Here is a 114,345-nt window from a genome sequence, read left to right as displayed (position 1 = left end):
CCGTCATGGTGACCTACCAGCTGCAGGTGGCCTGGATGCCGCCTGCCATGGCCGGCCTGGTGATCGGGGCCTTGTTCATCCTGCCTTTTCTGCTGTTCTCGGCGACCTCGGGGCAGCTGACCGACAAGTACGAAAAGCACCGCATGATCCGCTTCGTCAAGGACCTGGAGATTGGCGTGATGCTGATCGCTGGTGTGGGCTTCTGGATCGAGAGCCCGGCTGTGCTGCTGGGCTGCGTGTTCTTGATGGGCCTGCATTCCACGCTGTTCGGGCCGGTGAAGTTTGCCTACCTGCCCCAGGTGCTGCGCGACGATGAGCTGACCGGCGGCAATGGCATGGTCGAGATGGGCACCTTTGTCGCCATCTTGCTGGGCAATGTGGTGGGTGGGCTGCTGGTGGCTCTGCCCGGTATCGGCCATGCCGCGGTGGGCGTGGCCTGCCTGGGCCTGGCGGTGGTGGGTCGCCTCACCGCGCAAGGCGTGCCGGTGGTGCCGGCCACCGACCCGGGCCTCCAGATCAACTGGAACCCGGTGAGCGAGACCTGGCGCAACCTGAAGTTGGCGCATGGCAATGTGGTGGTGTTCCGCTCGCTGCTGGGCATCAGCTGGATGTGGTTCTTTGGCGCGGTGTTTCTGAGCCAGTTCCCCAGCTTTGCCAAGGAGGTGCTGCATGGCAATGAGCATGTCGCTTCGCTGCTGCTGGTGGTGTTTTCCATCGGTATCGGCCTGGGTTCGCTGCTGTGCGAGGTGCTCTCGCGCCGCCAGGTGGAGATTGGCCTGGTGCCCATTGGCACCATCGGCATGAGCGTGTTTGCGATTGACCTGTACTTTGCCTCGCGCGGCCTGGCGCAGCCGGCCCAGGCCTGGACGGCACTGGGCTTCATCAGCCAGCCGGCGCACTGGCGCGTGATGGCCGATCTGGCGCTGCTGTCGCTGTTTGCGGGCCTGTACAGCGTGCCCATGTATGCGCTGATCCAGCTGCGCAGCCAGCCCACGCACCGCGCCCGCATCATTGCGGCCAACAATATCTTGAATGCGCTGTTCATGATTGCCAGCTCGGTGATCGCTGGCGCCTTGCTGGGCGCGGGCTTCACGGTGCCGCAGATTTTCCTGTTCACCGGCATTGCCAATGCGATTGTCGCCACGTACATCTTCTTGCTGGTGCCTGAATACCTGCTGCGCTGCATTGCCTGGCTGGTCACCAACCTGGTCTACAGCTTTCGCGTGCAGGGCGCGCAGCACATCCCCACCAGCGGGCCGGCGCTGCTGACCTGCAACCATGTGAGCTTTGTCGACCCCATTTTGATGATGGCCGCCAGCCCGCGCCCGATCTACTTTGTGATGGACTACCGTATCTTCCGCACGCCCCTGCTGGGCTGGCTGTTCCGCCTGTGCAAAGCCATTCCGGTGGCGCCCCGCAGCGAAGACCCTGCCGTCTACGAGGCCGCCTTTGCCCGCGCCGCGCAGGTGCTGCGCGAGGGCGATCTGCTCGCTATCTTTCCCGAGGGCGGCATCACCCGCGACGGCGAGCTGCAGGCCTTCAAGGGCGGTGTGATGAAGATCCTGGAGCAGGCCCGAGCCGATGGGCTGGACGTGCCCGTGGTGCCGATGGCACTGACCAACCTCTGGGGGTCGTTCTTCAGCCGCATCGAGCCCCAAGGCGCGATGACCCGGCCGTTCCGCCGAGGCTTGTTCAACCGCGTGACCTTGCGCATTGGAGCGGCCAGCCCGGCTGCCGAGTGCTCTGCCGAGCAACTGCGCCAGCGCGTGGGCGAGTTGCTGGACCAGGAGGGCGGCCATGGCAGTGGCTCGCCCGCTTTGGGATAATGCAGGCTGGACAACGAATGGCTTTGTGATGACCTCTTTATCGATTCTGTGCAAAAGCGTGGCAGCCCTGGTGGCCGTGTCCGCCCTGGCCGCCTGCAGCAGCTCTTCGGGCCTCAAGCCGCTGCGTGACCCCGACGAGAAGGAAGCCGCCTCCTACGCCACCACCTATGCCGGCCCGCGCAGCCCTGCATCGGCCTACTGCGTGCAGATGGGCGGCTCCTTGCTCAACACGCCCAAGGGCAAGAACACGGTGTGCAAATTCCCCGACGGCAAGGAAATGGACCCCTGGGACCTGTTCTGGCGCGACAACCCGATGAACTGAGGACCGCAACGTGACTATAAAAAACCCTGCCAGCGCATGGTGCGCTGGCAGGGTTTTGTCTTGCGGAGCCTGTGGCGGGCTAGGCGGGGCTCAGGGGTTTAGATGACGCCATGCGTCTTGAACCAGTCCTGCATGCGCTTCCAGCCGTCATCTGCCGCATCCTTGCGGTAGCTGGGGCGGTAGTCGGCATGGAAGGCGTGGCCCGCTTCGGGATAGACATGAAAGCTCGATGCCGCAGCGGCGGCATTGCCTGCGGCACCGGCCTTTTGCAGGCTTTGCTTCATGGCCTCCACGGACTCAAGCGGAATCCCCTGGTCCTTGCCGCCGTAGAGGCCGAGCACGGGGGCCTTGAGCGCGCTGCTGAGGTCAATCGGGTGCTTGGGCTGCAACTCGCTGGCAGCGCCTTGCAGGCGGCCATACCAGGCAACACCGGCCTTGACCTTGCCGGTGGCGGCATACAGCCAAGTGATGCGGCCACCCCAGCAAAAACCGGTGATGCCGGCGCGGCTGGTGTCGCCGCCATTGTCCTTGGCCCAGGCGAGGGCGGCGTCCAGGTCCTTGATGACCTGGGCATCGGGCACTTTGCTGACCAGCTCGCTTTGGAGCTGGCTGATCTCGGTGTACTTGCGTGGGTCGCCCTGGCGCGCAAACAGCTCGGGCGCAATGGCCAGGTAGCCCAACTGGGCCAGGCGGCGGCAGGTGTCGGCGATGTAGTCGTGCACGCCAAAGATTTCCTGGATCACCAGCACCACCGGCAGGTGGGTCTTGCCAGCAGGCGCTGCGCGGTAGGCGCTGACCTGGAAGCCGTCAACCGTGTACTGGATCGTGCCGGCCGTCAGACCGGTATCGGGGGTCTTGATGGCGGTTTGCGCCATCACTGGCACCGCTGCTGCGGCGTAGCCTACGCCCAGCGCCATTTGCAGGGCGCTGCGGCGGGTGCTGCCGGCCAAGGTGGCGCGGCCAGGGAGAAGGGAGTCGAAATCGGCATTGCTGGGAGTCTGGGACATAGGATTTCCTTTTCTGCGGATGGCAGGCCCATTATGGGGGACGATAAAAAACAGCCCGTGACAAGGTGGCTGGCGCGCCGGCGCCGCCGTGTTCATGCAAGAAAAATGCCTGGCATCGCCAGGCATCGTGGTGGTGGTGGCTGGGCTCAGATCACTTCCACAGCGCGCACTTGGTTTCTTCCTTGGTCGTGAACACCTCGTCACCCGGCAGCTTCTTGACGATCTTGTAGTAGTCCCAGGTGCCCTTGGATTCCTGCGGGGTCTTGACCTGGACCAGGTACATGTCGTGGATGTAGCTGCCGTCGGCGCGCAAGGTGCCCGAGCCAAAGAAGTCGTCCATCTTCATGCCGCGCCAGGTCTCCATCACCTTGTCGGCATCGGTGGTGCCGGCGGCCTGCACGGCCTTGAGGTAGTTCATCGTGGCCGAGTAGTCGGCGGCCTGGATTTCGGTGGGGCGGCGCTGGGTTTTCTTCATGTAGGCGTCCGCGAACTTGCGCGTTGCGTCGTTCATGTCCCAGTACCAGCTGGTGACGAACTGCATGCCGGCGGTGTTCTTCAGGCCCAGACTGTGGATGTCGCTGTAGAAGACGAGCAGCGGCGCGATTTTCATCGACTTGTCGATGCCGAATTCCTTGGCCGCCTTGATGGCGTTGATGGTGTCGCCGCCGGCATTGGCCAGCGCCAGCACCTGGGCCTTGGAGCTTTGCGCCTGCAGCAGGAAGGACGAGAAGTCGGAGGCATTGAGCGGGTGGCGCACGGCCGCAGCCACGGCGCCGCCCTTGGCCTTGACGACCTTGGTGGCATCGGCTTCCATCGCATGGCCAAAGGCATAGTCGGCGGTCAGAAAGAACCAGTTCTTGCCGCCGTTGTCGACAATGGCGCCGGCCGCACCCTTGGACAGCGCCACGGTGTCATAGGCATAGTGCACGGTGTAGGGCGTGCAGGCCTCGTTGGTCAGCGCCGAGGTGCCCGCGCCATTGTTGATCATCACGCGCTTTTTCTCATCGGCCACCTTGGCCAGCGCCAGCGCCGTGCCCGAGTTGGTGCCGCTGAAGATCATCGTCAGGTTCTGCGTGTCGATCCACTCGCGCGCCTTGCTGGCGGCGATATCGGCCTTGTTCTGGTGGTCAACGACCAGCATTTCGATCGGCTTGCCCAGCACCTTGCCGCCAAAGTCGTCAATCGCCATCTGGATGGCGGTGGCGCCACCCTTGCCTTCGAGGTCGGCATACAGGCTCGACAGGTCGGAGATATAGCCGATCTTGACCTTGTCCTGTGCATGGGCCGTGCCCATGGCGGCGGTCAAGCCCAGCAGTCCCAAGGTGGCCAAGGCTTGCGCCAGGCGAGTGCGTTGCATAGTTGCTCCTAATGTTTATGGTGTTGTCTCGATGCGGCAGCCGCATGGACCCGATACTGGCATGCACAGCGCTGGGTGGTATTGGGACAATTACTGCGCTGCACCGGGTGCCTTCTTCGGCAGAGCTTCCCTAAAAATAGCTGCCCGTGCTTGTCAGAAAAGCACGGTCAGCTATCAAATCAGGAGTTGTGCGCCCGGCTGGGCGCTTGTGCACAGTGGCTTGGCTTTTTTGCGCACCCCCTTTTAAGCAGGTGCTCAGGTCTGTTGGCTGCGCAGATAGGTCTGCACGATGGCGGCGGCATCGACGGCGAAATGCTGGCGCAGCGCCGCGCGCGAATCGCTGCGGCCAAAGCCGTCCGTCCCCAACGTGTAGTAATGCTGGCGCGGAAGGCCACGGTCGTCGGTGGGCAGGTAAGCGCGCACCAGCTCGGGCAAGGCGCGCACATAGTCGCTGGCGGCAATGATGGGGCCTTGCGAGGACGCCAGTTGCTGCGCAAACCAGCTGGGGGCGCTGGCCTTGCCTGCGCGCCAGAGCTCCAGCTGGGCCTCGCCATCGCGGGCCAGCTCGGCATAGCTGGTGACGCTCCAGACATCGGCAGCGACGCGGTGCTCGCGCTCCAGAATGGCAGCGGCCTTGAGCACCTCGCCCATGATCGCGCCACTGCCCAGCAGCTGCACCCGGCGCGGGCTGTGCGCAGAGCCGGCCTGCAGCCGGTACATGCCGCGGATAACCCCTTCATGGGCCTCAGGCGGCAGGCTGGGGTTGGCCACGTTTTCGTTGGTGACGGTGATGTAGAAGAACTCGTCGCGCTGCTCTTGCAACATGCGCTGCATGCCATGGTCGATGATGACGGCCAGCTCGCCAGCAAAGGCGGGGTCGTAGCTCTTGCAGTTGGGCACGGTGGAGGCGCTCAGCAAGCTGCTGCCGTCCTGGTGCTGCAGGCCTTCGCCGCCCAAGGTGGTGCGCCCGGAGGTGGCGCCGATCAAAAAGCCGCGTGCGCGCTGGTCGGCAGCGGCCCAGATCAAATCGCCCACACGCTGGAAGCCGAACATGCTGTAGAAGATGAAAAACGGCAGCATGGCGGCGCCATGGGTGCTGTAGCTGGTGGCGGCCGCCGTCCAGGACGACAGTGCGCCCGCTTCGCTGATGCCTTCTTCCAGGATCTGGCCGCTGCTCGCTTCGCGGTAGAGCAGCATCGAGGCGTTGTCCTCGGGTTGGTAGAGCTGGCCAAAAGGCGCGTAGATGCCCACCTGGCGGAACAGCCCGGCCATGCCAAAGGTGCGCGCCTCATCGGCCACGATGGGCACGATGCGCGGGCCCAGGGTCGGGTCCTTGAGCAGGTTGCCCAGCTGGCGCACAAAGGCCATCGTGGTGCTCATCGGTTTGCCCTCGGCCTGCAGCGCAAAGCCGGCCGTCACCTGCAGATCGGGCACGGCCACCGGCATGGCCTGGCCTTTGCGCGCCGGCAAAAAGCCGCCCAGAGCTTGGCGGCGCGCCAGCAGATAGCGCATCTCGGCACTGCCATCGGCGGGCTTGAGAAAGGCGGCCGAGGTGGCTTGCGCATCGCTCAGCGGCAGGTTGAAGCGGTCGCGGAAGGCCAGCAGGTCCTCGGCGCCCAGCTTTTTTTGCTGGTGCGAGGTCATGCGGCCCTGGCCGATGCTGCCCATGCCATAGCCCTTCATCGTCTTGGCCAGCACCACGGTGGGTTGGCCGCTGTGCGCAGCGGCGCTGGCAAAGGCGGCGTGGATCTTGACCGGGTCATGGCCACCGCGGCGCAGGCGGTCGATGTCGCTGTCCGACAGGTGGGCGACCAAAGCCGCTAGCTCGGGGCTCTGGTTGAAGAAATGTTCGCGGTTGAAGGCGCCATCGTTGGCCGACAGGGTCTGGAACTCACCATCGACCGTGTGCGCAAACGTGCGCGCCAGCACATGGCTGTGGTCGCGCGCCAAGAGCGCATCCCACTCCGAGCCCCAGAGGCACTTGACGACGTTCCAGCCCGCGCCGCTAAAGAGCGCCTCGAGCTCATCGATGATGCGGCCATTGCCGCGCACCGGGCCATCGAGCCGCTGCAGGTTGCAGTTGATGACGAAGATGCAGTTGTCCAGCCCCTCGCGTGCGGCCAGGGTGAGTGCGGCGATGGATTCGGGTTCGTCCATTTCGCCATCGCCAAAAAAGCCCCAGACCTTGCGGCCTGCGGTATCGGCCAGGCCCCGGTCGGCCAGGTAGCGCATGAAGCGCGCCTGGTAGATCGCATTGATCGGTCCGATGCCCATCGAGCCGGTGGGGAACTGCCAGAACTCGGGCATCAGGTAGGGGTGCGGGTAGGAGCACAGCCCCTGGATGCCCTGGCTGGCGGCCACCAGCTCCTGGCGGTAATGGGCCAGGTTCTCTTCGCCCAGGCGCCCTTCGAGAAAGGCGCGCGCATAGACGCCGGGCGAGGAGTGGGGCTGGAAGTACACCAGGTCAGCGGCCTGGTGGCCATCATCGGCGCGGAAGAAATGGTTGAAGCCAGTCTCGAACAGATCGGCCGCCGAGGCATAGCTGGCGATGTGGCCGCCCAGCTCGCCATGCGCGGCATTGGCGCGCACCACCATCGCCAGCGCGTTCCAGCGCAGGATGGCCGAGAGCTTTTTCTCCAGCGCCACATCGCCGGGGTAGGGCGGCTGCTCATCCACCGTGACCGTGTTGATGTAGGGCGTGTTGCCCGAGGGCTTCCATGCCACATGGCGCTTGCGGGCATGGGCCAGCAGCGCATCGAGCAGCGCACCAGCCTGCTCCTTGCCCTGCGCCGAGCCATAGGCCGCCAGCATTCCATCGAAGGCATCGCACCACTCGGCCAGTTCGGCCGGGTCAGCTTGCGGGGTGGCGGGCACATGGTGGGGCGGCTGGCGCACGGTGGTCTCCTGTCTGGTTCTAGGTGTGAATGCTTGGGATCATGCCATGGAAGCGTCGCCCAGGCGCGAGGCCCCGCGACAACGGCAGCGCCTTGAAAGTATTGCTTCGCGATACCTGATTCTTTGAAAACTGCTACCGGCATTAAAAGGGGATGCTGGCGCAGCTGCTTGCCCGCATCATCGCAGCGTGTTCAACCAAAGCGGGGCCCTGTTGCTCCGACCCACCATGTCTCCATTCTCCAATCCTGTTCAGCGTGACACCCGTGCCTGGCAATACCAGGTATGGATCTCGTTTGGTATTGCGGTCTCGATGTGCGCGATCGGCCTGGCCTGGCTGCCAGGGCAACACCTGGAGCAGGCATTCATGGTGATGGGCTATATGTTCTGCCTGTCGGCCGCCTTTGTGCTGGCCAAGTTTGTGCGGGATAAGCAAGCGGGCAGCAGCCAGGCAGCTGGCGACACGCCCATGTGGCGCTTTGTGGTCTGGGGCGGATTTGCGATCGCGATGGGGCTGACCGGCTGGGGTTTGCTCAGCATGGACATCAACCCGACCTACAAGGCCTTCTTGGGCGTGAGCTGGATGTACATGATCACCACCGCCTTCACCCTGGCCAAGATGCTGCGCGACAAGCATGAGTCGGACCTGGCCACCGCCATCCACCAGGCCCGCAGCATGCGCAGTGCGCCCCGCGAGCATGACGTGGGCCACCCGCAGGAGCGCGTGTGAGCGCCCATCGGATGATGCAGCCAACACGGGAGCAGCATATGTTCAGTCTTACTTGCAGCAAATGGCAGCGCGGCGCTGCTGCCACTCTGGCCAGCGCCGCCCTGGTGCTGGGTTTGGCCACCGCACCGCCGGCCCAGGCGCAAAGCAATGCGTCCCTGATGCTCTCGGCGCTGCCGATTGCCTCGGTGGTCGTGGGCACGGCGGCCTCGGTGGGGGCGTCGGCCACCGTTGTCTCCATTCCGGTGGCACTGTCGGTCGATGGGGCCCAGCTCATCGTCAAGGGCGTGCAGGCATCGGCCAAGGGCACGGTCTGGTTGCTGGAGAGCGCATCGGACGGCGCGGCGGCCAGCATTGAACTGTCGGCCGGCGCCCTGGGCGCCAGCGCCGCCGGTGTCGGCACGGCCATCCTCGTCAGCGTGGTGGGTGCTGGTGTGCTGCTGTCAGCCGCTGGCGAGGTGATTGCCTTTATTCCCAATGAGGTGGGTAAGGCACTGCTCTACAACGAGCGCCTGTGATGACCAAGGAGATGGCCATGTTGAAACCTCTGCGCCTGGGCCTGCTGGCCGCCGCACTGCTGGCCGCCACGGGCGCCCAGGCCGGCCGCAGCTGCGAGCCGCAAAAGCCCACGCTGGATAGCGTGCGCCAAAGCCTGAACCTGGCACAGAACGTTGCTCAGGCGCTGGATGCCAGCGGTGCGCAGGTGGTGTTGCTGGGCCGCCAGGGGCAGGATTTGCGCAAGTACCAGCTGCAGTTCTCGCACATGGGCTGGGCCTACAAGTCGGCCACCGGTGCCTGGCGTGTGGTGCACAAGCTCAATGACTGCGGCACCGCCGCCTCCCATGTCTACCGCCAGGGGCTGGGCGAGTTCTTTCTGGACGATATGTGGCGCTACCAGGCGGTGGTGGTGGTGCCGGCCAAGGAGGTGCAGCAAAAGCTGCTGCTGGCGTTGTCGGCCAACGCGCAGCCCTTGCAGCTGCACGAGCCGCGCTACAGCATGCTGGCCTATCCCTGGAGCCAGCGCTACCAGCAAAGCAACCAGTGGGCGCTGGAGACCCTGGCCCAGGCGCTGGCGCCGCAGACTGTGCATGACCGGGGCCAGGCGCAGGCCTGGTTGCAGCTGCAGGGCTACCAGCCCAGCGACTTGCGCATTGGTGCGATGACCCGGCTGGGCGGCCGCATGACGCGCGCCAACATTGCCTTTGACGACCACCCGCCGGAAAAGCGCTTTGCCGGCCACATTGAAACGGCGACAGTGGATTCGGCGTTGGCGTTTTTGCAGAGGAGCGGCTTGGCGTCGGCGCCGGTGCTGCTGCGTTAAGCCGCAGAGAGCGGCGCCGTCCAGACCGCGCAGTCGCGGCCCTGGGCCTTGGCTTGGTAAAGGGCCAGGTCCGCTTCACGCAGCAGGTCTTCGAGGCTGTCGCCGTGCTGCAGTGTTTGCTTGTAGGCCAGGCCGATGCTAAGCGTGGCCTGCAGCGGCTCGTGGTGCGCCGTCAGAAAGCGGCCGCTGCGCACGGTATGGCAGAGGCGCTCGGCAATGGCGGTGGCGTCTTCAAAGCTGATATGGGGTAGCACCACGGCGAACTCTTCGCCACCGATGCGGCCGAGCACATCCTGCGGGCGCAGCGATTCGGTCAGCACCTGGCTGACATCGCGCAGCAGACGGTCGCCACTGGCATGGCCGTGGTTGTCGTTGACGCGCTTGAAATGGTCCAGGTCCAGCATCAGCACCGCCGCCGAACTGCCTTCATGGGTCAGGCGCTTGAGCAGCGCATGGCTGGCCTGCACAAAGCCATTGCGGCTAAGCACATCGGTCAGGCTGTCGTGGTGGGCCTGGTAGCGCATTCGGTGCAAGAGCTCGGCGCGTGCGGCGTGCGAGCCCGCCACCGACAGCGGCCCCAGGATCAGCATCGTGATGCCCAGGCGCAGACTGGCCACATCGAGCACATTGGCCGGGATAAAGCCCACGATGTTGGAGATCACGATCACCTTGGTCACAAACACCACCATGGTGATGATGGCGGTGGTCAGGATGCGGTAGGACAGCGCGCACCACAGCAGCGCGGGCAGCGAGAACACCAGCGAGCCGACCTTGTTGCCCACCATGTAGCTGGTCATCTCCAGGCCGACCACGGCCAGCGCGGGCAGCAGTTTCAAGGCCCAGGATTGGCGCTCTTGCTTTGCGCCGCTGCTGCGTGCCGAGGGCAGCGCCAGCAGGAACGGCAGCAGCACCATCGCGTTCATCCATTCGCCGGTCCACCACATCAGCAGCCCCTGGCGCATCGACAGATCAAAGGCCCAGGCGCTGATGGGCCCGCCAATGGCCGCCGATACCAGCGATGCCATGCCGCTGGCAAAGAACACCAGCAAGGCGGAATACTGGCCCTCCATCTGCAGATCGCGCTGGGATTGCCGGCGCAGAAACAGCCAGCCGCAGGCGGCGCCGCACAGGTTGGCGGTGGTAAAGCCCAGGGACAGCCACAAGGAGGTACCGGTGATCAGATCGGCCAGCACAAAGCTGGCAAAAAGGGCAGCGAGCCCCACAGGCCGCATCAGGCGCGGGTAGCGCAGCAACAGCACCAGCACGATCTGGTTGGCAGGCCAGAACACCGAGAGGTAGCCGAGCGGTCGCAGCAAGATGCCCACCATCGCCGCCGCAAACACCGCCAAGCTGGCGCAGAGCAGCAAGCGACCGCTATGGGGTTGCTCCAAGGGATGGACGGACGACGCGGTCGGCATGGGAATGAGGGAGGATGGGCGAAATATACCCGCTCACCTGCCAAGCCATGGGCCCAACCCCGTGGGCCAGTCACGCATTGGCAGGTGGGCAATTGCAGCCGCAAGGTCGCGGCAGACTGAAGTTTTTATGAGCTAATAAACTCATTCATTTACTGTTGCTTCCAAAAAAGGAGCTAACAATTCATGCCAGTGGCGCCTATAGCAGGAACATGCCGCTGAGGACTGGTGCTGTGGTGGCCGCTGGATGGGGCTTGGCAGTGGGCGCTCAGCACAAGATGGCCCTGTCTCGTACTTTACGCTGGGGCTGTCAAGCGTGGCGTGGCATTGTCTCGTGGCCCCCACGCTTTGCCGCGCAGAGGGCCTGGCACTCAGATACCGCGTGCCCGGTCCGACTTGAACTGGGCGCGGAACTGGGCAAAGTGGCCGGCATCGAGCGACTGGCGCACTTCCTGCATCAGGTTCAGGTAGTAGTGCAGGTTGTGGATGGTGGTCAGCATGGGGCCCAGCATCTCACCGCAGCGGTCCAGGTGGTGCAGGTAGGCGCGGCTGAAACCCTCGCGCCCGCCGTTGTCCCAGCTCACCCCGCTCTTGCCGGCGCAGGCGTGGCAGGTGCAGGAGGTGTCGATGGGCTGGTGGTCGGTCTTGTGGCGGGCGTTGCGGATCTTCAGGTCGCCATAGCGGGTGAAGATGGTGCCGTTGCGCGCATTGCGCGTGGGCATCACGCAGTCGAACATGTCCACACCATCGGCCACACCCTGCACCAGGTCCTCGGGCGTGCCCACGCCCATCAGGTAGCGCGGCTTGTGGGCTGGCAGCAGGTGGGGCGTGTGCTGCATGATGTCCAGCATCTCGTCCTTGGGCTCGCCCACCGAGACGCCGCCTACCGCATAACCGGGGAAATCGATCTCCAGCAGGCCTTGCAGCGATTCCTCGCGCAGGTGCTTGAACATGCCGCCCTGCACGATGCCGAACAAGGCATTGGGGTTGTCCAGGCGCTCGAACTCTTCCTTGGAGCGCTTGGCCCAGCGGCGGCTCATCTCCATCGATTTGCGCGCTTCTGCCTCGGTGGTCTTCTTGCCGTTGGTCTCGTACGGCGTGCACTCGTCGAGCTGCATGACGATGTCCGAGTTCAGAATCGTCTGGATCTGCATGCTGACCTCGGGCGACATGAACAGCTTGTCGCCATTGACCGGGCTTTGGAAATGCACGCCTTCTTCGGTGATCTTGCGCATCGCGCCCAGCGACCAGACCTGAAAGCCGCCCGAGTCGGTAAGGATAGGTTTGTCCCATTTCTCGAAACCGTGCAGGCCGCCAAAGCTTTTCATCACATCCAGCCCCGGGCGCATCCACAGGTGGAAGGTATTGCCCAGAATGATCTGGGCACCCATTTCTTCGAGGCTGCGCGGCATCACGCCCTTGACAGTGCCATAGGTGCCCACGGGCATGAAGATGGGGGTCTGCACCACGCCATGGTTGAGCGTGAGCGTGCCACGGCGTGCGTGGCTGGTGGGATCGGTTTTGAGAAGGTCGAACTGCAGCATAACCGGGCATTTTCGCAGATGTGCGGTAGTTGACGGCGCGGCGGGTTTCGCAGGCTCGTCTCTGACACAGGGGCTGCCGGCAGATCGCTACACTGGTCTTATCTTTCACTGCCAAGGAGAAGCCCATGCTCAACATCATGATCGCCGTCGACGGATCGCCCAACTCGCTGCAGGCGGTGCAGCACGGCGTGCAGCTGGTGCAGCAGGGCTTGCGCGCCCATGTGGTGGTCGCCCATGTGCAAAAGGAGGCCAGCTTTCTGGAGCTGGCTACGCAGGATTCGGAGCTGATCGCCAACGCCAGCCTGGAGGCGGGCATGGACCTGGTTGCTCCGGCGCTGGACATGCTGCGCCTGGCCGGTGTGTCGTATGAGGTGGAGATCCGCCTGGGCGATATCTACGCGAGCCTGCTCGACATCGCAGAGGAGAAGGGCTGCGGCCTGATCGTGCTCGGTGCCACCGGCGAGAGCATGCTGGGCAGCATTCTGATCGGCTCGGTCTCGCGCGAGGTGGCCCGCCACAGCAAGGTGCCGACCACCATCGTCAAGATGCCCGAGGTGCTGGAGGCCGATGAGGCAGATGGCGACCTGAGCCAGGCCGATACCGCGATGTAATTCCCCAAGAGGGCCAGAGACGTCTGAGAGCCTGCCGGACCAGCGCGTCCGCAGGCTCTTTGTCATTTTTGGGGAGGTACTCAGTCGGCAACCTGCTCCACCCGCTGGCCCACAATCTGCCGCAGCACGCCCAGCTGCTCATACAGCTCACGCGCGGCATCTGCGCCCAGCGGTGCGAGCAAATGCTCCAGCCACTGCTCATGCGCCTTGGCCATGGCGCTGAACTGCTTTTTGCCGCTGCGCGTCAGGCGCACCGTCATCGACCGCCGGTCCTCGTCATCGGCCACCCGCTCCACCCAGCCTTCTGCCACCAGCTGGTCCGTCAGACCGGTGATATTGCCACCGGTGACCATCAGGTACTCGGACAGCGTCTTCATGCGCAAACCCTTGGGGAAGCGGCTGAGCTGGGCCAGGTAGTCAAAGCGCGGCAAGGTGGTGGCGAACTGGGTGCGCAGCTTGCTGCGAATCACCTGTTCGATCTGCGTGCTGCAGGTCATCAGCCGCAGCCACAGGCGCACGGCCTGGTGTTCGTCATGGGCGAGGCCGGCCTCGCGGCCAGCCATGCCGCCACCGGAATCGGAGGGGGAGTTGCAGAGGGTTTGCATGTCAGCCATGGCGCCCATGGTGCAGTACCGCAGGCGGCTCCAGTGATAGGGTATGTGCGTATTTTAGTGAATTATTTATGCATCAATAATTTAGTTATAAAGTATTTTTCAGGATGGTCCTGGCCATGAAAATTGTCTGCATCGGCGGCGGCCCCGCCGGCTTGTATTTTGCGCTGCTGATGAAGCAGATGGACCCCGCACATGACGTGACCGTGGTCGAGCGCAACAAGCCCTATGACACCTTTGGCTGGGGTGTGGTGTTCTCTGACGCGACGATGGACAACATGCGCGAATGGGACCCGGCGACGGCTGCGCAGATCGAAGCGGCCTTCAACCACTGGGACGATATCGAGCTGCTGTTCAAGGGCCGCAAGATCCGCTCGGGCGGACATGGCTTTGTCGGCATTGGCCGCAAGCATTTGCTCAACATTCTGCAGGCACGTTGCGAGCAGCTGGGTGTCCAGCTCGTGTTCGAGACCGATGTGCAGTCCGACGAGGACTATGCCGATGCCGACCTCATCATCGCCAGCGATGGCGTGAACTCGCGCATCCGCAGCAAATATGCCGAGGTCTTCAAGCCCGATATCGTCACCCGCCCCAACCGCTTTATCTGGCTGGGCGCCAACAAGGTCTACGAGGCCTTTACCTTTGACTTTGTGCGCACCGAGCACGGCTGGTTCCAGGCCCATATCTACCAGTTCGACGACAAGACCTCGACCTTTATCGTCGAGACCACCGAAGAGACCTGGAAGGCCTGCGGCCTGGACACGGCCGACCAGGCGCAGTCGATTGCCTTTTGCGAGGAGCTGTTTGCCGACAACCTGCAAGGCGCGCGGCTGATGACCAATGCGCGCCATCTGCGCGGCTCGGCCTGGATCAATTTTCAGCGCGTGGTCTGCGACCAGTGGTGGCTGCAAAACGCCAAGGGCAGCCATGTGGTGCTGATGGGCGACGCGGTGCACACGGCGCATTTCGCAATTGGCTCGGGCACCAAGCTGGCGATTGAGGATGCGATCGAGCTGGCGCGGCAGTTCCAGCAGCTGGGCGATGGCAAGGCGCAGATCCCGGCGGTGCTGCAGGCCTACCAGGCGCTGCGCCGGGTGGAGACCTTGCGCATCCAGAATGCCGCCTGGAACGCGATGGAGTGGTTCGAGGTCTGCGGCAAGCGCTACTGCGACCAGCTCGAACCCGAGCAGTTCATGTACTCGATGCTGACACGCAGCCAGCGCATCAGCCATGAGAACCTGCGCCTGCGCGATGCCGCCTGGCTGGGCGGCTATGAGGCCTGGCTGGCCGCGCAAAACGGGGTGGAGGTGCAGGGCAAGGCGCCGCCGCCGATGTTCCTGCCCTATACCCTGCGCGGCCTGACCTTGAAGAACCGCATCGTCGTCTCGCCGATGGCGCAGTACTCGGCGGTGGATGGCGTGCCCGGCGACTACCACCTGGTGCACCTGGGCGCGCGGGCCATGGGTGGCGCCGGTCTGGTGTTTGCCGAGATGGCCTGCGTCAGCCCAGAAGGCCGCATCACCCCCGGCTGCCCCGGCACCTACAGCCAGGCACAAAAGCAGGCCTGGCAGCGCATCAGCGACTGGATCCACACCCACAGCGATGCCAAGTTTGCGATGCAGATCGGCCATGCCGGAGCGAAAGCCTCCACCCGCCTGGCCTGGGAGGGCACGGACCTGCCGCTCGCCGAGGGCAACTGGCCCATCATCTCGGCCTCGCCCCAGCAGTATCTGGAAGGCGTGAGCCAGATCTCGCAGGCGATGAGCCTGGCCCAGATGGACGAGGTCAAGCAGCAGTTTGTACAAGCCGCCCAGATGGCTGCCGAGGTGGGTGCCGATTGGCTGGAGCTGCACTGCGCCCATGGCTATCTGCTGTCCAGTTTTATTTCGCCGTTGACCAACCAGCGGGGTGATGCCTATGGCGGCAGCCTGGAAAACCGCCTGCGCTACCCGCTGGAGGTGTTCCGGGCCGTGCGCGCCGTCTGGCCGCAGGAGCGGCCGATGTCGGTGCGCATCTCCGCCCATGACTGGGTGCCCGGCGGCATCACGCCGGATGACGCGGTAGAGATTGCCAAGGCCTTCAAGGCCGCAGGCGCGGACCTGATCGACTGCTCGTCCGGTCAGGTCAGCAAGCAGGAGAAGCCGGTCTATGGCCGCATGTTCCAGACCCCGTTTGCCGACCGCATCCGCCAGGAGGCGGGTATTGCGACGATGGCCGTGGGCGCGATCAGCGAGGCCGACCATGCGAACTCCATCATTGCCGCCGGCCGTGCCGATCTCTGTGCTGTCGCCCGCCCCCACCTGGCCAACCCGGCCTGGACCCTGACCGAGGCGGCCAAGATTGGCTACACCGCCATTGCCTGGCCCAAGCCTTACTTTGCCGGCAAGCGCCAGATGGAGAGCCTGTTCGAGCGCGAGAAGGCCCAGCAAGCGGCCGCCGGCCATTGAGGAGCGCTGCCGATGTCAAGCAAGAGCTTTGAAGGACAGCATGCACTGGTAACCGGCGCCGGCCAGGGCATTGGCGAGGCGATTGCGCGCCAGCTGCTGGCGCAGGGCGCCCGGGTGACGGTGCTGGGCCGCCGGCCCGAGCCGCTGCAACAACTGGTGGATGCCCACCCAGGCCAGTGCCAGCGGGTGTTGGCCGATGTGGCGCAAGGGCCTGAAGTGGTCGCAGCCTTTGCGCAGGCTGTCGCCGCCTTTGGCGATATCCAGATCCTGGTGAACAACGCCGGCCAGGCGCAGAGCGCGCCCTTTATGAAGACCGATGCCCAGCTGTGGTCGCAGATGCTGGCGGTGAACCTGACCGGCACGATGCTGTGCATGCAGCAGGTGCTGCCGGCGATGCAGGCGGCAGGCTATGGCCGCATCGTCAATGTGGCCAGCACCGCAGGCCTGACCGGCTACGCCTATGTATCGGCCTATGTGGCGGCCAAGCATGGTGTGGTGGGCCTGACCCGCGCGCTGGCGCTGGAAGTGGCAAGCCGGGGCATCACCGTGAATGCGGTGTGCCCGGGTTACACCGAAACCGACCTGGTCAAGACCAGCATCGACCGGGTGGTGGCCAAGACCGGCCGCAGCCCCGAGCAGGCCATGGCCGAATTTGTGCGCGACAACCCCCAGGGCCGCCTGGTGCAGCCCCAGGAGGTGGCCGATGCCGTCGTCTGGCTCTGCGGCAAGGGCGCTGGCGCGATGACCGGCCAGGCCATTGCGGTGGCTGGCGGCGAAGTGATGTGAACCCCGAATTTGTGGAGACAGGCATGAGCGAATACACCATTGACCCCGCGCTGGTGGCGGGCAACCACCAGCAGCTGGCCGGCTACCAGGCCCGGCATTTTCTGTGGCAGGTCCATGCCGGCGTGGCAACGATCACGCTCAACCGGCCCGAGCGCAAGAATCCGCTGACCTTTGATTCCTATGCCGAGCTGCGCGACCTGTTCCACCGGCTGAAGTGGGCGCAGGATGTCAAGGCCGTGGTGCTGGTGGGCGCGGGCGGCAATTTCTGCTCCGGCGGCGATGTGCATGAAATCATCGGCCCGCTGGTGGCCCTCAAGGCCCCCGAGCTGCTGATGTTCACCCGCATGACCGGCGAGCTGATCAAGGCCATGCGGGCCTGCCCGCAGCCCATCATTGCGGCGGTCGATGGCATCTGTGCCGGCGCCGGCGCCATCATGGCGATGGCCTCGGACATACGCCTGGGCACGGCGCGCAGCAAGACGGCGTTCCTGTTCAACCGCGTGGGCCTGGCCGGCTGCGACATGGGCGCCTGCGCCTTTTTGCCGCGCATCATCGGCCAGGGCCGGGCCAGCGAGCTGCTCTATACCGGCCGCAGCCTGGGCGGCGAAGAGGGCGAGCGCTGGGGCTTTTTCAACCGCCTGGCCGAGCCCGAAGCGCTGCTGGCGCAGGCCCAGCAGATGGCGGCTGACCTGGCCGCCGGCCCGAGCTTTGCCAATGGCATCACCAAGACCCAGCTGCACCAGGAATGGGCGATGACCATCGACCAGGCCATTGAGGCCGAGGCGCAGGCGCAGGCCATCTGCATGCTGACCGAAGACTTCAAGCGCGCCTACGAGGCCTTTGTGGCCAAGCAAAAGCCGCAATTCCAGGGGAACTGACATGGCTGACACCCGTTACCTGCAGTGGCCGTTTTTTGAGCCTCGCCACGCGCAGCTGGCGCAGACGCTCGATGCCTGGGCCGCCGAGCATGTCGCTCATGTGCACAGCAGCGACACCGACGGCGATTGCCGCGCGTTGGTCAAGGCGCTGGGCCAGGCGGGCTGGCTGCGCCATGCGGTGGCGGGCGAGGCGCATGGCGGCGTAGCCGCGCAAATCGACACCCGCGCCATCTGCCTGGTCCGCGAAACGCTGGCACGCCACAACGGTCTGGCCGACTTTGCCTTTGCGATGCAGGGGCTGGGCTCGGGCGCGATCAGCCTGGCGGGCACGGAGGCGCAGAAGGCGCGCTACCTGGGCCGGGTGGCCCGGGGCGAGGCCATTGCGGCCTTTGCGCTGTCCGAGCCCGATGCCGGCTCGGACGTCGCGGCCATGGCCTGCGCGGCCCGCCTGGACGGTGACCACTATGTCATCGACGGCGAAAAAACCTGGATCTCGAACGGTGGCATTGCCGACTTTTATGTGGTGTTTGTGCGCAGCGGCGAGGCGCCGGGGGCGCGCGGTATCTCGGCGCTGATCGTGGATGCGGATACGCCTGGCCTGGAGATTGCCGAGCGCATCGATGTGATCGCGCCGCACCCGCTGGCGCGGCTGCGCTTTAGCGGCTGCCGCGTGCCGGTGAGCCAGCGCATGGGCGCGGCCGGTGAGGGTTTCAAGCTGGCGATGCGCACCCTGGATGTGTTCCGCACCTCGGTGGCCGCCGCCGCGCTGGGCTTTGCGCGCCACGCGATGGACGAGGCCTTGCAGCGCGCCACCAGCCGCCGCATGTTCCAGGGCGTGCTGGCCGATTTTCAGCTCACCCAGGCCAAGCTCGCGCAGATGGCCACGCAGATCGACAGCGCCGCGCTGCTGACCTACCGCGCCGCCTGGCAGCGTGACCAGGGCCAGAGCGTGACCAGCGAGGCGGCGATGGCCAAGATGACCGCCACCGAGAACGCGCAGCAGGTGATCGATGCAGCGCTGCAGATGTGGGGCGGGCTGGGTGTTGTCAGCGGCCAGCCGGTCGAGCGCCTGTACCGCGAGATCCGCGCGCTGCGCATTTACGAAGGAGCGACCGAGGTGCAGCAGCTCATCATCGCCCGCGAGCTGCTCAAACAAGTGGCGCCCGCTGCGCCTTGAGCTCTGCCTAGCACCTGGATTCCGGTTCCGGTTTCTCCTTTCAGTCTGGAGTTTGCGAGATGTCTGCCACGCCCTATACCGCGCATACCGACCGCTTTGCGGCCACGCATTTGCCGCCGCCCGAGTTGCAGCCCGACTACCTGTTCGAGCTGCCCGAGCTGCAGTTCCCCGAGCGCCTCAACTGCGCCGCCGAGCTGCTGGACCGCCATGTGGCCGAGGGCCGGGGCGAGCGCCTGTGCCTGCAGGCCCAGGGCATGCGCTGGACCTATGCCGACTTGCAGGCCCAGGCCAACCGCATCGCCAATGTGTTGACCGCGCAGATGGGCCTGGTGCCCGGCAACCGCGTGCTGCTGTGCGCGCCCAACAACCCGATGATGGTGGCGAGCTGGTTTGCGGTGGTCAAGGCCGGCGGCATTGCGGTGGCTGCGATGCCGCTGCTGCGCGCCAAGGAGCTGGGCACCATCATCGAGATTGCCCAGGTCAGCCATGCGCTGTGCGATGCGGCGTTGCAGGCCGAGGTGCAGGCGACGCAGGCGGCCAACCCGCGCTTGCAGGCGGTGCGGTACTTCAATGGCAGTGGCCTGCCGGCAGCGCAGGCGCTGGAGCCGCTGATGGCCCAGGCCTCGCCGCATTTCGACACGGTGCAGACGGCGGCGACCGACACCTGCCTGCTGGGCTTTACCTCGGGCACCACGGGCGTGCCCAAGGCCACGATGCATTTCCACCGCGATGTCATGGCGGTCTGTGCCTGCTGGCCGCGCCATGTGCTGCGGGCTGCGCCCGATGATGTGTTTATCGGCAGCCCGCCACTGGCCTTTACCTTTGGCCTGGGTGGGCAGGTGCTGTTCCCGATGGCGATTGGTGCGTCGATGGCGCTGCTGGAAAAAGCAGGGCCCGCACAGCTGGTCGATGGCATCGCGCAGTTTGGCGCGACCGTGGTGTTCACCGCGCCCACCTCGTACCGCGTGATGGCCCAGCAGGGCGAGCGGCTGCGCCAGACGCGGCTGCGCAAATGCGTATCGGCCGGCGAGGCCTTGAATGCCTCGACCCGCGCGCTGTGGAAAGAGGCGACCGGCATCGAGATCATCGACGGCATTGGCTCGACCGAGATGCTGCACATCTTCATCTCGCACCGCGAGGATGAGGCGCGTCCCGGCGCCACCGGACGGGCGGTGCCCGGCTACCACGCCAAGGTGGTTGATGATCAGGGCCAGGAAGTGCCGGCCGGCACGGTGGGCAAGCTGGCGGTGCAGGGCCCTACCGGCTGCCGTTATTTGAACGACAGCCGCCAGACCCAGTATGTGCACGCAGGCTGGAACCTGACGGGTGACGCCTATGTGATGGATGCGGACGGCTATTTTCATTACCAGGCCCGCACCGATGACATGATCATCTCCTCGGGCTACAACATCGCCGCGCCGGAGGTCGAAGACGCCTTGCTCGCGCATGCGGCGGTGGCCGAATGCGCGGTGATCGGGCTGCCCGACAGCGAGCGCGGCCAGATCGTCAAGGCCTTTGTGGTGCTGCGCCCGGGCTTTGTGGCGGACGCGGACATGGCCAAGACCTTGCAGGATTTTGTCAAAAGCACGGTGGCGCCCTACAAATACCCACGGGCCGTGGAGTTTGTCGCGCAGCTGCCGCGCACGGCTACGGGAAAACTACAACGGTTTCGGCTGCACAGCCCGGCATAGTAGCGGCTCGGCGAATTTTTACGTACTTCAACCAGGGAACCAGCATGAAGCCTCATCTCTTGCATCGCAGTCTTGTCAGTCTGTCCATCGCGCTGCTGTGCGCCAGCAGCGCCAGTGCCGCCGACCAGGTCAAGGTGGGGTTGCTCAGCACCTTGTCGGGCCCCGGCGCCGGTTTGGGCACCGATATCCGCGACGGCTTCCAGCTGGCCGTCAAGCACATGAACGGCAAGATCGGCAACCTGCCTGCCGAGGTGGTGGTGGTCGATGACCAGCAAAACCCCGAGGTGGCCAAGCAGACGGCCGAGCGCCTGCTCAAGCGTGACAAGGTGGATTTCATGACCGGCACCGTGTTCTCCAACGTGATGCTGGCCGTGGGCCCGGCCGCGTTCCAGAACAAGACCTTCTTCATCAGCCCCAATGCCGGCCCCTCGCAGTACGCGGGCGCCCAGTGCAACCCGTATTTCTTCAATGTCTCGCAGCAAAACGATGCGCTGCATGAGGCAGCGGGCCAGACCATGCAGGACAAGGGTTTCAAGCGTGTGGCGCTGATCGCGCCCAACTACCCCGCAGGCAAGGACTCGATCGCCGGCTTCAAGCGCTTCTACAAGGGCGAGATCGGCATGGAGACCTATACCTCGCTGAGCCAGCTGGACTATGGCGCCGAGATCTCCAAGATGCGTGCGGCCCAGGTCGATGGCGTCTACATCTTTCTGCCCGGTGGCCTGGGCGTGAACTTCATCAAGCAGTTTGTCGGTGCCGGCCTGTCCAAGGACATCACCTTGTATGCGCCGGGCTTCTCGGCCGATGAGGACGTGATCCGCGCGGTGGGTGACTCGATGCTGGGCACCTTCAACACCTCGCAGTGGGCGCATGACCTGGACAATGCCGCGAACAAGAAATTCGTCGCCGACTTCCAGAAGGAGTTTGGCCGCAACCCCTCGCTCTACGCCTCGCACGGCTATGACGCCGCCCGCCTGATGGACGCGGCGGTGCGCGATGTCAAGGGCAAGCTCGATGACAAGGCGGCCTTGCGCAAGGCCATCGAGGCGGCCAGGTTCGAGTCGGTGCGCGGCAGTTTCAAGTTCAACAGCAACCATTTCCCGGTGCAGGACTATTACCTGCGCGTGGTGAGCAAGGATGCGCAGGGCAAGCTGACCAACCGCACAGTGGGCACGGTGTTCAAGAACCACCAGGATGCCTACGTCAAAGACTGCAAGATGCCCTCCTGATCGATGAACACCATCCTGATTCTTGAGCAGATGCTCAACGGCCTGCAGTTCGGCCTGATGCTGTTCCTGCTGGCCGCCGGCTTGACCCTCGTGTTCGGCATCATGGACATGATCAACCTGGCCCATGGCTCGCTCTACATGATCGGCGCCTACCTGGTGGCCAGCCTTAGCCAGGCGACCGGCTCGTTCTGGCTGGGCCTGGGCCTGGGGGTGCTGGCCACGGTGCTGGTGGGCGTGCTGCTGGAATACACGATCCTGCGCCGCCTCTACCACCGTGACCACCTGTCGCAGGTGATGGGCACCTTTGCCATCTTGCTGATGAGCAACGAGATCGTGCGCATCATCTGGGGCGCGCAGCCGCTGATGCTCAACCCGCCCGCCGCGCTGGCCGGGCCGGTGACCTTGATGGATGGTTTTTCCTACCCGGCCTACCGGCTGCTGATCATCGGTGTGGGCCTGGCCGTGGCGCTACTGCTGTGGCTCCTGGTGACCCGCACGCGCTTTGGCATGCAGGTGCGCGCGGGCGCGGCCAACCGCGAGATGGCGACTGCCATGGGCGCCAATGTGCGCCGGCTGTTCACGCTGGTGTTTGCGCTGGGCGCTGCGCTGTGTGCGGTGGCGGGCGGCATGCTGGGCCCGCTGCTGGCGGTGCAGGTGGGCATGGGCGAGAGCATTCTGATCCTCGCCTTTGTGGTGATCGTCATTGGCGGCATTGGCTCGATCCGGGGCGCGCTGATGGGCGCCTTGCTGGTGGGGCTGGTCGATACCGCCGGCCGCACCCTCGTGCCCTTGTTGTTTGACAAGGCCATGGGGCCCGAGGTAGCAGCCTACGCTGGCCCTGCCGTGGCCTCGGTGCTGATCTATGTGCTGATGGCTGCCGTGCTTTTCACCAAACCCCAAGGTCTGTTCCCCGCCCATGACTGACACATCCGCCCCCCAACCCGCCGCTGCGCAGGCGATACGGGCCACGCAGCCCAGCGTCTTCGACCACCGGCTGCAGCCCCGGCTGGTGCTGCCTTTGCTCGCGCTGCTGATTGCCTTTCCGCTGATCGCCCAGGCGACGGGTGAGGATTTCTACATCGGCGTGGCCAGCCGTGTGCTGGTGTTTGGCCTGGCCGCTGCCAGCCTCAACTTCATCCTCGGTTTTGGCGGCATGGTGAGCTTTGGCCATGCGGCCTTTGTCGGCCTGGGTGCCTACACCGTGGGCCTGCTGATGCAGCAGGGCATTACCTCGGCCTGGCTGGCCTGGCCGCTGGCCATGCTGATGGGCGCGGCCTTCTCGCTGCTGGTGGGCGCGATCAGTCTGCGCACCCAGGGCGTGTACTTCATCATGATCACCTTGGCCTTTGCGCAGATGCTGTACTACCTGATCATGTCGTTCAAATCGCTGGGCGGTGATGACGGGCTGTCGCTGCCCAGCCGCTCGGATATCGGGCTGGGTCTGGATCTGGGCCAGGATGCGACCTTCTACTATGTGGTGCTGGCGCTGGTCAGCACCAGCCTGCTGCTGATGGCGCGCGTGCTCAATGCGCGCTTTGGCCATGTGCTGCAGGCCATCAAGGAGAACGAGACCCGCATGCAGGCCATCGGCTTTCCGGTCTACCGCTACAAGCTCGTGGCCTTCACGTTGGCCGGAGCCTTTGCTGGCCTGGCCGGCGCGATGCTGGCCAACCAGGGCAGCTTTGTCGGCCCCGGCATGCTGCAGTGGACCCAGTCGGGCATCCTGCTGATCATGGTCATCCTCGGCGGTGTCGGCCATCTGTATGGGGGCCTCTTGGGCGCGGCGGTGTTCCTGCTGCTCGAAGAAGTGCTGGCCGCCTATACGGTGCACTGGCAGCTGGGCCTGGGCGCCGTGCTGCTGATCGTGGTGCTGGTGGCACCCAATGGTTTGCTGAGCCTGCGGCGCGGCATGTGGAGCAAGCGATGAGCACGGCCAAGATGCCAACCCCTTTGTTGCAGGTGCAGAACCTGGTCAAGCGCTTTGGTGGCCTCACCGCCACCGACCATGCCAGCTTTGCGGTGCAGGCCGGCCAGATCCATGCCTTGATCGGGCCGAACGGCGCGGGCAAGACGACCTTGATCCACCAGCTGTCGGGCGCGCTGGCATCCGATGCGGGCCAGATCCTGTTTGCCGGTGAGGCCATGGAGCGCAAGCCCATGCCCGCGCGGGTGCAGGCCGGCCTGGTGCGCTCCTACCAGATCACCAGCATCTTCAAGCGCCTGACGGTGCTGGAGAACATTGCACTGGGCGTGCAGGCACGCGATGGATCGAGCTGGCGCTTTTGGCGCCCGGCACGCAGCGAAAGCGCACGCTATGCGCAGGCGGCCGAGGTGGCCGAGCGCGTAGGCCTGGCCGCCCAGTTGCAGCAAACGGCGGGCCTGCTGGCGCACGGTGAGCAGCGCCAGCTGGAGGTGGCACTGGCGCTGGCCACGCGGCCGCGCATGCTGCTGCTCGATGAGCCGATGGCGGGCATGGGCCCGGACGAATCCGAGCGCATGGTGCAGCTGCTGCTGCAGCTGCGCCAGGACACGACGATCCTGCTCGTCGAGCACGACATGGACGCGGTCTTCCGGCTGGCCGACCGCATCTCGACGCTGGTATTTGGCAAGGTGATTGCGACGGGCACGCCCGATGAGATTCGGCGCAACCCGGATGTGCGGCGTGCCTATCTGGGCGATGAAGCTGCAGAGGAGGCCGCCTGATGAGCAATTTGCTGGAAGTGGATGCACTGGAGACCTGCTACGGCAGCAGCCAGGTGCTGTTTGGCATGCATCTGCGCATGGCGGCGGGCGAGGTCGCGACCTTGCTGGGGCGCAATGGCATGGGCAAGACCACGACGGTGCGCAGCCTCCTGGGCATGACACCGGCATCGGCGGGCAGCGTGCGGTTTCGGGGTGAGCGCATCGAGCACCTGCCCGCCGACCGCATTGCGCGCATGGGCATGGCCGTGGTGCCCGAGGGCCGGCAGATCTTTGCCAACCTGACGGTGCAGGAAAACCTGCAGGCCTTTGCGGCCAACCGCAATGCCTCGGAGAACCCCTGGTCGCTCGACCGTGTCTACCAGCTGTTCCCGCGCCTGGCCGAGCGCGCCGGCAACCCCGGCAACCGGCTCTCGGGCGGCGAGCAGCAGATGCTGGCCATTGGCCGGGCGCTGATGACCAACCCGCATCTGCTGATTCTGGACGAGGCCACCGAGGGCCTGGCGCCGCTGATCCGCGAGGAGATCTGGCAATGCCTGGCGGCCTTGCGCGCGCAGGGCCAGGCGATTTTGGTGATCGACAAATACGTCAAGCGGCTGATGGCGCTGGCCGACCAGCACACGCTGATCGAGCGCGGCCAGGTGGTATGGCAGGGCAGCTCGGCGCAGCTGGAGGCGCAGCCCGCGCTGTGGCAGCGCTATATCGGGGTCTGACATGGCAGCCTTGACCTGGCCCGAGACCGGCCCCGTTTTTCGCGTGGCCACCGGCATCCGTTTTGCGCAGTGCGACCCGGCCGGCATTGTGTTTTATCCGCAGTACCTGGTGCTGTTCCAGTCGCTGGTGGAGGACTGGTTCAACCAGGCGCTGCACTACCCCTATGCCCAGATGCTGGGGCCCGAACGCACGGGTCTGCCGATCGTGCACCTGGCCTGCGACTTTCGGGCGATTGCCCGCATGGGCGATGCGGTGCAGCTGGAGCTGGCCGTGCTGCGGCTGGGCAGCCGCTCGCTGCAGCTGGCGCTGCGCTGTGTGGGTGACGACGGCCAGGTGCGAGCACTGGCCCACCAGGCGCTGGTGTTCACCAGCCTGGACAGCCATGAAGCCATTCGCATACCGGCAGCCATCCACCGCCGCATGGCGGCCTGGCTGGCCGGTGAGCGCTTTCAATAATGCTTGGTTTTTAGAAGGAATCGTCTCATGCAAGTACTACTTCCCCAGGGCTGGCCCCGGCCCAAGGGCTATGCCAATGGCGTCATGGTCAGCGGCCGGCAGATTTTTGTCGCCGGCATGATCGGCTGGGATGCGCAAGGGGTGTTCCACACCGATGAACTGGCCGGCCAGGTGCGCCAGGCGCTGCAGAACATTGTGGCGGTGCTCGAAGAGGGCGGCGCCCGGCCCGAGCATATCGTGCGCATGACCTGGTACATCACCGACAAAGAGGCCTATATGGCCCAGCAGGCGGAGATCGGCAAGGCCTACCGCGAGCTGATCGGCAGCTTCAACGCGGCGATGACGGCGGTGCAGGTCGTGGCCTTGATCGAGGACCGCGCCAAGGTGGAGATCGAGGTCACCGCCGTGGTGCCCGATGCCGGCTGACCCGGCCATGGCTGGTCCCCGGCTTTTCAAGCTGTACCGCGATTTTGAATCGCAGTCGCAGATTGATGCGCAGTACGACCCGCTGCGCCCGGTGGCCGACCCGGCCGCCGCGCGCCAGCATTTTGCCGAGCGCAGTGCCCAGGCGCGTAGGGGGCTGCGCTGCGTTCTGGATGTGCCGTTTGGCCCGACTCTGGCCGAGACCCTGGACATCTACCCGGCCGCAGGCGGCGCGGCAGCGCCCGTGTTTGTCTATCTGCATGGCGGCTACTGGCGGGCCAATACCTCCAAGGAGTTCAGCTGCGTCGCCTTCGGCCCGCAGGCGCTGGGCTTTTGCACCGTGGTGGTGAACTATGCCTTGTGCCCGCAGGTGAGCATCGACGAAATCGTGCGCCAGTGCCGCGCCAGCCTGGCCTGGGTACTGCGCCATATCGAGGCCTATGGCGGCGACCCGGCGCGGGTGGTGGTGGGCGGGCATTCTGCCGGTGGCCAACTGGGCGCGATGTGCCTGCAAACGCCCTGGGAGCGCGACTATGGCCTGCCCGATGACCCGCTGCGCGGCGCGCTGCTGATCAGCGGCCTCTACGATATCACGCCGCTGCGCTACAGCTACCTGCAGCCGCTGATCCAGCTCGACGACGGGCTGGTTGCGCGCAACTCACCCGCGTTTGCGGCCAGACGCTGCGCCACCCCCATGCACCTGGTCTGGGGCGGGCGCGAACAAAGCGAGTTTGTGCGCCAGTCGCTGCTGATGCACAGCGCCTGGCAGGCGGCGGGCAATGTGGCCGAGCAGGCGGCGCTGCCCGATTGCGACCATTTCTCGGTGCTCCATGGGCTGGAGGATCCGCAGTCGGATCTGTGCCAGCGCCTGCTGCGGCTTTCTGCCTGAAGATCCTATTGGGAAACGGGAAACGTCTGCTGAGCAGACGTCCTGTAGAAGCCGCGAGCACGACCCAGCAAACCGAAGGTTTGCGTTTGAGACGAGGCGTCAAGCCGCAGACAGTACGGTAGTACGGCAAGGCTTGGCGCGGCCGGCCAGGCAACGACGTATCAAGGGTTGTGGTCGTGGCGCTCAAAAGTCCAGCAGGCTGAAGCCCAGCGAGAACACCGTCCGCTTGTAGTTGTAGTCGATCAGGCTGTCACCATAGCCGTGGAAGAGCTGGGCATGCAGGCGCAGGTTGCTCTTGCCGCCCATCCAGCCATCACCCAGGGTGTGCATCCATTCGACGCGGCCCGAGCCCTTGCCATGGCCGTTGAGCGAGCCGCGTGCGGTCACGCCCATCCAGTTGCGCTGGTTGACGTTCCAGCCCAGTTTCAGCTCGCTGCGGCCGATGTAGTTCTGGATATTGGGGTTGTTGTCGTCTTCCGCGCTCTCGTTGATGCGGTGCCAGATCTTGGCCTGCAGCTGCCAGCGGTTGTCCAGCTCAAACCCGGTCATCAGGTAGGTACGGTTCCAGCTGCGCGAGAGCGGGTCGCTCTGGCCGTTGGACTGGTGCTCCAGGCCAATGCCGCTGTAGCGCCAGCGCCAGCCAAAGGGCAGTTGGGCGGTGGTCGGGTAGACATAGAAGATCTCGGGCTGGTGGTCGGTCGTGCGGAAAGGGCGCGAGAGGTCCGAGTTGAACACCTGCCAGTAGGACAGACCGGTGTAGCCGATCCACAGCGAATCACGCAGCTTGCCATTCGGATCGGTCAGCAGGTTTTGCGCCAGCTTGGTGCGCACCGACAGTTGGATGCGCATTTCCTGCCGCTGGTAGTCGGTCTCGGTCGTTGCTGCATTGACGGGGTTGAGCGAGGTCGGCTGGCGGTTGACCTTGTCGCCAACAGCCACCGACACCGACAGGGGGCGGTAGCCACGGAAACTGAAGGTGCCGCAGTCGGTGCCCGCTTCCAGCTCCCAGAAGCGGGACATCTCGGTGTAGCCGTCATTGCGGCAGCCACCGATGGGGGCCGGTACATCGGCGGCGGCCAGTGCGCCCGCCGGTGGGGTCAGGCCCACCATCGCGTTGGCCGAGGCGGCAGGCGCGGCGGCCACTGGCTGCGCCTGTTGGCTGACCAGGGGCTGCTGCGACTGCTGCTGGGCCCACTGGTCAAAACAGGCCAGACGGGCGGTGCCGTCGCTGAGCGCTGTGCATTGCTGCCACACCGTGGCCGCCGAGCCGCTGGCAGCGGCGGGCGTTTGCGCGAAGCTGCCCAGCGGCAGACCGGCCATCAGCAGGCTCGCCGCCAGCGGGGCTGGCGAGCGCAGAAATTTCGAAGTTGTCATGGTCGAGAAGGGAGTTAGGGGCGTGGCGGTGACGGCTGCGCCGATGCCCATTATTGCGGCTATTGCGGGGTTTTCGATGGCTTGCGCATGACGAAGGCGTGGCTGTTGTCGTTCGCATCCAACCATTCGCCCCGGATTTCTCGGCCACAGCTGCCGTCGACCACCTCGCCCAGCCAGGTGCCCGAGACTTTTTTGCCATCGGCCGACTCCTCCATCGTCAGCTTGCCCTTGTCCACATCACCGACGACGATGGCGCTGCTGCCGGGCCGCTGGATCTGGCCCTTGACGGTGCCGTTCCATTCGGGGTGGGGGGCCAGCTGCAGGGTGACGGGCCCGGGCAGGCCGGGCAGCTCGGCCTGCCAGTGGCCCAGCAGCTCGGGCTGCTCCATCTGCAGCGCGCTGGGGCAGGCAGGGCGGGGGGCGGGGGTGCTGGTGCAGGCGCTGGCCAGTGCAGCGCACAAGGCGGTCAGGATCAGGGTCTTGGTCATGGATAGTCAGAGGGGATCAGGGCTGGCGGCGGCGGTGCTCTGGGCCTTGCGCGCGAACTCTTCGCGCAGCTGGCGCAGTTTTTCGCGCGGGTCTTCGCGGGCGGTGCTGCTGTCCAGGCCCATCTCGGCAATAAAGCGGCTGGGCAGGGCCGAGACCAGCTCACGGCCCTTCTTGCGCCGCTTGGTCCAGCTGACGGCCAGCGAGCGCTGGGCCCGCGTGATGCCCACGTACATCAGGCGGCGCTCTTCCTGCAGGCGCTGCGCGGTGTCGTCGCTGACCTTTTGCTGGCGCCCGTCATCGTCGTCGAGCTTGAAAGGTAGCAGCCCTTCGTTGACGCCGATCAGCATCACATGCGGCCACTCCAGGCCCTTGCTGGCATGCAAGGTGGACAGGATCACCATGTCCTGCTCCTTTTCGCGCTCGCTGATGGTCGAGAGCAGGGCGATGGTCTGCGAGACTTCGAGCAGGCTCTTGGACTCGCTCACCGTCGTCGTGTCGGCCGCTGTCGTGGTCTGGCCGCCGGCGCGCTGGGCCATCCAGTCGCAGAACTCCAGCACATTGGTCCAGCGGGCGGCGGCGACCTTCTCGCTGTCTTCGGCGTCATACAAATGCTGCTCGTAGCCGATCTCCTTGAGCCAGTCGAGCAGGAAGGCCAGCGATTCTTCGGCACCGCGCGTCTGGCGGGCGCGGTATTCCAGGTCGTTGATATAGCGGCCAAATTCCAGCAGGCTTTCGCGGCCCTTCGCAGGCATCGCGTCTTCGAGCATGGCGTTGAACAGCGCACCAAACATGCTGCAGCGGTGGGCCTTGGAGAATTCACCCAGGCGGCCCAGGGTGGTGTGGCCGATGCCGCGCTTGGGGTTGGTGATGGCGCGCAGAAAGGCCGGGTCGTCATCGTTGTTGATCCACAGCCGGAACCAGGCGCAGAGGTCGCGGATTTCGGCGCGGTCAAAAAAGCTGGTGCCGCCCGATACCTTGTAGGGCACATTGGCCTTGCGCAGCGCCTTCTCGAAAGGCTTGGCCTGGTGGTTGGCGCGGTAGAGGATGGCGAAGTTCTTCCAGTCCGGCGGCGGGTTGGCCGCTGCGCGCAGGCTCAGGATGCGGGCGACGGCGCGCTCGGCTTCGTGCTCTTCGGAGTCGCAATCGACGATGCGCACCGGCTCGCCCTCGCCCAGCTCGGAAAACAAGGTCTTTGGAAACAGCTTGGGGTTGGGCTGGATCACATTGTTGGCCGCGCGCAGGATGGCGCTGGTCGAGCGGTAGTTCTGCTCGAGCTTGATCACCTTGAGCTGGGGGTAGTCGACCGGCAGCTTCTTGAGGTTGTCCAAGGTGGCGCCGCGCCAGCCATAGATGCTTTGGTCGTCATCGCCCACGGCGGTCAAATGGCCGCGCTCGCCCACCAGCAGCTTGAGCAGCTCGTACTGGGTGGCATTGGTGTCCTGGTATTCGTCGACCAGCACATGGCCCAGGTTGGCCTGCCACTTGGCACGGACCTCCGGGTGGTCGCGCAGCAGGCGCAGCGGCATGCCGATCAGGTCGTCAAAGTCCACGCTCTGGTAGGCGGTCAGCCGCTCGTCGTAGCGCTGCATCAGCACGGCAATGGCGCGCTCGTTGTCATCGGCGGCCTGGGCCAGCGCCTCCTTGTAGTCGAGGCCCATGTTTTTCCACTTGCTGATGGTCCACTGCCACTGGCGGGCGGTGGCCACATCGGCAGTGCCGCCAGCCGCATCCCTGAGGATGCCGACCACATCGTCGCTGTCCAGAATGCTGAACTGGGGCTTGAGCCCGAGCACATGGCCATCTTCGCGCACCATCTTCACCCCCAGCGCATGGAAGGTGCAAACCAGCACATCCTTGGCCTGGCGGCCGATGAGGCTCTTGGCGCGCTCGCGCATTTCGGAGGCAGCCTTGTTGGTGAAGGTGATGGCCGCAATCTTGCGCGGCGCCATGCCGGTCTCGATCAGGCGGGCAATCTTGTGGGTGATCACCCGGGTCTTGCCCGATCCGGCACCGGCCAGCACCAGGCAAGGTCCCTGGGTGTAGTGCACAGCTTGTAATTGGGCGAGATTGAGACCAGCGGCCATGATGGCGAAAGAACCTTTGCAGATCAGGAAGGAGAGCGCAGAAGAATAGCCGCAACGGCAGCCATCCGCAGATTCAGGACTTTGGCTTTTACATGTTTGCTTACACAAAAAACCACAGAATCTTTGAAATTGTCAATGAATGTAGAGCAGATGGTAAAACCCCCGAATAAACACTTGCGTCTGGCAGGCAAGCTTTTAGAATGCCGATAGCATTGCTGCGGCTAAGTGGCAAACCCTATTAATTAAGCCAATAAGAGTGTGAAATTATCGCCATGCAGACCGCCGGTATTTCCGCAGAATTGCTGACCCCCAGCAGCCGCAACCGCTTTGCGCCGCTGTATGGCGTGGCCTCACGCAAATCGGTACTTCCCTGGAAAGAGGTACCGCGTGACCGCGCTCAGCTGATTGTGCTGGACCAGGGCATGGCTGATGCCATCTCGTCGCTGGGCAAGGCACCCTGCGTGGTCTGCATCGGGCAGGTGAAGACCGCCATGCTCGACGGGGCAAGCTGGGTCGGTCGCCTGGAGGCAGACTACACCTTGAGCGACCTGATCGACATGTTCGACCGCGCAGCGGTCTTTCTGCTCGACTGGGATGCGCGCAACAAGGTCATCCGCCATGAATCGGAGCGGGCTGCTGCACAGCCTGCGCAAGCTGCGCGCCAGGAGTTCCGCTACCAGCTCAAGTCCTGGGTGTCGGTGGGCGCGCCCTTCAATACCGGCCCCTGCATCCGCGCGCTGGCGCTGCTTTCGCGCGAACCGGTCTCCATCGCCCAGCTGTGCCTGCACAGCGGGCTGGACAACACGCTGGCCCGTGGTCTCCTGGTCGAGCTGGGCCGCCGCGGCGTGCTGCGCGGCGTGGCCATGCCTGTCATTTCCGCTGCTTCTTCCCCCTCCCACCATCGCGAGCCGCTACACTCCAAAGGTTTGCTCAGCCGTTTGGGCCGATGGATACGAGGGGGAGGTAAGCCGGGATGAATCAAGAATCAGGCGGAGTCGGGCCGCACAAGATGCCGCGCATTGCGCTGTGCGGGCCCATGGGCATTGGCAAGACCACCGCCGTGCGTTCGCTGTGCGGTGCGCTGATGTCCAGCTCCGATGTCCGCAACCTCGATCTGGCGGCCCACAGCAAGGAACTCACCACGGTCGGCACCGAGTTTGGCGAGATCGATCTGGGCGGCGGTGAGGTGGTGCAGATCTGCGGCTGCCCGGGCCAGGAGCGTTTCAGCTTTGTGCGCCAGTGGGTGCTGTCGGTATCGATGGGGGTGTTCATCATGACCGATGTGAACAGTCCGACCAGCTTGGCCGAGACCAACCATATCCTCGACGAGATCGGGCAACTCCCCCAGCCACCTGTCACGCTGGTGCTGAGCGCACGCCCGGCCACAACACAACAAATTGAAACATTCGCCCAAGGCGTGTATTCTGCTGGCCATGGGGTGATTCCCGTTCTGGAAGCGGACCCGCGCGACCGTGGGCAGCTGCTGGATGCGATGAGCGTACTTGTTTCCATGCTGTCTCTGCAAAGCGAGAATTCATGACTGCATCACAACCTCTGATCCCTGCCCAAGTCGTCAAGGCAGGCCAGCAGGCGCTTGATAAGCTTATTGGTCCTGTTGATGGCGTGCGTGTGGCACTGCTGAGCACGCCCGATGGATTTGAAATTGCGTCCTTGCGCACGAACAGCGAGCTGCAGCTCAACCGCCTGTCGGCCATGGCCGGCTCCCTGATGGCGATGGCACGTGCGGTGGGGCGAGAGATCAACCACACCGGTTGCAAGCGCCTGACGTTCGAGACCGAGAGCGGCGTGGTCGTGTTCCAGTCGGTCACCTCGGAGTTCCCCTGCATTCTGTGCATGGTGCTCGATACCAATGCGATCCTGGGCCGCGTGCTGTGGGCAGCGGCCGAAGTGGGCGCGGAGATGAACAAAGTCTGATGGCAAGTCTGGCTGCGGCCGGCATCTTGTTGTGGAAGAGCTGCGTATGCGCCGCACTGGCCGCATGGCGCAGCAACGATAAACCGCCAGTGTGTGAAGGGGGAGTGAGATGGCTTCGGTTCAAGACACGTTGACGCAACTTTTGACGGTGGAGGGCGCCATGTGCGCCGCGCTGGTGGACAGTGGCAGCGGCATGCTTCTGGGCAGTGCCGGATCGGGCCTGGACCTGGAGCTGGCAGCCGCTGGCAACACCGAGGTCGTGCGGGCCAAGCTCAAGACGATGAAGTCGCTGGGTCTGCAAGATTCCATCGATGACATTCTGATCACCCTGGGCTCGCAGTACCACATCATCCGCCCGGTGGCGCTCAAGGAAGGTCTGTTCCTGTACCTGGTGCTGGACAAGCAGCGCAGCAACCTGGCGCTGGCGCGGCGCAAATGCGCGGAAGTCGAGAAACTGGTGACGATCTGAGATTTTCAGGTCGTTGTAGGCACTGATCCGGGTTTCGGCCAGATCCCTGCCTTGCAAGACCGGCCATGCGCATGGCCGGTCTTTTCTTTTATGGGCCGCGCCAACCAGTGCCGGTCCCTCGCGCTACATCTGCGCTGGCGCATTCTGGGCACAATCGAGCCGTGCTGTCCGTCTTCCAAGTCACCTTTCCGTTTTTTGCGCTGGTTCTGTGCGGCTTTGTGGCCACGCGGCGCGGCATTTTTCCGCTGCCCGCGATTGCGGGCGTGAATGCCTTTGTGCTGTATTTCGCACTGCCTTGCATGCTGTACAAAGCGGGCTCATCGCTGCCCTTTGCGCAGCTGATGAACCTGCCCATCTTGCTGCTCTATGTGCTGTGCCAGCTGTTGCTGGTCGCGGGCTGCGTGGCAGCCTCGCGCCTGCGCGGCATGGACTGGAACAACAGCGCTTTTGGCGCGCTGGTGACCGCTTTTCCCAATACCGGGTTCATGGGCTTGCCGCTGCTGGTTGCGCTGCTGGGTCAAGCCGCGGCTGGCCCGGCCATTGTCACCATGCTGGTCGACATGGTGTTCACCACGTCGCTGTGCCTGGCGCTGTCGCGCATGGATGGGGCCGCAGGCAATGCACGTGCGGCGCTGCTCAAGGCGCTCAAAGGCGTGCTCACCAACCCCATGCCCTGGGCCATCTTGCTGGGCGCGCTGGCCTCGTTCATGGAGTGGACGCTGCCCCAGCCGCTGGACCAGACCGCCGGCCTGCTGGGCAGCGCTGCCACGCCGGTGGCGCTGTTTGCTGTGGGCGCCGTGCTGGCCCGCTCCAAGATGGTGGAGGCGGAATATGCTGCCCCCGCCAGCTATGTGCCGCTGGCGCTGGTCAAGCTTTTTGTGCATCCGCTCTTGGTGCTGGGCCTGGGCCATGCCGCCATGGCTGCGGGCCTGCCGGTCCAGCCGTTTGCGCTGCTGGTCGTTGCGCTGGTGGCTGCGCTGCCCAGTGCCAGCAATGTTACCTTGCTGGCCGGGCGCTATGGCGCCCACAATGGCCGCATTGCGCACATCATCCTGGTCAGCACGGCGCTGGCCTTTGTCAGCTTTTCGGCGGCGGTGACCTGGTTGGTCTAGATAGCTTGGGGGTCCACATCGACCAGCCAGCGCACCAGGCCCTTGTGCTCCGGATGCGCGCGCAACCAGTGCAGGCAAGGCTGCCAGGCGCGCAGAAACTGCTGCAAGGCCTTGCGTGAGGGGCTCTCGATCAGCATCTGGGCGCGCTCCACATTGGCCACGCGCTGCATGGACAGCGGAATCGGCGGGTAGACAAAGACTTCGCTGCCGTCCAGCAGCTGCTGGCTGTGGGCGAGCTCGGAGGCGGCGCGCAAAAAGGCCTGGGCCTCTTGCTGGGACCTTGCATCGGCGCGGATGATGGCCTGGTGGGCAAAGGGCGGCATGGCCGCATCGCGCCGCTCCTTGAGCTGCTGGGCGGCAAAGCCGCTGTAGTCCCACTGGCGCAGGGCCTGGTAGACGGCATGCTCGGGCTGCTGGGTCTGCAGCCACATCTCGACGGCGCTGCCCTGGGCGGCCACGTAAGCCGCATCGCGTCCGGCGCGGCCAGCCGCCTGCAGCAGCAGCGAGAACAGGCGCTCTGGCGCGCGGAAGTCGCTGGACATCAGCGCATCATCGGGCTGCACGGCGGCCACCAGGGTCACACGCCGAAAATCATGGCCCTTGGCGACCATCTGTGTGCCCACCAGCACATCGACATCGCCGGCATGCATATCGGCCATCTTCTCTTCGAGCGCGCCCTTGGCCTTGGTGGTGTCGGCATCGATGCGGGCAATGCGGGCCGGCTGCCCGTCGGGCCGCTGCACATTGCGCAGCAGGCGCTCGAGCGCCTCTTCCAGCTGCTCGGTGCCCTTGCCCAGCGGCAGGATATCCGGGTTGCCGCAGCTGGGGCAGGCCAGCGGCACCCGCTGGCTGAAGCCGCAGTGGTGGCAGCGCAGTGTGCGGTCTATCTTGTGGAACACCTGGTGCGCGCTGCAGTGCGGGCAATCGCTTTTCCAGCCGCAGTCGCCGCAGAACAGCACCGGCGCAAAGCCGCGCCGGTTCAGCAGCACCAGCGCCTGCTCGCCCCGCTCCACCCGCTGTGTAATCGCCTGCAGCAGCGCGGGCGAGAACAGCGCCTGGCGCGGCTGCTGGCGCATGTCCACCAGGCGCAGCCGCGGCATCTGACCGGCGCCAATGCGGCTGGGCATGGCCAGCCGCAGGTAGCGGCCGCCTGCATCCTCACCCTGGGCCGGCCGGCTGGCCCACCAGCTCTCCAGCGAGGGGGTGGCCGAGCCCAGAATCACCTGGGCCTGCAGGTCATGGCCGCGCCAGATGGCCAGGTCGCGCGCCGAGTAGCGCGCCCCTTCCTGCTGTTTGTAGCTGGCGTCATGCTCCTCATCGACAATCAGCAGCCGCAGGTGCGGCAGCGAGGCAAACACCGACATGCGCGTGCCCAGCACGATGCGTGCCTGGCCGGTATGGGCAGCCAGCCAGCTTTTGAGGCGCTGGGGCGCCGTCATGCCGCTGTGCATGCTGACAACCGCGCTCTCGCCCAGCCGGGCCGAAAAGCGTGCCTGGAAGCGGGCCTCTAACTGCGGCGTCAGGTTGATCTCCGGCACCATCACCAGCACCTGGGCTTGGGGATCGCGCTCCAGCAAGGCCTCGGCCTGGTGCAGGTAGACCTCGGTCTTGCCGCTGCCGGTGCTGCCAAAAAGCAGGAAGGGGCCGGCATTTTTGTCTATTTGTTCGCAAACCTCCATTTGCTCCTGGCTCAAGGCCAGCGCCTGGTCGGCGGCGACATCGCTGTCGATCGCCGTCTTTTTGCGCTTGAGGCGGCGGGTCAGTTGCTCCACCGTGAGGTCGCGCAGCGCGGGTGGCAGCGCAGTAATCGCCATCTCGCCCAAGCTGCGCTGGTAGTAACGGGCTGCAAAATGCACCAAACGCAGCCAACTTGCAGGCAATGGCGCAATCGCCTCCAGTACCGCGGTGATCGGTTTGATCTTGGCCGGGTCGCCTGCAAATGCGGTATCCGGGCCCCAGACCACGCCCAGCACCTCGCGTTTGCCCAGCGGCACGCGCACCAGGCTGCCAGCGGGCAGTGCATGGGGGGCTTGGTAGGTCAGCAGTTCACTGGCCGCGCTGATGGCACTGTAGGCGGGCGTGTGGACGGCGATGGACAGAAAAATCAAGGGGAGGGCGGAATGAGACGCGGGAACTTGGAGTGTAGCGACTAGCGTGGCACCGCATGGCCCCGGCCCGGTGGAGGTGCCTGAGCCGCTCAGTATGGTGTTTGTCCTGATTGCAAGCGGGGAAGGCTGCAATCCTGTGAGAAACCAAAGAACTTATACACAAGGCAAATCCTCAGAAAAATCAATACGGGACTTATATTTCTGTGGATAACTTTGTTGAAATATCGGCGCTCTGCGCTGGATCGGAATTACCACACATTGTCAGTTGGCTTGTGGAATTGGCTGACAAAATTTTTTTATTTATATCTTTCATTGAGTTATGTTTTGTGATCTGGCAATGTTGTCGATAGAGCCAGGATATTGTGCTAGAGGGTCTGCTTTCCACATTGTGTGCATAAGTGCTTGCTCCGGTGCCGGGTACCGCGCCGAGCGGGCGCGCAGCCCATCGTCGCTTATCCACATTTTTTCGCCAATTAGCTGAGTTATCCACTGCAATTCTTTGATGTGATTCAGAAATTGGTGTTTTGTGCTGGGCTTATACGGTTGCTGGATGCAGGTTCGTGCACAGGCCGCGGACCGGGGGCCTTGGCTTCCGATATGATTTAGCGCCAACCACGCCTGCGCAGCGCTGTTTTGCATGGCGTGGGTCGAAATTTTTGCAGCAGCCTTCGGTGCACTGTGCGATGCAGCTGCGCTGGTTTGCGGCTCCAGGCTGGGCCCGCTGGCCATCGCCAGCAAGGGGCCAGGCTTGTTGCGTCCTTCTGCCTTTTTTACTTGATCCATGCCACTGCTCCGCTCGATACTGCACACGCTCTTTATGGGCCTGACGGTCATTCCCTATACCCTGACCATCTTGCTGCTGCGGGTCTGCGGTGCCAGCAGCCAGGCCCGCTATGCAGTGGCGCGCCGCTGGCTCAAGCTGTCGGCAGACAGCGCCGGCTGGTTCTGCGGCATCCGGGTTCGCACCCAGGGTATGGAGAATCTGCCAGTGGCCGGCCAGCCCGGCAGTGACAAGGGTGTGGTGCTGCTGTGCAAGCACCAGTCGACCTTCGAGACTTTTCTGATGCCGGCCATCATGCCCACACCGCTGGCCTATGTGTTCAAGAAGGAACTGCTGAAGATTCCTTTCTTTGGCTGGTCCATTGGCAGCCTGGACATGATCCATATCGACCGCAAGGATGGCAGCCGCGCCTTTCACAAGGTGGTGGAGCAGGGCAGGCGCCTGCTGGGCCAGGGCATCTGGGTGATCATGTTCCCCGAGGGCACACGCATTGCACGTGGTGAAAGCGGCGAATACAAGACCGGCGCGACGCGCCTGGCCATCATGACCGGTGCCCAGGTGGTGCCGATTGCGGTGACGTCGGCCAAATGCTGGCCGCGCAAGGCCTTTGTCAAGACGCCCGGCATTGTCGATGTGTCGGTCGGCAAGCCCATCGACAGCAAGGGCCGCAAGCACGACGAGCTGATGGCCGAGGTGGAGTACTGGATCGAGTCCGAAATGCGCCGCCTGGACCCCGAGGCCTATGTGGGCAAGCCTGCGCTGCAGGCGCCTGCTGCGGCCGGGGCTGCAGCATCCGCCGCTGCCGAGCCGGGTACCGCTGCCAAATAAAGGAAAAAGACTGCCGTGTCCGCCGCTGAGCGTGTCTTGTTGACCTACTGCTGCCGCAGAGCGGGGAGCTGCCATGGTTGATGTCCGCCGCCTGGTGCAGATGGCGCTGGATCTGTGGGAGCGCAGCGAGCCGACTGCCGCTGAGCGGCCATCACCACCTGCTCCTGCGGCTGTGGCGGTCGCTGATGCCCAGCCTGTGCTGGCGCCCGCGCCTGCTGCCGCAGCGCCTCCAGCGCCTGTGCCTGTGCCTGTGCCTGTGCCTGTGCCTGTGCCTGTGCCTGTGCCGGTCGCCGCCAGGCCAACAGCCCCTGCCGCCCCCGCAGCGCCGGCCTCCTTGCAGGCCCATCCTGTGGCCAACCGCAGCATTCTGTTGCAGGGCCAGCGGGTGGCCTACTTGCTCGAGCGTGCCAAGCGGCGCAGTATTGGGTTTGTGGTCAGTGAGGACGGCCTGGTGGTGCGCGCGCCGCGCTGGGTGACGCAGCCGGGCATTGACGAGGCGCTGCAGGACAAGGCCGGCTGGATCGTGCGTAAGATCGCCGAGATGCAGCAGCGCCGCGCCAGCAGCCTGAGCGCCAGCATCCGCTGGGAAGATGGCGCGAGCCTGCCCTTTCTGGGCCAGCCGCTGCAGCTGGTGGTCGACAGCGAGCAGCGCGTGGCGCGCTCCGGGGCGGTCTGGCGGGTCGAGGAAGAGGCGCCGGACTCACCCTCGCGCCTCTATCTGGCGCTGCCGCCCAGTGCGGGGCGCACACAGATTCGCGATCTGGTGCAGGCCTGGTTCATCCAGAGCGCGCGCCAGCATTTTTTGGCGCGGCTGGCGCATTTTGCGCCGCTGCTGGGCGTGCACTACACCAGCTTGCGCCTCTCGAGTGCCGAGACGCGCTGGGGCAGTGCCAAGTCCGATGGCTCGATCCGGCTGAACTGGCGGCTGATGCACTATGCGCCGGCCGTGATCGACTATGTGGTGGCCCATGAGCTGGCGCATTTGCGGGTGATGGACCACAGCCCCCGCTTTTGGGATACCGTGGCCGAGGTGGTGCCTGACCACCGCGCACTGCGCCAGCAGCTGAAGGATATGCCGGCCCCGCCCTGGGACCGGGCAGCATAGCGGGGCTGGGTCTAACCGCTATTTTTGGAAGAGGTGTCTATGAGCTTGACCGCAGAACAGCAGACCATTGCGCCTGGCAATGGCTATGCCGGTGATATTGGTGCCCGCCTGGCCTGGCACTGGGTGCAAAACCAGCAGGCCGTGCTGGTTGACGTGCGCACCGATGCCGAACGCGCCTGGGTGGGACAGGTGCCTGGGGCCGTTGCCATTGCCTGGAAGCAATGGCCGGACATGGCGATGAACCCGGATTTTGATGCCCAGCTGCTGGCCCTGGCCCAGCGCGCGCCCGGCGCCAAGATCGTGCTGCTGTGCCGCAGTGGCGTGCGCTCGGTGGCAGCGGCGCAGCGCGCCAGCCAACTGGGGCTGGAGGCCTACAACATCCTGCAGGGCTTTGAGGGCGATGCCAATGCCCAGGGGCAACGCGGCCAACTCGGTGGCTGGCGTTACCAGGGTTTGCCCTGGTCCCAGTGACATTTGTAATCGTCGCTGCTTGTAACCAGCTGCCTGGGAGGCAGTCAGGATAGCGCCGAGCCTGTAAACTTGGCCGCCTCATGATGGATGGAGTGACACATTGACGGTCGGTGTAGGCAGCGCGGCCTCTGCGCGCGCATTGGTGGGTAGCGTGCGTGCGCACTGGCCACTGGTGGTCAAGATGACGCGCCGGGAAGTGAGTGAGCGCTTCAAGGGATCGCTTGGCGGGTGGCTGTGGGCCGTGCTGATACCGCTGTGCATGCTGGTCATCTACACCTTTGTGTTCTCGGTGGTGTTCAAGGCGCGCTGGGGCGAGGGGCCTGAGTCCAAGACCCAGTTTGCGATGGTGCTGTTCGCCGGCTTGATCGTCTACGGGCTTTTCTCGGATGTGCTCAACCGCGCGCCGCACCTGGTGCTGGCCAATGTGAACTACGTCAAGCGCGTGGTGTTTCCGCTGGAGATTTTGGTGGTCGTGGCCGTGTGCTCGGCCTTGTTCCAGGCGCTGGCCAGTCTGGTGGTGCTGCTGGTGGCGCTGCTGGTGCTGAACGGCAAGATCCCGCTCACGGCCGTGCTGCTGCCGCTGGTCTGGGCGCCTTTGGTCTTGCTCAGTGTCGGCGTGGGCTGGTTTTTTGCGTCGCTGGGCGTGTTTGCCCGCGATCTCAAGCAGATCACCGGGGTGATGACGACCATGCTGATGTTTATCTCGCCAATTTTCTTCCCCGTGCATGCGCTGCCTGCGAGCTTTCAGACCGCGATGTGGCTCAATCCGCTGACTTTTTTCATTGAACAGACACGCGCCGTGCTGATCTGGGGCCGCATGCCGGACTGGACCGGCTGGGCTATCAGCATGCTGGCCTGCAGCCTGGTCGCCTGGCTGGGCTTTGCCTGGTTCCAGAAGACGCGCAAGGGATTTGCCGATGTCCTCTGAAGCTATCGCGCTGGACGTGCAGGGCCTGGGCAAGTGCTTCCATATCTATGACGCGCCCGGCGACCGCTTGAAGCAGTTTGTGATGCCCCGCCTCTCGCGCCTCCTGGGGCGCGAGCCCAAGCCTTATCACCGCGAGTTCTGGGCGCTGCGCGGGCTGGACCTGCAGGTGGCCAAGGGTGAGACCATTGGCATCATCGGCCGCAATGGCTCGGGCAAGTCCACGTTCTTGCAGATGGTCTGCGGCACCTTGGCGCCCAGTTGCGGCGCGGTCACCACCCATGGCCGGATCGCCGCGCTGCTGGAGCTGGGCGCAGGCTTCAACCCCGAGTTCTCGGGCCGGGACAATGTGGCGATGAATGCGGCGCTGCTGGGGCTGAGCGATGCGCAGATCACCGAGCGCTTTGACTCGATTGCCGCCTTTGCCGATATTGGCGAGTTCATCGACCAGCCGGTCAAGACCTATTCGAGCGGCATGTATGTGCGGCTGGCCTTTGCGGTGATTGCCCATGTGGACGCCGATATTTTGGTGGTCGATGAGGCGCTGGCCGTAGGCGATGCGGTGTTCACCCAGAAGTGCATGCGCTTTTTGCGCAGCTTCATGGAGCGCGGCACCTTGCTCTTTGTCAGCCACGATACGGCCGCCATCAAGAGCCTGTGCGACCGCGTGGTCTGGATCGACAAGGGCCAGGTGATGCAGATCGGCCCGACCAAGGAGGTCTGCGACCGCTATATGCAGGCATGCTATGAGGCCGAGCAGGGCAGTGGCCCGGCTGCTGCGGCGGCGCCGGCGGCACCCGTCTTCGATGCCGGTCTGCCCTGGCATGACCAGCGGCGCGACTTCTTCCGCGCCGAGCCGCTGCGCAACGATATCGAAGTGTTTCGCTTCAACCCCGAGGCGCCATCGTTTGGCCTGGGTGGCGCGCGCATTACCGGCGCCTGGCTGATGGATACGCAGCAGCGCCCCCTGCATTGGGTGGTGGGGGGCGAGCCTGTGGTCTTGCGCATCCAGGCACAGTGCCACCAGCCTCTGGCCTCGCCCATCGTCGGCTTTGTGGTCAAGGACCGCACTGGCCAGGCCGTGTTTGGTGACAACAGCTATTTGAGCTACTTGGGTCAGCCCGTGGCCTGTGCCGACGGCCAGGTCCTGCAGGCAGAGTTCAGTTTTGACATGCCCCGCATGCCGGTGGGCAATTACGCGATCGACGTCGCACTCGCTGATGGCTCGCAGCACGACCACGTACAGCAGCACTGGATCCAGGATGCGCTGCACTTCAAGTCCGAGTCCACGAACATGGCCACTGGACTGCTGGGCATTCCGATGCGGTCCATCGTGCTGCAGGCTGGCCAGGCGCAACAGGAAACCTCTTCCCCATGAATCGTATGACAGACCTCCCGGGGCAAACGCGCGCCAGCGATGGCTGGTTGCTGCCCGCCGCCTTGATGGAGCCCTACCATCTGACCCATCCCGCGCCCTGGGCGGGGCATATTCCGTTTGCCGCCTGGCTGATGGCGGTGGCACAGCCGCGCAGCCTGGTCGAGTTGGGCGCTTATTCGGGCATCTCCTACCTGGCTTTTTGCCAGGCGATTGCGGAGCAGGGGCTGATGACGCGCACCTACGCGGTCGACACCTGGGAGGGCGATGCCCATGCGGGCGCCTACGGTGAGGGCATTTTGGCCAGCCTGCGCCAGGCCCATGACCCGCACTACACCCAGTTCTCGACCCTGATGCGCATGCGTTTTGACGAGGCCTTGCCCAGTTTTGCCGATGGCAGTGTGGATGTGCTGCATATCGACGGCCTGCATACCTATGAGGCGGTGCGCCATGATTTCGAGACCTGGCTGCCCAAGCTGAGCGAGCGTGGCGTGGTGCTGTTCCACGACAGCAATGTGCACCGCGATGACTTTGGCGTGCACCAGCTCTGGGCGGAGCTGGAGGGGCGCTACCCCAGCCTGCATTTTCCGCACAGCAATGGCCTGGGCGTGTTGCTGGTGGGCGCGCAGCAGCCTGCATTGCTGCGCAGCCTCTGTGATCGCAGTGATGCAGCCTTTCAGCGCGAAGTCTGCCGCGTGTTTGCGGCGCTGGGCGCGCGCCTGGAAGCCAAGGCTGAGATGATGGCGCTGCAGCATGCGCTGGGCGACCAGCGCGAGCAGATACAGTCCTTGGAAGCGGCTGGCCAGCAGCGCCACAGCTGGATCGAAAAGCTCGATGCGGATATCCGCAGCCTGGAGCTGGAGCGCGAGCAGCTGCGGGGCCATCTGGAGGGCACCCAGGCCCAGGCCCAGCAAAGCCAGAATGCGTTGGAGCAGGCACAGGCCCAGGCCCAATGGCTGACGGCTCAGTGGGAGACCCGCCAACAGCAACAAGATATCAAGTTCTTGGCGCTGCAGCAAGAGGCCGCGCAAAAGCAGTGGCAGATCGAGCAGCAGGCCCAGCAGATGCAGGCGCTGGCGCGCAAGCTCTCGCCCATGTGGCAGATCACTGATTTGCTGCGCAAAGGCAAGCGCGTGGTCTTCCGGCTCAAGCAAAAGCTGGCGCCCTATGAGCCCGCTGGCCTGCGCCGGCTGCGCCATGCGCTGCGCCGCAAGATGCGCCAGGCCCGGGGCGCGCCGGGGTCGGCGGTAGCCTTGCTGCCTGGCAACAACCGGCACTACGGCATTTTGGCCACGGCGCACACGCAGTTTGTTGCGCATGCGCTGGCCCAGGTGCTGCGCAAGGCCGGCTTTGAAGTGAGCCTGCTGCAGGATGTGCCGGCCGAGGGCTTTGGTCTGGATATGTACATCGTGGTCTGCCCGCAGATGTTCAAACAGCTGCCGCCCGGTGAGAAGCGCATCGTCTTTCAGATGGAGCAAAGCGTCAGCCCGCGTTGGTTCACTGATGACTACCTGGCGATCTTGGAAAACTCGCTGTCCGCCTGGGACTATGCACCAGCCAACCTGGCCTTTTTGGAGACCAAGGGCATCCGCTATCCGCACACCTTCCTGGTGCCCATTGGTGGCGTGGCCGCGTATTCGCAGCTGTTGCAGGACTGCGGCGAGCCTGCATTGTCGCCCGTCGAGCCGAACTGCGATGTGCTGTTCTACGGCGATGTGAATGCGCCGCGGCGCCAGGAGATGCTGCAGGCCTTGCAGCGCCAGTTCTCGGTGCGCATCGAGGGCAACCTGTTTGGCGATGCCTTGCGCCAGGCCGTGCGCCAGGCGCGGGTGGTTGTCAATATCCACTACTACGAAGGCGCCTTGCTTGAGACCACCCGGGTATACGAATGTCTGAGCCTGGGCACGCCCGTGGTGACCGAGAGCAGTGCCGATATCCACCAGCATGCGGCCTTGCTGGACAACCCCGCGCTGCGGGTAACGCCGGTGGGCGACGCCCAGGCGATGGTGCAGGCCGTGCAGGAGATGCTGGAGCAGCAGGTGCACTCGCCGGCTCAGCTGCAGCAAGGGCTGGCGGATGAGGTGGTGCGCAGCGGCCAGCAGTTTGAATTCATGGTGCTGCGCGCTCTTTATGCGCTGGGCCGCATCGATGCGGCGCAGTGGGAGGCGCTGACGATGCCGCAGCCGCTGCCCGGCCGCTGCATGGTGCTGAGCATGCCTGAGACCGTGCGCCGCCGCGCCCATTTCATCGAGCAGACCTTGCCGGGTCTGCAGTCCGAGGTGGCGGTGTTCGATGGCGTGCGCTACAGCCCCGGCTGGCTGGGCTGCGCGATGAGCTACCAGTACCTGGCGCGCAAGGCCTTGCAGACCGGGGCGACGCAGCTGGAGATCATGGAAGACGATGTCGAGATGCCGCCCGACTATGCCCAGCGCCGCGCCCGCGTCGATAGCTGGCTGGCTGCCCATGACGGTCAGTGGGATATCTTTGCCGGTCTGATCGCCAAGATCCACCCGGGCACCCAGGTGCTGGAGGTGCAGGAGCGGGACGGTGAGACCTTTGTGGTGCTCGACCGCATGACCAGCATGGTGCACAACATCTACGCGCAGCCCGCGCTCGAAGCGCTGGCGCAGTGGAATTCCTCCATCCGCGACCCGCATACCAACACCATCGACAGCTACCTGCAGGGCCGCGCCCAGATGCGGGTGGTCACCACCTTGCCGTTTTTGGTGGCTCACACCACCGACATGGACTCCTCGCTCTGGGGCATCAACAACCACGAGTACCTGGCGGTCATCTACAAGGCCGAGCAGGATCTGCGCCAGCTGGTCGAGCGCTTTCAGCAGGCGCAGGCCCGCTAACCCGCGAGCCTGGACGAAAAAAATCCCGCACCGGCCAGTCCGGTTGCGGGATTTTTTGATGGACGGGGCTGGATTACAGCGCTGGAATGCGCAGCTTCTGGCCGGGGTAGATCTTGTTGGGGTCGCTCAGCATGGGCTTGTTGGCTTCGAAGATCGTCATGTACTTGTTGGCATCGCCATACATCTTCTTGGAGATACCCGACAGCGTGTCACCCGAGACCACGTCGTAGTACTTGGCTTCTGGCTCAGGGTTGGTAACGGTCATCTGGTTGTCGACATCGCTGACGCTCGAGACATTGCCGCAGCACAGCGTGACTTTTTCCTTCGCCGCCTGGGTGGGGGCCACACCGGTCACGGTGACCTTGCCGGCATCAAAGGCGACCTTCACATCAGACACGCCCAGGTTCTGGGTGCCAATGTATTTTTCGATGGCAGCGCCTGCCGTCGCGTTCAGGTCTTGCGGTGCCGTAGCGGCAGCCGCTTCCTTGCCGCCGAACAATTTCTCACCGGCTTCCTTGATAAAGCTGAACAGTCCCATGGTGACTCCTAGAGGGTTGGTTACAGGAACTGTCCAATATATAGGTATTTGCGAACGCGATGAAGTCAGACGGTGCCGCTTGAAAAAAATTCACAGTGGTGCCGGGAAGACGCGGGATCCCGGGGATGTTGCACGGGCAACAAGGCGGGCGAGCAAAAAGGCCGATAATGCCGCCCATGCATTTTCTGGCCATCGACGTAGGGAACACGCGCCTCAAGTGGGCGATGTATGACGCAGCTCAACCGGGCGCCGCCGTGCTGGCCCATGGCGTGGAGTTCTTGGACAACATCGAGCGCCTGGCCGAAGGCAGCTGGGCCGAGCTGCCCGAGCCCCAGCACATGCTCGGCTGTGTGGTGGCCGGCGACGTGGTGCGCCGCCGGGTGCAGACGCAGATGGACATTTGGGACCTGGCGCCTAACTGGGTGGTGTCGTCCAATGCGGAGGCGGGCCTGACCAATGGCTATGACCACCCCAGCCGCCTGGGCACGGACCGCTGGGTGGCGATGGTGGGCGCCTGGCACCATGTGCTGGCCCAGGGGCGCCAGCGCCCGGTGGTGGTGGTCATGGTGGGTACGGCGGTCACTGTCGAAGCCATCGATGCCGATGGCAAGTTTCTGGGCGGTTTGATCTTGCCGGGCCACGGCATCATGCTCAAGGCGCTGGAGTCGGGCACCGCTGGCCTGCATGTGCCGACCGGCGAGGTGCGGCCATTTCCCACCAACACCAGCGATGCACTGACCAGCGGCGGCACCTATGCCATTGCCGGTGCGGTCGAGCGCATGGTGCAGCATGTGATGGCCCACTGCGGCCAGGAGCCCGCCTGCGTGATGACAGGCGGCGCCGGCTGGAAGATGATGCCCAGCATGACGCGGCCCTTTGAGCTGGTCGAAAACCTGATTTTTGACGGCCTGCTGCATATTGCCCACAGCCGCTTTGGCGCCAAGGGCTGACGCAGACCTGCGCCACATGCGCTTACAGACATAGCCCTCTATTGCCAGCGGGCTGCTGGTGCAGCAGAAGGGCAATGCGATAATGGACGGTTATTTGTTGAACTACCTGTACTGACCATGATTCTCGTCACCGGAGGCGCCGGCTTTATCGGCTCGAATTTTGTGTTGGACTGGCTGGCGGGTTCGGATGAACCGGTGGTCAATCTCGACAAGTTGACCTACGCGGGCAATCTGCACAACCTAGAAAGCCTGCAGGGCGACAGCCGCCACCATTTTGTGCACGGCGATATCGGCGACCGCGCGCTGCTCGACCGCCTGCTGGCCGAGCACCAGCCGCGCGCCATCGTGCACTTTGCCGCCGAAAGCCATGTGGACCGCTCGATCCACGGCCCCGAGGATTTCATCCAGACCAATGTGGTGGGTACCCTGCGCCTGCTGGAGGCCGCCCGTGCCTACTGGAGTGGCCTGGAAGGCGAGCGCAAGACCGGTTTCCGCTTTCTGCACGTATCGACCGATGAGGTCTACGGCAGCCTGGAAAAGGACGACCCGGCCTTCACAGAAACCCATAACTTCGAGCCCAACAGCCCCTACAGCGCAAGCAAGGCGGCCAGCGACCATCTGGTGCGTGCCTGGTTCCACACCTATGGCTTGCCGGTGCTGACCACCAACTGCTCGAACAACTACGGCCCCTACCACTTCCCCGAGAAGCTGATCCCTTTGATGATCGTCAACGCGCTGGCGGGCAAGAACCTGCCCGTGTATGGCGACGGCATGCAGATCCGCGACTGGCTCTATGTCAAGGACCACTGCAGCGCCATCCGCCGCGTGCTGGAGGCGGGCCGTCTGGGCGAGACCTACAACGTGGGCGGCTGGAACGAGATGCCCAATATCGAGATCGTCCAGCATGTCTGCCGCCTGCTTGACGCCCAGCGCCCGCGTGCCGATGGCCAGTCTTACGCCGAGCAGATCATCTATGTAAAGGACCGCCCCGGCCATGACCGCCGCTATGCGATCGATGCGCGCAAGCTGGAGAAGGAACTGGGCTGGAAGCCGGCTGAAACCTTTGACAGCGGCATCCGCAAGACCGTGCAGTGGTACCTGGACCACCAGGATTGGGTGGCCCAGGTGCAGTCGGGTGACTACAAGGACTGGGTCAGCAAGCAGTACGCCTGATGGCGGTTGTGGGCGGGCCAGGCATCTGTATGCCGGGACCGCCTGACAGGACGATGCGATGAAAATACTGTTGTTGGGCAAGAATGGCCAGGTCGGATGGGAGCTGCAGCGCAGCCTGCTGCCGCTGGGCGAGGTGATTGCGCTGGACCGCGCCAGCACCCCGCTGTGCGGCGACCTGCTGCGCCCCGAGGCACTGGCCGAAACCGTGCGTGCGCTGGCCCCCGATGTGATCGTCAATGCCGCTGCCTACACCGCAGTGGACAAGGCCGAGAGTGAGCCCGAGGCTGCGCGCACCATCAATGCCCAGGCCGTGGGCGTGCTGGCGCGCGAGGCCCAGGCGCTGGGCGCCTGGCTGGTGCACTACAGCACCGACTATGTCTTCGATGGCGGCGGCGACCTGCCCTGGCGCGAGGACCAGGCCACCGGCCCGCTGTCGGTCTACGGGCAGACCAAGCTCGAAGGCGAGCAGCAGATTGCGGCCAGCGGTGCCAATCATTTGATTTTTCGCACCAGCTGGGTCTATGCCGCGCGGGGCGGCAACTTCGCCAAGACCATGCTGCGCCTGGCGCAGGAGCGCGACAAGCTGGCCGTCATCGACGACCAGTGGGGTGCGCCCACCGGTGCTGACCTGATCGCCGATGTGACCGCGCATGCGCTGCGCACCGCCATGGCATCGGGTGACGGCCTGAGCGGCATCTACCACTTGGTGGCCGGTGGCGAAACCACCTGGAACCGCTATGCCCGCTTTGTGCTGGAGACGGCGCGCAAGATCAACCCGGCGCTGAATCTGACCGCGCAGGAGGTGCAGGCGGTCGACACCTCGGCCTTCCCAACACCGGCGCGCCGCCCCCACAATTCCCGTTTGAACACCCACAAATTGCAGCAGCGCTTTGTGCTGGATTTGCCTGACTGGCAGACCGGCGTGCAGCGCATGCTGCAGGAGATTCTCTGAACATGACAGTGCAAGCACGCAAAGGCATCATCTTGGCGGGCGGCTCCGGCACCCGCCTGCACCCGGCCACCCTGGCGGTCAGCAAGCAGCTGCTGCCGGTGTACGACAAGCCGATGATCTATTACCCACTGACCACCTTGATGCTGGCGGGGATCAAGGAGATCCTGATCATCAGCACGCCGCAGGACACGCCGCGCTTTGAGCAGCTGCTGGGCGATGGCAGCCAGTGGGGCATTCACCTGGAATACGCGGTGCAACCCAGCCCCGATGGGCTGGCGCAGGCCTTTTTGATTGGTGAGAGCTTCCTGGCCGGTGCGCCGAGCGCGCTGGTGCTGGGCGACAACATCTTCTACGGCCATGATTTCCACAAGCTGCTGGCCAGCGCGATGCAGCGCGACGCGGGCGCCAGTGTCTTTGCCTACCATGTGACCGACCCCGAGCGCTATGGCGTGGCCGACTTTGACAAGCAGGGCAAGGTGCTGTCGCTGGAAGAAAAGCCGGCCAAGCCCAAGAGCAACTATGCGGTGACCGGCCTGTATTTCTACGACAGCCAGGTGGTGGATCTGGCCAAGAGCCTCCAGCCCTCACCACGCGGCGAGCTGGAGATCACCGATTTGAACCGCCTCTACCTGGAGCAGGGCCAGCTGAGCGTTGAGATCATGGGCCGGGGCTATGCCTGGCTCGATACCGGCACGCATGACAGTCTCTTGGATGCGGGCCAGTTCATCGCCACGCTGGAAAGCCGCCAGGGCCTGAAGATTGCCTGCCCGGAAGAGATTGCCTGGCGCAGCGGCTATATCGGCGACGCGCAACTGGCCGCGCTGGCCAAGCCGTTGTCCAAGAACGGTTACGGCCAGTACCTGCAGCGCCTGCTGCACGAGCCCAAGGAGTAAAGGCATGCAAGCCATCGACACGGCGCTGCCCGACGTCAAGATCATCGAGCCCAAGGTGTTTGGCGACACGCGCGGCTTTTTCTTTGAAAGCTTCAACCAGAAGGCCTTTGATGCGGCGGTGGGCCAGCACTATGACTTTGTGCAGGACAACCACAGCAAGAGCAGCCGCGGTGTGCTGCGCGGCCTGCACTACCAGCTGGAACAGGCCCAGGGCAAGCTGGTGCGGGTGGTGCAGGGCCGGGTGCTGGATGTGGCCGTTGACATCCGCAAAAGCTCACCCAGCTTTGGCCAATGGGTGGCCGTCGAGCTGAGCGAGGACAACCAACGCCAGCTGTGGGTGCCGCCGGGCTTTGCCCATGGCTTTGTGGTGTTCAGCGAGACGGCAGAGTTCCTCTACAAAACAACGGACTACTACGCGCCGGCCCACGAGCGCTGCATTATCTGGAATGATGCGCAATTGTCGATCGACTGGCAGTTGAACGGTCTGGAGCCGCAGCTGTCGTCCAAGGACCAGCAGGGCAAGGCCTTTGCCGAGGCCGATGTTTTTGCCTGAGTTTGCTTTTCCTACCAAATGTCTCCCATGCCTGGCGCCTACACTGGGTGCCCTATAGGCTAAGGGGATAGATACCACGCCTGCCATAGGCATTTGAGACCATAGACGCATGAGCACCAGCACCATTGACGATTTCAGCGATGCAGCCCTGGCCACACAGCCCGGGCGCCGCCCTTTGCTGGGCGAGATGCTGGTGCAGGCGGGCAAGCTGTCGCCACGCGATCTGGAGCGTGCACTGCAGGCGCAGCAGGAGATGGGCAGCCTCATCGGCCAGGTGCTGGTGCAGCTGGGCCTGGTCTCCGAGCTGGACCTGATGCACACGCTGGCAACCCAGCTGCAGATTCCTTTCACCTTGGGCACCGATTTCCCCGCCGAGGCGATCAGCGTGCCGGGCCTGATGCCCGAGTTCCAGCATTCGCAGCATGTCTTCCCCTTGCAGTTGCAGGATGGCGTGCTGGATGTGGCGATGGCCTCGCCCCAGGACCCGTTCGTCATCAAGGCGCTGCAGATGTCGACCGGGCTACAGATTCGCCCGCACCTGGCGCTGCAGGCCGATATTGAAAAGGCGCTGCAGGAGCCCGAGCCCGAAGCCGAAGAGGACGACGGCGATGACATGTTTGGCGATGGCTCCGATGTGGGCGACTTTGTCGAGCATCTGAAGGACCTGGCGAGCGAGGCACCCGTCATTCGCCTGGTCAACAGCATCATCGGCAAGGTGACCGATCTGCGCGCCTCCGATATCCACCTGGAGCCTTTTGACGATGGCCTGCATGTGCGCTACCGGGTCGATGGCGTGATCCACCCCGGTGAGCTGGTGCCGCCGCGGCTGTCGGCGGCTGTCGGCTCGCGCGTCAAGCTGATGGCGCATCTGGACATTGCCGAGCGCCGCCTGCCGCAGGACGGCCGCATCAAGACCCGCGTCAAGGGCCGCGAGCTCGACCTGCGTGTCTCCACCGTGCCTACCGTGCATGGCGAGAGCATCGTGATGCGGGTGCTGGACCGCGCCAGCGTGCGGCTGCAGCTCGAAACCATGGGCTTTGCCAAGGACACGCTGTCCAAGTTCAACGACCTGCTGGCGCGCCCGCACGGCATTTTGCTGGTGACCGGGCCGACCGGCTCGGGCAAGACCACCACCTTGTATGCGGCGCTGTCCAAGATTGATGCGCTCGAGAACAAGATCATCACCGTGGAAGACCCGGTCGAGTACCAGCTCGAAGGGATCAACCAAATCCAGGTGCATGCCCAGATCAACCTGACCTTTGCCAATGCGCTGCGCTCCATCCTGCGGCAAGACCCGGACATCATCATGATCGGTGAAATGCGTGATGGCGAAACCGCGCAGATCGCGGTGCAGTCGGCGCTGACGGGTCACTTGGTGCTGTCGACCTTGCACACCAACACCGCCGCCGGTGCCATCACCCGTATGCAGGACATGGGGGTGGAGAGCTACCTGATCACCTCCTCGGTCAATGGGGTGCTGGCCCAGCGCCTGGTGCGTACCTTGTGCGGCAATTGCAAAGAGGCCTACGAGCCGGGCGAAGAGGTGCGCAAGCGCTCCGGCCTGGCGCGCTTCAGCGAAGTAGGCCAAGTGATTTACCGCGCCGTGGGCTGCAATGCCTGCCGCCAGACCGGCTACAAGGGCCGTACCGGCATCCACGAGCTGTTTGTGCTCGACGAGCCGATGCGCAATGCGATCAATGCGGGCAAGGACTCGAACGAGCTGTTCAACCTGGCGGCCAAGTCCGGCATGCTGAGCCTGCACGAGGACGGCCTGCGCAAGGTGGCCGCCGGCATGACCACGTTGGACGAAGTCGCCCGCGTCACCCAGGACCAGATCGATGGCTGATTTTGCCTGGCATGCGATCAATTCCGCGGGCGAGCAGGTTCGCGGCACTTTCCAAGCGCCCAATGCCGCTGCGGTGCAAAAGCACCTGCGCGCGCAAAAGCTCACGCCGGTGCGCATTGTCGATGCGGTGGACGCTGCCGCGCTGATGCCAGCGGGCGCCAAGGCCGCAGGGGCCAAGCCGGCGGCTGCCAGCGCCATTGGCAAGGCCAAGGCGCCCAAGTCGCAAAAGGGCCCGGCCAAGGCCGCCGATGTGCTGGCGATGACCTCGGAGCTGTCGATCATGCTCAAGGCCGGCCTGGCGCTGGATAACGCGTTGCGCGTGCTGATCGACATGGCCTTCAAGGACAGCATGCGCGAGCTGCTGACCGGCGTGCTAGAAGCCGTCAAGGGCGGGGTGCCGCTGTCCAAGGCGCTGATGGTGCACCAGGAGCTGTTTGGCGATTTCTACATCAACATGGTGCGCTCTGGCGAGGCCAGCGGCCAGATGTCGGCCGTGCTGCAGCGCCTGGTGGAGCATCTGGAGCGCCAGCGCGCGCTCAAGGAAAGCGTGGTCTCGGCCACCATCTACCCGATGATCCTGGTGGCCGTGGCCATTCTGTCGCTGATCGCGATGCTGGGCTTTGTGGTGCCGCAGTTCGAGAAACTGTTCACCGACATGGGCGATGCACTGCCCACGCCGACCAAGATCGTGATGACCATCGGCCAGGTGTTCCGCAAGAACGGTTGGTTGGTATTGCTGGGTGGCGCCGCCGTGGTCTATGTGATGCGCAGCTGGCTGCGTTCGCCCAAGGGCCGGTTGTGGTGGCAGGGCGTGTTGCTGCGCATGCCAATTCTGGGGCGCCTGGCGCTCAAGTACCAGTTGACCTTGTATTCGCGCTCGCTGGGCACCTTGCTGGGCAATGGTGTGCCCTTGCTCACCGCGCTGCATATCGCGACTGATACGGTCAGCAACCGCCTGATCCAGGCCGAGTTGGCCAAGATTCCGCCCATCGTCAAAGAGGGCGGCAAGATGGTGCAGGCGATGAACACCACGACGGTGTTCGAGCCGCTGGCCGTGAACCTGGTGCGCGTCGGTGAAGAGACCGGCCGCCTGGGCTCGATGATGCTGGAGCTGTCGAATATTTTGAACCGCGAGGTGGAAACCGGCATCAAACGCGCCCTGACCATGATCGAGCCAGTGCTGATCCTGGTGCTGGGCATCATGATTGCTTCCATCATTGTGTCTATCTTGATGGGCATTCTGTCCGTCAACGATCTGGCTGCTTAATTTTTAATACTGCAAGGAGAGCCCGCCATGAAGGCCTTTTTCACCCAAAAGACGCCACGCAAGAGCCGTGGTTTTACGCTGATCGAACTGCTGGTGGTGCTGGCCATTCTGACGCTGCTGGCTGGCCTGGTGGGCCCCAAGGTGCTGAGCCAATTGGGCGGCGCCAAATCCAAGACCGCCGGCGTGCAGATTGCCGACTTGCAAAAGGCGCTGGATATTTTCAAGCTCGATACCGGCCGCTACCCGACCACCGAAGAAGGTCTGGACGCGCTGGCCAAGCAGCCGGGCAACGTGCGCGGCTGGAACGGCCCTTATCTGTCGGGTGGCGTGCCCAATGACCCTTGGAACAACCCCTACCGTTACAGCTACAACGGCGGCCGGGTAGACATCCTGTCGCTGGGCGCTGATGGCCAGCCCGGAGGCGAAGGCGAAGCCGCCGACGTGCGCAACGCCCAGTAAACCGGCATCTGCCACTTTTCCGGTCTGACCAGGAATCCCCGTGCCGACTGCCTTGCCATGGCTGCGCCGACACCCACGCGCTATGCAGCGCCCAGCAGCCCATCAAGGCTTTACCTTGATCGAGCTGATGGTGGTGTTCGCCATCATGGCCCTGGTGGTGGCGATGGCGCCGGTCGCCTATGACCGGCTGAAGGACGGGGTGCAGTACCGCGACACCGTGCGCACGATGATCAGCCAGCTGCGCTCGGCCCGGTATACCGCCGTCTCGCAAGGCGAGCCGGTGCGCTTTACCGTGGACCTGCAGACGAGGCACTATGGCTATGCGGGCGCGGAAAAGGAGATTCCCGAGACCGTCGATCTGCGCACCACGGTCGCAGACCGCGAGTTTGTGCCCAACAGCTCGGCCTCGATTGTGTTCCTGGCCTCGGGGGGCTCCACGGGCGGCAGCGTGGAGATTCTGCGCAAAAATGGCGCCGGCACGCGTTTGCGGGTGGACTGGCTCTCGGGCCGCGTCACGCAGGAGCCCTTGTTCCAATGAGGGCGCTGTCGTCTCTGTCCCTGCGGCCGCGCCAGCAGCAAGGCATGACCTTGCTGGAGATTTTGGTGGCGCTGTCCATCATGGCAATCTCGCTGGGCATGATCTACCGCGCCACGGGCAGCAATGCGCGCAGCGTCGGCGATCTCGACCGCTACCAGTACGCGGTGCAACTGGCGCAGTCCATCATGGACTCGCGCGACTCGGTCTACGAAAGCGGCTGGAACGAATCGGGCCAGAGCAATGGCTACCAGTGGAGCGTGCAAAGCGCGCCATTCAAGACCGGCGTGGACGAGAGCCCGAACATCCCCGTGTTGCACGAGGTCCACATCAGCGTGCACTGGGCCGAGGGCGAGCGCGCGCGTGTATTTGAGCTCACGACCTTGCGTGCGCAGCGCCGGCCGCCCGACCCGGCCGAGAATGTGGTGCCACCAGGATGAGCCGCATTCTCCCGTATTTCTTTGCGCGCCGCTTGCATGGCCTGCGCCGTCCAGCCTCTGGCTTCACGCTGGTGGAGATGCTGGTGGCCATGTCCTTGCTGTCACTGATCGTGCTGGGCTTGGCCGGCGCCATGGGCACCATGGGCCGGACGGAGACCAGCATCGACAACCGGCTCGAGCGCATGGACGAGTCGCGCGCCAGCACCGATTTTTTGCGCGCCGTACTGGGCCGCATCTCCGCCAAACGGGTGCAGGGGCTGCAGCAGCAAGGCATGCTCAGTGCTACGCCCTCGGCGTTTTTCTTTGAAGGCGCAGGCCAGTCGATGACCTGGGTGGGGGTGATGCCGGCACGTTACGGCGTAGGTGGCCGCTACCATTTCCGGCTGGCGATGGGCAGCTACGACGGCGCGCCGGCCGTCATTCTGAGCTACCTGCCCTGGATCGACCAGCAGACCCTGCCCGACTGGGGCGGAGCGCAGACCTATCCGCTGCTGCAGCATGCAACAGGGCTGTCTTTCCAGTACCTGGATGGGGCCATTGACCCGCCGCAATGGGGCAGCGACTGGGGCGCGGTGGACCGGCTGCCGCAGGCGGTGCAGGTGGTGATGTCCACCGAATCCATGGTGCTGGCACCGGTGGTGGTGCAGTTGCGCGTGATGCCCGCGGGGGATCCTCGAGGTGGTGGTGGCGGCGCGAGCCTGGGAGGCTCGAACGGATGATGCGCTTGCAGGTACAACGCCGCACGGCCACAGCACCCTTCCAGCAGGGGATGGCCTTGATCGCCGTGCTTTGGCTGGTTGCGGCATTGAGCCTGATGGTCACTGGCGTCAGTGGTGTGGTGCGCCAGGAAGCCAAGATGGTGGGTATTGCCAAGGACAAGGTGACCGCGCAGGCGGTGGGCGATGCGGCTGTGGTCATGGTGCTGCAGCAGCTGTCGGCCGACCGCACGATCTTGCAGGAGACCACCGAAACCTCGGTCAACTACCAGGGCGCGCAGGTGGCGGTCAGTGTGATGCCGCTCAATGGCCTGATCAATATCAATGGCGCATCGCTGCCGCTGTTGACGGCCCTGATGAGCGTCGGTGGCGGACTGCCCGAATCTGCAGCCCAGGAACTCGCCGTGGCGGTGCTCGATCGCCGCGAGCGCGCGTCGCTCGATGGCCGCCGCCCTGAGCGTTTTGAGGCGATAGAAGACCTGATGCAGGTGCCCGGAATCGATTACGACCTCTATGCTAGACTCGCGCCCTTGATCACCGCGTCCACCACCGGCTCGGGAGGTGCCACGGTCAATCCGCTGGCAGCGCCTCCCCAGGTGCTGCGGGTGCTGGCCAATGGGGACGAGGGTATTGCCGCCCGCATTGCCGCATCGCGTGGATCTGGCCAGACCGGTCTGGATACGACGGGCCTGGACGCCAACCTGGCGCGACCCGGCGGGGCGCAACGCCGTTACCGGATAACCGCCCAGGTACCGATGGCCGATGGCCGTATTTTTCTCGTAGATCGCAGTGTGTACTTTGGGGCCAGAACGCGCGACGGCCTGCCCTGGTACACGTTTGAGGCGCGCCAGATGCTGCAGCCAGCATCCTGATCGAAGCAAAGAACCCTTATGGCAATTTCAACTGAATCGCGCTTTTTTGGGCTGGATCTGAACCAGCTCAAGGCCGATGTTTTAAAGACATGGCGCAGGGCGCCGCAGTGGCCGCCGCTGTCATGGTTGCGGCCCGAGCAGATGCTGCGCCTGGTGCCTGCCGAAGGCGCTCCCACCGTGGTATGGGAGAGCGGCCAGCCAGTGGCCAAGCCCGGGCGGGAGCCTGCGTTTTGGGCGGTGGAGCTGCCCGAGCACATGGTGCTGCGCAAGACGGTGGCGCTGCCAGCCTTGGATCCCCAGGATTGCGCCAGCGCTGCCGAGCTGGAAGTGCAGGCGATCAGCCCCTTTGCCGCAGACGACCTGCTCTGGGGTTACACCGAGCTGAGCCGCAGCAGCAAGGCGGTCAAATTGCTGGTGGTGCTGGCCTCCAGAACCCAGACCGAGCCCTATCTGCAGGCCCGGGTTGCCGAGCAGTTGCACCTGCAAACGCTCAAGGGGCAGACCAAGGCCGAATCCTTGGAGCAGCCCGAGGTATGGGTGTTTGCTCCGGAGCGCAACCCGGTGGTGTTCCAGGGCTTTGGTGAACACGCCCGTTACGCCTGGGGCCGCAAGCGGCTGTGGTGGAATGTGAGTGGCGTTGCGCTCGCCTTGCTGCTGCTCGCTGCGATTGCAGGCACCCCTACGGCGCAGCTGCGCCTGCGCGCGATCGAGGCAACCCATGCCTATGAGGGCATGGCCGCCAAGACCGCCGATGTGGTGGCCAAACGCGAATCGCTGATCCAGAGTGCCGACAAGGTCGCCGGGCTGTCGGAGTTGCTGGCTGAGCGCATTGATGGGGTCCAGGTGCTCAGCATGCTGACCAAGGTGCTGCCCGATGATACGGCGCTGCAATCGGCCCGCATCCAGGGCAGCAAGGTGACGATCTCTGGCTTGACCGAGAATGCCTCGGCCTTGATGCAGAAGCTGAGCAACCAGGATGGCGTCAAGGACGTGCGTGCGCCCAGCGCTGCCACGCGCATGGGTGGCGGTAATAAAGAGAGCTTCACCATCGAGTTGGGGCTGGATGCCAAGGTCTTTGGTCCCAAGACGGTGCTGGAAGCGGAGGCTGCGGCCAAGCAAGAGCCTGTGCAGCCCGCTGCTGCTGCGCCAGCTGCAGAGGGCGGGTCGCCTGCAGCGCCAGCACCCACGTCACCGGCTGCGACCGCCCCAGGCGCGCCTGCTGCCTCTCCCGGTACGGATACCAGGGTGCAGCCTAAGGCCAGTGTCGGCGGCGGCAAGTCTGGCCCGACCCTGGGGGGTACCAAGTCGGGCCCCAGTCTGGGGGGAAGCAAACCTTCGTCTCCCCCTCCTGCTGCCGAGCAAGGAGGGAAAAATCCATGATCGCGAACCGTCCAAATCGTAAAGAGCTGCTGATTCTAGTGGCCACCGCATTGCTGGTGCTGCTGCCCTTGGTGGCGCTGGGCAGCTATGTCGTCAGCAAGCATCTGTGGGCGCAGGCGCGCCTGTCGGAGTTCGAGCCCCGTTATGCACGGCTGCGAGGTCTTGACCTGCAGCGTGAGGAAATTGACCAGTCGCTCGAGCGCGCCTTGCAGATCCGCGCTGACTATATTTACCCAGGCAGCCAGGATGTGGCCCAGACCGGCAATGCGGTGCAGCAGAAGGTGCGCAGCCTGTTGACCACGGCAGGGTTGACGGTGGTCAGCAGCCAGGTGCTGCCTGCCAAGGAAGAAAAGGGCTTTGACCGTATCCCCTTGTCGGTGCGGGCCGAAGGGGATCTGCTGGCCGTGGACAGTGCACTGGCGGTATTGAACGAGCAGTTGCCGGTGATGCTGCTGGCCGATGTGGAAGTCAGAAACCAGGGGACCCTGCAGGTGATGAATGAGAAGCTGGCGCCGCGGCTGACTCTCCAGATGACCTTGAGCGTTTTGAGGGAGCGTCCATGAAGCGCCATACAAGTGCCATTTTGGTAGCGGCCAATATTGTGTTGGTGTTGGTGCTGGCCTGGATGTGGTTCTCACCCAGTGGCGGGATCAAGAATGTCCACTGGACGGTACCCAGAGGACAAAAGGCCAATCTCGATGGTGTCATCCCTCGTCTGGGCAAGGCGCAGCCGATGGACCATAGCCAGTTTCTGGCCATGTTGGATCGCCCCCTGTTTTCTTTGAGCCGGCGGCCCCCGCCACCACCCCCTGTGGCGGCCGCCGAGGCGCCTCCTCCTCCGCCTGATTACCTGGCCGATGCCGTGCTCAGTGGCGTCTACATCGGCGAGGATGGCAAGAGCGGCGGCATCATCATCAAGTTCCAGGGTAAGGACAAGTCGCTGCCGCTGCGTGGCACGCTGGACGGTTGGACCTTGAGCTCGGTCGCTGATAACCGGGTGTATTTCACCCGCGATGGCGTGACCAAGGAAATTGCCTTGCAAAAGGGCAAGCTGCAGCAGGGCTATACGCCTGCCGCCGAGCCCGCTGTGCCGCAAAGGGCGATGCCCGCGCAGATCGGGCAGCCGCCCACTGGCGCCGATTCCCCAACACCCCGTCGCCGTGCGAGCATCGGCGGCACTTCCGCTGCCCAGCGCCCTTGAGCGCGGCAATCCCTACATATAGATAGATCCTAGGGTTAGAACCATGAAGTCTCCCGTATTTTTCAAGACTGCACTGGTGGTCGCACTGGGCCAGATGGGCATGCTGCTGCCGCTCCATGCGCAAACCGCTGCGCCGCAGCCGTCTGCCCCGCCTGCAGCACAAGCAGGTGCTCAGCTGCCGGTACTGCAAGCGCCCAATATCATGATCAGCCCCAAGAAGGGCGGAGATGAGGAGGAGTCGACCGAGCCGCGCGTGATGCGTGGCACGGACAAACTGCTCAATATCGACAAGTCCGCTCCCGTTGCCGCCGGCGCACCCGTCAGCTTCCGCTTTGAGGAAGCACCAGTGGCCGAGGTGGTTCGCACCGTACTGGGCGATATCCTCAAGATCGACTATGTGATGCACCCGCCGCTGCAGGGCACGGTGACCTTGACGACACCGAAGCCGATAGACCCGGACAAGGCAGTCTTCCTGCTGGAGGCGGCGCTGCAGGCCAACGGCCTGGCGATGGTGCGCGATGCCCGCGGCACCTACCAGGTGGGCAAGCCCGAGGTACTGCGCAGCCTGGTGGGCAATGTGCGCATGGCCGGGGCTCCCGGCAGCATGGCGCCCGGCTACGGCGTGATCGTGGTGCCGCTGCAATACATTGGCGCCACGGAGATGTCCAATATCCTCAAGCCCATCATCCCGGCAGAGGCCCTCATCAAGGTGGATACCGTGCGCAATGTGCTGATCATGCAAGGCACGCGGACCCAGTCCGAAGGCTGGATGGAGATGGTCAAGACCTTTGATGTGGACCTGCTCAAGGGCATGTCGGTGGGCATCTATCCGCTCAAGCACGCCTCGATTGAAGAAGTCAGTGCGGCGCTGCAAATGGTCAATGGCGGCGGTGGCCAGGCAGCGCAGGGCCAAGGCGCTGCCGGGTCTGCAGGCATTGCGGGTGGCCCTGCGAGCGCTGCCGCTGCGCGCCGCCCCGGCCAGGCGACTGGCGCCGCTGCCAGTGGGGGAGGCAATAACCAGCTGAGCGGCAATGCGGCCGCCGCTGCCGCACTGCTGACCTCGCTGGGCGATTCCAACCCGCTGTTTGGTGCGCTGCGCGTGCTGCCCATCCCGCGCCTCAATGCGCTGATGGTGATCACGCCGCGTGCCTCCTATCTGGACGAAGCCGAACGCTGGATTCGTCGCCTGGATGTGCCAGGTTACGGCGGCAGCGAGCCCGAGCTCTATGTCTACCGCGTGCAAAACGGCAATGCCAAGTACCTGGCGCAGGTGCTCAATGGCATCTTTGGTGGCCAGCAGGGTGCTAGCGGCAATATGACTTCTGGGGTTGCGCCAGGTCTGAACGGCATCAATAACAATAACAACAACAACCGTATCGGCGGCTTCAACAACTTTGGCAGCACCTCCGGTTTTTCTTCTGGATTCGGCAATAGCGGCAATGCCAACCGATTTGGCAATACCGGAAACGCCCAGCAACAAGGCGGTACACCGACCATCACGGCCACCGCGATTGGCGATATCCGTGTAGTGGCCGATGAATTCAACAACACCATCCTGGTCTGGGCCACCGGCTCGCAGTTCCGCAAGATTGAGGCATCGCTCAAGCGCTTGGATGTGGCGCCTATCCAGGTGCTGATAGAGGCCAGCATCATTGAGGTGACGCTCAATGACAATCTGCAGTACGGTGTGGAGTGGTTGTTCCGCAACAGCGGGTTTGGCGGCGGTGGCCGCGATTACTCCGGGCTCGGTAGCCTGGGTCGCCTAGGCGCTACCGACTCCACGGGGGGGGTTGCCGCCACGGCGGGGACCTTTACCTATTCCCTCTTCAGCGGCGACAACATTGCAGCCCGTTTGAGCGCGGTGGCGGGCAAGGGGCAGGTGAAGATGTTGTCCAGCCCCTCCGTGATGGTGATGGACAACCACCCAGCCTCCATCTCGGTTGGTGAGCAGATTCCGGTCAAGGTCAATAGCTACATCACCTCAAACAGCTATGTGTCGGACAGCTACCAGCTCAAGGACACCGGTGTGATCTTGAATGTGACGCCGTCCGTGAACTCCGGCAATATGGTGAGCCTGCAGATCGACCAGTCTGTCATTGACAGTGCTGGCATTGATGCCGCATCCCAACAGACCAAGTTCTCCAACCGCCAACTGACCAGCAAGCTGGCCGTGCGCTCCGGGGAGTCGATCGTGATGGGCGGCTTGATCAGAGACCGGAATGAAAACTCCGATTCGGGCGTGCCCTTGCTCAAGGACATTCCGATCATCGGTAAAGCCTTTAGTACCACTACCAAGAATGTCGCTCGGACGGAACTTTTGCTGGTCATGACGCCTCGTGTGGTACGTACCGATGTGGATGTCCGTGAGGTCAGCGAAGAGCTGCGTGACCGCCTGCGTGGCTTGAACGACGACGACCTGTTGATACGTGCCAACAATGCTCCCGCCCCTGCATCCCGTGTTGCCCCTGTGCAGCCTGCGCAGGCACAGTAATGAACTCTGTTGTAAAGATATTGAAAATGACCTCTAACGTGATGATTCAGTCTGCGAAAGTTTTGTTTGCAATCGGAGCCGCCGCGGCCGTAGTGGGCTGTGCGAGCTTGCAGCCTGCAACGCCTGAAGAGGTTGTCGCCAAAAACGCGTTGGCTTTTACCAACGCCCGGATCCAAGGCGACCATGCGGCCGCCTATGCCTATACCAATGCGGCATACCAAAAGGCGCGCACGCTGGAGCAATACAAGAAGGCCTTTCCCGGCACTTTTGCGCAATCCGCCGAGATCCATGATGTCAAGTGCGACGCGGAAAAGTGCGATGTGGGTGTCGATTTGAAGGTCAAACCGCCGCTGATCGGGAAAAATCTGGGTACCATTGATATGTATTCGAAGCAAACTTGGTTGCTCGAAGACGGTCAGTGGCGACTCTATCTGGAGCCCTGAGCCCATTGCCAAGCTCAGTGGGCCGCCTGGAATGCGGTGATTGTTGTAAATACTCAACAGGCACTGCAAAAAAACAGGGCGCTTGCTTTGCAAACCGCGGAAGCGCTATGCTATTATTTCTTAGCGTAAACAATCGTGGTAGTTGCGCTGACTAACTTTTTTTAACTGGAGTGTGTTTATGAAGAAAAATGTTCTGGCTCTGAGCATTGCTGCCATGATTGGCGGTTTTGCTGGTGCTGCTTCCGCTCAAACTTTCACTGCCCCATCGGCAACCAAGTTCGAGCAGTCCGAAGGCGGCGTGGGTCACATTTTGGTGGTTCCTTACTTCACCACGCAAAATGACAACATGTCCGTGTTCCACGTGGTGAACACCGACACCGTGAACGGCAAGGCTCTGAAGGTTCGTTTCCGTGGCGCTGCCAACTCTGACGATATCTTGGACTTTACCGTGTTCCTGTCGCCTTACGACGTGTGGACCGGTTCGGTGCAAGCTGATGCCAATGGTTCGTACTTCATGACGGCTGACAACAGCTGCACGTACCCCAACATCCACGGTCAAAAGGTCAGCTTCGTGCAAGACCGTCTGGCTGATGGCTGGACCGCCGAAAAGCGTGTGAACAACACGAAGGAAGGCTACGTCGAAATCCTGAACATGGCTGACGTGACCCCAGGTTCCGATCTGTTCAAGACCATCAAGCACGCTGCTAACGGCGCGCCTGCTTGCGCTGACACTGTGCTGGAGCGTACTCTGGCGATCAACCCAACGACCGAAACGGCTGCTGTAGGCCTGGGTTACAACACGCCTACCGGCCAACTGACCGGCGACTGGTACATCCTGAACGTGGCCCAAACCACCACGTTCTCCGGTGCTGCTACCGCTATCAAGGCTGTGGACGACGCAGGTGCAAACGCTCGCGGCAAGTTCGTGGCATTCCCACAGGACAACGCTGCAACCGGCGTTGCTGTTGGTGACTACACCGCCGATCCGCTGTTCAAGGCTGGCGCTAACATCCGTTTCGCTGACGGCAACCAAGTGAATACTCCGCTGGTGGCCGCAGTGAACTACGACTTCCCAGACCTGTCGACCCCTTACCTGACCACGACCGCTACCCCTGAAGCTCAAGCTTCGCTGCTGACGCAAGCTGTGGCCAACAATGGTGTGTCGAACCAGTTCGCTACCGATACCCTGATCCAAGCGAAGACCGACTGGGTTCTGTCGATGCCTACCCGTCGTTACAGCGTTGGCGCTAACTACGCTGAAGCTACCAACTCCGGCAAGTACCGCGTGTTCAACACTGGTGTGGTCGCTGTTGACAACACCACCAACTTCTTCGATGCAGCTTCCACCTCGGTGGACGCTGATGGCAACATCTGCGTGAACACCACCAGCAACGTGTTCTACGACCGTGAAGAATCTTCCGTTCGTAACGGCGCTGTGATCTCCCCCGGCACTGCCAAGGTGATCCGTCTGTGCGGTGAAGTGAACGTGCTGGCATTCAAGGACACCGGTACCTCCGTGCTGGGCGCTTCGGTGGCTCGTCAGACCGCTGCTGTTGCGTACGAAAACGGCTGGGGCCAAGTGAACTACACCCGTGCTCTGCCAGTGGTGGGTTCCTCGTTCATCAAGCTGACCAACTCCGGTGGCGCAGCTAACGGCTTCAGCGGTACCTACGGTATCACCTGGCCACACCGTTTCTCCAAGTAATTCACGCTTTGGCCGCAAGGCCTTAGTTTGAAGTACTGAGAGAATCAGCCAAAGGGCAGAGAGCAATCTCTGCCCTTTTTACATTTTTGGAATATTTGTCCCATCCAGAGCACAGCGAGATCCAGCTTGATTTGTTATGCTGCTTCTTTTGCCAGTAGGACTGTGAATGCGTAACCGTATGTTTTTTGCCCCTGTGGGCATCGTGTTGAGTGTGTTGGCCCTGGCGGCCTCGGCGGCCTCCAACGACAGCCCCGTGCTGGTATCGGGCGTGCCAGGCGCTGAGGTAAAGGTGGTTGACATCCAGGCGGAAGCACAGCGCTTGCCAGCAGAGATGCGTGATTCATTTTTGGCCAACAAGGATGGCGTGCAGCAGATGGTGCATGCCCTCTTTGTCCGCCGTGCCATGGCAGCCCATGCGCGCTCTGTGGGTGTGGCAGATGACCCCCAGGTGGCCGCCGCCGCGCGCATCGCTGCAGACAAGGTGATCTCGGATGCCTATCTGGCTAAATTCAATGCCCAACACGCGCCTGATCCGAAGTTGATCGAGGCGCAGATCAAGGCGCACTACGCTGCTAACAAGGACAGCATGGCGACGCCTGAAGAAGTGCATCTGGCACATATCCTGGTCAAGGGCAAGACGGATGCAGCCAAGCAAAAGGCAGAGAAGCTGCTGGCCGAAGCGAAGGCTGGCGCAGATTTTGCGCAGCTGGCCAAGGACAACTCTGAAGACCCTGGCAGCGCTGCACGTGGCGGTGATCTGGGGTTCATCGCCCGTGGCCGGATGGTGCCCGAGTTTGAGAAGGCCGGCTTTGCGCTGAGCAAGCCCGGCGAGTTCGCTCCTGTGGTGGAGAGCCAGTTTGGCTACCATGTGATCAAGTTCATCGAGCGCAAGCCCGCGGTGCAGAAGACCTTTGAAGAAGCGCGCCCTGAACTGGAGAAGCAATTCACGCAAAAGGCCTTGCAGGCTGCGCGCGAGGCCGAAGTCGAGAAGGTCACCAGCAAGGCCAAGTTTGATGAAAAAGCCTTGGAAGCGTTCTTGGCGCAATATAAGGCAAAATAATCGCTAGTCACTGCCGATGGGGCAAGGAGGAGGCTGAAATGGCCTTCTCCTTTTTTCATGGGCGCTTTGTCTTTCAATATCGAACTTTGATGCGCACCTTTCTGCACAGTATCCAAGAGGTCTGGAACGCCCGCGCGCTGATCGGCGTGATGACACGCCGCGAGGTAGCGGCACGCCATGCCGGCACCGCGCTGGGCGTCATCTGGCCCTATCTGCAGCCGCTGCTGTCCGTGGCGGCCTACTACCTGGTGTTCGACATCGTGTTCGCGATGCGGCTGGGAGAGGGTGCATCCAGCCATGCGGTGGGCACCTTCCTGATTGTGGGCGCGCTGCCCTGGATGGCGTTTTGCGATGCGGTCTCGCGGGGCATGGGCAGCTTGCTGGAGGCGGGCTCCATCCTGCAGAAGAATCCGCTGCCACCGGTGCTGTTCCCGGTGCGCTCGGTGCTGGCAAGCTCCTGGATCTTCGGGCCGCTGATGCTGCTGCTGGCGATGTGCTATATCCCCGTGCACCATCTGCAGTGGGGGGTGCTTGCCTTGCTGCCGCTGATGGCGATGCAGCTGCTGATGACCTTGCTGCTGTCCTATGCGCTGGCGATCTTTGCCGCCGCCCTGCGCGACACCGTGCAGCTGGTGGGTTTTACATTGTCGGTGGGTATCTACCTGACGCCCATCCTGTTTCCGATCACGATGTTTCCGCAGGGCTGGCGCTGGCTGCTGTGGCTCAATCCGATGGCGTCCTATGTGATGGGCTACCAGTCGGCACTGTTGCAAGGCCAGTGGCCGGAAATGCAGGTCTGGGTGGTGAGCGCGGTGTGGATTGCACTGCTTGCCGTGGTGGTGAATGTGCTGGTGCGGCGCAGCCGTGACCAGCTGGTGGACTGGCTATGACGGGCGTGCAGATGGCAAAGACGCAAGAGGCTCCTGCGGTGCTGGTGGTCAAGAATCTGGGCAAGGAATACAAGCTCTATGACTCACCGCGTCAGCGCGTCAAGGCGCTGCTGACGGGCCGGGCCATGCACCGCAGCCACTGGGCGCTGCGCGATGTCAGCTTCAGTCTGGGGCACGGCCAGTGCATTGGCGTGGTGGGCGACAACGGCGCGGGCAAAAGCTCGCTGCTCAAACTCTTGGCCGGCACCATGCAGCCGTCTACAGGCTCGATTGAGCGCTCGGGCCGCATCACCGCCATTCTGGAGTTGGGCGCTGGCTTTCATCCCGATTTCAGCGGCCGCGACAACCTGTATTTTGCCGGCAGCCTGATTGGCATCAGCCAGGAGGAGATGCGCAAGCTCGAACCCGAGATCATTGCATTCTCGGAGCTGCAGGATGCGATCGACCGGCCCGTCAAAACCTATTCCTCCGGCATGAACGTGCGCCTGGCCTTTGCGCTGGTCACTGCCGTGCAGCCCGATGTGTTGATCGTTGACGAGGCGCTGGCCGTGGGTGACCAGAGCTTTCAGAAAAAATGCATCGAGCGCATTCTGGACTTTCGCCAAAAGGGCTGCACCATCCTCTTTTGCTCGCACAGCCCCTACCATATTCGCCATCTCTGTGATGCCGCACTGTGGCTGGAACAGGGCCAGGTGCAGATGTTTGGCGAGACCGAAGCGGTGCTGGCTGCCTACGATGTGCGCACCCGCCAAAAGCGGGAGGAAAAGGACCAGTTGCAGTGGGGCGATGATGCGGCAGCTGCAGTGCCGGATGCGCTGACCGATATGGCCGCTGCAGCCATCGCCACAGAGCCCGTCGACCCGCTGGACACGCCATATGCGGTGCAGCCGCCAACGCAGCCCAAGTCCGAGGAGGCAGGCAACGCCTGCATTCTGTCGGTGGATATTGCGAACCTGGGCCCAGGCGACCCGCCGGTGCTACAGGGCCAGGATCTGGTCGTCACGATCAAGGCGCGTGGCAATGGCGCTGAGCGCCCCAATATCGGCTTCATGATCGAGCAGAACAAGGGCGTAGGCATTGCCTGCCTGGCGACGCATGAGGAAGACGCTGTGCCCGTGCAGTTGGCCGATGGCAGCTGGCAATCGGTGCTGAGCTTTCCGGATCTGCCCTTGCACAGCGGTGACTATGTGGTCAGCGCCTTTTTGTTCGATGGCTCGGGCCTGGCGGTCTACGACCAATGGTTCCAATACACCGTCTTCCGCTTTATCTACCCCAAGCCGCTGCCTGGACTGGTACGATTGCCCCACCACTGGGGCTGAGGCTGCGTGCAACTGCGCGTGCGGCTTGAACCCCAGCCAACGAGAGCGCCGGCATCCGCGCTGGCGCGCTCATCGCCCCCAGATTTATGACCACGAATTCTCCCTCTGCAACGAGCCAGGGCCAGCAGCTGCTGGCTGATGCACAGCTGATGCTGGCACATGGCAATTTTGAAGCGGCCTCGGGCCTGCTGCTGCGCGCCCGTGCCGAAAAAGACACGATGCTGGCAGCGCATGCGCTGATCGAGCAGCACGGGCTGACCGGCTCATTCCGCAACATTTTCGGCCTGAACTGCACGATTTCCTCGGCCGATGATATTTTTGGCTTCTTTGCCGGCCACGCCAGCAGCAGCAACCCGCTGCGCGATTACCTGGCCGATGGTTGGCGCACCCTGGCCGAGCTGATGACGGTGATGGAGCGGGTCGGCCAGCCGCTGGTGCAGAGCCAGCATTTTCTGGAGTTTGCCAGCGGCCATGGCCGCTTTACCCGCCATCTGGCCCATCTGCTGGGGCCGGACAAGGTGACGGTGTCGGATGTGGTGCCCGATGCGGTGGACTTCGCGCAGCGCACCTTTGGCGTGCAGGGCTTTGTCTCGGCCAGCGTCCCTGAGCAGTTGGTGGCGCCGCGCCAGTACGACACGGTCTTTGTGCTGTCGCTGTTCAGCCACCTGCCGCGCAGCACCTGGGGCCGCTGGCTGCAGGTGTTGTACAGCGTGGTGGCGCCGGGAGGCATTTTGGTGTTCAGCACGCACGGTATCAAGGCGGCGCGGTTTGACAGCGTGCCGCTCGACGACGAGGGATTTTTCTTTGCGCCGTCGAGCGAGTCAAACGCGATCGACCCGAACGAGTACGGCACGGCCTTTACGACCGAAGCCTTTGTGCGCGCCCGCATTGCCGAGACCGTGGGCGCCGACAAGCTCGAGTATTTCTCTCCCGTGCAGTTCTGGAACCACCAGGACGTGTACGTTCTGCGAAAGCCATCATGAACCGCGGAAGCCGTATGCGCCGCCTGGCGCAATTGCGTGAAAAGCGGTTGGGCCTGCCTGAGTACGACGACAGCCGGATCAGCGACGAATGGTTCCGCTCCCACTTCCACTACGCATCTGATGTGGTGGCACAGTGGCTCAGCCCGGTGATGGATCTGAGTGCGGCCCGCCTGCTGCAGTTTGGTTGCGGCGATGGCATCACCGATCTGGCGCTGGTGCTGCGCCATGGCGCGGGCGCCATCCATGGCATCGATGTACGCCAGGAATACGCCAAGCTGCCCCGCATTGCGAAGGAGCAACTGGGCATGCAACGCATTCCGGCGGCGCTGAGTTTTCAGACCATCACGCCCAGCGCGCCGCTGGCGGGCCAGGCGCCGCTCTACGACGGCATCATGAGCTGGTCGACCTTTGAGCATGTGCAGCGCGACCAGCTGCTGCCCATCTTGAAAGACCTGCTGGCCTGCCTCAAGCCGGGCGGGCATTTCTTCTTGCAGATCGAGCCGCTGTTCTACTCGGCCTTTGGCTCGCACTTGCGCCGTTATGACGATGTGGCTTGGCACCACTTGCTGGTGGACGAAGATGCGCTCTGGAAGGTCATTGAAGCCTACGACGGCGAACTCAGCCCCGATGAGGTGGACTTTGGCTTTGCCGATTTTGGACCGGAGGGCTACAAGCGCTTTGTGTTCAAGGAATACCAGGAGCTCAACCGCCTGACCGCCGATGAGCTGGTGGCGCTGGCCAAGGAGGCGGGCTTTACGGTGGCGCGTGAGGAGCGCCGCCACTATGAACCGGGGCCCGTGCCTGAGGCATTGCTGGCGCAGTACCCGCGCGAGGTGTTGACCAACAACGAGATCTTTTTGCTGCTGCAGCGCCCCGTTTGATCGCTGGCCGGCAGCCCGCACAGGGCCCCGGCCAGTTTTCCGTCAGGCGCTGGGCTGGGTACCTGCCGCAGCCGCTGCCTGCGGCAGCGGCACCGAGACGCTGGCGCTGTAGCTCAGGCGCTGCATGCGCTGGCCCAGGCCGCTGCGGCTAAAGAGCCGGCGGTTGATCGAGGCCTCACAATGCAGGGGCGTGCGTACCAGCCAGCAGGTGTGGCGCACTTCAAATGCGGGGTGGAAGTACGGGTCGCCCTGGTCCAGAAAATCGCGCCAGCGGCTGGCAAACAAGGCTGAGTCTTCGGGGTGGGGGTCATAGCCTTCGGCCTTGCCACGCGTAATCGACTCATGGTGGACCAAGGTCGCCTGCGGGCAGTACAGCACGCGCCAGCCCAGCTGCAAGGTGCGCAGGCACAGGTCCACATCACCAAAGCCCACGGCCAGCTTTTCGTCATAGCCGTCGATGGCATCAAAGGTTTCCTTGCGCATCAACAGGCACGCAGCGGTCACGGCCGAGACCTCATGCGTGCTCACCAGGCGGCCCATGAAGGCGATGTCAACGCGGTCGGGCGGCAGCTTTAGGAACTTGCCATAGTGCTCGGCGATGCCAAAGGCGCCCACGCAGACGCCGGCGTGCTGGATCGACGTGCGGTCGGGGTAGAGCAGCTGCGCGCCCACCATGCCCACGCTCGGGTCCTGGCACTGTGACAGCATGTGCTCGAGCCAGCCGCTCTCCAGCGCCTCGATGTCGTTGTTGCAGAACAGGTAGTGGCTATACGGCCGGGTCAGCTGGCGCACCGCCCAGTTGTTGATCGCCGAGAAATTGAAGGGCCCCTGGTAGCGCAGCACGGTGGCGGTGCCTTCTTGCTCCAGTTGCGCAAAGTAGTCGAGGCTCGCCTGCTCGGTCGATGCATGGTCGATCACGATCAGGTCATAGGCGGCATGCTGCACGGTGGCGCGGATGCTGTCCACACACTGGCGCACGAGGCTGCCGTAGTTCTTGGTCGGGATGATGATGGCCACGCGCTGGCCATCGGCGATCTGGTGCTGCGTCTCAAAGAAATTGAACGACACCCCGGGGGCCGAGCGCGCCGCCACGCCGCTGCGGTCCAGGTGGCGCTGCAGTACGGCGGTCGAGGTGCTCATCACCTGGGCCATCTTGTCGTGGCCGGCCGAGCCGGTGTGGGTGCGCCATTGGTAGAGGATCTCCGGCAAGTGCACGATGCGGCTGGCCGCTTCGCTGACCCTCAGGATCAGGTCGTAGTCCTGCGAGATGCCCAAGGTCTCGTCAAAGCCACCCAGGCTGCGCAGCAGCGCCGTGCGAAAGCCCGCCATGTGCACGATATAGGGGTGGCTGCGCAGGTATTCGGGTGAGAAGGCTGGGCGGTGGAAGTACTGCAGCACCTCTTTGCCATCGGGGCTGACCAGCACTTCGTCCGAGTACAGCATGTCCGGGTCATCGGCCATGACGCTTTGCGCGACGCGGTAGATCGCCTGCGGCTGGAGCAGGTCGTCATGGTCGAGCAGCACCACAAACGGGGACGTGGCCAAGGCCAGCGCCCGGTTGCTGGCGTGTGATACGCCATGGTTGCTCTCGCCCAGGTGCAGCTTGATGCGCGGCTCTTGCGCGGCCAGCTCCTGCAGCATCTGGCGCACATGGGGCTTGGGCGATGCATCGTCGGCAATGCACAGCTCCCAGTGCGGGTAGATCTGGGCGCGTACCGAGTCGACCATCGCGGTGAGCATGGCCGGGTCGGTGTTGTAGGTGGGCACCAGGATGGAGATGCTGACGGGCTGCTTTAACGCGGCAATCTCGGCGCGCAGCACGGGCAGCACTTCGCTAGAGAGGCGCTGCTGGTAGTCCTGCCAGGCATCGGTAGGGGCGACGGGCACCGTCGGTGCATCGGGATGGCCCAGCGACAGCAGCTGGTGCTTGAGCATCTGGCTGCCGCCCGTGCGCCAGGCGCGCCAGAGCCTGCGGCTGTTGCTGCCCAACTGGCGTGGATCGGCGGCCAGCAGGTAGAGGCTGCGGCTGAGCTGGCGCAGCTTGTGGGGCAGCTTGCGCAAGGTAGAGAGAGTGGATGACAAGGAATGGCTCTTTGTTTTTGTAGCGGTGGCTGCTTGATTTGCAAGCACTATTGGCCTATTTTATTTAATTAAGGGCCGGGCGCAGACCCGTCAGGTAATCGTGCCCGTAGCTCCAGGGCTGCAGGTACTGGGCTTTCAGATCGACCGCGGCAGCCGGGGCAGGCAGCGGTGGCTGGCCGTCGACGTACTGGCGCTGGCGAATGTCCTGCAGCAGCGCCAGCCATTCGTCGGCCGAGGTGCTCCAGGGACGCAGCCAGGTCCAGGGGCGGCCTGCCAGTCGCTCGGGGAAGGCGCCGATATCGGGCGCGATCACCGGCACACCGGCTTGCAGGCAAGCGCTCAAGGTGTAGCTATAGGTCTCGGGCCACAGCGCCGGGAACCAGACCACATCGGGCTGCAGGCGCGCCATCAGTGCGGGCAGGTCGGCATCGTCATAGGGGCCGTGCACGGTCAGGCTGGCATGGGGCTGGGTGCGCATGCGGCGGTGCGGGTAGCCCAGCAGGTGCAGCTCGACCGGCGCCTGACTTTGGGCGGCGGCCAGCGCCACGGCTTCCATCACATCGCCCCCCTTGGCCAGGCTCACGCCGCCGAGGATAAAGACGCGCAGATGGGCATGGGGCGCCAGCGGCTGGCCCTTGGGCACAGGCAGCAAGGCTGCATCGGGGATGTCATGGTGGGTGACATAGCGCACTGGCGCATCGGGGAAGTACTCGTGCATGCGCAGTGCCGCATCCTTGCTGGGTGCGAGCACATAGCGCGCCTGGTTCAGGAACAGGCGGTGGCGCATGCGCCAGGCATCGATGTACTCGCCGGTGGGCGCGGGTTCGGCGCCAGAGCATTGCGGGCACTGCGGCACCCCCAGCGCCGCATAGCGCGGGTTGTGGGTGGGCTCCATCAGGTTGATCTGCGGGCAGATCGCGTAGTAGTCGTGGGCGGTGAAGTCATAGCGCACGCCCAGCAGCTCGGGCAGGCGCATCACTTCCAGGTTCAGCCCCATCAGGTGGTGGAAGTGGATATGGCTCACGCCCAGCTCGCGCAGCTGCGCCACCAGTGCGTCAGACTGCGTGGGCCAGTGGAACTCCTCGTCATAGCCTTCGGCCGCATCGAGCCACTGCAGGCGGATGTAGTTGTCTTCCAGCGGGGTCAGGGCCAGCGATACCGCGCGGTCGCGCAGGCTGTGGGCCAGCTCCTTGACATGGCGCAGGGTGCCGCCGCCGGCGTTGTGCAGCACCATCAGCACGCGCGGCAGCGGGTGCTGGCGCAGGCGTGCCTTGTCGATGGCATTGCGCGCGGCCTGGGCCGGGTTGGCCTTCAGATGCGCTTGCACCAGGCTGTCGTAAGCAGGGTGCAGTTGCAGCAGGGTCTGGTAGGCGGCCTGCTCGCGCGGCGTCTTGCTGTCGCCAAAGCTGACGCCGCCGGTGTGCAGCACCACGCTGTCCAGCGCCAGCAGATGGCGCCAGCCCAGGTCATGGGCGCGCATGCAGAAGTCGTTCTCTTCGCCGTAGCCCTTGCCGAAATGCGCCACATCAAACAGGCCGGTCTGCGCAAGGCAGTCGCGGCGGATGTACATGCAAAAGCCCACGCCGGTGGGCACCTCGACCGTCTGCCCGGCATTGGCGCTGGCGGCCAGGTGGTTCAGGCGCAGCAGATCGGCGTCGGCCGGCAGCGCATTCTTTTCGCAAAAGCGCGGGTAGCTGCAGATCGTCGCGTTGTTGGACAGCGGCGTGACGCTGCCCACATCGGTGGCGCTGTAGGCCGCCCGGTGCAGGCGGTCCAGCCATTCGTGCGACACCTCCGTGTCGCTGTTGAGCAGCAGCACATCATGGCTGGGGTTGAGCGCCATGCCTCGGTTGACGGTGGCGACAAACCCCAGGTTGCTGTCGTTTTCCAGCAGTCGCACGCGGCTGTCCTGCTGGGCCAGCTCGCGCAGCCAGGCGGTCAATTCCGGCTCGGGGCTGGCGTCATTGATCACCACCAGCTGGCTATTGGTTTGCGTGGCCGCTTGCAGCACCGACTGCAGGCAGCGTTGCGTATCGACCAGGCCCCGGTAGACCGGGACGATGATGTCGACCATGGGAGCGGGCTGGGCTGCTGCGAGCGGGCGCACAGGCTCGGGCCGGGATTCAGCGGGCGCAGCTTCATCGACAACAACGGCGAGCACTGCATCATCTTCCAGCTCTGCGATCACCTCCTGTGCATCGACTGCTTGCACTGCATCCTGCACAGGCTCGGGCACATGCACAACGGCCGGGGCGGGCGCAGGCCGGCCGCGCAGCCGCGCCTTGGCGCTGGCCAGTTTCTGGCCCACACGGTAGGCCTCCGAGGCTTCGATATTGCCCAGGTGGGTTTGCAGGTTGCCGATATGGGTCTGCTGGCCCTGGATATGTTCTTGCTGCTGGGCAATCGCGGCTTCCAGGTTTTCTTTCTGCTGCTGCATATGGGCCTGCAGCAGGCGCAGCTGGGTGTGGGCATCGGCCTGGGCCTGTTGGGCGCGCAGCACCTCGGTATCAGCGTGGCGGATGCGGGCCTGCAGCTCCTGGGCGCTATCGGCCAGCGCAGCGTAGTCGGCCGACATCGGCCAGCCCAGGCTGACTTCGAGCACCGCACCTTCGGTCTGCAGGCAGTCCTGCAGCAGCGCCGGGGCAATCGGCAGGTGCAGGTGCGGGTCATCGCCCGTCAGCAACAGCAGCGTGCTTCCCGGCGCGGTGGCGGGGGCCGGCTGCCAGCTGATCTGGCTGTGCGGCACCTGGGCCAGCGCTTCTGGCCGGTCCGCTTCCCAGCGCCAGCGCAGCGCACCACTGGCGTCATAGAGGCGCATCGCATGCAGGTGCAAAAAGCCGGGGCGGTCGGCCGGGTCCCAGCGCAATGTGGGCTGGGCGCCTTCAAAGCGCGGCAGCGCAAAGCGAATGCTCTGCTGCAGGGCGCCAATCTGGCCCTTGGCAATCAGCTTGTGCGACTCGCTGAACTGGCCGGCATCGGCCCAGTACAGGTTGGTGGTGAAGCTGGCATGCGCCGTGTTGGACTCGCTCTCGATCGCCAGCAGCGCATGGGCCTGGGCTGCAGCGGCATCGCTGCTGGGCCGGACACTGCAGATGAACTGGTAGGCCAGCGCATCGGGCTGGGCCAGCAGGTAGCGCATCACGGCGGGCGGCAGGCTGTCGGCGGTGGTCCGCGCAAATTCGGATTCGTCGAGCGGGCGGTCGATGGTCTCGAGCGACTGCACGCTCCACTGGCCCGCTTGCATCAGCCGCAGCAGCGACTGGCGGGTGAAAAAGCGCAGGTGGGTGGCGTCAAGCAGGCCTTCTTCGCGGTAGCGCAGCTCACCTTGCATCAGCTCCATCACCAGGCCGCAGTAGCCGGCGTTGGGGATCGAGACCAGGACTTCGCCGTTTTCTGCCAGCAGATCGCGGCAGTCTGCCAGCAGTTGCTCGGGCTGGCGCAGGTGTTCCAGGACATCGGCGCAGACGATATAGTCATACTGGCGCAGCGCAAAAGCTTCAGCCAGGTTGATCTGTTCCAGATCGGCCACAGCCAGATCGCGATAATACGGCCTGGCGAGCGCGGCCTCCTCAGCGCTGAACGTCACACCATCGAGGATGCAGGCCTTGTGTTCGTGCAGGTACTGGCCCAGCACGCCGGGGCCGCAGCCCAGATCGAGCACACGGGTGCCCGGCTGTATCTTGTTCGCCAGCACGGACAGCGAACTGCGCTGCTGGAGATCGATGTGGCGGGTGTAGACGTGGTGTTCGCGGGTCATGGATATGGGAATGGGTAGGAATTTTGCCGAGATAGGCCTGCAGATGCAGGTGAAAGATGAATGACTGACAAGCAAAATCGTGTGGCAATTCTATTGTCTACATTCAACGGCGAGCCGTTTCTGCCTGCGCAGCTCGATTCCCTGCTGGCGCAAAGCCATGCGGGTTGCGATATCTGGGTGCGCGATGATGGCTCCAGTGACCAGAGCCTGGCCATTGTCCGGCGCTATGCCAGCATCCATCCAAACATCCACATCCAGGCCGGCGAAAACCTTGGTTTTGTAGCTAGTTTTTACGAATTATTGCAAAACGTGGGCGCTGGCTATGATTTCTATTTATTCTGCGACCAGGATGACGTCTGGCTGCCCGGCAAGGTGAGCCGCGCGCTGGCGCTGCTGGAAGGCAAGCAGGGCGCGGCGCTCTACTGCTCGCGAACCCAGTATGTGGACCGCGATCTGCAGCCCATCGGCCCTTCGCCCGATTACGACCGCCGCTGCATTGGCTGGGGCAATGCGCTGGTGCAGAATATTGCGACCGGTTGCACGATGGCGCTCAACCGCGCGGCGCGCGAGCGCCTGCTGGCGCAGCGCCCCGGCTTTTGCCTGGCGCATGACTGGTGGGCCTACCTGGTGGTATCGGCCTTTGGCCAGGTGGTGTTCGACAGCGAGAGCCACATCCTCTACCGCCAGCATGGCAGCAACACCATCGGCATGCAAAAGCAGGGCCTGGCCGGCCAATGGGCACGCGTGCAGCGCTTTTGGCGCCGGCTGCGCCAGGCGGGCCCCGGCTGGATCGACCAGCTGAGCGAGTTCGACCGGCTCCATGGCCCCAGCCTGGCCGATACCCAGCGCCGCCAGCTGCGCATGCTGATCCGCTCCCGCAGCAGCTGGACGACGGCGTTGCGCGCCTCGACCCAGCGCTATTACTGGCGCATGAGCAAGGTCGACACCTTGATATTGCGTGTGCTGCTGGCGCTGCGCCTGTACTGAGGTGCCGTTACAACTGGCGCGCTGGGCTGATTTCAGCACTGGCCGCTGATGGATAATGCCCGCTGATGTCCGCCAGCCCCACCTCCCCGCTCCCTCCCATCGCCTTGTCCGTGGTCAGCCATGGCCATGGGGCGATGGTGCAGCAGCTGCTCGATGCCTTGGCGCTGCACGGCGCGGGCGGCACCGGTGTCCGCCGCGTGGTGCTGACCCTGAACCTGCCCGAGCCCGCACCCTTGGCGCCCGCCGGCGGCTGGCCCTTTGTGCTGGAGCTGCGCCACAACAGCGTGCCGCAAGGCTTTTCAGCCAACCACAATGCGGCCTTGGCCGGCGCGACCGAGCCCTTGGTCTGCGTGCTGAACCCGGATGTGGATCTGACGGGCGGCAACCCCTTCCCCGCGCTGGTGCGCGCGCTGCAGCGCCAGGGTGTGGGCCTGGCCTACCCGATGCAGGTGGATGAAAACGGCCAGCTGCAGGACAGCGAGCGCGAGCTGCCCACCCCCTGGTCCTTGCTGCGCCGCTATGCGGTCAAACGCCGCGAGACCCGGGCCGAATGGGTCAATGGCGCCATGTGGCTGCTGCCTACGCCCGTCTGGCAGGGCATTGGCGGGCTCAATACCGCGTACTTCATGTACTGCGAGGATGTGGAGCTGTGCCTGCGCCTGCGCCTGGCGGGCTGGACCCTGGCGCGCGCCGCCTGCGTGGTGGGCCATGCTGGCCAACGCGCCAGCCACCGCCGGGCGCGCCATGCTTTGTGGCATATTCGCAGCTTGCTGCGGCTGTGGACCTCGGCAGTTTTCTGGCGCGCCCGGGCCTTGCTCCGGCGTACCCCCACGGCAGCACTCACGATGATTGAATAATGATTTTCCTGGCAGTGGTCGCTTTTCTCTGTACGCTCATTGGCGCGGGTTTCATCGTGCGCCGCATGCGCGGCCATGCCAAACGCTATGGCAAGGATTTGCCCCAGCGCTTCCATATGGGCAACATCCCCCGGCTGGGCGGTTTGGCGATGTTTGTCAGCCTGGTGCTGACGGTGGGCGTCGCCGGCCTGCAGAACTGGTGGGGCTACTACGGCAATGCGCTGCACTGGAACCAGTGGGTGCTGTATTTCTTCATGGCGATGCTGCCCGCCGTCGCCGGTGGTATTGCCGAAGACATGACCCAGCGCATGACGGTGCGCTACCGCCTGGTCCTCACTTTGCTGACCGGCTTGCTGGCCGTCTACCTGCTGGGCATGACGGTGCCGCGCATGGGCTTGGTCTGGCTCGATACGGTGCTGAGCGCCGCGCCCTGGCTGGGCATGGCGCTGGCCGTATTGGCCATTGCGGGCCTGCCCCATGCCTTCAACATCATCGATGGCTACAACGGCCTGGCCGGCATGGTGGCGGTCATCATCTGCGCGGCGCTCACCCATGTGGCGCTGCAGCTGGGTGACCGCGAGCTGGCAGCGATCCTGGTGATCACGGCCGCCGCCACCCTGGGCTTCATGTTCTGGAACTACCCCATGGGCCAGCTGTTTGCCGGCGATGGCGGCGCCTATGTCTGGGGCATCGTGATCGCCTTTTGCAGCATCACCTTGGTGCAGCGCCACCCCATCGTATCGCCCTGGTTCCCGATGCTGCTGCTCATCTATCCGGTCTGGGAGACCATGTTTTCCATCTACCGCAAGCTCGCGCGCGGCGACTCGCCGGGCATGGCCGATGCGCTGCACCTGCACCAGCTGATCTACCGCCGCATCGTGCGCAGCGTGCTCGATGAGAATGCGGCGCGCCGCATGCTGCGCCGCAATAACCGGACCGCGCCGTATTTGTGGGCGTTCACTTTGCTCACCGTGGTGCCGGCGGTCCTGTTCTGGCGCAACACCTATATCCTGATCGGTTTTTGTGCGCTGTTCTGTGTCTCCTATGTCGCTGCCTATCTGGTGATCGTGCGCTTCAAGCTACCGGGCTGGATTCGCTGATCAGCAGGCAGGCGGCACTTTGGGGCACAATGCGCGTTTTGCATCTTCTCCGCTGCTGTAAAGGCCTGCAACCATGACGACTCCTTCTCTCTCCATTGCCCCGCGCGACAAGGCTGAAATTCTGGCGCAGGCACTGCCCTACATCCGCAAGTTCCATGGCAAGACCATGGTCATCAAGTACGGCGGCAACGCCATGACCGACCCCGAGCTGCAGGCCGACTTTGCCGAAGACGTGGTGCTGCTCAAGCTGGTGGGCATCAACCCTGTGGTGGTGCATGGCGGTGGCCCGCAGATCGAGAACGCCTTGAAGCGCCTGGGCAAGGAAGGCAAGTTCGTGCAGGGCATGCGCGTGACCGACTCCGAAACCATGGAAGTGGTGGAGTGGGTGCTGGCCGGCGAAGTGCAGCAAGACATCGTGGGCCTGATCAACCAGGCCGGCGGCAAGGCCGTGGGCCTGACTGGCCGTGATGGCGGCCTGATCCGCGCCCAAAAGCTCAAGTTGAAGGACAACAAGGATCCATCGGTCGAGCACGATGTCGGCCAGGTCGGCGACATCCTGTCCATCGACCCGAGCGTGGTCAAGGCGCTGCAGGACGACGCCTTCATCCCCGTGGTGAGCCCGATTGGCTTCGGTGAGAACAACGAGAGCTACAACATCAATGCCGATGTGGTGGCCAGCAAGTTGGCCACCGTGCTGCAGGCCGAAAAGCTGATGCTGCTCACCAACATCCCTGGTGTGCTCGACAAGCAAGGCCAGCTGCTGACCGAATTGACCTCGCGCCAGATCGATGAACTGATCGAGGACGGCACCATCTCGGGTGGTATGCTGCCTAAATTGGCTGGCGCCATCGATGCCGCCAAGAGCGGTGTCAATGCCGTGCATATTGTCGATGGCCGCGTGCCACACGCGATGCTGCTCGAAATTTTGACCGACACAGCCTACGGAACAATGATTCGTAGTTATTGATACATTTGATTGCGTAATTGATTTGTGCATCTAGCAATGCACATGATTTTTATCATTTTTCTGCAGTTCTTTTGCAGTAAGATGTTACAGAGGGCCCAAGGTTGCGCTGGCAACCTGTGAGGCGAGTGCCTTACTTTTATCAATAAAAAATACCTGGCGGTGTTGGGAGACTGCGTCGGGTGCAGCCTCATATTCAACGCATGTCTGATCAAGAATCTTCTTTCGCCGCCGACCTCGTCGATGCGCCGCTAGAAGCCGCTAACCCGGCACCTACCCGTAAACGTCCAAAACCCGGAGAGCGTCGAATCCAGATTCTGCAGACGCTGGCGGCCATGCTGGAGCAGCCAGGCGCAGACCGCATCACCACGGCGGCACTGGCCGCGCAAATGTCGATCAGCGAGGCGGCCCTCTACCGCCACTTTGCCAGCAAGGCCCAGATGTACGAAGGCCTGATCGAGTTCATCGAGCAGTCCGTCTACAGCCTGGCCGTGCAGATCACCGGCCGCGATGTGCCGGACCCCGCCAAGACCGTGGAGCAGGGCATTGCCCAGGCCCACCGGGTCGTGGCCATGGTGCTGCAGTTTGGCGAGCGCAACCCCGGCATGGTGCGCGTGATGCTGGGCGATGCGCTGCAGTCCGAAAACCCCCGTCTGCAGCAGCGCATGCAGCAGTTCTTCGAGCGCATCGAGACCACCTTGCGCCAGTGCCTGCGCGTGGTGCCCGGCGGCGATGCATCGGCTACGCCCACCGTGGATGCCAATGTGCGCTCCAGCGTGCTGATGTCCTTCCTGATCGGCCGCCTGCAGCGCTTTGCGCGTTCGGATTTCCGCCGCCTGCCCACCGAGCAGCTGGACGCCTGCCTGTCCTTGATGGCGCACTGACGCCAGCCAACCCCATCGCAAAAGCTGCTGAGCCTGACAAGGCCAGCAGCTTTTTTCATGGGGGGCACGGCCGTTGCCGTGGTTTACCCTTGCTTTGCACACCAACGGTTGGCAGCACACTGGGTTTGTGCAAGAATCAAAAAAGAACGACCGTGCTATTTTTGATTTATGACCAAACCCCTTGCTTCCACCCCAGGCCCTGCCGAGATCGCCAAGCTGGCCAAAGGCGCCCAAACGCGTGCTGCGATTGTGGATGCCGCCCTGTCCCTGGCCGCGCAAGAGGGGCTCGATGGCCTGTCGCTGGGCATGGTGGCGCTGGCCATGGGCATGAGCAAGTCAGGGGTGTTTGCCCACTTTGGCTCACGTGAGGAGCTCCAGTGCTCGGTGGTGCGCGAATACCATGAGCGCTTTGAGCGCGAGATCTTTGTACCGGCGCTGCAGGTGCCCCGTGGGCTGGCCCGCTTGCTGCATATGGCCACCGGCTGGATGGGTAGCACCGCCCAGCCCAATGATGCCAGCCGCCTCTACGGCAGCCTCTACATCAGCGGCGCGGTGGAGTTTGATGACCGGCCCGGCGATGTGCGCGATGCGCTGTCCGAGTCGGTGCGCATCTGGATGGATGCGATGCGCCGCGCGATTGTGCAGTCCCAGACCGAAGGCCAGCTGCGCAGCGATGTCGCTCCCGACCAGGTGCTGTTCGAGCTGCACGGCATCATTTTGTCGCTGCACTATGAAACCCGCTTTCTCCATGGCCCGCAGGCGCTGCGCCATGCTGCCACCGGCCTGCGCGGCATCTTGCTGCGCCATGCGGTGAACCCCGAGCGCGAGGCCGCCTTGATCGATGCCGCGCTGGCCCCTTGCCTGGCAGCGCTGCCCGATGCGGCCGCGCCCGCCTCCGTTTCTGTTTTGACCTCGTAATTTTTCCAAAGGACTTTCCATGCCTCAGTACACCCCACCGCTGCGCGACATGCAGTTCCTCATGCAAGAAGTGCTGGACCTGCCGGCCCGCTTTGCCCAATTGCCGGCCTATGCCGAGGTGGACACCGGCACCATGGATGCGATTTTGGAAGAGGCCGGCAAGTTTGCGGTCGAGGTCGTGCAGCCACTCAACCTGCCTGGTGATGCCGAAGGCTGCACGCGCAACCCGGCCGATTCGAGCGTGACCACGCCCAAGGGCTTCAAGGAGGCCTATGCCAAGTATGTGGAAGGCGGCTGGGCGGCCCTGTCGTGCGACAGCGCCTATGGCGGCCAGGGCCTGCCCTTTGTGCTGAACCAGTGCCTGTATGAGATGCTCAACAGCGCCAACCAGGCCTGGGCCATGTACCCCGGCCTGTCGCACGGCGCCTATGAGGCACTCCATGTGTATGGCTCGGACGAGCAGAAAAAGCTTTACCTGCCCAAGCTCACCAGCGGTGAATGGACCGGCACCATGTGCCTGACCGAGCCCCATTGCGGCACCGACTTGGGGCTGCTGCGCACCAAGGCAGAGCCCCAAGCCGATGGCAGCTACAAGATCACCGGCAACAAGATTTTCATCAGCGCCGGTGAGCACGACATGACCGACAACATCGTGCACCTGGTGCTGGCCCGCCTGCCCGATGCGCCCAAGGGCAGCAAGGGCATCAGCCTGTTCCTGGTGCCCAAGTTCCTGGTCAATGCCGATGGCTCGCTGGGTGCGCGCAACCCCATCAGCTGCTCGGGCCTGGAGCACAAGATGGGCATCCATGGCAATGCCACCGCCCAGATCGCCATCGATGGCGCCGTGGGCAGCCTGGTTGGCCAGGCCAACAAGGGCCTGCAGGCCATGTTTGTGATGATGAATGCCGCACGCCTGGGCGTTGCCAACCAGTCGCTGGGCCTGATGGCCGTGGCTTATGAAAATGCACTGGCCTACGCCAAGGACCGCGTGCAGATGCGCAGCCTGTCGGGCACCAAGGCCAAGGACCTGCCGGCCGACCCGATCATCGTGCACGCCGATGTGCGCCGCATGCTGCTGACCGCCAAGGCCTACAGCGAAGGCGGCCGCGCGATGATGGTCGCCACCTCGGCCCTGGTCGACGAAGAGTTGAACCACCCCGACGAAGCCGTGCGCAAGGCCCATGCCGCGCAGGTGGCCCTGCTCACCCCCATCCTCAAGGCCTTTTTGACCGACAAGGGTTTTGAGGTGACCGTGCTGTGCCAGCAGGTGTTTGGCGGCCATGGCTACATCCATGAGACCGGCATGGAGCAATTTGTGCGCGATGCGCGCATCAACATGATCTACGAAGGCACCAATGGCATCCAGGCGCTGGATCTGTTGGGGCGCAAGGTGCTGGGGGACCAGGGCGCGGCGCTCAAGGCGCTGGGCAAGCTGGTGCAGGGTCTGGTCGAGGAAGAGGGCGTCAACGAGCGCATGGCCGACTTCATCAACCCGCTGGCGCAGCTGGCCGGCCAGATGACCGGCATCACCACCGAGCTGGGCCTCAAGGCGCTGCAAAACCCTGACGAAGTGGGCGCTGCGGCGACCGACTACCTGTGTGTGATGGGCCACCTGGTGATGGGCTACTGGTGGGCGCGCATGGCCCAGACCGCGCTGCGCGCACTGGCCGAAGGCGATGTGACGGGCAAGACCTTCTACGAAGCCAAGCTGCAGACGGCACGCTTTTACTTTGCGCGCCTGTTCCCCGAGGCGGGCCTGCGCGTGCGCACCATGCGCACCGGCAGCAAGCTCTTGATGAACACCGACGCGGCGCTGGCTTGACAGCTGCAGTGCTGCCGAAAAACACCGAAGGAGACCCTGATGCAAACCTTGCTGAAACCTGTGCTGATGGTGGCTGGCAGCTTGGCGGTGGCACTGCCAGCGCTCGCGGCGGACATGTCGCCGGTGGGCCTGTGGCGCACCTTTGACGAGAAAAGCGGTGAACCCAAGTCCGAGGTGCGCATCAGCGACAGCGGCGGGGTGCTCAGCGGCAAGGTGGAAAAGCTGCTGCGCAAGGGTGCCGATCTGCAGGCCGTCTGTGACCGCTGCAGCGATGACCGCAAGGGGCAGCCGCTCGTCGGCCTGGAGATCATCCGCGGTGCCAAGCAGGCGCCGGGCAAGGCGGTCTGGGAAGACGGCAAGATCCTCGACCCGGAAAACGGCAGCAGCTACAGCCTCAAGCTCACACCTGCGGACAACGGCAACAAGCTCGATGTGCGCGGATCGATTGGCCCCTTTGGCCGCACGCAGACCTGGACGCGCGTCGAATAGGTTTTGAATACAACGGCTTGTCAGCGAATCCCTATCAGGGGCTGACAGCCATGAAATGTGGAGTAACCATGTCCCGATTTGTGGTGAAAAAAGTGGCGGTGCTCGGCGCCGGCGTGATGGGCGCGCAGATTGCGGCCCACCTCGTCAATGTGCGCGTGCCGGTGGTGCTGTTTGACCTTCCTGCCAAGGAAGGCCCCAAAAGCGCGATTGCCCAGAAGGCCATTGCCAACCTGAAAAAGCTCAAGCCCTCGCCGCTGGGCGTGGCGGCTGAAGCGGATCTGATCACGCCCGCCAACTACGAAGAACACCTGGCGCAGCTCAAGGACTGCGACCTGGTGATCGAGGCGATTGCCGAGCGCATGGACTGGAAGCGTGATCTGTACCACCAGATTGCGCCGTTTGTCGCACCCCATGCGATCCTGGCTTCCAACACCTCGGGGCTGTCGATCACTGCGTTGTCGGAAGCATTGCCAGAGCAGCTGCGCCACCGCTTCTGCGGCATCCACTTCTTCAACCCCCCGCGCTATATGCAGCTGGTGGAGCTGATCCCCACGGCAGCGACCGAGCCCCAGGTGCTGGACCAGCTCGAGAGCTTTGCTACCAGCCAGCTGGGCAAGGGCGTCATCCGCGCCAAGGACACGCCCAACTTTGTTGCCAACCGCGTCGGCGTGGCGGGCATGCTGTCGACCATTGCCGAGGCCGAGCGCTTTGGTCTCAGCTACGACGTGGTCGATGACCTGACTGGCAAGAAGCTGGGGCGTGCGAGCTCGGGCACCTTCCGCACCGCCGATGTGGTGGGCCTGGACACCCTGGCCCATGTCATAGCGACGATGCAGACCCAGCTGACGGCGCAGAGCGACTCGTTCTACGCCAGCTACACCACGCCGGCGGTATTGACCCAGCTGATCGCCAACGGCGCGCTGGGCCAAAAGACCAAGGCGGGTTTTTACCGCAAGACCAAGATGGGCATCGAGCGCTTTGACTCCGCGCACCAGGCCTATGTGCCCTCGGGCGAAAAGGGCAACGACGTCTATACCCGCATGCTGAAAAAGCCGGCGGGCGAGCGCCTGCAGCTGCTGCGGGGCAGCGAGGGCGCGCAAGGCCAGTTCCTCTGGGCCATCTTGCGCAACAGCTTCCACTACGCCGCCGTGCACCTGAAAGACATTGCCGACAATGCCCGCGATGTGGATCTGGCCATGCGCTGGGGCTTTGGCATGCAGCAAGGCCCGTTCGAGCTGTGGCAGGAAGCCGGCTGGCTGCAGGTGGCCAAGATGGTGCAGGAGGACATTGACGCTGGCAAGGCACTCAGCACCGAGCCGCTGCCGCAATGGGTGTTTGAAGGCCCCGTGGCGGACGCCGGCGGTGTGCACACGGCGCAGGGCTCCTGGAGCGCTGCCGAGAACCGCTTTGTGCCGCGCCGCGATCTGCCGGTCTATGCGCGCCAGCTCTTTCCCGAGCGCGTGCTGGGCGAGACGAGCGCGCCCGCGCAGGACTGGCGCACGGCAGGCCGCACCCTGGCCGAGAGCAAGGCCTCACGCAGTTGGACCCTCGATGACCAGGTGCTGGTCTTCAGCATCAAGACCAAGATGCATGCCATCAGCCCCGATGTGATGGAAGACCTGCAGGCCGCGCTGACGCTGGCCGAAAAGGATTTTGATGCGATGGTCGTCTGGTCGGGCGATGCACCGTTCAGCGTGGGCGCCGATCTGCAGGCGATGATGCCGGCCTTTGCACTGCAAGGCCCGATGGCCATCGATCAGATCGAGCAGGTGATGCAGCAGCTCTTCCTGTCGGTGCGCTATGCGCAGATCCCGGTGGTTGGCGCTGTGCATGGCATGGCGCTGGGCGGCGGCTGCGAGCTGCTGCTGCACTGCGCACGCCGCGTGGCGCATATGGAAAGCTATATCGGCCTGGTGGAGATGGGCGTGGGCCTGGTGCCCGGCGCCGGCGGCCTCACCAATGTCGCCTACCAGGCCGCGCGCCATGCGCAGTATTCCACCGGCACGGATCTGCTGCCCTTCCTGGCCAATGGCTTTACCGCAGCCGCCAAGGCCACAGTCGGCACCAGCGCGCTGGAGTCGCAGGCCATCGGCTACCTGCAGGCCGATGATGTCATCGTGCCGCACCGCGACGAGCTGCTGTTTGTGGCGCTGACGCAGGCCAAGGCCATGGCGCAGTCGGGCTGGCGCCCACCGCAGCGCAAGCCCTTCCCGGTGGCCGGCCGCAGTGGTGCAGCCACCTTGCGCAGCACCCTGGTCAACATGCGCGAAGGCGGCTTCATCACCGAGCACGACATGCTGATCGCCAGCCATATGGCCGATGTGGTCTGCGGCGGCGATGTGGATGCCGGCACCCTGGTGAACGAGGAGTACCTGATGGCGCTGGAGCGCAAGGCCTTCACCGACCTGATCGTGAAGGAAAAAACCCAGGAGCGCATTCTGGGCATGCTGAACACCGGCAAGCCGGTCCGCAACTGAGGCCCAGCATGCAAGACAACGCCCTGCTCTCCAACACCCTCTCCCGCAAGCGGGAGAGGGCAGGGGTGAGGGCGGATGTCAGCGTGCAGCAAGCCCGCGCCCTGCGCCAAGCCTCCACCACTGCAGAACAACTGCTCTGGCGCCACCTGCGCAACCGCCAACTGGCGGGCGCCAAGTTCCGCAGACAGCATCCGCTGGGGCCTTACATCCTGGATTTTGTCTGCCTGGAGCAGGGTCTGGTGGTGGAGATCGATGGCGGCCAGCATGCGGATCTGCAGGCGCAAGCCTATGACCAGCAGCGCACGGTGTGGTTGCATCAGCAAGGCTTGCGCGTGCTGCGATTCTGGAACCACGACGTATTGCAACAAACCAACGAGGTGCTTGCGCAGCTGCTGCAGGCCCTCACCCCAGCCCTCTCCCGCTTGCGGGAGAGGGAGGTGAATACAGAGGACGAGTGACCATGAGTAAACAAGTTCAAGACGCCTACATCGTTGCGGCGACGCGCACGCCGATTGGCAAGTCGCACAAAGGCTATCTGCGCAATATGCGCCCTGACGATCTGCTGGCCACCACGATGAAGGCCGTGCTGGCGCAGGTGCCGGGGCTGGACCCGCAGGCGATTGAGGATGTGGTTTGCGGCTGCGCGATCCCCGAAGCCCAGCAGGGCCTGAATGTGGCGCGTATCAGCGCGGTGCTGGCAGGGCTGCCGGTGGGGGTGGGCGGGGTGACGGTCAACCGCTTTTGCGCATCGGGCCTGACGGCACTGCAGATGGCGGCCGACCGCATCCGCGTGGGTGAGGCAGATGTGATGATCGCCGCCGGTGTAGAGAGCATGAGCATGGTGCCGATGATGGGCAACTCGCCGTCGCTGTCGCCGTCCATCTTTGAGCGCGAAGGCGATGTCGGCATTGCCTACGGCATGGGGCTGACTGCCGAGAAAGTCGCGCAGCGCTGGAAGGTGAGCCGCGATGCCCAGGATGTCTTTGCACTGCAGTCTCACCAGCGCGCGCTGGCGGCGCAGCAGGCCGGCGATTTTGCCGCTGAGATCACGCCGATCACCGTGACCGACCGGGGGGTGGACATCGCCCGGGGTGAGGCGGTCAGCCGCTCGCGCACGGTGGACCTCGATGAAGGCCCGCGCCCGGACACGTCGATCGAGGGACTGGCCAAGCTGCGCACCGTGTTTGCGGCGCGCGGCTCTGTCACTGCCGGCAACAGCTCGCAGACCAGCGATGGTGCAGGTGCCTTGCTGGTGGTGAGCGAGGCGGCGCTCAAGCGCTTTAACCTGACGCCGCTGGCGCGCTTTGTCAGCTATGCCAGCAAGGGCGTGCCGCCCGAGATCATGGGTATTGGCCCGATCGAGGCGATCCCGGTCGCGCTGCGCCATGCCGGCCTGTCCTTGCAGGATATCGACTGGATCGAGCTGAACGAGGCCTTTGCCGCGCAGTCGATCGCGGTCATGCAGCAGCTGGGCATGGATCCGGCCAAGGTCAACCCCATGGGCGGCGCAATTGCGCTGGGCCACCCGCTGGGCGCCACCGGTGCCATCCGCGCGGCCACCGTCGTGCATGCGCTGCAGCGCAACAAGCTCAAGTACGGCATGGTGACCATGTGCGTGGGCATGGGGCAGGGCGCGGCGGGCATTCTGGAGCGCATCTAAACCGGCGCTGGCTACGGCATCTGTCGCCCACTGGGCTGCAACAGATGCCGTTGGCTGCTAATGTCGGGTGGCAGAAAATGCAACTGCAAGACAGGTCTTGAAAGGCTTGGTACGGGCACATGGCGTTTTCGGCGGATTCGAAAATTTCTGCGAAAGATGTCCGAATGAGTGAACTCTCCTCCCACCACGCCCGCCATGCCTTTGACCGTGCGATGGCCATGGAACCCAGCGGCCAGAACCAGTATGCGGCGCAGGCTAGCAAGGACTACTGGAACATGGTCGGGCCCTACGGCGGCATCACTGCTGCGCAAGTGGCCCAGGCCGTGCTGCAGCACCCGCAGCGCCTGGGCGATCTGGTGGCGGTCACCGTGAACTACGCCGGCGCCGTGGGCGAGCGGCCTTATGTGATCGAAGCCATCCCGGCGCGCACCAATCGCAGCACCCAGCACTGGATCATCACCTTGCGCGAGCAAGACGCCGAGGGCCAGTGGTCCACGACGACCACCGCGACCGCGATGACGGCCCTGGCGCGCGATACCTGGTCGGATGACGAGTACGTGATGCCCGAGGTGCCGCCTTCCAGCGCGGTGGAACGCTACACCACCGATTTCCGCGTGGAATGGCTGAACCGCTACAACATCCGCCCGCTGTTGGGCGGCTATCCGACGGAGTGGGACGGCGCAAGCAGCCCGAGCCTGACCCGCATGTGGGTCAGTGACGAGCCCCCGCGCCCGCTCGATGTGCCGGCGCTCACCTCGCTGTGTGACGTGTTTTTTCCTCGCATCTGGCTGCGCCGCGCCAAGCGCGTGCCGGTGGGCACCGTGTCCTTGACGGTCTATGTGCATGCCAGTGCCGAGCAATTGGCCGCAGTCGGCACCCAGCCGGTGCTGGCCCAGGCCCAGGGCCAGGGCTTTCGGGATGGTTTTTTTGACCAGACCGCGCAGATCTGGTCCCCCCAGGGCGTTTTGCTGGCCACCAGCCACCAGCTGGTCTATTACAAGGAATAAGGCGCGCCAAATCCGGTTAGCATGCCAGCGTCTTCGGTGTGCGCCCTGGCCGTGGCCCGGGCCCGGCACCGACCCCTTTTTTGAGAGACTGTTATGACGATCCAATCCTCGTGCGACGATATCCGGGTGCTGGCCGAAGCGGGCATCTGCACCATCACCTTCAACCGGGTGGCCAAGAAGAACTCGCTGACCGGCGCCATGTACCTGGCCCTGGCGGAGGTCTTGCAGCAGGCCGCCAGCAGCGCCGAGGTGCGCGTGGTGCTGTTCCAGGGCGATGCCTCGGTGTTCACGGCGGGCAACGACCTGGGCGATTTCCTCCACGGCCCCAAGCCCGATGACAACGCGCCGCCGTTCCAGTTTTTGCAGGCACTGGCCGCGTTCCCCAAGCCGATCGTCGCGGCCGTCTGCGGCCCGGCCGTGGGCATTGGCACGACGATGCTGCTGCACTGCGACCTGGTCTATGCCGGTGACAACGCGATGTTCTCGCTGCCGTTCGTGAACCTGGGCTTCTGCCCCGAAGGCGCATCCAGCCTGCTGCTGCCCCAGCTGATGGGCCACCAGCGTGCCTGCGAGGCCTTGCTGCTGGGCGACCCCTTCATGGCCGAGGCGGCACTGGAAGTGGGCCTGGTCAACCGCGTGGTGCCCCCGACCGAATGCAACACCATCGCCCAGGCGCAAGCCGCCAAGCTGGCCGCCAAGCCGCTGGCCTCGCTGATGGCCAGCAAGCGCCTGCTCAAGAGCGGCCAGATGGCAGCCGTTCAGTCGCGCATCGCCGAAGAAGGCCGTGTGTTTGCCGATCTGCTGCAGCAGCCCGCTGCCAAAGAGGCGATGCAGGCCTTTATGGAAAAGCGCAAGCCCAACTTCAGCGGTCTGTGATCCCTGCTTAGGCGCCCTTGGCAGGCACCAGCTTGCCAATGCGGCAGCCCTGCGCTGCCAGCAGCGCGCCAAACGCGGGCGAGCGCAGATAGGCCCATTCCACCGGCCGCTGCTGGCCAATGGCGTCATTGGGCATCGGCGTTTGCGCCGGGTGGCACATCAGCAAACTGCCGTCTTGGCATTCGGCCAGCCATTGGGCCATCAGGCCGCCATAGGCGGCTTCCGTCGGCGCATCAAAACCATAGACCCCGGCAAAGCCTTGGTTGGTGGCCCAATGCTGGCGCTGCAGCTGGTGGCTGAGGCGCCAGCCGCCCAGGAGCGCAATCGTGGCTGATTTGGCCTGCCAGCGCAGGGCGCCCGCAGGGGCCGTGGAGCGGATCCAGATTTGCCGGGCCGCTGCTGCGCCATAGCGCGCTTCGAGTTCAGCCAGCATCGCTTTGCGCACGCCGGGCAGCTGGTGCACATGCTGGTGGCCATCCACATAGACGGGCGGCATGCCCAACGCATCCTCAAAGGCATCGAGCTGGCGGCGCCAGGCATCGCGCAGCGCAGTAGCAGACAGCCGGGCGGTATAGGCCTGGCTGAGAATGCGCGTGATGGGGGTATCGGGCGCCACGCCATGGCCTTCGGTCAGGTTGAAATGCAGGCCCAGGTCCAGCTGGCCGCGCACAGCCGGCAAGGCGCGCGCCGCTGTGCGCCAGCCCGGTGCCGTGGTCATGCAGCTGGTGGCCGAGAGGCGGCCCAGCGCCGCCAGCTCCAGCACGGCGGCGTCGATGGCCGGGTGCAGCGCAAAATCGTCGGCGCAGAGGGTGATGTGTTTCATGGTGCTCAGTGCGACGCAGCGTGGGCAAAGGCCCAGCACTTGGCCGCGGCAAAGGTGAATACCGCCACGACGACCAGCACCGCGACCAGGCTCCAGGCGTAGTGCAAGTGCAGCTGGTGCAGGGCCAGGTAGTAGAGCAGTTCATTGAGGGCAAAGGAGCTGCAGGCGACCAGAAAGAAGCGCGGCAGCGCCTGGGCATGCGGCGCCTGTTTATCGGCAAAGGTCAGCCAGGCGTGCCCGCTGTAGCTGACCACAAAGGCGACCAGAAAAGCCAGCACATTGGCCAGCAGCGGTGCCATGCCTGCGCCGCCGACCAGCAGCAGCACCACCAGCAAATGGGTGGCAGCGGCCGAGCCGCCCACGGCAATAAACTGCAGCCCCTGGGGCAGTCTGCGCAGGCGATCGGCCAAGGCAGCGATCGGCAAGCTCAGGACTCCGGCGGCATCGGCGCGACCGGTGCGGGCGCGGTGGCGGATGCGGGCACAAGCGGGGGCGCAGCGGGCTCGCTGCTCACGGGGCTGCGGTCGTCGTTGTTCGCCACGATGTACAGGGGCCGGCGCTTGACCTCGTCGTAAATGCGGCCGATGTACTCGCCCAGCATGCCGATGGACATCAGCTGCACGCCGGAGAACAGCATCAGGCCGGCGGCCAAGGTCGGCCAGCCATCGATGGGGTTGTCCAGCACCAGGGTCTCGATGGTGATGTAGATGCCGTAGATGATGGCGATAACCGAGATGCAAAAGCCCACCAGGCTCCAGATACGCAGCGGCAAGGTGGTGAACGAGGTCAGGCCCTGGAACGCCAGCGCGAAGAGCCGGTGAAAATTGAAGCTGGACTGGCCGCTGCGCCGGCTGTCGGGCACAAAGGGCAGTGCCACGCTCTTGAAGCCGACCCAGGCGTACAAGCCCTTCATGAAACGGTTGCGCTCGGGCAACTGGCGCAGCGCATCGACGACCTTGCGGTCCATGAGCCGGAAATCGCCGGCATTCTCGGGGATATGGATCGCGTTGTCGCGGTTCATCAGGTAGTAGAACAGCGACGTGCCCCAGCGCTTGGCCTTGGCTTCGCCGGCGCGGTCGGCAATCACGCCGTAGACCATGTCATAGCCGCCCTGCCACAGCTGCACCATCTCAGCAATCAGGGGCAGCGGGTGCTGAAAATCCGCATCGATCAACAGCACCGCATTGCCGCGTGCATAGTCGAGCCCGGCGGTCATCGCCGCTTCCTTGCCAAAATTGCGCGCCAGCTGGATGTAGTGCAGCGGCAGCTGCTGGCCCAGGCGCTGGGCCACCTCATCGGTCGCATCCTTGCTGCCGTCGTTGACCAGCACAATCTCGCATTCCACGGACAGCGCGCGCACCGTCTCGTACAGGGCGGGCAGAAAGGCTTCCAGGTTGCTGGCTTCGTTGTAGGCGGGCACCACGCAGCTCAGGCGCAAGGGCGGCCTGGGCGCTGTGCGGGCGGCGGGCGGGGCGGGGGGCAGGGTATCAGGCATAGATGGGCTGCATTTGCGCGCAGTCTAGCGCATGGCGCGGTGGCATCCCAGCAGAATCTGCGATTGCCGTGCAGGGCGCTTGACTGCATACTGCGGTGGATGAGCACCGCCACCTTGCCTGCCCCGCATTCCAAAGCACCAGCCTATGTCTCCATGCAGGGCCTGGATAACGCCTATGTCGAAGGCCTGCGCGACATTTTTGAAGAGCGCATCGTTTTCAACAAGCTGCTGGGGCTCAAGCTCCAGGCCGTGCAGGACGATGCGGTCTGGGCGAGTCTGGAGATGCGCGCCGAGCTGATTGGCCATTTTGGCCTGCAGCGCGTGCACGGGGGCGTCATCAGTGCCAGCCTGGATGCGCTGGGCGGCATCGCGGTGATGGCGGCCTCCGGCGCCAAACATGTGGGTGAGCCGGTGATGCAGCGCCTGATGCGTTTTGCCAAGCTGGGCACCATTGATTTGCGGGTCGACTACCTGCGTCCGGGCACCCACGGCCCTTTTGGGCTGCAGGCCCGGGTGCTGCGCTTGGGCTCGCGGGTGGCCACGACGCGCTCGGATTTTTGCGACAGCAGCGGCCAGGTGCTGGCCACGGCCACGGCGGCCTATATCGTGTCCTGAAGCGGGCTGGCGGTACTATTGCGATGTTGGGAAATGTGAGATTTGTCCGACCTATGAAAGTATTGATAGGAAAGGCCGCCATAGTTGCCGCCTGTTACGACTAGTGTCAAATTTTGTGAACACCCTAGCTATAAATTGAATAGCATGTTGAAGCTTTTCACAAGGAGAACCGATGGCTGTACAAAACCCTTTCTTCGGCGGACGCCGTGACAATGACTCTTCTGCCTCCAAATTCATGGGAGGCAATGCTTCGAGTACTTCGGGCAGCACCTTGCCCAGCACCGCAGCGGGCTCTGCCAGCTCCGTGCTCGGCGGCAACCTGAGCGGCCACAAGGCCGACGAGCCCAGCAACCTCTCTCCTACCTCTTCCTACACCAGCACCGTGACCACTGACACCACCGCCGGCACCGGCAGCAAACTGACTGTTGGCCCCAATATCAAGCTCAAGGGCGTTGAGATCACCGATTGCGACACCTTGGTGGTGGAAGGCACGGTCGAGGCCACGATGGATTCGCGCGTGATCCAGATTGCCGCAGAAGGGGCCTTCCGTGGCTCGGCGGAGATCGATATCGCCGAAATCCATGGCGAATTCGAAGGCAACCTGACGGTGCGCGACAAGCTGGTGATTTTTGGCAGCGGCCGTGTGCACGGCAAGATCCGCTACGGCAAGGTCATCATCGAAGAAGGTGGTCAGCTGACCGGCGAGATCGAGTGCTCCAACAGCACGCGCAAAACCGTGGCCGCCAGCACCACGACCAGCAAGACGGAAAAGCCCGCCGAAAGCCTGGCTTGATCGCTGAGGCCCCGGCCTCCCGCTTGTGAAAAAGCCGCTGCAGCGCAGATTTGCGTTGCAGCGGCTTTGGTGTTTTTAGGCCGGTCGCCGGTGGCCCATGGCCGGTCAGACCGGCAGCGGAGGCACGGTGCGGGGATGGCCTTCGTCATCGATGGCGACATAGGTCAAGGTCGCCTCGGTCACCTTGAAGAACTGGCCTTGCTTGGACAGGCGCTCGGCAAACACCTCGACCTGAACCGTCATCGAGGTCGTGCCCACACGCACCAGCTTGGCGTAGAACGACAGGATGTCGCCCACGCGCACGGGCTGCTTGAAGATGAATTCATTGACCGCCACGGTGACGGTGCGGCCGCGCGAGTGGCGCAGCGGCAGTACCGAGCCGCCCAGATCCACCTGCGACATGACCCAGCCGCCAAAGATATCGCCGTTGGCATTGCAGTCGGCGGGCATGGGAACCACGCGCAAAACCAGCTCTTTGTCCTGGGGAAGCGCGTTGGATGCGGTGCGTGGGGTATTCATGGTCACAATGGAGGTCTATAACAAACCCACCATTGTCTCCGATGCGACGTTATGCCGAGGCGCCCGCCGCCACAAGCCCTACCCCTAGTGATGGAAAAAATCTGACCGCTGGCGACGGCCGTACCTTGAAGCGACTGCTGCCGTATTTGTGGACCTACAAGTGGCGGGTGCTCGCCGCCCTGGTGCTGATGGTGGGGGCCAAGGTGGCCAATGTCGGCGTGCCGGTACTGCTCAAGCATGTGGTCGATGCGCTCGATATCCGGCCCGGCCAACCCCAGGCCTTGCTGGTGGTGCCGGTGGGACTGCTGCTGGCCTACGGGGGCCTGCGGCTTTTGACCTCGGTGTTTGGCGAGCTGCGCGAGCTGGTGTTCTCCAAAGCCACGCAGGGCGCCGCGCGCGCAATTGCGCTGCAGACCTTTGAGCATCTGCATGCGATGAGCCTGCGCTTTCACCTCGAGCGCCAGACCGGCGGCATGACGCGCGATATCGAGCGCGGCGTCAAAGGGGTGGAATCCCTCATCTCCTACTCGCTCTACAGCATCGTGCCCACCTTGATCGAGCTGGCGCTGGTGCTGGGCATTCTGGCCGTGCAGTTCGATATCTGGTTTGCCATCATCACCATCGTTGCGCTCACGGTCTACATCACGTTCACCGTGGTGGTCACCCAGTGGCGCACGCATTTTCGGCGCGAGGCGAACCTGATCGACTCCTCGGCGCACAGCAAGGCGATTGACTCGCTGCTGAACTACGAGACGGTGAAGTACTTCAACAACGAGGCCTTTGAAGCCCAGCGCTATGACGGGGATCTGGAAAAACTGCGCCGCTCGCGCCTCAAGAGCCAAAGCAGCCTGAGCCTGCTCAACAGTGGCCAGCAGCTGATCATTGCAGTCGCGCTGGTCGCAATGCTGTGGCGTGCCACCCAGGGCGTGGTCGACGGCCGGCTCAGCCTGGGCGATCTGGTGATGATCAATGCCTTCATGATCCAGCTGTACATTCCGCTCAATTTCCTGGGCACCTTGTACCGCGAGATCAAGCAAAGCCTGACCGACCTCGACCGCATGTTTGTGCTGATGGACCAGCAGCGCGAGGTGGCTGATGCGCCGACGGCCCAGCCGCTGGCGCTGCAGGCCGAGCCTGAGCTGCGTTTTGACGACGTGCATTTTGCCTACCACCCGGATCGCCCCATTTTGCAGGGCCTGAGCTTTGTCGTGCCTGCGGGCAAGACCGTCGCGGTGGTGGGCCCTTCGGGCGCCGGCAAATCCACGCTCGCGCGGTTGATCTTTCGTTTTTACGATGTGCAGGCGGGCGCCATCCGCATTGCGGGCCAGGACATCCGCGATCTGACGCAGGACAGCCTGCGCCGCGCCATCGGCATCGTGCCGCAGGACACCGTGCTGTTCAATGACACCGTCGCCTACAACATCGCCTATGGCCGGCCCGGCGCATCGCAACAGGAGATCGTGCAGGCTGCGCAGGCCGCGCGCATCCACACGATGATCGCCGCCTCACCCGAAGGCTATGCCACCCGTGTGGGTGAGCGCGGGCTCAAGCTCTCGGGCGGCGAAAAGCAGCGCGTGGCCATTGCCCGCACCTTGCTCAAGAACCCGCCGATCCTCATCTTTGACGAGGCCACCTCGGCGCTGGACTCGGCCAACGAGCGCGCCATCCAGCAGGAGCTGCAAAAGGCCGCGCAGGGCAAGACCACCTTGGTGATTGCCCACCGCCTGTCCACCGTGGTGGATGCGCATGAAATCCTGGTGATGGACGCCGGCCGCATTGTGGAGCGCGGCACCCATGCGCAGCTGCTGGCGCAGGGTGCGCGCTATGCCAGCATGTGGGCCTTGCAGCGCAACCAGGTGCAGCAGTAGATTGAAATTTGCTTAGCGCTTGCTGCGCGAGAGCCGCTTGACGTTGCTTACGGCCTTGGCATGGACGGGTGTGATGCCGGCGTTGAGCACGTCGGTGACGGCCCGTACCTGCTGCGTGACCATGCGCGAGGTAGCCTTGCCCACGCCAAAGGCGGCCAGCGGGTTGCTGCTGCCGGGGGTGAGCGGCCCTGGGACGGTATACAGGCTGGCGGCGGCCTGCCAGTAGGCTGTACAGGCCTGGGTCCACATCCCGATCCAGGATTCGTAAAAGGCGGTGACCTTTTCGTTGCCCATACGGTAGAACTCTTGCTGGTCGCGCGCCGAAGGCTGGGTGCCAGCGAGCATCATGCGGCCCACGCGTTGTGCGACCACCTGGGGAGCAGCCAAGCTGAGCTCCAGGCTTTTGGTGGCCAGATTCTGGACCTTGGCTTGGGTAGTGTGTCTTGCAGTCATGGGCATTCCCAGTGGGTTAAAACTAAGGAAATTGTAGAAAGCTTTGAAGAATGCTGCATTGCAGCAACTTCACCTGCCTGCACCCATGGTTATTGCTTAAGCCATTGATATGAAAAGAATACCTGTATTTCTTGCACCATTCTTGTGGGGTAGGTGCAGCGCTTGACCTGGCCTAGGACTGCGCATTGTTTGCAATGGCTGGCGCGTCCTGTTGCTGCAGCGCCTCCAGCTCGTCGCTGCTGAAGACGCGCGAGCGCGTGTGAAAGGCCTTGCCCTCGGGGCCTTCGAGTGAGAAGGTGCCGCCGCCGTGCGTGTCGATCACATCGATGATCAGCTGGGTGTGCTTCCAGTACGCGTACTGGGAGGTGCTCATGTAAAACGGGCAGCCCCCTATATCGCCCAGGTAGACATCGCCCTGGCCAATCGTCAGCTCGCCCAGCAGGTAGCAGTTGGCCGCGCTGTTGTCGCAGCAGCCGCCCGATTGGTGAAACATCAGGCCAGGGCCATGCTTGTCTTTGAGCAAGGCAATCAGCGCTTGCGCGGCCGGGGTGGCCACTACCTTTTCCACAACCATGTTGCTGTCTCCTGTGAGGTGGGCAAGGCAGGTGCCATGCCGGCGGGAATGGGTGGTGTTGCACAGGCGGTGTGCGTGGCCCCAGCCCTGACTGCTGAGGCAGCCTGGGTCGGGCACACCGCCCTGCATACCCTGTCTATTAGAAGAAGCCCAGCTTGTTTTCGGAGTAGGACACCAACAGATTCTTGGTCTGCTGGTAGTGGTTGAGCATCATCTTGTGGTTCTCACGGCCGATGCCGGACTCTTTGTAACCGCCAAAGGCGGCATGCGCGGGGTAGTGGTGGTAGCAGTTGGTCCAGACGCGGCCGGCCTTGATCGCGCGGCCCATGCGGTAGGCCAGGTTGCCATTGCGCGTCCACACACCTGCGCCCAGGCCGTACAGCGTATCGTTGGCCAGCTCCAGCGCTTCTTCTTCGGTCTTGAAGGTGGTGACGGCCAACACCGGGCCAAAGATTTCTTCCTGGAAGATGCGCATCTTGTTGTGGCCCTTGAACACCGTGGGCTGCACATAGTAGCCGCCGTCCAGGTCACCTCCTAGCTTGGCTTCGGCGCCACCGATCAGCACTTCAGCGCCTTCCTGGCGGCCCAGGTCCAGGTAGCTGCTGATCTTGATCAGCTGCTCCTTGCTGGCCTGCGCGCCCATCATGCTGTCGGTGTCCAGCGGGTTGCCATGCTTGATGGCGGCAATGCGCTTGAGCACTTTTTCCATGAAGCGGTCATAGATGGACTCATGGATCAGCGCGCGGCTGGGGCAGGTGCAGACCTCGCCCTGGTTGAAGGCAAACAGCACCAGGCCTTCGATCGCCTTGTCGAGGAAGGCATCGTCCTGGTCCATCACATCGGCAAAGAACACATTGGGCGACTTGCCGCCCAGCTCCAAGGTGGCTGGAATCAGGTTGTTGGCAGCGGCCTGGGCGATGACGCGGCCGGTGCTGGTCGAGCCGGTAAAGGCAATCTTGGCGATGCGCTTGCTGTTGGCCAGCGGCATGCCGGCCTCACGGCCATAGCCGTTGACCACGTTAAGCACGCCGGCGGGCAGCAGGTCTTCGATCAACTCGATGAGGATCAGCAGGCTGATGGGGGTGGATTCTGCGGGCTTGAGCACCACGCAGTTGCCCGCAGCAATGGCGGGGGCCAGTTTCCAGGCAGCCATCAGGATGGGGAAGTTCCAGGGAATGATCTGGCCCACAACGCCCAGCGGCTCGTGGTAATGGTAGGCCACCGTCGTGTTGTCAATCTCGCTGATGCCGCCTTCCTGCGCCCGCAGCGCGCCGGCAAAGTAGCGGAAGTGGTCGGCCGACAGCGGAATGTCGGCATTGAGCGTCTCGCGGATCGCCTTGCCGTTGTCCACCGTTTCGGCGTAGGCCAGCAGTTCGGTATTGGCGTCGATGCGCTCGGCAATCTGCAGCAGCACATTGGAGCGCTCGGTGGCTGATTTCTTGCCCCAGGCATCGGCCGCGGCATGGGCGGCATCCAGTGCCAGCTCCACATCTTCGGCGGTCGAGCGTGCGGCCTGTGTGTAGACCTGGCCGTTGATCGGCGAGATCACATCAAAGTACTGGCCCTTGACCGGCGCCTTCCACTGGCCGCCAATGAAGTTGTTGTACTGCTTTTTGTAGCTGATCTTGGCGCCCGATTGGCCGGGAAATACGTATTGCATGGTGTGTCTCCTTGGAAATGGATATCGCAAGCTGATTCGTGCCGGATGCCAGCAGGAAAAGGCACGAGTCACACCTGAGATATCAAGATGCATGCCAGGCCCGATTGCGTGCCAAGTGCTTGATTTGTATCAGTCCCGCTGGCCGCGATGGCTGGCGTTGGAACAGCGCCGGACAATGCAGGTGTTCCAATCTGGAACAGTCGGACAGCGGCATGGCTATTCACGGCGACTCCGTGCGGCCGCTTTCCTATACTGTCCCCATGGGCCTGCGCAGACAGGCTTGCAAGGAGACAACATGGATCCCCAGATCACCTCCCAGGTGCTGCGCCAGGCACGGGTGCATTTGTTGGCACATGGTGAATGCCCGCCCGGGGCGGTGCAGGCGCGCATTGCCAGCTCCTGGCAACGCAGCCTGCGCGCAGGGGTACAGCCAGTCGGCCGGGTGTCTTGCGGCGATCCGCTCACCGGCTCCGAAATGCGCCAGGTGCTCACGCGCAGCGAAGACCTGCTGGCCATTGCCCGGCCGGTGATGGACTATGTGTTCGAGCAGATCCAGGACAGCCACAGCATGGTCATCCTGGCCAACGCCCAAAGCACCCTGCTGCACACCTTGGGTGACGCCCCTTTTCTGAACAAGGCCGAGCGCGTGGCGTTGCGCAGTGGCGCGATCTGGACCGAAGAGGCGCGCGGCACGAATGCGATTGGCACGGCGCTGGTGGAAGCCACGCCGCTGCGCGTCGAAGGCGCGGAGCACTTTCTGGAGGCCAACAGTTTTTTGAACTGCGCAGCCTCGCCCATCTTCAGCGCCCAGGGCCAGCTGCTGGGCGTGCTCGATATCTCTGGCGACCAGCGCCTGGCCCAGGCCCATACCTTGGGGCTGGCCACCACCGCTGCCCGCATGATCGAAAACCGCTGGCTGCTGGCACGCCACCAGCGCGACTGGCGCATGCATTTCCACACCCAGGCCGAAGGGGTGGGTACCGCCGCCGAAGGCATTCTGGCGCTGACGCCCGATGGTTTGCTGCTGGGCGGCAACCGCACCGCCATGCAAAGCCTCAAGATTGCCGCGGCCGACTGGGGCCATCTGCACTGGGACGACATCAGCGCGATGCCGCTGCGCGACTGGCTGGCCCGGGGCCATACCCAGACCGAGCGCCTGCATCTGGCGGCCCTGCACACCGGCCGCAGCGTGTTTGCGCGCCTGGTGCTGCCTCAGGCATCACACGCCACGCCGGTGGGCGCTGCACCGCCCGCGCTGCCAGGCGATCGCGCGGGCCGGGCGCCGCTCGTGGCCGTGCCCCAGCCAGCGGCGCCCGATGCGCTGACCCGGCTGGACACCGGTGACCCGGGCTGGCGCGCTGCGGCCGAGCGCGGGCGGCGCACCTGGGGCAAGGGCATTGCCTTGCTGGTGCAGGGCGAATCGGGCGTAGGCAAGGAGCTGTTTGCGCGCGCGCTGCACGACAGCAGCGCACGCCATGCCGCGCCTTTTGTGGCCATCAATTGCGCGGCGATTCCGGAGCATTTGATCGAGGCCGAGCTGTTTGGCTACGAGTCCGGGGCTTTCACCGGCGCCCGGCGCGATGGCCAACTGGGCCGCTTGCGCGAGGCCCAGGGCGGCACGCTTTTCCTCGATGAAATTGGCGATATGCCGCTGGCGCTGCAAACCCGTTTGCTGCGTGTGCTGCAGGAGCGCAGCATCACGCCGTTGGGCGGCGGCAAGGCCCAGCAGCTCGATTTTGCGCTGGTCTGTGCCACCCACCACCAGCTGCGCGAGGCGGTGGCGCAGGGGCGCTTTCGGGCCGATCTGTTCTACCGTATCAACGGCCTGGCCTTGCAGCTGCCCGCGCTGCGCGAGCGCAGCGACCGCGAGGCCATCACCCGCCGCTTGCTGGACCAGTTCAACCCCAGCCAGCCGGTACGGCTGCATCCTGATCTGGCCTTTGCAATGGCGCACTACCCCTGGCCCGGCAATCTGCGCGAGTACGCCAACGCGCTGCAGACCGCATCGGCGCTGTTGCTGCCCGGCGAGGACACGATTGGCTGGTCGCAGCTCTCCGACGATCTGGCGCAGGAGCTGCTGCGCTACCGCGAGGGCGCGCCGATGGCGGTAGCCGCTTTGGCCGCGCAAGCGCAGCCACCCAGCCTGCCGGCCACCGATCTGAAAACCCTCTCGCACACCGCCATTGCGCAGATGCTGCAGCAGTGCCGGGGCAATGTATCACAGGCGGCCAAGCTGCTGGGCATCAGCCGGCAGACCCTGTACCGCCGGCTCAAGACGGCTTAGGCTTAGCTGCATGGCCTAAGATAGCTGCTGCGCCGGCACATGGTGTGCCGCCTGTTTGTTGGAATGCCCATGCCCGCCTCTGAAAACCCTGCTGTCGCCACCTGGTCTTCGCGCTGGTGGGCCGATATCAGCACGCGCGAATTTGCCCAGGCGCAGACCAGCGGCCTGGCGGCCAGCACGGTGGCGGTGCTGCCCGTCGGTGCGGTGGAGCAGCATGGCCCGCATTTGCCAGTCTCTGTCGATGCCACCTTGCTGCAAGGCATTGTGGCGGCGGCCATGCCGCTGCTGCCACCCGATGTGCCCGTGCTGGTGCTGCCGGCGCAGAACATTGGCCTGAGCACCGAGCACCTGAACTTTCCCGGCACCTTGAGCTTGCCGCCCAAGCTCATCATCGACCTGTGGACGGCGCTGGGCCAGGCGGTGGCGCGTGCGGGTATCCGCAAGCTGCTGATGTTCAACACCCATGGCGGGCAGGTGGCGGTGATGGATATCGTCGCGCGCGAGCTGCGCATCGCCCATGGCATGCTGGTCTACAGCAGCAGCTGGGGCGGCCTGCCGTTGCCCGCTGAAGTGACAGGCCTGTTCAGCGCTGAGGAGCACCGCTTTGGCATCCATGGCGGCGAGGTGGAAACCTCGATGATGCTGCACCTTGCACCCGCGCAGGTGGACATGGCGCAGGCGGGTTGCTTCCATTCCACGTCGCAGGACCGGGCGCGGCGCTTTGCGATTGTGGGCAATGGCAAGAGCGCCAAGATGGGCTGGGCGATGGAAGACTACAACCCCTGCGGCGCCGTTGGCAATGCCGCGGGCGCCACGGCAGACAAAGGCCGGGCGGTGGTCGAGGCAGCGGCCCAGCAACTGGCCTTGCTGCTGCAGGAGATCCACCAGCTGGCGTGGACGGTGCCGCCGCGCTGATGGCTACCCGCTGAGGATCAACCCCGCAGCACCTCGCTGAACACGGCCGCATCGACATTGCCGCCGGTCAGCGCCAGGCCCACGGTCTGGCCGGTGATCTGTTCGCGCTCCTGCAGCGCGGCGGCCAGGGCGCCGGCACCGGCGCCTTCGGCCACATTGTGGGTGTCGGTAAACAGGAAGCGCATCGCTGCGCGCACCTCGTCGTCGCTGACGGCCACCAGGTGGTCCAGGTGCTGGCGCAGCACCGGCAGGGCCATAGGGTCAGCGCGGCGCACGGCCATGCCGTCGGCAATCTCGGTGCTAACCACGGCTTCGACCACTTCACCGGCGGCGATGGAATCACGGTAGGTGGTGGCGCCTGTGCTGATCACGCCGACAATGCGCACCGGGTGCTGCAAGGCCAGCTTGGCCGCCACGGCGGCGCAGGCGCCCGAGCCCAGGCCAATGGGCACATAGACGGTCTGCAAATGCGGCACGGCGCGCAAAAATTCCCACCAGTAGGTGCTGACGCCACTGACCAGGTCCGGGTGGTAGCTGGGCACCATGTGGGCGCCGCTGTGCTCGGCCAGCGCCATCGCATGCTCGCGGGCGGCCTGGAAGTCCTCTCCGTGCTCGATCAGCTCGGCGCCCAGCGAGCGCATCGCCATGTTCTTCTCGACCGAGTTGCCATGGGGCACGACGATGGTGCAGCGCACGCCATGGCTGCGCGCAGCCCAGGCAATGCTCTGGCCATGGTTGCCGCGCGTGGCGCTGATCACCTGCGCGGGCAGGGTGCCGCGCGCTGCCATCTGTGCAAAGTAAGACAGACCGCCCCGGATCTTGAACGCGCCGACGGGCGTGTGGTTCTCGTGCTTGAGCCAGCACTCGGCCCCCAGGCGTTCGCCCAGCAGCTGCCAGCGGTACTGCGGCGTGGCCTGGAACTCACGGTAGACGATGCGGGAGGCGGCCTCGATTTCGGCGAGGCTGGGCAGGGAGATGGCTTGCATAGATCAGAAAAAAGGGTGCGTTGAAGAGCGGGTCAGAGACGGCTGCGCAGCTGCACCAGCCCCTTGGGCGTGTGCAAATGCGCGACCAGCGCAGGGGTGGGCGCTTGGGCCACCTGTAAGGCGGGGTGGCTGCCCAGGCCTATTGCCTGCAGCGCGGCGTGCAGGGCCGCTGCATCGGGGTGCAACAGCTGCAGCTGCAGCAGTGCAACGCCTTTATCCGCCATGCTGGCTTCCGGGTGCTGGTCTCCCCATTCAATCAAGGTGGGCAGCAGGCCTTGGAGCAGGCGCTGGCCATCGGGGCGCAGGCCAATTTGCCAGGCCAGCAGGCCCCGGGGCGTTTGCCGGCTGGCGGCCTGGGGCGTGCCGGCGCCATAGCCCAGGGCGCGCAAGGCCTCGGTCGCTTGTGCTATGCCGCTGACGCGCGCGACCCAGTGGGTCAGCTGCGGCCCCTGGCTGCGCACCTGGGCCTGCAGCGCGGCATCGTCCATGTCAAACCAGCGGCGATGGCCGCCAGGCGCCTGGCCTTGCGGGTCGATCGCGATGATCTCCAGGTAACTCGCTGCAAAGGCCGGGCTGCTGATGCGCAGCAGGCGGTTGTGGGTGCCCATGAAGGCATGCTGGCCGCCCGCATCAGGCGTCACGCCCAAGCTCGCCTCGCACCAGGCCAGGCCTTCGTCCAGGCTGGCGGCCATGACAACCAGGTGGTCCAGTCCGGCGCCGTTCACAGCAGCACCTCGCCCTGGATGCCTGCGGAGATATGGCCGCCTACCCAGACTTGGCCTGCCGCATCCTGCGCGATGTTGACGATGCCGCTGCGGTCCAGGTTGATGCCCTGGCTGGCGACATAGGGGGCCTGCAGATGGCCCTCGGCCAGCAGCCACTGGGCCAGGCTGGCGTTGAGGCTGCCGGTGATCGGGTCTTCGCTGAGGCTGGTGCCGGTGTTGAACCAGACGCGCACCTCGATATCGGCCTCCGGTGGGCGGCTGGCCTGGCCCGTGGCGCCGTCAAACGCACGCGCCTCGCGGCTGGCGCGGCCGATCAGTGCCTTGCCCGCTTGCGGGTACAGCGCGGCCACGGCCACTTCCATGCCCAGGCCATGCAGCGCCGCCAGATCAGGCTGGATCGCAAGCACGGTGTCGGGGTCGTCCAGCAGCAAGGCCCAGAACACGGGGCCGTTGTCCAGCTTTTGCTGGGCCAGCACCTGGTCTGCCTGCAGCCCGATGGCCTGCAGCACCGGGGCCAGCTCGGCAGCGCTGATGGCGCTGCGGCTGAGCGAGGGTGCGGCAAAGGCCAGCCGGCCATTGCGCGCGTCTTGCTGCAAGGGCACCAGGCCCTTGGCGCATTCCTGCACAATGCGGCCGGTCTGCTGCGGCTGGCCGCCGGCTGCGAGCCAGGCGTGGCAACTGCCCAAGGTCGGGTGGCCGGCAAAAGGCAGCTCGCCGCCGGGGGTGAAGATGCGCACCCGGTAGTCCGCCCCCTGGGCGCGGCCCTCGGGTGTGGGTGGCAGCAAAAAGGTGGTTTCGGACAGATTGGTCCAGCGGGCAAAGGCCTGCATGGCCTCGTCGCTCAGGCCCTCGCCTTCGAGCACCACGGCCAGCGGGTTGCCACGGTAGGCGGTTTCGGAAAACACATCGACCTGCATAAAGGCGCGTGTACGCATAAGAGCTTCCTTTCTTCGGTATTCAGAGAACGACGTGGCCGGTGACCACGCTGTGTACCCGCCCCTGCACCCAGATCTGGCCCTGCGCATCGGCGACCAGGCGCATGCGGCCCGCGCGGCCGATCGCCGCCCCTTGCTGCACGCAGTAGGGCAGAGCGATATGGCCGGCTGCGCTGAGCCACTGGGCCAGGCTGGCATTGAGGCTGCCGGTGGCCGGGTCTTCGGCAATGCCGTAAGCGGTCAAGGTGATGCCGCGCACTTCCAGCACAGGTTCTGCCGCAATCGTGCCGCTGCAGGGCCGGTGGAGGGCGCAGAGGCCGGCCTTGATGCCCAGGGCCCGCAGCGCGGCCGCGTTGGGCTGGGCGCGGGGTAGCACCTCTATATCGCGCATCAGCAAACCCATCCAGCGTGATCCATTGTCCAGCCACTGCGCGGCGACCAGGTCATCGGCCTGCAGTGCCAGGGCGGCCAGCACCTGCGCCTGCACACCGGCGGGTACCTCGCTGCGCTGCAGCGGTGGCGCGGCAAAGGCCAGGCCCTCCAATCCGGCAGCAGCCGAGCGTTGGATGCTGACCAGGCCTTTGGCGCATTCCTGCACCACCCGCTGCGCTTGGCGCGGTGTGCCGCCGGCGTTGAGCCAGGCCTGGCAGCTGCCCAGGGTTGGGTGGCCGGCAAAGGCCAGCTCGCCCGCCGGGGTAAAGATGCGCAAGCGGTAATCGGCGCCACCGTCGGCCCCCTCGGCCGTGGGCGGCAGCACAAAGGTAGTTTCGGACAGGTTGGTCCAGCGCGCAAAGTTCAGCATCGCCGCGGCGCTGAGGCCCTCGCCATCGAGCACCACGGCCAGCGCATTGCCTTGCAGGGCATGGTCGGCAAATACATCGAGCTGGGCAAAGCGGCGTGGCTGCATGGTGGTTGGGTCTTGGGATGTCAACAAATGGTGGGGCGAGCCGTTTTGGCGCGGTGCGGGGAGCGGGCTGGGCGGCGCTTATTCGATCGTGATATCCAACACGCCCCGGCTGGCCGGGCGGGCCAGCATCGCGGCAAACCAGCGCTCCACATGTGGGTAGTGGGGCCGCTGGTAGGCGGCGGCGGGCAGGTTCCACCAGCGGTGCACCTCGCAGGCGACGGGGATATCGGCCATGCCGAACTGTGCGCCTTGCAGATAGGGCTGGCTGGCCAGATGCCGGTCCAGCAGCTGCAGCAAGGGCTCCATTGCGGCGATGGAGGCGGCGATCTTTGGCGCATCGCGCTGCGCGGGGGCGGTGCGGATGAGCTGGATAAACGCATCGCGCCCGGCGGGGTTCATCGTCGTTTGCTGCCAGTCCATCCAGCGCTCGGCATCAAAGCGCTGGGCCAGCGCTGCCGGGTAGAGCACGCCGGGCGCGTAGCGGGCGCAGAGGTAGCGCACGATCACATTGGACTCGAACAGGGTCAGCCGCATGGCGCCTTCGCCGTCTTCGATGGCCGGTACCATCGCATTGGGGTTGCGGGCCAGAAACTCCGGCGTCTGCGTGCCGCCAAACTTGCCGCCGGTGTCTATGCGCTCAAACGCAACGCCCACTTCCTGCGCGGCCCAGACGGCCTTGCGCACATTGATCGAGCTGATGCGGCCCCAGATTTTCAGCATGTCTCTTCCTTGGTATTGGCGCGCGGCCCGCGCACAGGCGGGCTGCGTGGTGGTGGTGTGGCCAGAGTGCCTGCCATGCGGACTGGCGCTCTGGCGATCAGGCCAGCTGGCTTATCGCGCTGCCAGCGCGGCACGCACCGTATCAGCCAGCGCCCGGATCGCAATATGGATCTGCTCTTCCGAGGCCGTTACATAAGACAGGCGCATCGTGCGGTTGTCGGGCTGGCTGGCATAGAAGGCGCTGCCGGGCACATAGGCCACATTGCGCTCGACGGCGGCGGGCAGCATGGCGACGGTATCAATGCCTTCGGGCATGCGCAGCCAGAGGAACATGCCGCCCGTCGGCGTGGTCCACTGCACATCCAGGTCCGCGAAATGTTCAGCCAGCGCGGCCAGCATCGCATCGCGCTGCTTTTTGTAGAGCGTGCGGATGGTGGGCACATGCTGGTCCAGAAAGCCGCTTTGCACCACCTCGGCCACCATGCGCTGGTTGAAGGTGGGCGTGTGCAGATCGGCCGCCTGCTTGGCCTGCAGCAGCTTGGTGTAGACGGCCTTGGGCGCCACCACATAACCCAGGCGCAGGCCGGGTGCCAGCACCTTGGAGAAGGAGCCCAGGTACACGCCGCCCTCGGGGTTGCGGGCGGTCAGCGGGGCAGGGGGCGCCTGGTCGTACCAGAGGTCGCCATAGGGGTTGTCTTCCAGAAACGGAATGCCTAATGTGGCCAGGCGGTCCACCACGGCCTGGCGGCGGGCGTCGTCCATGCTGCGGCCGGTCGGGTTCTGGAAGTTGGGCAGCAGGTAGACCATGCGTGCCTTGTCCGCGCCTTCTCCGGCTTTGCGCACCAGGTCGTCGGGGATCACGCCCTGGTCATCGCTGTCCACCCCCACCACCTGGGGTTGCTGGGGGGAGAAGGCCTGCAGCGCGCCCAGATAGGTGGGGGTCTCCACCAGCAGGCGGCTGCCCTCGTCGAGCAGGATCTTGCCCATCAAATCCAGGCCCTGTTGGGAGCCGGTGGTGATCAGCACCTGGTCGGGGCTGACGTCCCAGGGCAGCTGCTGGGCCACAAACTCGCGCAACGGCGCATAGCCTTCGCTGGCGGCGTATTGCAGCGCAGAGGCGCCGTCTTGCAGCAGCACCTTGTCCGCCGCTTCCTTGAAGGCCGCGATCGGGAAGGTCTTGGGGGAGGGCAAGCCACCGGCCAGGCTGATGATGCCGGGCTTCTCGGTCACTTTCAGGATCTCGCGGATCACCGAGGGGTTCATGCTGGCGGCGCGTTTGGCCAGGGTCCAGTTCGTCATCATTTCCTCATCTCATTACAGGTAGCCGGGGCGACAGCGCCCTGGCCGGGGTGGATGCAGCGCAGAGCCACCTTGGGGTTGGCGTATTGGCAGGGGCCGGGCGTCTGGGATGGCACACGGCGGGCGGCCTCTGCCGGCAGGCTTTTGGCCTGCATGTTGGTTGGTTTGCAGGGGCAGGCCTCATCTCGGGCCTGCCAGTAGGGCTTTGATTGTCCGTCTAGCGGTGGGCTTGTGGGTGGTGGCACAGGCTTTGTTTCTTGCGGGCTTCAGGCCTTGATCATCCAGGCTGCGGTCAGCACCAGGATCAGGGCCATCGCCCGGTTGAACCACAGCAGGCGCTGGCCCTGGGCCAGCCAGCTGCGCAGCAGCGCGCCAACGGAGGCATAGAGAAAGTTGCTAGCAAAGGCGTAAAACAGCATCACCGGCAGCACGATGGCCAGGCGCGTCAGCGCATCCTGAAAGCCGACAATCCAGCCCGCGACAATGGCCAGCGCCAACAACCAGGCCTTGACGTTGACGAATTGCAAGCCCACGGCCTGCCAAAAACCGAGCAGATGGCCGTTTTGGGCCTCAGCCAACCGGCCGCTGCGGCTGAGTTTGTAGGCCAGCCAGACCAGGTAGACAATGCCGACGGCCTTGATGGCGCCTTTGAGGGCGGGCGCCGCCATGACCAGCGCACCAACGCCGCTGGCGCAAAGCAGCAGCAGGGCGCCCCAGCCCAGGGGCACGCCCCAGACAAAGCGCATCGCGGGTTTGAGCCCCCAGTTGGCGCCCATGGCAGCCGCCATCGTGGTGTTGGGTCCGGGGGTAAAGCTCATGGCCGTGGCCAGTACCAGAAATGCGCTGAACTCTACGGCGGTCATGGTCGTTGTCATGGTGATCGTATCTACGGCCCTTGGGGGATCCCATCATGCCCTGCCGCTGCAGCATTCCCGCAGAGCGAGGGCGCAGGCCGGTTGCGGCGGGGACAGTCTGGGCCTCGGGGGCAGGCTTGCCAAAAAATAATGTAGCGCTGATAGCAATACAGTTACAGTACAGACAGAAAATCAATACCATGAACTGTATTGGTGCCAAAACCAGTACATCTCACTCTTTTGCCATGCTGACCCGCGATACCACCCATACCCTGACCGAGCAACTGGCGGCGCGCTTTGCCGAACGCATTCGCTCGCGCCTGCTGCCGGCCGGCGCGCGGCTGCCGTCGGTGCGGGCCTGCGCTGCCCAGCAAAGCGTCAGCCCCTATACCGTGGTCGCGGCCTATGACTTGCTGCAGGCCCAGGGCTTGGTGGAGGCGCGCCGCCAGCGCGGCTTTTATGTGCGTGACTATGTGGCCAAGGCCGTGGTCACCGCGCCATCCGCTGCACCTGCGGCCAAGGACAAGACCTTGAAGGATGCGGTGTCGCTGTCGCTGCCGGCGGCCTCTGCCCGCATCAATGCGACCTCGCTGATCCGGGGCATGATGCACAAGGCCACGCACCCGCAGCCGGGGGCGGGCATGTTCCCGCCCGAATGGCTGCAGAACCAGTTTTTGCAATCGGCGCTGCGCAAGGTCGTGGGCTCGGACGCGCTGCATGCCATGCACTGGAGCTACGGCGCGCCGATGGGCGATGAACTGCTGCGCACGCTGCTGGCCGATCGCCTCAAGGCGCTGGGCTTGCCGGTGGCGTTGGAGCAGGTGATGACCACGATGGGCGCGACCCAGGGCCTGGACATTGTCAGCCGCACCTTGCTGAGAGCCGGTGATGCGGTGATGGTCGAGGAGCCGGGCTGGTCGGTGGAGTTTGCCCGGCTTGCGGCGCTGGGCATGCAGGTGCTGCCGGTGCCGCGCGGGCCCGATGGCCCGGATCTGGCCGTCATGCGCCATTTCTGCGAAACCCATGCGCCCAAGCTCTATGTCAGCGTCAGCGTGCTGCACAACCCCACCAGCTACAGCCTGCACCCGGCAGCCGCCCACCAGGTGCTGCAACTGGCGCAGGCCTTCAATTTCTACATCGTCGAGGACGATACTTACAGCCATATTGCCCCCGAGCATGCCACGCGGCTCAGCGTGCTCGATGGCTTGAAGCGCAGCATCTATGTGAGCGGCTTTGCCAAGATTCTGGCGCCCAACTGGCGCGTGGGTTATATGGCGGCGCCACCCGATCTGGTGGACCGCATGCTGGACACCAAGCTGCTTTCGACCTTGACCAGCCCGGCGCTGATGGAGCGCGCGATGGCGCTGTGTATGGAAAACGGCCAGCTGCGGCGCCATATCGAGCGCATGCGCAGCCACCTGGTGCAGGCGCGCAAGCACAGCGTGCCGCTGGCGCTGGAGGCTGGTTGCCGCTTTGTCACCGAGCCCGCAGGCATGTTCGGCTGGGTCGATACAGGCATGGATACCGAGGTGCTGGCCCAGCGCATGCTCGATGAAAACTACCTGATTGCGCCAGGCAGCCTCTTTCATGCGAGCCGCCAGCCGTCCACGCTGATGCGCATCAACTATGCCTGCACGCAGGACCCGAGCTTCTGGCGGGTTTACCAGCGGGTGCGCGCGGAGTTTGCGCAGGCCGAGTCCATGCCGCGCTGAATCGCTAAGAACCTGTTCAAAGGCACAGCGCGGCGCCGGATCAGCTGGCCAGCTCTTCCCAGCGCATCAATGCTTCAAGCAGCTGCTCTTCAATGGCGGCATCGCGCTGCTGCAACTGCATCGCCTGGCCATAGTCCTTGGTGTAGAGGCTGCCATCGGCCAGCTTGGCCTGGATGTCCTTTTGCTCGGCCTCCAGCTCGGCAATGCGGGCGGGCAAGGTGTCCAGGTCGCGCTGGTCCTTGTAACTCAGCTTGCGCTTGGGCTGTGCGCTGGGCACGGCTGTTGCAGCGGGCGCTGGCGCTGGCGCGGGGGCGGCGGCGCCGGCCTTGCTCTCTTTGGCCAGCTTGCTGGCTTGCGCAGCATCGCGCTGCTCGGCAATCTCACGCGAGCGGCGTGACTGGATCAGCCAGTCCTGCACCGAGCCCTCGTACTCGCGCCAATGGCCATCGCCTTCGGCGGCGATGATGCTGGTGACGACGTTGTCCAAAAAGGTCCGGTCATGGCTGACGAGGAAGACCGTGCCGTCGTACTGCTGCAGCAGGTCTTCCAGCAGGTCCAGGGTGTCGATATCCAGGTCATTGGTGGGTTCATCGAGCACCAGCACATTGGCGGGGCGGGCAAACAAGCGGGCCAGCAGCAAGCGGTTACGCTCGCCACCCGACAGGGAACGCACCGGCGAGTGCGCACGTGCGGGTGAGAACAGAAAGTCGCTCAGGTAGCTTTTGACATGCTTGCGCTGGTTGCCGATCTCGATCCATTCGCTGCCCGGGCTGATGAAGTCCTCCAGGGTCGCATCCAGATTGATGGCATCGCGCATCTGGTCAAAATAGGCCACCTGCAGGTTGGCGCCCTGGCGGATCGTGCCGCTGTCTGCGGCCAGCTCGCCCAGAATCATCTTCAGCAAGGTGGTTTTGCCCGCGCCATTGGGGCCGAGCAGACCGATCTTGTCGCCGCGCAGCACCGTGGTGCTGAAGTTGCGCACAATGGTCCGGTCGCCAAAACGCTTGCTGACATCGGTCAGCTCGGCAACGATCTTGCCCTGGTAGGCGCTGCCCGTGCCCGAGGCAATGTCCATCTTCACACTGCCCTGGGCGGTGCGGCGTGCGGCATGCTCGTTGCGCATCACCTTGAGCCGCTCGATCCGGCTCTGGCTGCGCGTGCGGCGGGCTTCGACGCCCTTGCGGATCCAGATCTCTTCCTGGGCCAGCAGTTTGTCGGCCTTGGCATTGATCACCGACTCTTGCGCCAACTGCTCCTGCTTTTGCACGACGTACTGCGCAAAGTTGCCGGGGTAGCTGCGCAGCTGGCCACGGTCCAGCTCGACAATGCGGGTCGCGACCGCATCCAGAAAGGAGCGATCGTGGGTAATAGTAATGATGCTGCCCTTGAACTCCTTGAGCAGGTCCTCCAGCCAGGCGATGGAGTCCAGATCCAGGTGGTTGGTCGGCTCGTCGAGAAACAGTACATCGGGGCGCAGCACCAGGGCCTGGGCCAGCGCCACGCGCTTTTTCACACCGCCTGAGAGGTTGCCGACGACCGCTTGTGGGTCCAGGTGCAGGCGCTGCAGGGTTTCTTCCACGCGCTGCTCCCAGTTCCAGGCATCAAAGGCCTCGATCTGGGACTGCAGTGCATCCAGGTCCTCGCCGTCTTCGGCGGCAAAGTAGCGGTCACGGATGGCGGTCACTTCCGCGAGGCCGTCAGAGGCCGCTTCAAAGACCGTGTGCGCCAGGTTCAGGTTGGGTTCCTGGGCCACATAGGCGATGCGCAAGCCGTTCTGCAATTGCAGATTGCCGTCATCGGCCTTCTCCATGCCTGCCAGAATCTTCAGCAGCGAGGACTTGCCTGCGCCATTGCGGCCAATGAGGCCAACCCGCTCCTGGGACTCCAGGGCGAAGTCAGCGTGGTCCAGTAAGGCAACGTGGCCAAAGGCCAGTTGCGCGTCTAATAAGGTAATCAATGCCATGTTGGCGCCATTATCGGGTGCGCGCCAACCGGGCCCTGGTTGCAGGGAGATCGGCCCTGGCCGCGGCCCGTCTGCAGGGGCTACCATGGCTTCGGGCCGTCATCGGTAGGTCATGCAGATGCTGTCCAATCAGAAATTTTCGCCAACTGCGTGACGCCTCGGGAAAACGCCTATACAATAGCGTCTATCGACAGCACGATGCCTTGCAAAGCTGCCAGACTCGAAAGAGGGCGGTTCGCAAGGTTTGTTTTTTTGAGGTGCTGACAAGGGGTCTGGCGGAAACGCTAAAAACTTTGTCAAACAGTTCAAAAAGCTGTGCTACAATACAAGGCTTCGCTGATCGCGGCGAAGGGGATCTAAGGGTTGAGGCTCTTGGGTCAGGTCTTTAAAAATTAACAGCCGATAAGCGTGGGCGTTTGGTGGCGATTGCCATATGTTCTTCGGAGCAAAACAAGCGCTCACTTTAAACAGTAATGATGAAGATCTTAGGATCTTTTTTATTCCGTCAAGTGAGTGAGTAGTCGAGAGACTTTAAATTCAAGATCGAACTATAGAGTTTGATCCTGGCTCAGATTGAACGCTGGCGGCATGCTTTACACATGCAAGTCGAACGGTAACAGGTCTTCGGATGCTGACGAGTGGCGAACGGGTGAGTAACACATCGGAACGTGCCTAGTAGTGGGGGATAACTACTCGAAAGAGTAGCTAATACCGCATGAGATCTAAGGATGAAAGCAGGGGACCTTCGGGCCTTGCGCTACTAGAGCGGCTGATGGCAGATTAGGTAGTTGGTGGGATAAAAGCTTACCAAGCCGACGATCTGTAGCTGGTCTGAGAGGACGACCAGCCACACTGGGACTGAGACACGGCCCAGACTCCTACGGGAGGCAGCAGTGGGGAATTTTGGACAATGGGCGAAAGCCTGATCCAGCAATGCCGCGTGTAGGATGAAGGCCCTCGGGTTGTAAACTACTTTTGTACGGAACGAAAAGCTCTCTTCTAATAAAGGAGAGTGATGACGGTACCGTAAGAATAAGCACCGGCTAACTACGTGCCAGCAGCCGCGGTAATACGTAGGGTGCGAGCGTTAATCGGAATTACTGGGCGTAAAGCGTGCGCAGGCGGTTATGTAAGACAGAGGTGAAATCCCCGGGCTCAACCTGGGAACGGCCTTTGTGACTGCATAGCTAGAGTACGGTAGAGGGGGATGGAATTCCGCGTGTAGCAGTGAAATGCGTAGATATGCGGAGGAACACCGATGGCGAAGGCAATCCCCTGGACCTGTACTGACGCTCATGCACGAAAGCGTGGGGAGCAAACAGGATTAGATACCCTGGTAGTCCACGCCCTAAACGATGTCAACTGGTTGTTGGGAATTAACTTTCTCAGTAACGAAGCTAACGCGTGAAGTTGACCGCCTGGGGAGTACGGCCGCAAGGTTGAAACTCAAAGGAATTGACGGGGACCCGCACAAGCGGTGGATGATGTGGTTTAATTCGATGCAACGCGAAAAACCTTACCCACCTTTGACATGTACGGAAGTGACCAGAGATGGACATGTGCTCGAAAGAGAACCGTAACACAGGTGCTGCATGGCTGTCGTCAGCTCGTGTCGTGAGATGTTGGGTTAAGTCCCGCAACGAGCGCAACCCTTGCCATTAGTTGCTACGAAAGGGCACTCTAATGGGACTGCCGGTGACAAACCGGAGGAAGGTGGGGATGACGTCAAGTCCTCATGGCCCTTATAGGTGGGGCTACACACGTCATACAATGGCTGGTACAAAGGGTTGCCAACCCGCGAGGGGGAGCTAATCCCATAAAGCCAGTCGTAGTCCGGATCGCAGTCTGCAACTCGACTGCGTGAAGTCGGAATCGCTAGTAATCGTGGATCAGAATGTCACGGTGAATACGTTCCCGGGTCTTGTACACACCGCCCGTCACACCATGGGAGCGGGTCTCGCCAGAAGTAGGTAGCCTAACCGTAAGGAGGGCGCTTACCACGGCGGGGTTCGTGACTGGGGTGAAGTCGTAACAAGGTAGCCGTATCGGAAGGTGCGGCTGGATCACCTCCTTTCTGGAAAACAGCTTCGCTGTTTCGGTGGATGCTAACTTTGTGCAAACAAAGTTAAGTGCCATCGGCACGGCAGGAGCCAAAAAAGCAATCAAGATTGAACGCCCACACTTATCGGTTGTTGGAACACAAGCCAGGTGGCTAGCTCACAAGAGTTAGCTGCGTGGAATGGGTCTGTAGCTCAGCTGGTTAGAGCACTGTGTTGATAACGCAGGGGTCGTTGGTTCGAGCCCAACTAGACCCACCATAGATTCCAACGGATTAGAGGTTGAGCTTATGCCGCTTTAGTTAGTCGATGATTGACTAGAGCCAAGCAGTGCGAGGCGTCTGGTGCGAAGCACACTGATGTGTGTGAGCAGCGGGCAACGAAGCAATGCGCCGGCTATAGGCAATCAGGGGGATTAGCTCAGCTGGGAGAGCACCTGCTTTGCAAGCAGGGGGTCGTCGGTTCGATCCCGTCATCCTCCACCAATACTTTTACTGATAACTTATCACTCAACACCAAAGCGGTTTCGCAAGAGACTGTTTTGTTGTTGATTCCGGATTCCCGGATCAAACGGCTGTTCTTTAAAAATTCATAGAGTCGAAAATCAGCGTTGCTGGTGGAAACTGCACATTCGTAAAGGTTTAGTGCAGACCGTGCCACCAGCAACAATTTGATTGCGTCAAAACGAATGAAACTTTGCGAGAGCAATTTTATTCAGTAATGACGAATATTCTTCAAGAATGTGGATCTGGGCGACCGGGTCTACAGCAAAGATATTCACATTACGGCATAACGCGCGAGGTGAGAGACCTCGCAAAGCAGTTGCTTGGGTTCTTGAGCTTGAGATCTAGAGATAGATGTCAAAGTTATAGGGTCAAGTGACTAAGAGCATGTGGTGGATGCCTTGGCGATGATAGGCGACGAAAGACGTGATAGCCTGCGATAAGCTTCGGGGAGTTGGCAAATAAACTTTGATCCGGAGATTTCTGAATGGGGGAACCCACCTAGCAATAGGTATCGGCAACTGAATACATAGGTTGTCGAAGCGAACCTGGAGAACTGAAACATCTAAGTACCCAGAGGAAAAGACATCAACCGAGATTCCGATAGTAGTGGCGAGCGAATTCGGAAGAGCCTTGCAGTGATAGTCAGTGTGTTAACAAAACGGAATGGAAAGTCCGGCCATAGTGGGTGATAGCCCCGTATGTGAAAACGCATTGGTGGTACTAGGCTGCAGACAAGTAGGGCGGGGCACGAGAAACCCTGTCTGAATATGGGGGGACCATCCTCCAAGGCTAAATACTCATCATCGACCGATAGTGAACAAGTACCGTGAGGGAAAGGCGAAAAGAACCCCGGGAGGGGAGTGAAATAGATCCTGAAACCGCATGCTTACAAAAAGTCGGAGCCCTTAGGGGTGACGGCGTACCTTTTGTATAATGGGTCAGCGACTTACATTCAGTGGCAAGCTTAACCGAATAGGGAAGGCGTAGAGAAATCGAGTCCGAATAGGGCGACAAGTCGCTGGGTGTAGACCCGAAACCAAGTGATCTATCCATGGCCAGGATGAAGGTGCCGTAACAGGTACTGGAGGTCCGAACCCACTAGTGTTGCAAAACTAGGGGATGAGCTGTGGATAGGGGTGAAAGGCTAAACAAACTTGGAAATAGCTGGTTCTCTCCGAAAACTATTTAGGTAGTGCCTCAAGTATTACCTGCGGGGGTAGAGCACTGTTTAGGCTAGGGGGTCATGGCGACTTACCAAACCTATGCAAACTCCGAATACCGCAGAGTACAGCTTGGGAGACAGAGCACCGGGTGCTAA

101 protein-coding genes, 2 tRNA genes and 2 rRNA genes (2 of these 105 cut by a window edge) are annotated in these 114,345 nt (G+C 63.8%); 76 read left to right on the top strand and 29 right to left on the bottom strand.

Going from position 1 to position 114,345, the window contains the following annotated elements:
- Both N4T19_RS13305 and N4T19_RS13300 read left to right on the top strand, forming a co-directional pair.
- Positions 1-1,826, top strand: partial view of an MFS transporter gene (locus N4T19_RS13305; RefSeq protein ID WP_260718259.1) — the 3' portion only. 151 nt of this gene lie to the left of the window's left edge; 1,826 of the gene's 1,977 nt are visible here — the last part of the coding sequence; the start codon falls outside the window, past its left edge; its stop codon occupies positions 1,824-1,826.
- Positions 1,827-1,854: 28 nt separating this feature from the next.
- A complete protein-coding gene (locus tag N4T19_RS13300; RefSeq protein ID WP_182343733.1) occupies positions 1,855-2,148 on the top strand; it encodes a DUF333 domain-containing protein in 294 nt (97 codons plus the stop codon).
- A gap of 98 nt (positions 2,149-2,246) precedes the next feature.
- On the opposite strand, the gene N4T19_RS13295 is transcribed toward N4T19_RS13300, so the two are convergent.
- The 3 genes from N4T19_RS13295 to mdeB form a co-directional block, all read right to left on the bottom strand.
- On the bottom strand, positions 2,247-3,155 hold the full coding sequence (locus tag N4T19_RS13295) for a dienelactone hydrolase family protein (protein ID WP_116926322.1): 909 nt from the start codon (positions 3,153-3,155) through the stop codon (positions 2,247-2,249).
- Between the two features lie 151 nt (positions 3,156-3,306).
- Positions 3,307-4,512 (bottom strand): ABC transporter substrate-binding protein, encoded by a 1,206-nt coding sequence (locus N4T19_RS13290; RefSeq protein ID WP_021028330.1) that lies wholly within the window; start codon positions 4,510-4,512, stop codon positions 3,307-3,309.
- A 255-nt stretch (positions 4,513-4,767) separates the two neighbouring features.
- The gene (gene mdeB, locus N4T19_RS13285; RefSeq protein ID WP_260718258.1) at positions 4,768-7,407 is read right to left on the bottom strand and encodes an alpha-ketoglutarate dehydrogenase; all 2,640 of its coding nucleotides are present in this window, start codon (positions 7,405-7,407) and stop codon (positions 4,768-4,770) included.
- Between the two features lie 226 nt (positions 7,408-7,633).
- On the opposite strand from mdeB, the gene N4T19_RS13280 reads away from it, so the two are divergent.
- The 3 genes from N4T19_RS13280 to N4T19_RS13270 are packed head-to-tail and all read left to right on the top strand — an operon-like array spanning position 7,634 to position 9,452.
- Complete coding sequence (locus tag N4T19_RS13280) at positions 7,634-8,134, top strand: YiaA/YiaB family inner membrane protein (protein WP_116926324.1); 501 nt, start codon at positions 7,634-7,636, stop codon at positions 8,132-8,134.
- A gap of 38 nt (positions 8,135-8,172) precedes the next feature.
- Positions 8,173-8,649, top strand: coding sequence for a hypothetical protein (locus N4T19_RS13275; RefSeq protein WP_260718257.1), 477 nt, complete (start codon positions 8,173-8,175; stop codon positions 8,647-8,649).
- A gap of 17 nt (positions 8,650-8,666) precedes the next feature.
- Positions 8,667-9,452, top strand: coding sequence for a DUF2145 domain-containing protein (locus tag N4T19_RS13270; protein ID WP_232539458.1), 786 nt, complete (start codon positions 8,667-8,669; stop codon positions 9,450-9,452).
- On the opposite strand, the gene N4T19_RS13265 is transcribed toward N4T19_RS13270, so the two are convergent.
- Both N4T19_RS13265 and tgt read right to left on the bottom strand, forming a co-directional pair.
- Entirely contained in the window at positions 9,449-10,870 is a 1,422-nt protein-coding gene (locus N4T19_RS13265; RefSeq protein ID WP_116926326.1) for a GGDEF domain-containing protein, read from the bottom strand. The two genes, N4T19_RS13270 and N4T19_RS13265, sit on opposite strands and share 4 nt — an antisense overlap.
- Before the next feature lie 368 nt (positions 10,871-11,238).
- Positions 11,239-12,411 (bottom strand): tRNA guanosine(34) transglycosylase Tgt, encoded by a 1,173-nt coding sequence (gene tgt / locus N4T19_RS13260; RefSeq protein ID WP_116926327.1) that lies wholly within the window; start codon positions 12,409-12,411, stop codon positions 11,239-11,241.
- A gap of 125 nt (positions 12,412-12,536) precedes the next feature.
- Here tgt and N4T19_RS13255 point away from each other — a divergent pair, with 125 nt between their 5' ends.
- Positions 12,537-13,022: a universal stress protein gene (locus tag N4T19_RS13255; protein WP_021029012.1), complete on the top strand. Its 486-nt coding sequence runs from the start codon at positions 12,537-12,539 to the stop codon at positions 13,020-13,022.
- Positions 13,023-13,102: 80 nt separating this feature from the next.
- Here the strand turns inward: N4T19_RS13255 and N4T19_RS13250 are convergent, their stop codons facing one another.
- A complete protein-coding gene (locus N4T19_RS13250) occupies positions 13,103-13,636 on the bottom strand; it encodes a MarR family winged helix-turn-helix transcriptional regulator (RefSeq protein ID WP_409935111.1) in 534 nt (177 codons plus the stop codon).
- Positions 13,637-13,752: 116 nt separating this feature from the next.
- On the opposite strand from N4T19_RS13250, the gene N4T19_RS13245 reads away from it, so the two are divergent.
- Genes N4T19_RS13245 through N4T19_RS13185 form a run of 13 tightly spaced genes read left to right on the top strand, consistent with a single transcriptional unit; the run spans position 13,753 to position 27,023 of the window.
- A complete protein-coding gene (locus tag N4T19_RS13245; protein WP_260718256.1) occupies positions 13,753-16,080 on the top strand; it encodes a bifunctional salicylyl-CoA 5-hydroxylase/oxidoreductase in 2,328 nt (775 codons plus the stop codon).
- Positions 16,081-16,092: 12 nt separating this feature from the next.
- Positions 16,093-16,866 carry an SDR family NAD(P)-dependent oxidoreductase gene (locus N4T19_RS13240; RefSeq protein ID WP_116926329.1) on the top strand — a complete coding sequence of 258 codons (774 nt, stop codon included), beginning with the start codon at positions 16,093-16,095 and terminating at the stop codon, positions 16,864-16,866.
- 23 nt (positions 16,867-16,889) lie between these two features.
- A complete protein-coding gene (locus tag N4T19_RS13235; RefSeq protein WP_116926401.1) occupies positions 16,890-17,744 on the top strand; it encodes an enoyl-CoA hydratase family protein in 855 nt (284 codons plus the stop codon).
- A gap of 1 nt (position 17,745) precedes the next feature.
- Positions 17,746-18,921 (top strand): acyl-CoA dehydrogenase family protein, encoded by a 1,176-nt coding sequence (locus tag N4T19_RS13230; protein WP_260718255.1) that lies wholly within the window; start codon positions 17,746-17,748, stop codon positions 18,919-18,921.
- A gap of 59 nt (positions 18,922-18,980) precedes the next feature.
- Positions 18,981-20,612, top strand: a complete 1,632-nt coding sequence (locus tag N4T19_RS13225; protein ID WP_182343719.1) for a benzoate-CoA ligase family protein — start codon at positions 18,981-18,983, stop codon at positions 20,610-20,612.
- Positions 20,613-20,656: 44 nt separating this feature from the next.
- Positions 20,657-21,841 (top strand): ABC transporter substrate-binding protein, encoded by a 1,185-nt coding sequence (locus tag N4T19_RS13220; protein WP_116926332.1) that lies wholly within the window; start codon positions 20,657-20,659, stop codon positions 21,839-21,841.
- A gap of 3 nt (positions 21,842-21,844) precedes the next feature.
- Positions 21,845-22,765: a branched-chain amino acid ABC transporter permease gene (locus N4T19_RS13215; RefSeq protein WP_116926333.1), complete on the top strand. Its 921-nt coding sequence runs from the start codon at positions 21,845-21,847 to the stop codon at positions 22,763-22,765.
- Positions 22,758-23,768: a branched-chain amino acid ABC transporter permease gene (locus N4T19_RS13210; protein WP_182343715.1), complete on the top strand. Its 1,011-nt coding sequence runs from the start codon at positions 22,758-22,760 to the stop codon at positions 23,766-23,768. The genes N4T19_RS13215 and N4T19_RS13210 overlap by 8 nt, the downstream gene beginning before the upstream one ends.
- Positions 23,769-23,779: 11 nt before the next feature.
- Positions 23,780-24,544, top strand: a complete 765-nt coding sequence (locus N4T19_RS13205) for an ABC transporter ATP-binding protein (RefSeq protein ID WP_116926402.1) — start codon at positions 23,780-23,782, stop codon at positions 24,542-24,544.
- Positions 24,544-25,254, top strand: a complete 711-nt coding sequence (locus N4T19_RS13200; RefSeq protein ID WP_182343713.1) for an ABC transporter ATP-binding protein — start codon at positions 24,544-24,546, stop codon at positions 25,252-25,254. The genes N4T19_RS13205 and N4T19_RS13200 overlap by 1 nt, the downstream gene beginning before the upstream one ends.
- 1 nt (position 25,255) lies before the next feature.
- Positions 25,256-25,711, top strand: coding sequence for an acyl-CoA thioesterase (locus N4T19_RS13195; RefSeq protein WP_116926336.1), 456 nt, complete (start codon positions 25,256-25,258; stop codon positions 25,709-25,711).
- 27 nt (positions 25,712-25,738) lie between these two features.
- Positions 25,739-26,137, top strand: coding sequence for a RidA family protein (locus N4T19_RS13190; RefSeq protein ID WP_116926337.1), 399 nt, complete (start codon positions 25,739-25,741; stop codon positions 26,135-26,137).
- 7 nt (positions 26,138-26,144) lie between these two features.
- Positions 26,145-27,023, top strand: coding sequence for an alpha/beta hydrolase (locus tag N4T19_RS13185; RefSeq protein WP_260718254.1), 879 nt, complete (start codon positions 26,145-26,147; stop codon positions 27,021-27,023).
- 183 nt (positions 27,024-27,206) lie between these two features.
- On the opposite strand, the gene N4T19_RS13180 is transcribed toward N4T19_RS13185, so the two are convergent.
- The 3 genes from N4T19_RS13180 to N4T19_RS13170 are packed head-to-tail and all read right to left on the bottom strand — an operon-like array spanning position 27,207 to position 30,970.
- On the bottom strand, positions 27,207-28,397 hold the full coding sequence (locus N4T19_RS13180) for a phospholipase A (RefSeq protein WP_116926338.1): 1,191 nt from the start codon (positions 28,395-28,397) through the stop codon (positions 27,207-27,209).
- A gap of 59 nt (positions 28,398-28,456) precedes the next feature.
- Positions 28,457-28,885 carry a hypothetical protein gene (locus N4T19_RS13175; RefSeq protein ID WP_260718253.1) on the bottom strand — a complete coding sequence of 143 codons (429 nt, stop codon included), beginning with the start codon at positions 28,883-28,885 and terminating at the stop codon, positions 28,457-28,459.
- A 6-nt stretch (positions 28,886-28,891) separates the two neighbouring features.
- Positions 28,892-30,970: an ATP-dependent helicase gene (locus tag N4T19_RS13170; protein ID WP_116926340.1), complete on the bottom strand. Its 2,079-nt coding sequence runs from the start codon at positions 30,968-30,970 to the stop codon at positions 28,892-28,894.
- Positions 30,971-31,242: 272 nt separating this feature from the next.
- Between N4T19_RS13170 and N4T19_RS13165 the strand changes: the two genes are divergently transcribed.
- From N4T19_RS13165 to N4T19_RS13145, 5 genes are all read left to right on the top strand, one after another.
- A complete protein-coding gene (locus N4T19_RS13165) occupies positions 31,243-31,947 on the top strand; it encodes a hypothetical protein (protein ID WP_116926341.1) in 705 nt (234 codons plus the stop codon).
- The gene (locus N4T19_RS13160) at positions 31,944-32,510 is read left to right on the top strand and encodes a GTP-binding protein (RefSeq protein ID WP_232539456.1); all 567 of its coding nucleotides are present in this window, start codon (positions 31,944-31,946) and stop codon (positions 32,508-32,510) included. The genes N4T19_RS13165 and N4T19_RS13160 overlap by 4 nt, the downstream gene beginning before the upstream one ends.
- Positions 32,507-32,905 (top strand): roadblock/LC7 domain-containing protein, encoded by a 399-nt coding sequence (locus N4T19_RS13155; protein ID WP_021028992.1) that lies wholly within the window; start codon positions 32,507-32,509, stop codon positions 32,903-32,905. The genes N4T19_RS13160 and N4T19_RS13155 overlap by 4 nt, the downstream gene beginning before the upstream one ends.
- Positions 32,906-33,014: 109 nt before the next feature.
- On the top strand, positions 33,015-33,374 hold the full coding sequence (locus N4T19_RS13150) for a hypothetical protein (RefSeq protein WP_021028991.1): 360 nt from the start codon (positions 33,015-33,017) through the stop codon (positions 33,372-33,374).
- A gap of 161 nt (positions 33,375-33,535) precedes the next feature.
- The gene (locus N4T19_RS13145; protein ID WP_116926343.1) at positions 33,536-34,486 is read left to right on the top strand and encodes an AEC family transporter; all 951 of its coding nucleotides are present in this window, start codon (positions 33,536-33,538) and stop codon (positions 34,484-34,486) included.
- On the opposite strand, the gene priA is transcribed toward N4T19_RS13145, so the two are convergent.
- Entirely contained in the window at positions 34,483-36,591 is a 2,109-nt protein-coding gene (gene priA / locus N4T19_RS13140; protein WP_182345880.1) for a replication restart helicase PriA, read from the bottom strand. The two genes, N4T19_RS13145 and priA, sit on opposite strands and share 4 nt — an antisense overlap.
- A 312-nt stretch (positions 36,592-36,903) precedes the next feature.
- On the bottom strand, positions 36,904-37,377 hold the full coding sequence (locus N4T19_RS13135) for a hypothetical protein (RefSeq protein ID WP_260718252.1): 474 nt from the start codon (positions 37,375-37,377) through the stop codon (positions 36,904-36,906).
- Here N4T19_RS13135 and N4T19_RS13130 point away from each other — a divergent pair.
- The 6 genes from N4T19_RS13130 to N4T19_RS13105 all read left to right on the top strand — a co-directional run bounded on the left by N4T19_RS13130 (position 37,376) and on the right by N4T19_RS13105 (position 44,937).
- Entirely contained in the window at positions 37,376-38,203 is an 828-nt protein-coding gene (locus N4T19_RS13130; RefSeq protein WP_260718251.1) for a lysophospholipid acyltransferase family protein, read from the top strand. The genes N4T19_RS13135 and N4T19_RS13130 overlap by 2 nt on opposite strands.
- A 73-nt stretch (positions 38,204-38,276) precedes the next feature.
- Positions 38,277-39,308, top strand: a complete 1,032-nt coding sequence (locus N4T19_RS13125; RefSeq protein ID WP_260718250.1) for a M48 family metallopeptidase — start codon at positions 38,277-38,279, stop codon at positions 39,306-39,308.
- A 39-nt stretch (positions 39,309-39,347) separates the two neighbouring features.
- Positions 39,348-39,779, top strand: a complete 432-nt coding sequence (locus N4T19_RS13120) for a rhodanese-like domain-containing protein (RefSeq protein WP_116926345.1) — start codon at positions 39,348-39,350, stop codon at positions 39,777-39,779.
- Positions 39,780-39,879: 100 nt separating this feature from the next.
- Entirely contained in the window at positions 39,880-40,707 is an 828-nt protein-coding gene (locus N4T19_RS13115) for an ABC transporter permease (protein ID WP_232539454.1), read from the top strand.
- Positions 40,697-42,082, top strand: coding sequence for an ABC transporter ATP-binding protein (locus N4T19_RS13110; protein ID WP_260718249.1), 1,386 nt, complete (start codon positions 40,697-40,699; stop codon positions 42,080-42,082). Before N4T19_RS13115 ends, N4T19_RS13110 begins: the two co-directional genes overlap by 11 nt.
- A gap of 5 nt (positions 42,083-42,087) precedes the next feature.
- Entirely contained in the window at positions 42,088-44,937 is a 2,850-nt protein-coding gene (locus N4T19_RS13105) for a class I SAM-dependent methyltransferase (RefSeq protein WP_260718248.1), read from the top strand.
- 73 nt (positions 44,938-45,010) lie between these two features.
- On the opposite strand, the gene lysM is transcribed toward N4T19_RS13105, so the two are convergent.
- On the bottom strand, positions 45,011-45,475 hold the full coding sequence (lysM, locus tag N4T19_RS13100) for a peptidoglycan-binding protein LysM (protein WP_116926348.1): 465 nt from the start codon (positions 45,473-45,475) through the stop codon (positions 45,011-45,013).
- A gap of 176 nt (positions 45,476-45,651) precedes the next feature.
- On the opposite strand from lysM, the gene N4T19_RS13095 reads away from it, so the two are divergent.
- The 23 genes from N4T19_RS13095 to N4T19_RS12985 all read left to right on the top strand — a co-directional run bounded on the left by N4T19_RS13095 (position 45,652) and on the right by N4T19_RS12985 (position 68,484).
- Positions 45,652-46,425: a type III pantothenate kinase gene (locus N4T19_RS13095; protein ID WP_116926407.1), complete on the top strand. Its 774-nt coding sequence runs from the start codon at positions 45,652-45,654 to the stop codon at positions 46,423-46,425.
- Positions 46,426-46,542: 117 nt separating this feature from the next.
- On the top strand, positions 46,543-47,598 hold the full coding sequence (gene rfbB, locus N4T19_RS13090) for a dTDP-glucose 4,6-dehydratase (protein WP_260718247.1): 1,056 nt from the start codon (positions 46,543-46,545) through the stop codon (positions 47,596-47,598).
- Between the two features lie 58 nt (positions 47,599-47,656).
- Positions 47,657-48,550, top strand: coding sequence for a dTDP-4-dehydrorhamnose reductase (gene rfbD / locus N4T19_RS13085; RefSeq protein ID WP_182343701.1), 894 nt, complete (start codon positions 47,657-47,659; stop codon positions 48,548-48,550).
- Positions 48,551-48,552: 2 nt separating this feature from the next.
- Positions 48,553-49,443 carry a glucose-1-phosphate thymidylyltransferase RfbA gene (gene rfbA, locus N4T19_RS13080; protein ID WP_182343699.1) on the top strand — a complete coding sequence of 297 codons (891 nt, stop codon included), beginning with the start codon at positions 48,553-48,555 and terminating at the stop codon, positions 49,441-49,443.
- Between the two features lie 4 nt (positions 49,444-49,447).
- Positions 49,448-49,996 carry a dTDP-4-dehydrorhamnose 3,5-epimerase gene (gene rfbC / locus N4T19_RS13075; RefSeq protein WP_116926352.1) on the top strand — a complete coding sequence of 183 codons (549 nt, stop codon included), beginning with the start codon at positions 49,448-49,450 and terminating at the stop codon, positions 49,994-49,996.
- A gap of 109 nt (positions 49,997-50,105) precedes the next feature.
- Positions 50,106-51,842, top strand: coding sequence for a type II secretion system ATPase GspE (gene gspE, locus N4T19_RS13070; RefSeq protein WP_116926353.1), 1,737 nt, complete (start codon positions 50,106-50,108; stop codon positions 51,840-51,842).
- Positions 51,835-53,109, top strand: a complete 1,275-nt coding sequence (locus N4T19_RS13065; RefSeq protein ID WP_260718246.1) for a type II secretion system F family protein — start codon at positions 51,835-51,837, stop codon at positions 53,107-53,109. The genes gspE and N4T19_RS13065 overlap by 8 nt, the downstream gene beginning before the upstream one ends.
- A gap of 27 nt (positions 53,110-53,136) precedes the next feature.
- On the top strand, positions 53,137-53,568 hold the full coding sequence (gene gspG, locus N4T19_RS13060) for a type II secretion system major pseudopilin GspG (protein ID WP_021028973.1): 432 nt from the start codon (positions 53,137-53,139) through the stop codon (positions 53,566-53,568).
- A gap of 82 nt (positions 53,569-53,650) precedes the next feature.
- Entirely contained in the window at positions 53,651-54,106 is a 456-nt protein-coding gene (locus N4T19_RS13055; RefSeq protein ID WP_116926355.1) for a GspH/FimT family pseudopilin, read from the top strand.
- On the top strand, positions 54,103-54,543 hold the full coding sequence (locus tag N4T19_RS13050) for a type IV pilus modification PilV family protein (RefSeq protein WP_021028971.1): 441 nt from the start codon (positions 54,103-54,105) through the stop codon (positions 54,541-54,543). The genes N4T19_RS13055 and N4T19_RS13050 overlap by 4 nt, the downstream gene beginning before the upstream one ends.
- Positions 54,540-55,262: a prepilin-type N-terminal cleavage/methylation domain-containing protein gene (locus tag N4T19_RS13045; RefSeq protein WP_260718245.1), complete on the top strand. Its 723-nt coding sequence runs from the start codon at positions 54,540-54,542 to the stop codon at positions 55,260-55,262. Before N4T19_RS13050 ends, N4T19_RS13045 begins: the two co-directional genes overlap by 4 nt.
- A 5-nt stretch (positions 55,263-55,267) precedes the next feature.
- Positions 55,268-56,131: a type II secretion system minor pseudopilin gene (locus tag N4T19_RS13040; protein ID WP_243419348.1), complete on the top strand. Its 864-nt coding sequence runs from the start codon at positions 55,268-55,270 to the stop codon at positions 56,129-56,131.
- A gap of 18 nt (positions 56,132-56,149) precedes the next feature.
- On the top strand, positions 56,150-57,511 hold the full coding sequence (locus N4T19_RS13035) for a PilN domain-containing protein (RefSeq protein WP_116926357.1): 1,362 nt from the start codon (positions 56,150-56,152) through the stop codon (positions 57,509-57,511).
- Positions 57,508-58,074: a type II secretion system protein GspM gene (gene gspM, locus N4T19_RS13030; protein ID WP_116926358.1), complete on the top strand. Its 567-nt coding sequence runs from the start codon at positions 57,508-57,510 to the stop codon at positions 58,072-58,074. Before N4T19_RS13035 ends, gspM begins: the two co-directional genes overlap by 4 nt.
- The gene (locus tag N4T19_RS13025; RefSeq protein ID WP_116926359.1) at positions 58,071-58,712 is read left to right on the top strand and encodes a hypothetical protein; all 642 of its coding nucleotides are present in this window, start codon (positions 58,071-58,073) and stop codon (positions 58,710-58,712) included. The genes gspM and N4T19_RS13025 overlap by 4 nt, the downstream gene beginning before the upstream one ends.
- A gap of 43 nt (positions 58,713-58,755) precedes the next feature.
- Positions 58,756-61,203, top strand: a complete 2,448-nt coding sequence (gspD, locus tag N4T19_RS13020) for a type II secretion system secretin GspD (RefSeq protein WP_260718244.1) — start codon at positions 58,756-58,758, stop codon at positions 61,201-61,203.
- A 26-nt stretch (positions 61,204-61,229) separates the two neighbouring features.
- Positions 61,230-61,646: a hypothetical protein gene (locus N4T19_RS13015; RefSeq protein WP_260718243.1), complete on the top strand. Its 417-nt coding sequence runs from the start codon at positions 61,230-61,232 to the stop codon at positions 61,644-61,646.
- A 178-nt stretch (positions 61,647-61,824) separates the two neighbouring features.
- The gene (locus N4T19_RS13010; protein ID WP_260718242.1) at positions 61,825-63,351 is read left to right on the top strand and encodes a cell surface protein; all 1,527 of its coding nucleotides are present in this window, start codon (positions 61,825-61,827) and stop codon (positions 63,349-63,351) included.
- Positions 63,352-63,529: 178 nt separating this feature from the next.
- Positions 63,530-64,411 (top strand): peptidylprolyl isomerase, encoded by an 882-nt coding sequence (locus tag N4T19_RS13005; RefSeq protein ID WP_260718241.1) that lies wholly within the window; start codon positions 63,530-63,532, stop codon positions 64,409-64,411.
- An 89-nt stretch (positions 64,412-64,500) separates the two neighbouring features.
- The gene (locus N4T19_RS13000; RefSeq protein ID WP_260720297.1) at positions 64,501-65,301 is read left to right on the top strand and encodes an ABC transporter permease; all 801 of its coding nucleotides are present in this window, start codon (positions 64,501-64,503) and stop codon (positions 65,299-65,301) included.
- 11 nt (positions 65,302-65,312) lie between these two features.
- The gene (locus N4T19_RS12995; RefSeq protein WP_260718240.1) at positions 65,313-66,620 is read left to right on the top strand and encodes an ABC transporter ATP-binding protein; all 1,308 of its coding nucleotides are present in this window, start codon (positions 65,313-65,315) and stop codon (positions 66,618-66,620) included.
- An 86-nt stretch (positions 66,621-66,706) separates the two neighbouring features.
- Positions 66,707-67,603, top strand: a complete 897-nt coding sequence (locus tag N4T19_RS12990) for a class I SAM-dependent methyltransferase (protein ID WP_260718239.1) — start codon at positions 66,707-66,709, stop codon at positions 67,601-67,603.
- Positions 67,604-67,617: 14 nt separating this feature from the next.
- Positions 67,618-68,484, top strand: a complete 867-nt coding sequence (locus tag N4T19_RS12985; protein ID WP_260720296.1) for a class I SAM-dependent methyltransferase — start codon at positions 67,618-67,620, stop codon at positions 68,482-68,484.
- Between the two features lie 42 nt (positions 68,485-68,526).
- Here N4T19_RS12985 and N4T19_RS12980 read toward each other — a convergent pair whose 3' ends face one another.
- Together N4T19_RS12980 and N4T19_RS12975 are read right to left on the bottom strand one after the other, a co-directional pair.
- A complete protein-coding gene (locus N4T19_RS12980; RefSeq protein WP_133248162.1) occupies positions 68,527-70,566 on the bottom strand; it encodes a glycosyltransferase family 2 protein in 2,040 nt (679 codons plus the stop codon).
- 64 nt (positions 70,567-70,630) lie between these two features.
- Positions 70,631-74,323 carry a methyltransferase domain-containing protein gene (locus N4T19_RS12975; RefSeq protein WP_260718238.1) on the bottom strand — a complete coding sequence of 1,231 codons (3,693 nt, stop codon included), beginning with the start codon at positions 74,321-74,323 and terminating at the stop codon, positions 70,631-70,633.
- Between the two features lie 93 nt (positions 74,324-74,416).
- On the opposite strand from N4T19_RS12975, the gene N4T19_RS12970 reads away from it, so the two are divergent.
- The 13 genes from N4T19_RS12970 to N4T19_RS12910 all read left to right on the top strand — a co-directional run bounded on the left by N4T19_RS12970 (position 74,417) and on the right by N4T19_RS12910 (position 88,364).
- The gene (locus N4T19_RS12970; RefSeq protein WP_409935110.1) at positions 74,417-75,310 is read left to right on the top strand and encodes a glycosyltransferase family 2 protein; all 894 of its coding nucleotides are present in this window, start codon (positions 74,417-74,419) and stop codon (positions 75,308-75,310) included.
- Positions 75,311-75,375: 65 nt separating this feature from the next.
- Positions 75,376-76,167, top strand: a complete 792-nt coding sequence (locus tag N4T19_RS12965) for a glycosyltransferase family 2 protein (protein WP_260718236.1) — start codon at positions 75,376-75,378, stop codon at positions 76,165-76,167.
- A complete protein-coding gene (locus tag N4T19_RS12960) occupies positions 76,167-77,267 on the top strand; it encodes a glycosyltransferase family 4 protein (protein ID WP_116926369.1) in 1,101 nt (366 codons plus the stop codon). Before N4T19_RS12965 ends, N4T19_RS12960 begins: the two co-directional genes overlap by 1 nt.
- 73 nt (positions 77,268-77,340) lie before the next feature.
- Positions 77,341-78,234, top strand: a complete 894-nt coding sequence (gene argB / locus N4T19_RS12955; protein WP_116926370.1) for an acetylglutamate kinase — start codon at positions 77,341-77,343, stop codon at positions 78,232-78,234.
- Positions 78,235-78,434: 200 nt separating this feature from the next.
- The gene (gene slmA, locus N4T19_RS12950) at positions 78,435-79,115 is read left to right on the top strand and encodes a nucleoid occlusion factor SlmA (protein WP_021028954.1); all 681 of its coding nucleotides are present in this window, start codon (positions 78,435-78,437) and stop codon (positions 79,113-79,115) included.
- Positions 79,116-79,283: 168 nt separating this feature from the next.
- Positions 79,284-80,033 (top strand): TetR/AcrR family transcriptional regulator, encoded by a 750-nt coding sequence (locus N4T19_RS12945; RefSeq protein WP_021028953.1) that lies wholly within the window; start codon positions 79,284-79,286, stop codon positions 80,031-80,033.
- A gap of 19 nt (positions 80,034-80,052) precedes the next feature.
- Positions 80,053-81,855 carry an acyl-CoA dehydrogenase C-terminal domain-containing protein gene (locus N4T19_RS12940; RefSeq protein ID WP_182343679.1) on the top strand — a complete coding sequence of 601 codons (1,803 nt, stop codon included), beginning with the start codon at positions 80,053-80,055 and terminating at the stop codon, positions 81,853-81,855.
- 39 nt (positions 81,856-81,894) lie between these two features.
- Positions 81,895-82,344: a DUF2147 domain-containing protein gene (locus N4T19_RS12935; RefSeq protein ID WP_409935109.1), complete on the top strand. Its 450-nt coding sequence runs from the start codon at positions 81,895-81,897 to the stop codon at positions 82,342-82,344.
- Between the two features lie 68 nt (positions 82,345-82,412).
- Positions 82,413-84,821: a 3-hydroxyacyl-CoA dehydrogenase/enoyl-CoA hydratase family protein gene (locus N4T19_RS12930; RefSeq protein ID WP_260718235.1), complete on the top strand. Its 2,409-nt coding sequence runs from the start codon at positions 82,413-82,415 to the stop codon at positions 84,819-84,821.
- An 8-nt stretch (positions 84,822-84,829) separates the two neighbouring features.
- Positions 84,830-85,279 carry an endonuclease domain-containing protein gene (locus tag N4T19_RS12925; RefSeq protein WP_182343675.1) on the top strand — a complete coding sequence of 150 codons (450 nt, stop codon included), beginning with the start codon at positions 84,830-84,832 and terminating at the stop codon, positions 85,277-85,279.
- 2 nt (positions 85,280-85,281) lie between these two features.
- A complete protein-coding gene (locus N4T19_RS12920; protein ID WP_260718234.1) occupies positions 85,282-86,481 on the top strand; it encodes an acetyl-CoA C-acyltransferase in 1,200 nt (399 codons plus the stop codon).
- Positions 86,482-86,645: 164 nt separating this feature from the next.
- Positions 86,646-87,488: a thioesterase family protein gene (locus tag N4T19_RS12915; RefSeq protein ID WP_116926375.1), complete on the top strand. Its 843-nt coding sequence runs from the start codon at positions 86,646-86,648 to the stop codon at positions 87,486-87,488.
- A gap of 93 nt (positions 87,489-87,581) precedes the next feature.
- Complete coding sequence (locus N4T19_RS12910) at positions 87,582-88,364, top strand: enoyl-CoA hydratase (RefSeq protein ID WP_116926376.1); 783 nt, start codon at positions 87,582-87,584, stop codon at positions 88,362-88,364.
- A gap of 7 nt (positions 88,365-88,371) precedes the next feature.
- Here N4T19_RS12910 and N4T19_RS12905 read toward each other — a convergent pair whose 3' ends face one another.
- Genes N4T19_RS12905 through N4T19_RS12895 form a run of 3 tightly spaced genes read right to left on the bottom strand, consistent with a single transcriptional unit; the run spans position 88,372 to position 90,682 of the window.
- Positions 88,372-89,187 (bottom strand): ChbG/HpnK family deacetylase, encoded by an 816-nt coding sequence (locus N4T19_RS12905; protein WP_260718233.1) that lies wholly within the window; start codon positions 89,185-89,187, stop codon positions 88,372-88,374.
- Positions 89,188-89,192: 5 nt separating this feature from the next.
- A complete protein-coding gene (locus N4T19_RS12900) occupies positions 89,193-89,618 on the bottom strand; it encodes a GtrA family protein (protein WP_409935205.1) in 426 nt (141 codons plus the stop codon).
- Positions 89,615-90,682: a glycosyltransferase family 2 protein gene (locus N4T19_RS12895; protein ID WP_116926378.1), complete on the bottom strand. Its 1,068-nt coding sequence runs from the start codon at positions 90,680-90,682 to the stop codon at positions 89,615-89,617. The genes N4T19_RS12900 and N4T19_RS12895 overlap by 4 nt, the downstream gene beginning before the upstream one ends.
- A 99-nt stretch (positions 90,683-90,781) precedes the next feature.
- Between N4T19_RS12895 and N4T19_RS12890 the strand changes: the two genes are divergently transcribed.
- The gene (locus tag N4T19_RS12890; RefSeq protein WP_116926379.1) at positions 90,782-91,297 is read left to right on the top strand and encodes a thioesterase family protein; all 516 of its coding nucleotides are present in this window, start codon (positions 90,782-90,784) and stop codon (positions 91,295-91,297) included.
- Between the two features lie 172 nt (positions 91,298-91,469).
- Positions 91,470-92,090, top strand: coding sequence for a bactofilin family protein (locus tag N4T19_RS12885; RefSeq protein WP_260718231.1), 621 nt, complete (start codon positions 91,470-91,472; stop codon positions 92,088-92,090).
- A gap of 105 nt (positions 92,091-92,195) precedes the next feature.
- On the opposite strand, the gene N4T19_RS12880 is transcribed toward N4T19_RS12885, so the two are convergent.
- Positions 92,196-92,609, bottom strand: coding sequence for an acyl-CoA thioesterase (locus N4T19_RS12880; protein ID WP_021028940.1), 414 nt, complete (start codon positions 92,607-92,609; stop codon positions 92,196-92,198).
- 41 nt (positions 92,610-92,650) lie between these two features.
- Here N4T19_RS12880 and N4T19_RS12875 point away from each other — a divergent pair, with 41 nt between their 5' ends.
- Positions 92,651-94,477, top strand: coding sequence for an ABCB family ABC transporter ATP-binding protein/permease (locus N4T19_RS12875; RefSeq protein WP_182343665.1), 1,827 nt, complete (start codon positions 92,651-92,653; stop codon positions 94,475-94,477).
- A 12-nt stretch (positions 94,478-94,489) separates the two neighbouring features.
- Here N4T19_RS12875 and N4T19_RS12870 read toward each other — a convergent pair whose 3' ends face one another.
- The 3 genes from N4T19_RS12870 to exaC form a co-directional block, all read right to left on the bottom strand.
- On the bottom strand, positions 94,490-94,930 hold the full coding sequence (locus tag N4T19_RS12870) for a polyhydroxyalkanoate granule-associated phasin (protein ID WP_260718230.1): 441 nt from the start codon (positions 94,928-94,930) through the stop codon (positions 94,490-94,492).
- A 172-nt stretch (positions 94,931-95,102) separates the two neighbouring features.
- Positions 95,103-95,504: a DUF779 domain-containing protein gene (locus N4T19_RS12865; RefSeq protein WP_260718229.1), complete on the bottom strand. Its 402-nt coding sequence runs from the start codon at positions 95,502-95,504 to the stop codon at positions 95,103-95,105.
- Between the two features lie 139 nt (positions 95,505-95,643).
- The gene (gene exaC / locus N4T19_RS12860; RefSeq protein ID WP_116926383.1) at positions 95,644-97,164 is read right to left on the bottom strand and encodes an acetaldehyde dehydrogenase ExaC; all 1,521 of its coding nucleotides are present in this window, start codon (positions 97,162-97,164) and stop codon (positions 95,644-95,646) included.
- A 295-nt stretch (positions 97,165-97,459) separates the two neighbouring features.
- On the opposite strand from exaC, the gene N4T19_RS12855 reads away from it, so the two are divergent.
- Positions 97,460-99,448, top strand: coding sequence for a sigma-54-dependent Fis family transcriptional regulator (locus tag N4T19_RS12855; RefSeq protein ID WP_260718228.1), 1,989 nt, complete (start codon positions 97,460-97,462; stop codon positions 99,446-99,448).
- 69 nt (positions 99,449-99,517) lie between these two features.
- A complete protein-coding gene (locus N4T19_RS12850) occupies positions 99,518-100,363 on the top strand; it encodes a creatininase family protein (RefSeq protein WP_182343660.1) in 846 nt (281 codons plus the stop codon).
- 17 nt (positions 100,364-100,380) lie between these two features.
- Here the strand turns inward: N4T19_RS12850 and N4T19_RS12845 are convergent, their stop codons facing one another.
- The 7 genes from N4T19_RS12845 to N4T19_RS12815 form a co-directional block, all read right to left on the bottom strand.
- Complete coding sequence (locus tag N4T19_RS12845; protein ID WP_260718227.1) at positions 100,381-101,349, bottom strand: threonine dehydratase; 969 nt, start codon at positions 101,347-101,349, stop codon at positions 100,381-100,383.
- Positions 101,350-101,381: 32 nt separating this feature from the next.
- Positions 101,382-102,074 carry a VOC family protein gene (locus tag N4T19_RS12840; RefSeq protein WP_260718226.1) on the bottom strand — a complete coding sequence of 231 codons (693 nt, stop codon included), beginning with the start codon at positions 102,072-102,074 and terminating at the stop codon, positions 101,382-101,384.
- Positions 102,071-103,009, bottom strand: a complete 939-nt coding sequence (locus N4T19_RS12835) for a PhzF family phenazine biosynthesis protein (protein WP_260718225.1) — start codon at positions 103,007-103,009, stop codon at positions 102,071-102,073. Before N4T19_RS12835 ends, N4T19_RS12840 begins: the two co-directional genes overlap by 4 nt.
- Before the next feature lie 22 nt (positions 103,010-103,031).
- Complete coding sequence (locus N4T19_RS12830) at positions 103,032-103,916, bottom strand: PhzF family phenazine biosynthesis protein (RefSeq protein ID WP_260718224.1); 885 nt, start codon at positions 103,914-103,916, stop codon at positions 103,032-103,034.
- Between the two features lie 78 nt (positions 103,917-103,994).
- Positions 103,995-104,636, bottom strand: a complete 642-nt coding sequence (locus N4T19_RS12825; protein ID WP_182343651.1) for a glutathione S-transferase — start codon at positions 104,634-104,636, stop codon at positions 103,995-103,997.
- Between the two features lie 111 nt (positions 104,637-104,747).
- Positions 104,748-105,935: an aminotransferase-like domain-containing protein gene (locus tag N4T19_RS12820; RefSeq protein ID WP_182343648.1), complete on the bottom strand. Its 1,188-nt coding sequence runs from the start codon at positions 105,933-105,935 to the stop codon at positions 104,748-104,750.
- Between the two features lie 266 nt (positions 105,936-106,201).
- Complete coding sequence (locus N4T19_RS12815; protein ID WP_116927847.1) at positions 106,202-106,798, bottom strand: LysE family translocator; 597 nt, start codon at positions 106,796-106,798, stop codon at positions 106,202-106,204.
- 236 nt (positions 106,799-107,034) lie between these two features.
- On the opposite strand from N4T19_RS12815, the gene N4T19_RS12810 reads away from it, so the two are divergent.
- Positions 107,035-108,501: an aminotransferase-like domain-containing protein gene (locus N4T19_RS12810; RefSeq protein ID WP_116927848.1), complete on the top strand. Its 1,467-nt coding sequence runs from the start codon at positions 107,035-107,037 to the stop codon at positions 108,499-108,501.
- Positions 108,502-108,541: 40 nt separating this feature from the next.
- Here the strand turns inward: N4T19_RS12810 and N4T19_RS12805 are convergent, their stop codons facing one another.
- Positions 108,542-110,464: an ATP-binding cassette domain-containing protein gene (locus N4T19_RS12805; RefSeq protein WP_260718223.1), complete on the bottom strand. Its 1,923-nt coding sequence runs from the start codon at positions 110,462-110,464 to the stop codon at positions 108,542-108,544.
- A gap of 545 nt (positions 110,465-111,009) precedes the next feature.
- On the opposite strand from N4T19_RS12805, the gene N4T19_RS12800 reads away from it, so the two are divergent.
- The 4 genes from N4T19_RS12800 to N4T19_RS12785 all read left to right on the top strand — a co-directional run.
- Positions 111,010-112,538 (top strand): 16S ribosomal RNA (locus tag N4T19_RS12800).
- 167 nt (positions 112,539-112,705) lie between these two features.
- A tRNA-Ile gene (locus N4T19_RS12795) sits at positions 112,706-112,782 on the top strand.
- Between the two features lie 148 nt (positions 112,783-112,930).
- Positions 112,931-113,006: transfer RNA gene (locus N4T19_RS12790), tRNA-Ala, on the top strand.
- 387 nt (positions 113,007-113,393) lie between these two features.
- A 23S ribosomal RNA gene (locus N4T19_RS12785) occupies positions 113,394-114,345 on the top strand (it continues 1,927 nt past the right edge of the window).
- Together the 16S and 23S rRNA genes with 2 tRNA genes alongside form the textbook arrangement of a ribosomal RNA operon.

This window comes from Comamonas squillarum (genome assembly GCF_025309455.1).
In the GTDB taxonomy this organism is placed as follows: domain Bacteria; phylum Pseudomonadota; class Gammaproteobacteria; order Burkholderiales; family Burkholderiaceae_C; genus Comamonas; species Comamonas squillarum.
The sequence above is the reverse complement of the archived record's forward strand: the minus strand, read 5'-3'. Positions and strand labels throughout refer to the sequence as shown.

Coding starts and splice junctions, on each gene's coding strand:
- N4T19_RS13300 (WP_182343733.1), top strand. CDS start 1,855: ATGACCTCTTTATCGATTCTGTGCAAAAGCGTGGCAGCCCTGGTGGCC.
- N4T19_RS13295 (WP_116926322.1), bottom strand. CDS start 3,155: ATGTCCCAGACTCCCAGCAATGCCGATTTCGACTCCCTTCTCCCTGGC.
- N4T19_RS13290 (WP_021028330.1), bottom strand. CDS start 4,512: ATGCAACGCACTCGCCTGGCGCAAGCCTTGGCCACCTTGGGACTGCTG.
- N4T19_RS13280 (WP_116926324.1), top strand. CDS start 7,634: ATGTCTCCATTCTCCAATCCTGTTCAGCGTGACACCCGTGCCTGGCAA.
- N4T19_RS13275 (WP_260718257.1), top strand. CDS start 8,173: ATGTTCAGTCTTACTTGCAGCAAATGGCAGCGCGGCGCTGCTGCCACT.
- N4T19_RS13270 (WP_232539458.1), top strand. CDS start 8,667: ATGTTGAAACCTCTGCGCCTGGGCCTGCTGGCCGCCGCACTGCTGGCC.
- N4T19_RS13265 (WP_116926326.1), bottom strand. CDS start 10,870: ATGCCGACCGCGTCGTCCGTCCATCCCTTGGAGCAACCCCATAGCGGT.
- tgt (WP_116926327.1), bottom strand. CDS start 12,411: ATGCTGCAGTTCGACCTTCTCAAAACCGATCCCACCAGCCACGCACGC.
- N4T19_RS13255 (WP_021029012.1), top strand. CDS start 12,537: ATGCTCAACATCATGATCGCCGTCGACGGATCGCCCAACTCGCTGCAG.
- N4T19_RS13250 (WP_409935111.1), bottom strand. CDS start 13,636: ATGGCTGACATGCAAACCCTCTGCAACTCCCCCTCCGATTCCGGTGGC.
- N4T19_RS13245 (WP_260718256.1), top strand. CDS start 13,753: ATGAAAATTGTCTGCATCGGCGGCGGCCCCGCCGGCTTGTATTTTGCG.
- N4T19_RS13240 (WP_116926329.1), top strand. CDS start 16,093: ATGTCAAGCAAGAGCTTTGAAGGACAGCATGCACTGGTAACCGGCGCC.
- N4T19_RS13235 (WP_116926401.1), top strand. CDS start 16,890: ATGAGCGAATACACCATTGACCCCGCGCTGGTGGCGGGCAACCACCAG.
- N4T19_RS13230 (WP_260718255.1), top strand. CDS start 17,746: ATGGCTGACACCCGTTACCTGCAGTGGCCGTTTTTTGAGCCTCGCCAC.
- N4T19_RS13225 (WP_182343719.1), top strand. CDS start 18,981: ATGTCTGCCACGCCCTATACCGCGCATACCGACCGCTTTGCGGCCACG.
- N4T19_RS13220 (WP_116926332.1), top strand. CDS start 20,657: ATGAAGCCTCATCTCTTGCATCGCAGTCTTGTCAGTCTGTCCATCGCG.
- N4T19_RS13215 (WP_116926333.1), top strand. CDS start 21,845: ATGAACACCATCCTGATTCTTGAGCAGATGCTCAACGGCCTGCAGTTC.
- N4T19_RS13210 (WP_182343715.1), top strand. CDS start 22,758: ATGACTGACACATCCGCCCCCCAACCCGCCGCTGCGCAGGCGATACGG.
- N4T19_RS13205 (WP_116926402.1), top strand. CDS start 23,780: ATGCCAACCCCTTTGTTGCAGGTGCAGAACCTGGTCAAGCGCTTTGGT.
- N4T19_RS13200 (WP_182343713.1), top strand. CDS start 24,544: ATGAGCAATTTGCTGGAAGTGGATGCACTGGAGACCTGCTACGGCAGC.
- N4T19_RS13195 (WP_116926336.1), top strand. CDS start 25,256: ATGGCAGCCTTGACCTGGCCCGAGACCGGCCCCGTTTTTCGCGTGGCC.
- N4T19_RS13190 (WP_116926337.1), top strand. CDS start 25,739: ATGCAAGTACTACTTCCCCAGGGCTGGCCCCGGCCCAAGGGCTATGCC.
- N4T19_RS13185 (WP_260718254.1), top strand. CDS start 26,145: ATGGCTGGTCCCCGGCTTTTCAAGCTGTACCGCGATTTTGAATCGCAG.
- N4T19_RS13180 (WP_116926338.1), bottom strand. CDS start 28,397: ATGACAACTTCGAAATTTCTGCGCTCGCCAGCCCCGCTGGCGGCGAGC.
- N4T19_RS13175 (WP_260718253.1), bottom strand. CDS start 28,885: ATGACCAAGACCCTGATCCTGACCGCCTTGTGCGCTGCACTGGCCAGC.
- N4T19_RS13170 (WP_116926340.1), bottom strand. CDS start 30,970: ATGGCCGCTGGTCTCAATCTCGCCCAATTACAAGCTGTGCACTACACC.
- N4T19_RS13165 (WP_116926341.1), top strand. CDS start 31,243: ATGCAGACCGCCGGTATTTCCGCAGAATTGCTGACCCCCAGCAGCCGC.
- N4T19_RS13160 (WP_232539456.1), top strand. CDS start 31,944: ATGAATCAAGAATCAGGCGGAGTCGGGCCGCACAAGATGCCGCGCATT.
- N4T19_RS13155 (WP_021028992.1), top strand. CDS start 32,507: ATGACTGCATCACAACCTCTGATCCCTGCCCAAGTCGTCAAGGCAGGC.
- N4T19_RS13150 (WP_021028991.1), top strand. CDS start 33,015: ATGGCTTCGGTTCAAGACACGTTGACGCAACTTTTGACGGTGGAGGGC.
- N4T19_RS13130 (WP_260718251.1), top strand. CDS start 37,376: ATGCCACTGCTCCGCTCGATACTGCACACGCTCTTTATGGGCCTGACG.
- N4T19_RS13135 (WP_260718252.1), bottom strand. CDS start 37,377: ATGGATCAAGTAAAAAAGGCAGAAGGACGCAACAAGCCTGGCCCCTTG.
- N4T19_RS13125 (WP_260718250.1), top strand. CDS start 38,277: ATGGTTGATGTCCGCCGCCTGGTGCAGATGGCGCTGGATCTGTGGGAG.
- N4T19_RS13120 (WP_116926345.1), top strand. CDS start 39,348: ATGAGCTTGACCGCAGAACAGCAGACCATTGCGCCTGGCAATGGCTAT.
- N4T19_RS13110 (WP_260718249.1), top strand. CDS start 40,697: ATGTCCTCTGAAGCTATCGCGCTGGACGTGCAGGGCCTGGGCAAGTGC.
- N4T19_RS13105 (WP_260718248.1), top strand. CDS start 42,088: ATGACAGACCTCCCGGGGCAAACGCGCGCCAGCGATGGCTGGTTGCTG.
- lysM (WP_116926348.1), bottom strand. CDS start 45,475: ATGGGACTGTTCAGCTTTATCAAGGAAGCCGGTGAGAAATTGTTCGGC.
- N4T19_RS13095 (WP_116926407.1), top strand. CDS start 45,652: ATGCATTTTCTGGCCATCGACGTAGGGAACACGCGCCTCAAGTGGGCG.
- rfbB (WP_260718247.1), top strand. CDS start 46,543: ATGATTCTCGTCACCGGAGGCGCCGGCTTTATCGGCTCGAATTTTGTG.
- rfbD (WP_182343701.1), top strand. CDS start 47,657: ATGAAAATACTGTTGTTGGGCAAGAATGGCCAGGTCGGATGGGAGCTG.
- rfbA (WP_182343699.1), top strand. CDS start 48,553: ATGACAGTGCAAGCACGCAAAGGCATCATCTTGGCGGGCGGCTCCGGC.
- rfbC (WP_116926352.1), top strand. CDS start 49,448: ATGCAAGCCATCGACACGGCGCTGCCCGACGTCAAGATCATCGAGCCC.
- gspE (WP_116926353.1), top strand. CDS start 50,106: ATGAGCACCAGCACCATTGACGATTTCAGCGATGCAGCCCTGGCCACA.
- N4T19_RS13065 (WP_260718246.1), top strand. CDS start 51,835: ATGGCTGATTTTGCCTGGCATGCGATCAATTCCGCGGGCGAGCAGGTT.
- gspG (WP_021028973.1), top strand. CDS start 53,137: ATGAAGGCCTTTTTCACCCAAAAGACGCCACGCAAGAGCCGTGGTTTT.
- N4T19_RS13055 (WP_116926355.1), top strand. CDS start 53,651: ATGCAGCGCCCAGCAGCCCATCAAGGCTTTACCTTGATCGAGCTGATG.
- N4T19_RS13050 (WP_021028971.1), top strand. CDS start 54,103: ATGAGGGCGCTGTCGTCTCTGTCCCTGCGGCCGCGCCAGCAGCAAGGC.
- N4T19_RS13045 (WP_260718245.1), top strand. CDS start 54,540: ATGAGCCGCATTCTCCCGTATTTCTTTGCGCGCCGCTTGCATGGCCTG.
- N4T19_RS13035 (WP_116926357.1), top strand. CDS start 56,150: ATGGCAATTTCAACTGAATCGCGCTTTTTTGGGCTGGATCTGAACCAG.
- gspM (WP_116926358.1), top strand. CDS start 57,508: ATGATCGCGAACCGTCCAAATCGTAAAGAGCTGCTGATTCTAGTGGCC.
- N4T19_RS13025 (WP_116926359.1), top strand. CDS start 58,071: ATGAAGCGCCATACAAGTGCCATTTTGGTAGCGGCCAATATTGTGTTG.
- gspD (WP_260718244.1), top strand. CDS start 58,756: ATGAAGTCTCCCGTATTTTTCAAGACTGCACTGGTGGTCGCACTGGGC.
- N4T19_RS13015 (WP_260718243.1), top strand. CDS start 61,230: ATGACCTCTAACGTGATGATTCAGTCTGCGAAAGTTTTGTTTGCAATC.
- N4T19_RS13010 (WP_260718242.1), top strand. CDS start 61,825: ATGAAGAAAAATGTTCTGGCTCTGAGCATTGCTGCCATGATTGGCGGT.
- N4T19_RS13005 (WP_260718241.1), top strand. CDS start 63,530: ATGTTTTTTGCCCCTGTGGGCATCGTGTTGAGTGTGTTGGCCCTGGCG.
- N4T19_RS13000 (WP_260720297.1), top strand. CDS start 64,501: ATGCGCACCTTTCTGCACAGTATCCAAGAGGTCTGGAACGCCCGCGCG.
- N4T19_RS12995 (WP_260718240.1), top strand. CDS start 65,313: ATGGCAAAGACGCAAGAGGCTCCTGCGGTGCTGGTGGTCAAGAATCTG.
- N4T19_RS12990 (WP_260718239.1), top strand. CDS start 66,707: ATGACCACGAATTCTCCCTCTGCAACGAGCCAGGGCCAGCAGCTGCTG.
- N4T19_RS12985 (WP_260720296.1), top strand. CDS start 67,618: ATGCGCCGCCTGGCGCAATTGCGTGAAAAGCGGTTGGGCCTGCCTGAG.
- N4T19_RS12975 (WP_260718238.1), bottom strand. CDS start 74,323: ATGACCCGCGAACACCACGTCTACACCCGCCACATCGATCTCCAGCAG.
- N4T19_RS12965 (WP_260718236.1), top strand. CDS start 75,376: ATGTCCGCCAGCCCCACCTCCCCGCTCCCTCCCATCGCCTTGTCCGTG.
- N4T19_RS12960 (WP_116926369.1), top strand. CDS start 76,167: ATGATTTTCCTGGCAGTGGTCGCTTTTCTCTGTACGCTCATTGGCGCG.
- argB (WP_116926370.1), top strand. CDS start 77,341: ATGACGACTCCTTCTCTCTCCATTGCCCCGCGCGACAAGGCTGAAATT.
- slmA (WP_021028954.1), top strand. CDS start 78,435: ATGTCTGATCAAGAATCTTCTTTCGCCGCCGACCTCGTCGATGCGCCG.
- N4T19_RS12945 (WP_021028953.1), top strand. CDS start 79,284: ATGACCAAACCCCTTGCTTCCACCCCAGGCCCTGCCGAGATCGCCAAG.
- N4T19_RS12940 (WP_182343679.1), top strand. CDS start 80,053: ATGCCTCAGTACACCCCACCGCTGCGCGACATGCAGTTCCTCATGCAA.
- N4T19_RS12935 (WP_409935109.1), top strand. CDS start 81,895: ATGCAAACCTTGCTGAAACCTGTGCTGATGGTGGCTGGCAGCTTGGCG.
- N4T19_RS12930 (WP_260718235.1), top strand. CDS start 82,413: ATGTCCCGATTTGTGGTGAAAAAAGTGGCGGTGCTCGGCGCCGGCGTG.
- N4T19_RS12925 (WP_182343675.1), top strand. CDS start 84,830: ATGCAAGACAACGCCCTGCTCTCCAACACCCTCTCCCGCAAGCGGGAG.
- N4T19_RS12920 (WP_260718234.1), top strand. CDS start 85,282: ATGAGTAAACAAGTTCAAGACGCCTACATCGTTGCGGCGACGCGCACG.
- N4T19_RS12915 (WP_116926375.1), top strand. CDS start 86,646: ATGAGTGAACTCTCCTCCCACCACGCCCGCCATGCCTTTGACCGTGCG.
- N4T19_RS12910 (WP_116926376.1), top strand. CDS start 87,582: ATGACGATCCAATCCTCGTGCGACGATATCCGGGTGCTGGCCGAAGCG.
- N4T19_RS12905 (WP_260718233.1), bottom strand. CDS start 89,187: ATGAAACACATCACCCTCTGCGCCGACGATTTTGCGCTGCACCCGGCC.
- N4T19_RS12895 (WP_116926378.1), bottom strand. CDS start 90,682: ATGCCTGATACCCTGCCCCCCGCCCCGCCCGCCGCCCGCACAGCGCCC.
- N4T19_RS12890 (WP_116926379.1), top strand. CDS start 90,782: ATGAGCACCGCCACCTTGCCTGCCCCGCATTCCAAAGCACCAGCCTAT.
- N4T19_RS12885 (WP_260718231.1), top strand. CDS start 91,470: ATGGCTGTACAAAACCCTTTCTTCGGCGGACGCCGTGACAATGACTCT.
- N4T19_RS12880 (WP_021028940.1), bottom strand. CDS start 92,609: ATGAATACCCCACGCACCGCATCCAACGCGCTTCCCCAGGACAAAGAG.
- N4T19_RS12875 (WP_182343665.1), top strand. CDS start 92,651: ATGCGACGTTATGCCGAGGCGCCCGCCGCCACAAGCCCTACCCCTAGT.
- N4T19_RS12870 (WP_260718230.1), bottom strand. CDS start 94,930: ATGACTGCAAGACACACTACCCAAGCCAAGGTCCAGAATCTGGCCACC.
- N4T19_RS12865 (WP_260718229.1), bottom strand. CDS start 95,504: ATGGTTGTGGAAAAGGTAGTGGCCACCCCGGCCGCGCAAGCGCTGATT.
- exaC (WP_116926383.1), bottom strand. CDS start 97,164: ATGCAATACGTATTTCCCGGCCAATCGGGCGCCAAGATCAGCTACAAA.
- N4T19_RS12855 (WP_260718228.1), top strand. CDS start 97,460: ATGGATCCCCAGATCACCTCCCAGGTGCTGCGCCAGGCACGGGTGCAT.
- N4T19_RS12850 (WP_182343660.1), top strand. CDS start 99,518: ATGCCCGCCTCTGAAAACCCTGCTGTCGCCACCTGGTCTTCGCGCTGG.
- N4T19_RS12845 (WP_260718227.1), bottom strand. CDS start 101,349: ATGCAAGCCATCTCCCTGCCCAGCCTCGCCGAAATCGAGGCCGCCTCC.
- N4T19_RS12835 (WP_260718225.1), bottom strand. CDS start 103,009: ATGCGTACACGCGCCTTTATGCAGGTCGATGTGTTTTCCGAAACCGCC.
- N4T19_RS12830 (WP_260718224.1), bottom strand. CDS start 103,916: ATGCAGCCACGCCGCTTTGCCCAGCTCGATGTATTTGCCGACCATGCC.
- N4T19_RS12825 (WP_182343651.1), bottom strand. CDS start 104,636: ATGCTGAAAATCTGGGGCCGCATCAGCTCGATCAATGTGCGCAAGGCC.
- N4T19_RS12820 (WP_182343648.1), bottom strand. CDS start 105,935: ATGACGAACTGGACCCTGGCCAAACGCGCCGCCAGCATGAACCCCTCG.
- N4T19_RS12815 (WP_116927847.1), bottom strand. CDS start 106,798: ATGACCGCCGTAGAGTTCAGCGCATTTCTGGTACTGGCCACGGCCATG.
- N4T19_RS12810 (WP_116927848.1), top strand. CDS start 107,035: ATGCTGACCCGCGATACCACCCATACCCTGACCGAGCAACTGGCGGCG.
- N4T19_RS12805 (WP_260718223.1), bottom strand. CDS start 110,464: ATGGCATTGATTACCTTATTAGACGCGCAACTGGCCTTTGGCCACGTT.